The sequence below is a fragment of the Delftia sp. genome, assembly GCF_059499305.1.
Genome location: NZ_JCABYI010000024.1, coordinates 236,580 through 319,681, shown reverse-complemented (window position 1 = coordinate 319,681; position 83,102 = coordinate 236,580). Strand labels below are relative to the sequence as shown.

81 protein-coding genes and 2 tRNA genes (1 of these 83 only partly in view) are annotated in these 83,102 nt (G+C 65.5%); 52 read left to right on the top strand and 31 right to left on the bottom strand.

Translation table 11 applies throughout. The annotated features are described in order from the left end of the window. From AC5I49_RS15725 to AC5I49_RS15715, 3 genes are all read right to left on the bottom strand, one after another. A partial coding sequence (locus AC5I49_RS15725; RefSeq protein ID WP_495789592.1) for a thiolase family protein occupies positions 1–212 on the bottom strand: 212 nt, incomplete at its 3' end. A gap of 71 nt (positions 213–283) precedes the next feature. Continuing rightward, complete coding sequence (locus AC5I49_RS15720) at positions 284–943, bottom strand: 3-oxoacid CoA-transferase subunit B (RefSeq protein WP_026062883.1); 660 nt, start codon at positions 941–943, stop codon at positions 284–286. Positions 944–969: 26 nt separating this feature from the next. Continuing rightward, entirely contained in the window at positions 970–1,671 is a 702-nt protein-coding gene (locus AC5I49_RS15715) for a 3-oxoacid CoA-transferase subunit A (protein WP_012207359.1), read from the bottom strand. 86 nt (positions 1,672–1,757) lie between these two features. Between AC5I49_RS15715 and AC5I49_RS15710 the strand changes: the two genes are divergently transcribed. From AC5I49_RS15710 to AC5I49_RS15695, 4 genes are all read left to right on the top strand, one after another. Further along, the gene (locus tag AC5I49_RS15710) at positions 1,758–2,597 is read left to right on the top strand and encodes an IclR family transcriptional regulator domain-containing protein (protein WP_338499780.1); all 840 of its coding nucleotides are present in this window, start codon (positions 1,758–1,760) and stop codon (positions 2,595–2,597) included. Positions 2,598–2,687: 90 nt separating this feature from the next. Beyond that, entirely contained in the window at positions 2,688–3,398 is a 711-nt protein-coding gene (locus tag AC5I49_RS15705; protein ID WP_017407350.1) for a transposase, read from the top strand. A 188-nt stretch (positions 3,399–3,586) separates the two neighbouring features. Continuing rightward, entirely contained in the window at positions 3,587–8,317 is a 4,731-nt protein-coding gene (locus tag AC5I49_RS15700) for a glutamate synthase-related protein (protein WP_016445556.1), read from the top strand. Between the two features lie 69 nt (positions 8,318–8,386). Continuing rightward, positions 8,387–9,862: a glutamate synthase subunit beta gene (locus AC5I49_RS15695; protein ID WP_016445557.1), complete on the top strand. Its 1,476-nt coding sequence runs from the start codon at positions 8,387–8,389 to the stop codon at positions 9,860–9,862. Between the two features lie 210 nt (positions 9,863–10,072). Here the strand turns inward: AC5I49_RS15695 and tatC are convergent, their stop codons facing one another. From tatC to galE, 10 genes are all read right to left on the bottom strand, one after another. Continuing rightward, complete coding sequence (tatC, locus tag AC5I49_RS15690; protein WP_495789591.1) at positions 10,073–10,897, bottom strand: twin-arginine translocase subunit TatC; 825 nt, start codon at positions 10,895–10,897, stop codon at positions 10,073–10,075. Positions 10,898–11,047: 150 nt separating this feature from the next. Next, positions 11,048–11,545: a Sec-independent protein translocase protein TatB gene (gene tatB, locus AC5I49_RS15685; protein WP_012207353.1), complete on the bottom strand. Its 498-nt coding sequence runs from the start codon at positions 11,543–11,545 to the stop codon at positions 11,048–11,050. Between the two features lie 21 nt (positions 11,546–11,566). After that, positions 11,567–11,806: a Sec-independent protein translocase subunit TatA gene (gene tatA, locus AC5I49_RS15680; RefSeq protein ID WP_016445560.1), complete on the bottom strand. Its 240-nt coding sequence runs from the start codon at positions 11,804–11,806 to the stop codon at positions 11,567–11,569. 155 nt (positions 11,807–11,961) lie between these two features. Next, a complete protein-coding gene (locus AC5I49_RS15675; protein WP_016445561.1) occupies positions 11,962–12,324 on the bottom strand; it encodes a histidine triad nucleotide-binding protein in 363 nt (120 codons plus the stop codon). A 42-nt stretch (positions 12,325–12,366) separates the two neighbouring features. Beyond that, positions 12,367–13,398, bottom strand: coding sequence for a patatin-like phospholipase family protein (locus tag AC5I49_RS15670; protein WP_016445562.1), 1,032 nt, complete (start codon positions 13,396–13,398; stop codon positions 12,367–12,369). Between the two features lie 19 nt (positions 13,399–13,417). Then, positions 13,418–13,810: a DUF4870 family protein gene (locus AC5I49_RS15665; protein ID WP_013800783.1), complete on the bottom strand. Its 393-nt coding sequence runs from the start codon at positions 13,808–13,810 to the stop codon at positions 13,418–13,420. After that, a complete protein-coding gene (locus tag AC5I49_RS15660; protein WP_016445563.1) occupies positions 13,807–14,220 on the bottom strand; it encodes a phosphoribosyl-ATP diphosphatase in 414 nt (137 codons plus the stop codon). The genes AC5I49_RS15665 and AC5I49_RS15660 overlap by 4 nt, the downstream gene beginning before the upstream one ends. Beyond that, positions 14,217–14,615, bottom strand: a complete 399-nt coding sequence (gene hisI, locus AC5I49_RS15655) for a phosphoribosyl-AMP cyclohydrolase (protein ID WP_174538852.1) — start codon at positions 14,613–14,615, stop codon at positions 14,217–14,219. The genes AC5I49_RS15660 and hisI overlap by 4 nt, the downstream gene beginning before the upstream one ends. Positions 14,616–14,858: 243 nt before the next feature. Further along, positions 14,859–15,659, bottom strand: a complete 801-nt coding sequence (gene hisF / locus AC5I49_RS15650; RefSeq protein WP_013800786.1) for an imidazole glycerol phosphate synthase subunit HisF — start codon at positions 15,657–15,659, stop codon at positions 14,859–14,861. A gap of 76 nt (positions 15,660–15,735) precedes the next feature. Continuing rightward, positions 15,736–16,746, bottom strand: coding sequence for a UDP-glucose 4-epimerase GalE (galE, locus tag AC5I49_RS15645; RefSeq protein ID WP_209799721.1), 1,011 nt, complete (start codon positions 16,744–16,746; stop codon positions 15,736–15,738). Positions 16,747–16,980: 234 nt separating this feature from the next. Between galE and AC5I49_RS15640 the strand changes: the two genes are divergently transcribed. The 28 genes from AC5I49_RS15640 (at position 16,981) to hisA (ending at position 45,954) form a co-directional block, all read left to right on the top strand. Beyond that, entirely contained in the window at positions 16,981–19,800 is a 2,820-nt protein-coding gene (locus AC5I49_RS15640; protein WP_495789590.1) for a bifunctional glycoside hydrolase/polysaccharide deacetylase family protein, read from the top strand. Next, positions 19,766–23,614 (top strand): tetratricopeptide repeat protein, encoded by a 3,849-nt coding sequence (locus tag AC5I49_RS15635; RefSeq protein WP_495789589.1) that lies wholly within the window; start codon positions 19,766–19,768, stop codon positions 23,612–23,614. The genes AC5I49_RS15640 and AC5I49_RS15635 overlap by 35 nt, the downstream gene beginning before the upstream one ends. A gap of 25 nt (positions 23,615–23,639) precedes the next feature. Next, positions 23,640–24,191 (top strand): hypothetical protein, encoded by a 552-nt coding sequence (locus AC5I49_RS15630; protein ID WP_016445568.1) that lies wholly within the window; start codon positions 23,640–23,642, stop codon positions 24,189–24,191. A gap of 22 nt (positions 24,192–24,213) precedes the next feature. Next, positions 24,214–25,593: a PelD GGDEF domain-containing protein gene (locus AC5I49_RS15625; protein WP_495789588.1), complete on the top strand. Its 1,380-nt coding sequence runs from the start codon at positions 24,214–24,216 to the stop codon at positions 25,591–25,593. Beyond that, positions 25,586–26,608: a hypothetical protein gene (locus AC5I49_RS15620; protein WP_016445570.1), complete on the top strand. Its 1,023-nt coding sequence runs from the start codon at positions 25,586–25,588 to the stop codon at positions 26,606–26,608. Before AC5I49_RS15625 ends, AC5I49_RS15620 begins: the two co-directional genes overlap by 8 nt. Next, entirely contained in the window at positions 26,605–28,161 is a 1,557-nt protein-coding gene (gene pelF / locus AC5I49_RS15615) for a GT4 family glycosyltransferase PelF (RefSeq protein ID WP_034364780.1), read from the top strand. Before AC5I49_RS15620 ends, pelF begins: the two co-directional genes overlap by 4 nt. Next, entirely contained in the window at positions 28,161–29,534 is a 1,374-nt protein-coding gene (gene pelG, locus AC5I49_RS15610) for an exopolysaccharide Pel transporter PelG (protein WP_016445572.1), read from the top strand. Before pelF ends, pelG begins: the two co-directional genes overlap by 1 nt. A 208-nt stretch (positions 29,535–29,742) precedes the next feature. Continuing rightward, positions 29,743–30,549: an amino acid ABC transporter substrate-binding protein gene (locus tag AC5I49_RS15605; protein ID WP_016445573.1), complete on the top strand. Its 807-nt coding sequence runs from the start codon at positions 29,743–29,745 to the stop codon at positions 30,547–30,549. A 131-nt stretch (positions 30,550–30,680) separates the two neighbouring features. Next, positions 30,681–31,334, top strand: coding sequence for an amino acid ABC transporter permease (locus AC5I49_RS15600; protein ID WP_012207336.1), 654 nt, complete (start codon positions 30,681–30,683; stop codon positions 31,332–31,334). Then, the gene (locus tag AC5I49_RS15595) at positions 31,315–32,103 is read left to right on the top strand and encodes an amino acid ABC transporter ATP-binding protein (RefSeq protein WP_275405950.1); all 789 of its coding nucleotides are present in this window, start codon (positions 31,315–31,317) and stop codon (positions 32,101–32,103) included. Before AC5I49_RS15600 ends, AC5I49_RS15595 begins: the two co-directional genes overlap by 20 nt. Positions 32,104–32,321: 218 nt before the next feature. Continuing rightward, positions 32,322–33,161: an ABC transporter ATP-binding protein gene (locus AC5I49_RS15590; RefSeq protein WP_016445575.1), complete on the top strand. Its 840-nt coding sequence runs from the start codon at positions 32,322–32,324 to the stop codon at positions 33,159–33,161. Further along, the gene (gene mlaE, locus AC5I49_RS15585; protein WP_016445576.1) at positions 33,158–33,940 is read left to right on the top strand and encodes a lipid asymmetry maintenance ABC transporter permease subunit MlaE; all 783 of its coding nucleotides are present in this window, start codon (positions 33,158–33,160) and stop codon (positions 33,938–33,940) included. The genes AC5I49_RS15590 and mlaE overlap by 4 nt, the downstream gene beginning before the upstream one ends. Before the next feature lie 43 nt (positions 33,941–33,983). Beyond that, positions 33,984–34,469 (top strand): outer membrane lipid asymmetry maintenance protein MlaD, encoded by a 486-nt coding sequence (gene mlaD / locus AC5I49_RS15580; RefSeq protein ID WP_016445577.1) that lies wholly within the window; start codon positions 33,984–33,986, stop codon positions 34,467–34,469. Next, positions 34,466–35,266 carry an MlaA family lipoprotein gene (locus AC5I49_RS15575; RefSeq protein WP_034364771.1) on the top strand — a complete coding sequence of 267 codons (801 nt, stop codon included), beginning with the start codon at positions 34,466–34,468 and terminating at the stop codon, positions 35,264–35,266. The genes mlaD and AC5I49_RS15575 overlap by 4 nt, the downstream gene beginning before the upstream one ends. 115 nt (positions 35,267–35,381) lie before the next feature. Then, complete coding sequence (locus tag AC5I49_RS15570) at positions 35,382–36,023, top strand: MlaC/ttg2D family ABC transporter substrate-binding protein (RefSeq protein ID WP_016445579.1); 642 nt, start codon at positions 35,382–35,384, stop codon at positions 36,021–36,023. Next, a complete protein-coding gene (locus AC5I49_RS15565; protein ID WP_488175206.1) occupies positions 36,020–36,331 on the top strand; it encodes an STAS domain-containing protein in 312 nt (103 codons plus the stop codon). Before AC5I49_RS15570 ends, AC5I49_RS15565 begins: the two co-directional genes overlap by 4 nt. Before the next feature lie 73 nt (positions 36,332–36,404). Beyond that, positions 36,405–37,334 carry an ABC transporter ATP-binding protein gene (locus AC5I49_RS15560; RefSeq protein ID WP_017405469.1) on the top strand — a complete coding sequence of 310 codons (930 nt, stop codon included), beginning with the start codon at positions 36,405–36,407 and terminating at the stop codon, positions 37,332–37,334. Beyond that, positions 37,331–38,086 carry an ABC transporter permease gene (locus tag AC5I49_RS15555; protein ID WP_016445581.1) on the top strand — a complete coding sequence of 252 codons (756 nt, stop codon included), beginning with the start codon at positions 37,331–37,333 and terminating at the stop codon, positions 38,084–38,086. The genes AC5I49_RS15560 and AC5I49_RS15555 overlap by 4 nt, the downstream gene beginning before the upstream one ends. Positions 38,087–38,212: 126 nt before the next feature. After that, on the top strand, positions 38,213–38,461 hold the full coding sequence (locus AC5I49_RS15550) for a BolA family protein (protein ID WP_012207326.1): 249 nt from the start codon (positions 38,213–38,215) through the stop codon (positions 38,459–38,461). A gap of 104 nt (positions 38,462–38,565) precedes the next feature. After that, complete coding sequence (murA, locus tag AC5I49_RS15545; RefSeq protein ID WP_016445582.1) at positions 38,566–39,834, top strand: UDP-N-acetylglucosamine 1-carboxyvinyltransferase; 1,269 nt, start codon at positions 38,566–38,568, stop codon at positions 39,832–39,834. Continuing rightward, positions 39,831–40,475 carry an ATP phosphoribosyltransferase gene (gene hisG / locus AC5I49_RS15540; protein WP_312840275.1) on the top strand — a complete coding sequence of 215 codons (645 nt, stop codon included), beginning with the start codon at positions 39,831–39,833 and terminating at the stop codon, positions 40,473–40,475. Before murA ends, hisG begins: the two co-directional genes overlap by 4 nt. A gap of 13 nt (positions 40,476–40,488) precedes the next feature. Further along, positions 40,489–41,805 carry a histidinol dehydrogenase gene (hisD, locus tag AC5I49_RS15535; protein ID WP_034364866.1) on the top strand — a complete coding sequence of 439 codons (1,317 nt, stop codon included), beginning with the start codon at positions 40,489–40,491 and terminating at the stop codon, positions 41,803–41,805. Between the two features lie 77 nt (positions 41,806–41,882). Continuing rightward, entirely contained in the window at positions 41,883–42,188 is a 306-nt protein-coding gene (locus tag AC5I49_RS15530; RefSeq protein WP_174538854.1) for a hypothetical protein, read from the top strand. Next, on the top strand, positions 42,185–42,622 hold the full coding sequence (locus AC5I49_RS15525) for a PIN domain-containing protein (protein WP_016445586.1): 438 nt from the start codon (positions 42,185–42,187) through the stop codon (positions 42,620–42,622). Before AC5I49_RS15530 ends, AC5I49_RS15525 begins: the two co-directional genes overlap by 4 nt. A 53-nt stretch (positions 42,623–42,675) precedes the next feature. Continuing rightward, on the top strand, positions 42,676–43,800 hold the full coding sequence (hisC, locus tag AC5I49_RS15520) for a histidinol-phosphate transaminase (RefSeq protein WP_017405474.1): 1,125 nt from the start codon (positions 42,676–42,678) through the stop codon (positions 43,798–43,800). Continuing rightward, on the top strand, positions 43,797–44,402 hold the full coding sequence (gene hisB / locus AC5I49_RS15515) for an imidazoleglycerol-phosphate dehydratase HisB (protein ID WP_034364767.1): 606 nt from the start codon (positions 43,797–43,799) through the stop codon (positions 44,400–44,402). The genes hisC and hisB overlap by 4 nt, the downstream gene beginning before the upstream one ends. Positions 44,403–44,483: 81 nt before the next feature. Further along, on the top strand, positions 44,484–45,152 hold the full coding sequence (gene hisH, locus AC5I49_RS15510) for an imidazole glycerol phosphate synthase subunit HisH (RefSeq protein ID WP_017405475.1): 669 nt from the start codon (positions 44,484–44,486) through the stop codon (positions 45,150–45,152). Between the two features lie 61 nt (positions 45,153–45,213). Continuing rightward, entirely contained in the window at positions 45,214–45,954 is a 741-nt protein-coding gene (hisA, locus tag AC5I49_RS15505; protein ID WP_016445590.1) for a 1-(5-phosphoribosyl)-5-[(5-phosphoribosylamino)methylideneamino]imidazole-4-carboxamide isomerase, read from the top strand. A gap of 85 nt (positions 45,955–46,039) precedes the next feature. On the opposite strand, the gene AC5I49_RS15500 is transcribed toward hisA, so the two are convergent. Then, positions 46,040–47,224 carry a spherulation-specific family 4 protein gene (locus tag AC5I49_RS15500; protein ID WP_043790009.1) on the bottom strand — a complete coding sequence of 395 codons (1,185 nt, stop codon included), beginning with the start codon at positions 47,222–47,224 and terminating at the stop codon, positions 46,040–46,042. An 85-nt stretch (positions 47,225–47,309) separates the two neighbouring features. Between AC5I49_RS15500 and AC5I49_RS15495 the strand changes: the two genes are divergently transcribed. Continuing rightward, positions 47,310–48,212 (top strand): D-hexose-6-phosphate mutarotase, encoded by a 903-nt coding sequence (locus AC5I49_RS15495; protein ID WP_312840277.1) that lies wholly within the window; start codon positions 47,310–47,312, stop codon positions 48,210–48,212. 70 nt (positions 48,213–48,282) lie between these two features. On the opposite strand, the gene AC5I49_RS15490 is transcribed toward AC5I49_RS15495, so the two are convergent. Further along, positions 48,283–49,434: a S1C family serine protease gene (locus tag AC5I49_RS15490; protein ID WP_016445593.1), complete on the bottom strand. Its 1,152-nt coding sequence runs from the start codon at positions 49,432–49,434 to the stop codon at positions 48,283–48,285. Positions 49,435–49,733: 299 nt separating this feature from the next. Here AC5I49_RS15490 and AC5I49_RS15485 point away from each other — a divergent pair, with 299 nt between their 5' ends. The 3 genes from AC5I49_RS15485 to pdxA all read left to right on the top strand — a co-directional run bounded on the left by AC5I49_RS15485 (position 49,734) and on the right by pdxA (position 53,047). Next, positions 49,734–51,059, top strand: coding sequence for an MFS transporter (locus AC5I49_RS15485; protein WP_043789739.1), 1,326 nt, complete (start codon positions 49,734–49,736; stop codon positions 51,057–51,059). Between the two features lie 74 nt (positions 51,060–51,133). Then, complete coding sequence (locus AC5I49_RS15480; protein WP_392443420.1) at positions 51,134–51,895, top strand: Nif3-like dinuclear metal center hexameric protein; 762 nt, start codon at positions 51,134–51,136, stop codon at positions 51,893–51,895. A gap of 90 nt (positions 51,896–51,985) precedes the next feature. After that, positions 51,986–53,047 (top strand): 4-hydroxythreonine-4-phosphate dehydrogenase PdxA, encoded by a 1,062-nt coding sequence (gene pdxA / locus AC5I49_RS15475; RefSeq protein ID WP_310041578.1) that lies wholly within the window; start codon positions 51,986–51,988, stop codon positions 53,045–53,047. A gap of 92 nt (positions 53,048–53,139) precedes the next feature. Here the strand turns inward: pdxA and mscL are convergent, their stop codons facing one another. Then, positions 53,140–53,568 carry a large conductance mechanosensitive channel protein MscL gene (gene mscL / locus AC5I49_RS15470; protein WP_012207302.1) on the bottom strand — a complete coding sequence of 143 codons (429 nt, stop codon included), beginning with the start codon at positions 53,566–53,568 and terminating at the stop codon, positions 53,140–53,142. Positions 53,569–53,717: 149 nt separating this feature from the next. Between mscL and petA the strand changes: the two genes are divergently transcribed. The 6 genes from petA (at position 53,718) to AC5I49_RS15440 (ending at position 58,049) form a co-directional block, all read left to right on the top strand. After that, complete coding sequence (gene petA, locus AC5I49_RS15465) at positions 53,718–54,314, top strand: ubiquinol-cytochrome c reductase iron-sulfur subunit (protein WP_016445597.1); 597 nt, start codon at positions 53,718–53,720, stop codon at positions 54,312–54,314. Between the two features lie 14 nt (positions 54,315–54,328). Beyond that, positions 54,329–55,744 (top strand): cytochrome b, encoded by a 1,416-nt coding sequence (locus AC5I49_RS15460; protein ID WP_016451018.1) that lies wholly within the window; start codon positions 54,329–54,331, stop codon positions 55,742–55,744. A gap of 17 nt (positions 55,745–55,761) precedes the next feature. Further along, on the top strand, positions 55,762–56,517 hold the full coding sequence (locus AC5I49_RS15455; protein ID WP_016445599.1) for a cytochrome c1: 756 nt from the start codon (positions 55,762–55,764) through the stop codon (positions 56,515–56,517). Between the two features lie 104 nt (positions 56,518–56,621). After that, the gene (locus AC5I49_RS15450; RefSeq protein WP_012207298.1) at positions 56,622–57,233 is read left to right on the top strand and encodes a glutathione S-transferase N-terminal domain-containing protein; all 612 of its coding nucleotides are present in this window, start codon (positions 56,622–56,624) and stop codon (positions 57,231–57,233) included. Positions 57,234–57,343: 110 nt separating this feature from the next. After that, positions 57,344–57,874, top strand: a complete 531-nt coding sequence (locus tag AC5I49_RS15445; RefSeq protein WP_016445600.1) for a ClpXP protease specificity-enhancing factor — start codon at positions 57,344–57,346, stop codon at positions 57,872–57,874. 99 nt (positions 57,875–57,973) lie between these two features. Next, positions 57,974–58,049 (top strand) — tRNA-Thr (locus AC5I49_RS15440). A 69-nt stretch (positions 58,050–58,118) separates the two neighbouring features. Here the strand turns inward: AC5I49_RS15440 and AC5I49_RS15435 are convergent. After that, positions 58,119–58,424 (bottom strand): hypothetical protein, encoded by a 306-nt coding sequence (locus AC5I49_RS15435; protein WP_016445601.1) that lies wholly within the window; start codon positions 58,422–58,424, stop codon positions 58,119–58,121. A gap of 310 nt (positions 58,425–58,734) precedes the next feature. On the opposite strand from AC5I49_RS15435, the gene secA reads away from it, so the two are divergent. From secA to mutT, 4 genes are all read left to right on the top strand, one after another. Then, a complete protein-coding gene (gene secA, locus AC5I49_RS15430; protein WP_154833618.1) occupies positions 58,735–61,482 on the top strand; it encodes a preprotein translocase subunit SecA in 2,748 nt (915 codons plus the stop codon). Positions 61,483–61,632: 150 nt separating this feature from the next. Further along, positions 61,633–62,865 carry a bifunctional glutamate N-acetyltransferase/amino-acid acetyltransferase ArgJ gene (gene argJ / locus AC5I49_RS15425; protein ID WP_495789587.1) on the top strand — a complete coding sequence of 411 codons (1,233 nt, stop codon included), beginning with the start codon at positions 61,633–61,635 and terminating at the stop codon, positions 62,863–62,865. 165 nt (positions 62,866–63,030) lie between these two features. Then, complete coding sequence (locus tag AC5I49_RS15420; RefSeq protein WP_016445604.1) at positions 63,031–63,987, top strand: ATP-binding protein; 957 nt, start codon at positions 63,031–63,033, stop codon at positions 63,985–63,987. A gap of 50 nt (positions 63,988–64,037) precedes the next feature. Continuing rightward, entirely contained in the window at positions 64,038–64,544 is a 507-nt protein-coding gene (mutT, locus tag AC5I49_RS15415; RefSeq protein ID WP_043789746.1) for an 8-oxo-dGTP diphosphatase MutT, read from the top strand. A 10-nt stretch (positions 64,545–64,554) separates the two neighbouring features. Here mutT and AC5I49_RS15410 read toward each other — a convergent pair whose 3' ends face one another. The 8 genes from AC5I49_RS15410 to AC5I49_RS15375 form a co-directional block, all read right to left on the bottom strand. After that, complete coding sequence (locus tag AC5I49_RS15410) at positions 64,555–64,809, bottom strand: DNA gyrase inhibitor YacG (RefSeq protein ID WP_016451023.1); 255 nt, start codon at positions 64,807–64,809, stop codon at positions 64,555–64,557. Further along, positions 64,809–65,564, bottom strand: coding sequence for a cell division protein ZapD (gene zapD / locus AC5I49_RS15405; RefSeq protein ID WP_016445607.1), 756 nt, complete (start codon positions 65,562–65,564; stop codon positions 64,809–64,811). Before zapD ends, AC5I49_RS15410 begins: the two co-directional genes overlap by 1 nt. 89 nt (positions 65,565–65,653) lie before the next feature. After that, positions 65,654–66,292, bottom strand: coding sequence for a dephospho-CoA kinase (coaE, locus tag AC5I49_RS15400; RefSeq protein ID WP_016445608.1), 639 nt, complete (start codon positions 66,290–66,292; stop codon positions 65,654–65,656). Positions 66,293–66,306: 14 nt separating this feature from the next. Next, positions 66,307–67,200 (bottom strand): prepilin peptidase, encoded by an 894-nt coding sequence (locus AC5I49_RS15395; RefSeq protein WP_016445609.1) that lies wholly within the window; start codon positions 67,198–67,200, stop codon positions 66,307–66,309. Continuing rightward, positions 67,200–68,417, bottom strand: a complete 1,218-nt coding sequence (locus AC5I49_RS15390) for a type II secretion system F family protein (RefSeq protein ID WP_017405526.1) — start codon at positions 68,415–68,417, stop codon at positions 67,200–67,202. Before AC5I49_RS15390 ends, AC5I49_RS15395 begins: the two co-directional genes overlap by 1 nt. A gap of 38 nt (positions 68,418–68,455) precedes the next feature. Further along, positions 68,456–70,198, bottom strand: coding sequence for a type IV-A pilus assembly ATPase PilB (gene pilB, locus AC5I49_RS15385; RefSeq protein ID WP_034364744.1), 1,743 nt, complete (start codon positions 70,196–70,198; stop codon positions 68,456–68,458). 128 nt (positions 70,199–70,326) lie between these two features. Further along, positions 70,327–70,403, bottom strand: a tRNA-Pro gene (locus AC5I49_RS15380). Positions 70,404–70,434: 31 nt separating this feature from the next. After that, positions 70,435–71,364, bottom strand: coding sequence for a polyprenyl synthetase family protein (locus AC5I49_RS15375; protein ID WP_034364039.1), 930 nt, complete (start codon positions 71,362–71,364; stop codon positions 70,435–70,437). Between the two features lie 230 nt (positions 71,365–71,594). Here AC5I49_RS15375 and rplU point away from each other — a divergent pair, with 230 nt between their 5' ends. From rplU to proB, 4 genes are all read left to right on the top strand, one after another. After that, positions 71,595–71,906, top strand: a complete 312-nt coding sequence (rplU, locus tag AC5I49_RS15370; protein ID WP_012207284.1) for a 50S ribosomal protein L21 — start codon at positions 71,595–71,597, stop codon at positions 71,904–71,906. A gap of 15 nt (positions 71,907–71,921) precedes the next feature. Then, a complete protein-coding gene (gene rpmA / locus AC5I49_RS15365; RefSeq protein WP_012207283.1) occupies positions 71,922–72,179 on the top strand; it encodes a 50S ribosomal protein L27 in 258 nt (85 codons plus the stop codon). Between the two features lie 149 nt (positions 72,180–72,328). Beyond that, positions 72,329–73,444 (top strand): Obg family GTPase CgtA, encoded by a 1,116-nt coding sequence (gene cgtA, locus AC5I49_RS15360; RefSeq protein WP_016451026.1) that lies wholly within the window; start codon positions 72,329–72,331, stop codon positions 73,442–73,444. Positions 73,445–73,527: 83 nt separating this feature from the next. After that, positions 73,528–74,676 carry a glutamate 5-kinase gene (proB, locus tag AC5I49_RS15355; protein ID WP_016445651.1) on the top strand — a complete coding sequence of 383 codons (1,149 nt, stop codon included), beginning with the start codon at positions 73,528–73,530 and terminating at the stop codon, positions 74,674–74,676. A gap of 71 nt (positions 74,677–74,747) precedes the next feature. Here the strand turns inward: proB and AC5I49_RS15350 are convergent, their stop codons facing one another. Further along, the gene (locus AC5I49_RS15350) at positions 74,748–75,434 is read right to left on the bottom strand and encodes an RNA pyrophosphohydrolase (protein ID WP_016445652.1); all 687 of its coding nucleotides are present in this window, start codon (positions 75,432–75,434) and stop codon (positions 74,748–74,750) included. Positions 75,435–75,527: 93 nt separating this feature from the next. On the opposite strand from AC5I49_RS15350, the gene AC5I49_RS15345 reads away from it, so the two are divergent. After that, positions 75,528–77,273: a proline--tRNA ligase gene (locus AC5I49_RS15345; protein ID WP_495789586.1), complete on the top strand. Its 1,746-nt coding sequence runs from the start codon at positions 75,528–75,530 to the stop codon at positions 77,271–77,273. Next, the gene (locus AC5I49_RS15340) at positions 77,270–77,923 is read left to right on the top strand and encodes a lytic transglycosylase domain-containing protein (protein WP_016445654.1); all 654 of its coding nucleotides are present in this window, start codon (positions 77,270–77,272) and stop codon (positions 77,921–77,923) included. The genes AC5I49_RS15345 and AC5I49_RS15340 overlap by 4 nt, the downstream gene beginning before the upstream one ends. A 52-nt stretch (positions 77,924–77,975) precedes the next feature. On the opposite strand, the gene paeA is transcribed toward AC5I49_RS15340, so the two are convergent. From paeA to hemA, 5 genes are all read right to left on the bottom strand, one after another. Then, positions 77,976–79,349 (bottom strand): polyamine export protein PaeA, encoded by a 1,374-nt coding sequence (paeA, locus tag AC5I49_RS15335; protein ID WP_016445655.1) that lies wholly within the window; start codon positions 79,347–79,349, stop codon positions 77,976–77,978. Between the two features lie 213 nt (positions 79,350–79,562). Continuing rightward, positions 79,563–79,886: a Grx4 family monothiol glutaredoxin gene (gene grxD / locus AC5I49_RS15330; protein WP_012207276.1), complete on the bottom strand. Its 324-nt coding sequence runs from the start codon at positions 79,884–79,886 to the stop codon at positions 79,563–79,565. A gap of 116 nt (positions 79,887–80,002) precedes the next feature. After that, positions 80,003–80,860 (bottom strand): peptide chain release factor N(5)-glutamine methyltransferase, encoded by an 858-nt coding sequence (gene prmC, locus AC5I49_RS15325; protein ID WP_016445656.1) that lies wholly within the window; start codon positions 80,858–80,860, stop codon positions 80,003–80,005. A gap of 10 nt (positions 80,861–80,870) precedes the next feature. Further along, the gene (gene prfA / locus AC5I49_RS15320; RefSeq protein ID WP_016445657.1) at positions 80,871–81,953 is read right to left on the bottom strand and encodes a peptide chain release factor 1; all 1,083 of its coding nucleotides are present in this window, start codon (positions 81,951–81,953) and stop codon (positions 80,871–80,873) included. 125 nt (positions 81,954–82,078) lie between these two features. Continuing rightward, on the bottom strand, positions 82,079–83,102 hold the 3' portion of the coding sequence (gene hemA, locus AC5I49_RS15315) for a glutamyl-tRNA reductase (RefSeq protein WP_017405531.1). It continues 302 nt past the right edge of the window; 1,024 of the gene's 1,326 nt are visible here — the last part of the coding sequence; the start codon falls outside the window, past its right edge; it ends in the stop codon at positions 82,079–82,081.

The window sequence follows — 83,102 nt, the reverse complement described above, 5'->3', positions numbered from 1 at the left end:
GCCACGTTGCGGTTGTCTTCGCCGGCCTGGTTGGCGCAGCCGTAGAGCACGTCGGCCACGGCCGTCCAGTCCACGCCGGGGTTGCGCTCCATCAGCGCCTTGATCGGCACGGCGCCGAGGTCATCGGCACGCACCGGGGACAGGGCGCCGCCGTAGCGGCCGAAGGGGGTGCGGATGGCGTCGCAGATGAAGGCCTGGTTGGACTGGCTCATGGTGTCTCCTGGGAAAAGAATGAAGAGGTGCCGGGGTGCGCCGCAGCGCACCCACTGGGGGAGCGGAGGGATCAGGCCGTGGCCGTCGCGTCCTTGATGGGCAGGCCCACGATGGACTGCAGCTCGGCGTGCGAGAGGCCGGGCACGGTGTCGATCAGGCGCAGGCCCTCGGGCGTGCATTCCAGCGTGCACAGGTCGGTGTAGATGCGCTTGACGCAGGACAGGCCCGTGAGCGGATAGCTGCAGGCCTCGACGACCTTGCATTCGCCGGTCTTGGTCAGCAGGTCCATCATCACCCAGGTCTGGCGTGCACCCACGGCCAGGTCCATGGCGCCGCCCACGGCGGGAATGGCACCGGCCTCGCCCGTGCTCCAGTTGGCCAGGTCGCCCGTGGCCGAGACCTGGAAGGCACCCAGCACGCAGATGTCCAGGTGGCCGCCGCGCATCATGGCGAAGCTGTCGGCATGGTGGAAGTAGCAGCCGCCCGGCAGCAGGGTGACGGGCTGCTTGCCGGCATTGGTCAGGTCATAGTCCTCCTGGCCTTCGGCGGGCGCCGGGCCCATGCCCAGGATGCCGTTCTCGCTTTGCAGGATGACCTCGCGGCCGGCCGGGATGTGGTTGGCCACCTGGGTGGGCATGCCGATGCCCAGGTTGACGTAGGCGCCGTCGAAGATGTCTTCGGCCACGCGCCGGGCCAGCTCTTGCTTGCTGCGTTTCTGGTAGCTGCTCATGCTCTTGCTTTCGGCGGTTGGGGCGCTCATGCGGTTTTCTTGAAACCGCCGGCCTGGGTGGCCACGCGGTCGATCTTCACGATCTGGCTCACGTAGATGCCGGGCGTGACCACGGCCTCGGGGTCCAGCGCGCCCAGCTCCACGATCTCGTGCACGGTGGCGATCGTGTGCTTGGCCGCCGTGGCCATCACGGGCCCGAAGTTGCGGGCCGACATGCGGTAGGTGAGGTTGCCCCAGCGGTCGCCCTTCTCGGCCTTGACCAGTGCCACGTCGCCGTGGATGGGATGCTCCAGCACATAGTGCTTGCCGTTGATCTCGCGCGTTTCCTTGCCGTTGGCCAGCTCCGTGCCATAGGCCGTGGGACAGAAGAAGCCGCCGATGCCGGCGCCGGCGGCGCGCAGGCGCTCGGCCAGGTTGCCCTGGGGCACGAGTTCCAGCTCGATCTTGCCGCTGCGGTACAGGTCGTCGAACACCCAGCTGTCCACCTGGCGGGGGAAGCTGCAGATGATCTTGCGCACCTGGCCGCTCTTGAGCAGCGCGGCCAGGCCCTGGTCGCCGTTGCCCGCGTTGTTGTTGACCACGGTCAGCTCGCGTGCGCCCTGGGCGATCAGGCCGTCGATGAGTTCGGTGGGATTGCCCGAGGTGCCGAAGCCCCCGATCAGCACGGTGGAGCCGTCCTGGACGCCCGACAACGCCTCGGCGATGGTGTCGGTGATTTTGTTGATCACTTGCTTGTCTCCGGTATGCAGGCCGCTGGCGCTGCACTAAAATGTTCGTATGTAGAACAAAAGTTCGCAGAAAGAATTATAGAGCCATGGAAAAAAATGCCGCTTCCGTAATTTCCACAGGTGGGGCAGAAGAAGAGGGCGGCACGCCGCGCCCCGGCGACAGCTATGTGCAGTCCTTTGCGCGCGGCCTGGGCGTGATCCGCTCGTTCAGCGCCGAGGCGCCTGCGCAGACGCTCAGCGAGGTGGCGGCGCGCACGGGGCTCACGCGCGCCGGGGCCCGGCGCATCCTGCTGACGCTGCAGACGCTGGGCTATGTGAAGAGCGACGGCAAGCTGTTCCAGCTCACGCCGCGCATCATGGAACTGGGCTTTGCCTACCTCAGTTCCACCCCGGTCTGGAACCTGGCCGAGCCCGTGATGGAGAACCTGGTCGACGAGGTCAAGGAGTCCTGCTCGGCTGCCGTGCTCGATGGGGGCGACATCGTCTATGTGCTGCGCGTGCACACCCACAAGATCATGAGCACCAACCTCAGCGTGGGCTCGCGCCTGCCGGCCTGCTGGACCTCGATGGGGCGCGTGCTGCTGGCCGGCGAGAGCGATGAATCCCTGCAGGCCCTGCTGGATGCGCGCGAGCGCCGCCAGTTCACGGCGCTGACCGAGCAGGACGACGAGCGCCTGCGCCAGCGCATTCTGGAGGTGCGCGCCCAGGGCTGGGCCCTGGTGGACCAGGAATTGGCCGAAGGCCTGATCTCCATCGCGGCGCCCGTGAAGAACGCGGCAGGGCGCACCGTGGCCGCGCTCAACATCAGCGGCCAGGCCAACCGCAACAGCGCCGAGATGATGCGCGTGCAACTGCTGCCCCGGCTGCTGGCTGCCACGCAGCTGGTGAGCCAGCTGCTGAGGGCCTCGTCGCGTCTTTCCCTGTAAAACGGAGTGTGGCGCAGTGCGGCAGAGCGGGGCGGGGCGCTCCATAATTGCCGCTCCACGCCCTGCACCCGCTTGCCTGCACCCAGCACCATGGCCCGCCTGCCCAGACTCACCATTGCGGATCTGCCGCACCACATCATCCAGCTCGGCAACAACGGCGCGGACATTTTCATCGATGCCCAGGATCGGGAGACCATGCTGGAGCTGCTGCGCGAGATGGCGCGCAGCTGCGAGCTGGCCGTGCATGCCTACGTGCTCCTGCCCAGCCAGTTCCACCTGCTGGCCACGCCGCGCACCGACGATGGCCTGCCCAGGTTCATGCAGGCCGTGGGCCGGCGCTATGTGCGCTACTTCAACGACCGCCACGGCCGCAGCGGCACGCTGTGGGAGGGCCGCTATCGCGGCACGGTCCTGCAGCCCAGCTGGCTGCTGCCCACCATGGTCTTCATGGACGACAGCCCCGTGCGCGCCGGCCTGGTCCAGCGGCCGGCCGACTGGCCCTGGTCCAGCTACGCGCACAACGCCGGCCTGCGCAGCGACGCGCTGATCCAGCCGCATGCCGTGTTCTGGGAGCTGGGCAACACCCCGTTTGCGCGCGACGCGGCGTATGTGTCGGCCGTGGAAGAGGGCGTCAGCAGCGATGACGGCGAACGCATCAGCCAGTCGGCGCTGCGGGGCTGGGCGCTGGGCGATGAGCAATTCATTGCCGATTTACAACAGCGCACCGAGCGCCGCGTGACCCGCCAGCGCGCCGGCCGTCCGCCAGGACGGACCAATGAGCGCACCACAACAGTGCGTTAGTACCCACTGATGGCCTGCAAGTGCTTGATTCCTCATCGCAGGCCTCTGTGAAATAAATGTGTCCCTCATTAATTTCCGATTTTTTTGTTCTGGAATTAATTGGGATCTGACCCTTATATAAATTTATTGCATGAGGTGATGCCTTGCCTTAATCTTGCGTTCCCTGCGAAAAATTTGAGGATTCCGCCATGACGACGGCTGCCGAGATCAAGCATCTCCAAGACCACGGTCTGTACTCCAAGAGCAACGAGCACGACGCCTGCGGCCTCGGCTTTGTTGCGCATATCAAGGGCGTCAAGCGCCATGACATCGTCACCGGCGCGCTCAAGATCCTCGAAAACATCGACCATCGCGGTGCCGTGGGTGCCGACAAGCTCATGGGCGACGGCGCGGGCATTTTGATCCAGATTCCCGACCAGCTCTACCGCGAAGAGATGGCAAAGCAGGGCGTGGCCCTGCCGCCCGCGGGCGAGTACGGCGTGGGCATGATCTTCCTGCCCAAGGAACACGCCTCGCGCCTGGCCTGCGAGCAGGAGATGGAACGCGCCATCAAGGCCGAAGGCCAGGTCCTGCTGGGCTGGCGCGATGTGCCCGTGAACCGCGACATGCCCATGTCGCCCACGGTCCAGGAAAAGGAGCCCATCCTGCGCCAGGTCTTCATCGGCCGCGGCGCCGACGTGATCGTGCAGGACGCGCTCGAGCGCAAGCTGTACGTGATCCGCAAGACGGCCAGCGCCGCCATCCAGAACCTCAAGCTCAAGCACAGCAAGGAATACTACGTTCCCAGCATGAGCAGCCGCACCGTGGTCTACAAGGGCCTGCTGCTGGCCGACCAGGTGGGCGTGTACTACAACGACCTGTCCGACGAGCGCTGCGTCTCGGCCATCGGCCTGGTGCACCAGCGCTTTTCGACCAACACCTTCCCCGAGTGGCCGCTGGCCCACCCCTACCGCTACGTGGCCCACAACGGTGAAATCAACACCGTGCGCGGCAACTACAACTGGATGCTGGCGCGCGAGGGCGTGATGGCCTCGCCCGTCCTGGCCGAGGACCTCAAGAAGCTCTATCCCATCAGCTTCGCCGGCCAGTCCGACACGGCAACGTTCGACAACTGCCTGGAACTGCTGACCATGGCCGGCTACCCCATCAGCCAGGCCGTGATGATGATGATTCCCGAGCCCTGGGAACAGCACGAGTCCATGGACGAGCGCCGCCGCGCCTTCTATGAATACCACGCCGCCATGATGGAGCCCTGGGACGGCCCGGCCTCCATCGTGTTCACCGACGGCCGCCAGATCGGCGCCACGCTGGACCGCAACGGCCTGCGCCCCTCGCGCTACGTGATCACCGATGACGACCTGGTCATCCTGGCGTCCGAAGCCGGCGTGCTGCCCGTGCCCGACAGCGCCATCGTGCGCAAGTGGCGCCTGCAGCCCGGCAAGATGCTGCTGATCGACCTGGAGCAGGGCCGCCTGATCGAGGACGACGAGCTCAAGGCCAACATCGTCAACACCAAGCCCTACAAGCAGTGGATCGAGAACCTGCGCATCAAGCTGGGCAGCGTGGGCGGTGACACCCATGCCGGCCCCGAGGCCGCCAGCCTGCCGCTGCTCGAGCGCCAGCAGGCCTTCGGCTTCACGCAGGAAGACATCAAGTTCCTGCTGGCCCCCATGGCCAAGAACGGCGAGGAAGGCATCGGCTCCATGGGCAACGACAGCCCGCTGGCCGTGCTGTCGGACAAGAACAAGCCGCTGTACAACTACTTCCGCCAGATGTTCGCGCAGGTGACCAACCCGCCGATCGACCCCATCCGCGAAGCCATCGTGATGTCGCTGGTGTCCTTCATCGGACCCAAGCCCAACCTGCTGGACATCAACCAGGTCAACCCGCCCATGCGCCTGGAAGTGCACCAGCCCGTGCTGGACTTCGCCGACATGGCCAAGCTGCGCGACATCGAACGCCACACGCAGGGCAAGTTCAAGAGCGCAACGATTGACATCACCTACCCGCTGTCCTGGGGCAAGCAGGGCGTGGAAGCCAAGCTGGCATCGCTGTGCGCGCAGGCCGTGGACGCCATCAAGGGCGGCGCCAACATCCTGATCATCAGCGACCGCCATGTGAGCGCCACCCAGGTGGCCATCCCCGCGCTGCTGGCGCTGTCGGCCATCCACCAGCACCTGGTGCGCGAGGGCCTGCGCACCACGGCCGGCCTGGTCGTGGAGACGGGCACGGCGCGCGAAGTGCACCACTTCGCCGTGCTGGCAGGCTACGGCGCCGAGGCCGTGCACCCCTACCTGGCCATGGAAACCCTGGCCGACATGCACAAGGAGCTGGGCGGCGACCTGTCGGCCGACAAGGCCATCTACAACTACGTCAAGGCCATCGGCAAGGGCCTGTCCAAGATCATGTCCAAGATGGGCGTGTCCACCTACATGTCCTATTGCGGCGCCCAACTGTTCGAGGTGATCGGCCTGAACAGCGACACCGTGGACAAGTACTTCACCGGCACGGCCAGCCGCGTCGAGGGCATCGGCGTCTTCGAGATCGCCGAGGAAACCATCCGCAACCACCGCGCGGCCTTCGGTGACGATCCCGTGCTGGAGACCATGCTGGACGCCGGTGGCGAATACGCCTGGCGCGCCCGTGGCGAAGAGCACATGTGGTCGCCCGACGCCATCGCCAAGCTGCAGCATTCCACGCGCTCCAACAACTGGAGCACGTACAAGGAATACGCCCAGCTGATCAACGACCAGAGCAAGCGCCACATGACGCTGCGCGGCCTGTTCGAGTTCAAGTTCGACCCGGCCAAGGCCATCCCGCTGGACCAGGTCGAGTCGGCCAAGGAGATCGTCAAGCGCTTTGCCACGGGCGCCATGTCGCTGGGCTCCATCAGCACCGAGGCCCATGCCACGCTGGCAGTGGCCATGAACCGCATCGGCGGCAAGAGCAACACCGGCGAAGGCGGGGAAGATCCCCAGCGCTACCGCAACGAGCTCAAGGGCATCCCGATCAGGAAGGGCGAGACCCTGGGCTCCATCATCGGCGCCGACAAGGTCGAGGCCGACATCGAGCTGCAGGACGGCGACTCGCTGCGCTCCAGGATCAAGCAGGTGGCATCGGGCCGCTTCGGCGTCACGGCCGAGTACCTGTCGTCCTCGGACCAGGTGCAGATCAAGATGGCCCAGGGCGCCAAGCCCGGCGAGGGCGGCCAGCTGCCCGGCGGCAAGGTGTCCGACTACATCGGCAAGCTGCGCCACTCCGTGCCCGGCGTCGGTCTGATCTCGCCCCCGCCCCACCACGACATCTACTCCATCGAGGATCTGGCCCAGCTGATCCACGACCTGAAGAACGTGGCGCCGCACGCCGACATCTCGGTCAAGCTCGTGTCCGAAGTGGGCGTGGGCACCATCGCGGCCGGCGTGGCCAAGTGCAAGAGCGACCACGTGGTCATCGCAGGCCATGACGGCGGCACGGGCGCATCGCCCTGGTCTTCCATCAAGCATGCGGGCTCGCCCTGGGAAATCGGCCTGGCCGAGACCCAGCAGACCCTGGTGCTCAACCGCCTGCGCGGCCGCATCCGCGTGCAGGCCGACGGCCAGATGAAGACCGGCCGCGACGTCGTCATCGGCGCGCTGCTGGGTGCCGACGAGTTCGGCTTCGCCACGGCGCCCCTGGTCGTCGAGGGCTGCATCATGATGCGCAAGTGCCACCTGAACACCTGCCCCGTGGGCGTGGCCACGCAGGACCCGGTGCTGCGCGCCAAGTTCTCGGGCAAGCCCGAGCATGTGGTGAACTACTTCTTCTTCATCGCCGAGGAAGTGCGCCAGATCATGGCCCAGCTCGGCGTGGCGAAGTTCGACGACCTGATCGGCCGCTCCGACCTGCTGGACACCCGCAAGGGCCTGCAGCACTGGAAGGCCCAGGGCCTGGACTTCTCGCGCCTGTTCGCCCAGCCCGAAGTGCCCGCAGACGTGGCGCGCTTCCATGTCGAAAAGCAGGACCACCTGCTGGACAAGGCGCTGGACGTGAAGCTCATCGAGCGCTGCAAGCCCGCCATCGAGAACGGCGAGCGTGTGCGCATCATGGAAGTGGCGCGCAACGTCAACCGCTCCGTGGGCGCCATGCTCTCCGGTGCCGTGACGCGCGTGCATCCCGAAGGACTGCCCGATGACACCATCCGCATCCACTTCGAGGGAACCGGCGGCCAGTCCTTCGGCGCCTTCCTGTGCAACGGCATCACGCTGAACCTGCGCGGCGACGCCAACGACTACACGGGCAAGGGCCTGTCCGGCGGCCGCGTGGTGGTGCACGCCAGCCATGAGTTCCGTGGCGATACCACCAGCAACACCATCGTGGGCAACACCGTGATGTTCGGCGCCACCAGCGGCGAGGCCTTCTTCGGCGGCGTGGCCGGCGAGCGTTTCGCGGTCCGCCTGTCTGGCGCCACCGCCGTGGTCGAAGGCGTGGGCGACCACGGCTGCGAATACATGACCGGCGGCACCGTGGTGGTGCTGGGCAAGACCGGCCGCAACTTCGCCGCCGGCATGAGCGGCGGCGTGGCCTATGTCTACGACGAGGATGGCCGCTTCGCCGAGCGCTGCAACAAGGCGTCCGTCTCGCTGGACCAGGTGTTGCCCCACGACGAGCACTTGGCCCAGGTCTCGCCCGCCGTCTGGCACCGCCGCGAAACCGACGAGCGCCAGCTGCGCGCGCTGATCGAGGCGCACAGCCGCTGGACCGGCTCCAAGCGCGCCCGCGACCTGCTGGACAACTGGGCGGCGGCCCGCTCCAAGTTCGTCAAGGTCTTCCCCAGCGAGTACAAGCGTGCCCTGTCCGAGATGTACGAGCGCCAGGTGATGGAAGAGCCCGCCACGCCCGAGGTCGAGGAACACGCCAAGGAAGCCGTGGCCGCCAAATAACAAGGAAGCGAAGGATGCGGGCAGCAGCCCGCATCCATCCCTGCACCCCACACATCAGGACAACGAATCATGGGAAAGACCACCGGCTTCATGGAATATGAGCGCCTCGAGGAGGGCTATGCGCCCGTCGCCGAGCGCGTGAAGCACTACAAGGAATTCGTCATCGGCCTCGATGACAGCCAGGCCAAGATCCAGGGCGCGCGCTGCATGGACTGCGGCACGCCGTTCTGCAACAACGGCTGCCCGGTCAACAACATCATTCCGGACTTCAACGACCTGGTCTTCCACGGCGGCTGGAAGAGCGCCAGCGCCGTGCTGCACAGCACCAACAACTTCCCCGAGTTCACGGGCCGCATCTGCCCCGCCCCCTGCGAGGCCGCCTGCACCCTGAACATCAACGACGACGCCGTGGGCATCAAGTCCATCGAGCACGCCATCATCGACCGTGCCTGGGCCGAAGGCTGGGTCAAGCCGCTGCCCAGCAGCCGCAAGACCGGCAAGAAGGTCGCCGTGGTCGGCGCCGGCCCTGCAGGCCTGGCGGCCTCGCAGCAGCTGGCCCGCGCCGGCCACGATGTGACGCTGTTCGAGAAGAACGACCGCGTGGGCGGCCTGCTGCGCTACGGCATTCCCGACTTCAAGATGGAGAAGTCGCACATCGACCGCCGCGTCGAGCAGCTCGTGGCCGAAGGCGTCAAGATCCGTACCGGCGTGCTGGTGGCGGGCAAGGACGGCCTGGGCGAAGACTCCAAGGTCACCAACTGGGCCAAGGAAACCGTCAGCCCCGAGCAGCTCATGGCCGAGTTCGACGCCGTGCTGCTGACCGGCGGTGCCGAGCAGTCGCGCGACCTGCCCGTGCCCGGCCGCGAACTCAAGGGCATCCATTTCGCCATGGAGTTCCTGCCGCAGCAAAACAAGGTCAACGCCGGCGACAAGCTCAAGGGCCAGCTGCGGGCCGATGGCAAGCATGTCATCGTCATCGGCGGCGGCGACACCGGCTCCGACTGCGTGGGCACCAGCAACCGCCATGGCGCCGTCAGCGTGACCCAGTTCGAGCTGATGCCCATGCCGCCCGAGCAGGAGAACAAGCCCCTGGTCTGGCCCTACTGGCCGATCAAGCTGCGCACCAGCTCCAGCCACGAGGAAGGCTGCGAGCGCGAGTTCGCCATCGCCACCAAGGAGTTCATCGGCGAGAAGGGCCAGGTCACGGCCGTCAAGACCGTGCGCATCGAAATGAAGGATGGCAAGATGGTCGAGGTGCCCGGCAGCGAGCAGGTGCTCAAGGCCGACCTGGTGCTGCTGGCCATGGGCTTCGTCAGCCCCGTGCAGGCCGTGCTCGATGCCTTTGGCGTGGACAAGGACGCACGCGGCAACGCCAAGGCCACCACCGACTTCACGGGCGGCTACGCCACCAGCGTGCCCAAGCTCTTCGCCGCCGGCGATGTGCGCCGCGGCCAGTCCCTGGTGGTCTGGGCCATCCGCGAAGGCCGCCAGGCCGCTCGCTCCATTGACGAGTTCCTCATGGGCACGTCCGACCTGCCTCGGTGAGATGCCAACCCCGGAAGGGGCTTGGCCATAGACAAAGAAAAAGCCCTTGGTGATGAACCAAGGGCTTTTTATTACAAATTCCTCGTGTTTCAGCGTAGGCCCTTGAAACTGGCGCGCCCTAAAGCGAGGGACACCGAGGAAGGGCCTGGGCCGGCCGCGCCGCCCCGCACCGAGGGTGTCGTCCCCCTCTGGGGGAAGGCGCGAAGCGACTCAGGGGGAGGGTTTATCCTCTGCGGGCTTGTCCACTGCGGTGCCGGGTTCGGCTTCTTCTTCCGGCGCGTTGGAGACGCGGCTGAACCAGCCGGCACCCAGGATGCCGATCTCGTAAAGAATGCACATGGGCACGGCCAGGGCCAGTTGGGAGATCACGTCGGGCGGCGTGACCACGGCGGCGATGATGAAGGCCACCACGATGAAATAACCGCGGAAGGACTTGAGCTTGGCGATGTCCACCAGGCCGAAGCGCACCAGCAACATGACCACGATGGGCACCTGGAAGGCCAGGCCAAAGGCCAGGTACAGCGACAGGATGGCCTCCACATACGATGCAATGTCCGGCGTGGCCGCCACGCTGTCCGGGGTGAAGCCCTGGATGAAGGCGAACATCTTGTCGAGCACGAAGAACTGCACGAAGGCGATGCCGATATAGGCCAGCAGGCTGCCGAAGATGATCAGCGGCAGCGCAAAGCGCTTTTCATGGCTGTACAGGCCGGGCGCCACGAAGGCCCACATCTGGTACATGATCCAGGGCAGCACGGCCAAGATGCCCACCATCATCAGTACCTTGAGCGGCACGAAGAAGGGGGTGAACACGCCGACTGCGATGAGCTTGGCATCGGGCGGCATGTGGGCCTTGATCGGGTGGGCGATGAAGTCGATCAGCCCGTTGGGGCCGGGCCATACGGCCAGCACGGCGATCGCCAGACCGATGCCGTAGATGCAGTAGAGCAGGCGGTCGCGCAGCTCCATCAGGTGCTGGACGAAAGGCTGCTCGGTGCCTGCCAGCTCGTCGTCTTTAGGTGGAATGTCGGACATGGTGCGAAACCGCGGCGGGCCGCAAGGGCGTCCACGGACCTGGTATGAAAAGCAGAAAGCCCGACGGATCGGGCAGGGTGGGGCGATGGCGGGTGCCCGGGTGGCAGAGGCTGGGCCGGTTGCCTCGTGGCCCGCTGCGCGCCAGCATCTTCAGCGGGACTTCTGGGGACGAAAGCGCGCCACGCGCGCCGCGCCCGACTGCGCCTTGGTGCGCACGCCGGCCCGGGCCTTGTACCACTGGGGCACGGCAGCACGCTTGAGGCGCCAGTTCTTGCCCGGGTGGCGGTAGGCCGGCGCCACGGCGCTGTACGTATCGCTGTCGGAGCCGTAGGAAGAGGAGTCGTACGAGGAAGACGTGCCGTTGAGCGATGCCGTGGACTCGTTCCAGTCCTTCTCGAAATTGGCGGCCGAAGTGTGGATGGACTGCTCGACGTCACGCGCCGCGCCTTCCACCGTGTCCTTCATCTTGCGCAACTCGTCGAGTTCCATCGAACGGTTGACCTCGGCCTTCACATCGGAGACGTAGCGCTGGGCCTTGCCCAGCAGGGTACCGACGGTGCGCGCCACGCGCGGCAGCTTCTCGGGGCCGATGACCACGAGAGCCACGGCGCCGATCAGCGCCATCTTGGACAGACCGATATCAAACATGGAGGCTTGGCGTGCGGAGCATCAGCTCTTTTGCTTGGCTTCGACGTCGATGGTGGCCTTGTCGGTGGCTGTCTGGCCTGCAACCTGGCCAGGGGCAGCTGCGGGGGTGTCGGTGGAGGTCGAGCCGTCCTTCACACCGTCCTTGAAGCCCTTGACTGCACCGCCAAGGTCGGAACCGATGTTCTTCAGCTTCTTGGTTCCGAACACCAGAACCACGATGGCCAGGACGATCAGCCAATGCCAGATGGAAAACGAGCCCATGAGAATCTCTCCTAAGAATTGCAGATCATTTTAGACGCCGGGCCATGGCGGCAGTTCGCAAGGCCCCACAAAAGCCGTTCGGCCGGCGCATGTACGCAGAAGTTGCAAGCAAGAGGCGGGCCATCTTGCGCGCAAGCCTGCGTCCAGCAAAGGCTTCAGCCCTTCAGCCAGGGGCGGGGGCCGCCCATGACATGGATGTGCAGGTGGTGGACTTCCTGTCCGCCCTCGGTGCCCGTGTTGACCACCAGACGGAAACCGCCGTCGGGATACGGATTGCAGCCTTGCTCGGCGGCCAGGCGGGGCGCCAGCACCATCATGCGGCCCAGCAGCGCAGCGTCGTCGGCCTGGACCTGGGCCATGGAGGGGATGTGCTTCTTGGGCACCATCAGAAAGTGAATGGGCGCGCCGGGATGGATGTCGTGGAAGGCGAAGACTTCATCGTCTTCATAGACCTTGCGGGAAGGGATCTCGCCTTTGATGATGCGGCAAAACAGGCAGTTCGGGTCGTGGTCGTGCATGGCGCTACGGGAGTCCTGGGAAGCTGGCGGTGGATCGAAAAATCAGGGTGAATTGTCGTTGATGTGCAGTGTCTGGCGCACGCCGATGTCGCTGCGGTGCTGCTGGAGCCAGTGCTGCCCCTGCTCGCGCCCCAGCTCGAACAGCTCGCGCACGAAACGCATGTCGGAGCGCGTCTTGGTCGAGGCGCCGTAGCCCTTGAGTACCGCCCCGCCGTCCACGCGGTGCAGCAGCACCTTTTTGTAGCGTGCCGGGTCCAGCTTGCCCTGCTCCAGCAGGCGCTTGACGAACTCGATGGCGCGCAGCTCGGACAGCAGGCCGGCGTTGAAGGTGACCTCGTTCATGCGGTCCATGATGTCGGCCGCCGTGTTGGGCAGGTCGGTGTGCTCGATGGGATTGATCTGCACCAGCAGGATGTCGCTGGACGCCGTGCCGTAGATCAGGGGATACAGGGCGGGATTGCCCGAGAAACCGCCGTCCCAGTAAGGCTCGCCATCGATTTCCACGGCCTTGAACAGCTGGGGCAGGCAGGCCGAGGCCATGACCGCGTCGGCACTGAGCCTTCTGCCCGAGAAGATGCTTCCCCGGCCCGTGCGCACATTGGTGGCGCAGACAAAGACCTTGGGCACCACGCCCTCCACGGGCGGACGCGTCAGCGCCTCGAAATCCACGACCCGTTCGAGCAGCTTGCGCAGCGGGTTGATGTCCAGCGGGTTGGTCTGGTAGGGCGAGAAGAACTGGTTGAGCACGCCCATGAAGGGGCTGCCCGGCAATGGCGCGCCCCACATCAGGCTGCCCATGGTGCCCACGCCTTCCCACAGTTCGGTCAGCGAGGCGCGGGCCAATTGGGCGCCCAGCGCCTGGGCGGCCACAGGATCGCTTTCCTGGCGCGCGGCCTGGGCAAAGCCCTGTGCCAGGGCCACGGCATTCATGGCGCCGGCGCTGGTGCCGCTGATGCCGTCGAAGACAAGGCTGCCGTCTTCCAGCAGTGCGTCCAGCACGCCCCAGGTCAGGGCGCCGTGCGAGCCCCCGCCCTGCAGGGCGAGGTTGATCTTGCAGGTCGGGGTGGAGGACATGGCGGGCGGGCCGGCGGCTTCAGCGGTCCACGGCCTGGTTGCGGTTCATGGCGACCATGCCGCGCACGATGCGGTACAGGAACCAGATGGAGATCACCGTCCAGGCGATCCAGCCGGGCACGAAGAACAGCAGCCACAGCGGTGCCGTGACCAGGTACAGGATGCCGGCCCAGATCACGCTGCGGATGCGCCACGAGAAATGGTTGGCCATCCAGCTGCCTTCGGCGTCGCCGCGCTTGACCAGGTCGATGATCAGGGCGATCACCAGCAGCGCGATGCTGGGCTGGGCGCCGGGCACGACGGCGGCCACGGCCACCACCAGGTGCAGCAGGTAGCTGACCCAGCCCCAGGCCTTGAGGCCTTCGATGCGGGACTGGTCCAGGGCACGGACTTCGATGTAATCGTCATTCATGGCAGCGGTCCTTTCTCGTTCACATCACGTTCCTGGGCCTTGCGCAGCGCCTTTTCCTCGATGCCGCTGGTGCCTTCGCGGCGCTCCAGCTCGGCGACGACCTGGGCGGGCGTCAGGCCATAGTGGGCCAGGGCGATCATGCTATGGAACCACAGATCGGCCACTTCGTAGAGGATTTTGCCGGCGTCCCCGCCATGGTCTGCGTCCTTGGCGGCCATGACGACTTCGGTGGCCTCTTCGCCGATCTTCTTCAAAAAGGCATCCGGGCCCTTGTGCAGCAGGCGGGCGACGTAGCTTTTGTCGGGGTCGCCGCCGTTGGCGGGCTTGCGGCTTTCGATGACGGCGGCCAGGCGCGCCAGGGCGTCCTGCGAGGAAGTGCTTGCGGTGTCGTTCATGTTCGTGGAATTCATTTGTAGATCGATTCGGGGTCTTTCAAGACCGGATCGACGGCCTGCCACTGGCCATCGCGCAGCACGCTGTAGAAGCAGCTGTGGCGCCCCGTGTGGCAGGCAATGCCGGGCTCGTGGCCGGTCTGGGTGATCTTGAGCAGGACCACGTCGTTGTCGCAGTCGATGCGCACCTCGTGCACGGTCTGCACGTGGCCCGATTCCTCGCCCTTGAACCACAGCTTGTTGCGCGAGCGGCTGAAATAGACGGCGCGGCCCAGCTCGGCCGTCTTGGCCAGGGCCTCGCGGTTCATCCAGGCGAACATCAGCACGTCGCCCGTGTCCTTTTCCTGCGCGATCACGGGCACCAGGCCCTGCGCATCCCATTTGACTTGATCTAGCCAGTTCATTGCCTGCATTGTGAATATCCTGGGTTGGAATCCCTGTGACAGCATTGTCAGGAATTGCCTGGATTGAAAATACACCCCCTGAGTCGCTTCGCGCCTTCCCCCTCTCTCGCTGCGCGGGAGGGAGACGACAGCCTTGCTGCGGGGCGGCCCTTGCTCGCTGTCCCTGGTCCCTTGGGCCGCGCCGGTTTCATGGGTGTGGGCGGCGCGAACGCCATGGAAAACTGAAATGAAGGAGTCCGCCGACGCGCCGTATCAGAGGCGCACGGGCACGCCGCGCTCGGCCATGCGCTGCTTGGCCTGGCCCACGGTGAATTCGCCATAGTGGAAGATGCTGGCGGCCAGCACGGCGTCGGCGCCGCCCAGGGTCACGCCATCGGCCAGGTCGTCCAGCGAGCCCACGCCGCCGGAGGCGATCACGGGCACGGGCACGGCGTCGCTGACGGCGCGCGTGAGCTTCAGGTCGAACCCGGACTTGGTGCCGTCGCGGTCCATGCTGGTCAGCAGGATCTCGCCCGCGCCGCGGCGCGCCATTTCTGCGGCCCACTGCACGGCGTCCAGGCCGGTGTTCTTGCGTCCGCCGTGGCTGTAGACATCCCAGCCGGGGCCGGCGGCGCGGCCGTCGGCGCCGATGCGCTGCTCGTCTTCGGCGGTGCGGCGCTTGGCGTCGATGGCCACGACGATGCACTGCGCGCCGTACTTGTCGGAGGCGGCATTGATCACATCGGGATTGGCGATGGCGGCCGAGTTGAAGCTGGTCTTGTCGGCGCCCGCGTTGAGCAGGCGGCGCACGTCCTCGACGGTGCGCACGCCACCGCCCACGGTCAGCGGAATGAAGACCTGGCTGGCCACCGATTCGATGATGGGCAGGATCAGGTCTCGGCCATCGCTGGTGGCCGTGATGTCCAGGAAGGTCAGCTCGTCCGCGCCCTGGGCGTTGTAGCGCGCGGCGATCTCCACTGGGTCGCCCGCATCGCGCAGCTCCACGAAGTTCACGCCTTTGACGACGCGCCCTCCCGTGACGTCAAGACAGGGGATGATGCGTTTGGCAAGCATGGGCAGACTCGTGGCTAGGGCGTGAAACAAGGGCGAAAAGATACCACGCCCTCGGCGCCCGCAGGCGCTGCGGGGTTCAGCGCTTGAGACCTGCGGCCTGGCTTTGCCAGCGCCATGCGTCCTCGCACATGCGGTCCAGGTCCAGCATGGCCTTCCAGCCCAGCAGGCGCTCGGCCTCGGCGGGGTCGGCCCAGCACTGGGCCACGTCGCCGGGGCGGCGCGCCACGATCTGGTAGGGCACGGGGCGGCCGCTGGCGCGCTCGAAGGCCTTGACCATCTCCAGCACCGAGACCGGGCGCCCCGTGCCCAGGTTCACGGTCAGCAGGCCCTGCTGCTCGCGCAGATAGCGCAGCGCCGCCAGGTGGCCGCGCGCCAGGTCGGTGACGTGGATGTAGTCACGCACGCCTGTGCCGTCCGGCGTGGCGTAGTCATCCCCATAGACACTGAGCTGCTGGCGCTGGCCGATGGCGACCTGCGACACATAGGGCATGAGGTTGTTGGGGATGTCGCGCGGGTCCTCGCCGATCAGGCCGCTTTCATGGGCGCCCACGGGATTGAAGTAGCGCAGCCGTGCCAGGCGCCACTGGCCGGGCTCGGCGCGGTCCAGGTCGGCCAGCATTTCCTCGATCCACAGCTTGCTGCGGCCGTAGGGGTTGGTGGCAGACAGCGGGAAATCCTCGCGGATCGGCAGGCTGGCCGGGTCGCCGTAGACCGTGGCCGAGGAGGAGAACACCAGGCTGTGCACGCCCGCCGCCTGCATGGCCTGCAGCAGGGCGACCGTGCCGCCCACGTTGTGTTCGTAGTAGCGCAGTGGCTGGGCCACGGATTCGCCCACGGCCTTGAGTGCGGCGAAGTGGATCACCTCGCGGATGGAGTGCTCGGCAAACAGCCGGTCCAGCGCGGCGCGGTCGCGCACATCGCCTTCCACGCACAGCGGGCGCCGGCCCGTGATGCGTTCCATGCGGTCGAGCACGTCGGCGCTGCTGTTGCTGAAGTTGTCGTAGATCAGGTAGGACTCGCCTGCGGCGGCCAGCTCCACGCAGGTGTGGGAGCCGATGAAGCCGGCGCCGCCTGTGACCAGGATCATGAATACCTCTCATTGGTGATTTTTTGGCGTGCCTAGTATCGCAATAACCCAGCTTCTCCCCGGGTTCAAGTGGGCTGAGCACAAAAGTAGGGAGAAAACACATTTGTAGACAAACAACGTTATGCTCGGCCCGCTTTTCGTCGGATTGACGATAGCTTTCATCAAATTGTTAAGAAATTTGATGCATAAAAACTATGAATTGATGGGGCATCACCACGCCCTGAGGAGAAGGCCATGAACGGTTTCCTGCGAAGCTGCCTGGTCTGCTGGGGGTTGCTGTGCGGCTGGGTGGTGCAGGCTGCCGAACCCGCGGTGGCTGTCTATTACGGGAACAAGGCATCGCTCAGTGAATTGAGCCTCTACGACATTGCCGTCGTGGAGCCGGGCCATGGCTATGACCCGGTCCGGTTTCGCAAGCAGGCCCCGGGCAGCGAGCTGTATGCCTACGCTTCCGTGGCCGAGGTGCTGCCCGAGCGCGCCTACTTCGGCAAGATTCCCGAGGCCTGGAAGATGGCGCGCAACGGCGCCTGGCAGTCCATCGTCCTGGACCAGACACCCGCGCAGTGGCCCGCCTTCTTTGCCGACGAGGTGATCGCGCCGCTGTGGAAGCAGGGCTTTCGCGGCTTCTTCCTGGACACGCTGGACTCCTACCGCCTGGCCACGAATTTCGACGAAAAGGCCCAGCAGGACGGCCTGGTGCGCGTCATCGAGACGCTGCACCAGCGCTATCCCGGCATCCGCCTGATCCTGAACCGGGGCTTCGAGATCGTGCCGCGCGTGAGGGACAAGGTACAGATGGTGGCGGCCGAGTCGCTGTTGCGGGGCTGGGATGCCAGCCTCAAGCGCTATGTGAACGTGCCCGAGAAAGACCGCGAATGGCTGCTGCAGCAACTGCAGACCATCCGCGAGCGCGACCGCCTGCCGGTGCTGTCCATCGACTACGTGGCCCCGCATGACCGCGACGCCACGCGTGAGACCGCCCACCGCATTGCGCAGCTGGGCATCATCCCCTGGGTTTCCGATGCCGGGCTGCAGACCCTGGGCATAGGCCAGGTGGAGGCGGTGGCGCGCAGGGTGTTGATTCTCTACAACGGTGCCGACTATCCGTCCATCAACGGCGCATCGGCGCACCGCTTCCTGGAAATGCCCCTGAACTACATGGGCTACGTCGCCGACTACGCCGATGTGCGCGAGCCCCTGCCCGAAGGCGTGTCGCGCGACCGCTATGCCGGCGTGGTGAGCTGGTTCGGCGGCGCGGTGCCCGAGATGCGGGCCAAAAGCGTGCGGCAGTGGCTGGCCAACCAGGTGCAGCAGGGCATGCCGCTGCTGGTGCTCAATACGCTGGGCCTGTCCCAGGACCGCACCATGTCGGCCGCCCTGGGCACGCGCAGCACGGAAGCGGCACCCGTGTTCCCGCTGCGGCGCGCCGAAAAGGCGCCGGTCATGGGTTTCGAGATACAGCCGGCCGAGCCAGCGCACGATTACGAAGGCTGGGAGTTCACGCCGCAGATGGCCAGGGGCAGCCGCGAGTTGCTGTCCTTCGACGACAAGCGGGGGCGCCGCTTCGTGTCGGCCGCCATCACGCCCTGGGGCGGCTTTGCACTCATGCCCTATGTGGTGGTGGGCATGCCGGGCACCGACCAGTCGCGCTGGGTGATCGACCCCTTCGCGCTGTTGCGCGAGGCGCTGCGCCTGCAGGACTTTCCGGTGCCCGACGTCACCACCGAGAACGGCCGCCGCCTGCTGCTGGCCCATGTGGACGGGGACGGCTTTCCTTCCAAGGCCGAGCTGCCGGGCACGCCCTTCGCGGGCGAGGTGCTGCGCCGCGAGATCCTGGAGCGCTACAGGATTCCGCACACCATCTCGGTCATCGAGGCCGAAGTCTCGCCGCAGGGCCTGTATCCGCAGTGGGCCGACCAGCTGGAGGGCATTGCCAAGCGCATCTTCGCCATGCCCCATGTCGAGATCGCCAGCCATTCCTATTCCCATCCCTTCTTCTGGGAGCCCGGGGCAGCGCCCGACGGGGATGACAGCAAGGAGGTGAACCTCAACCTCCACATCCCCGGCTACCAGATGGACATGAACCGGGAGATCAATGGCTCGGTCGACTACATCCGCAAGCGCCTGGCGCCGCCCGGCAAGCCGGTGGACGTGTTCCTGTGGACCGGCAACACGGCGCCCAGCGCCGAGGCCCTGGCCATCTCCGACGCGGCGGGACTGCTCAACATGAATGGCGGCGACACGGCCATCACGCGCAGCAATCCCTCGCTGACGGAGGTGCGCAGCTGGGGCCTGCGCAAGGGCGGCCATCTGCAGATCTATGCGCCCGTCACCAACGAGAACATCTACACCAACCTCTGGCACGGGCCGTTCTACGGCTTCGAGCGCGTCATCGAAACCTTCGAGATGACCGACGCGCCCCGGCGCATGAAGGCCGTGGACATCTACTACCACTCCTACTCCGCCAGCAAGCAGGCCAGCATCAAGGCCCTGCACAAGGTCTACCAGTGGGCGCTGGCGCAGCGGCTGAACCCGGTCTACAGCTCCGAGTACATCCGCAAGGTGCAGGATTTCTACGAATTCGCCATCGGCCGCGACGCGCAGGGCTGGCGCCTGCGGGGCCCGGGCCAGTTGCGCACGCTGCGCATGCCGCCCGGCATGGCCCTGCCGTCCATGGCTGCCAGCCGCGGCATCGCCGGCTATGCCAAGGGCACGGACGGCAACTACCTTCACCTGGCCGGCGGCGCCGGATACCTGGTGCAGCAGGATGCCGCAGGCGCGGCCGCCTCCGCGGCGCGTCCCTATCTGGTGGATGCCAATGCCCGGCTCACGCAATGGCTGCCCCAGGCCGATGGCGGCGTGCGCTTGACCCTGCAGGGCCATGTGCCGCTGGAGCTGCGCATGCACCTGCCGTCCGGCTGTGCGCTGAGTTCCCTGAACGCCGCCAATCCCCTCATTGCCGTGGCGGGTGCCGATACGGGCAGCTCCAACCTCCGTTCCTTCAGAAGTACCCATCACAGTGTTGAACTCCAAGCGCAATGCCGGGGGCTCTGAGCGCCCCGTCACGGTTCCCTTCTGGCTGATCGTGCTGCTGGCGGTACTGATCGGTGGCGCCCTGTGGATGCTGTTTCCCAAGCAGGATCTGGAGCGCCGGCTCTCCGTCACCGGAGATGATTCCGAGCTGTCCTACAACTACCTGAGCAACCTGCTCAAGAGCGACCCGGGCAATGAAAACCTGCGCGCCCTGCTCAAGGCCAAGGAGGAGCGCCTGAAAGCCATCAAGCTGGCGCGTGAAGAGGCAGCCAAGCAGGCGCTGCCCAGCGCCGCCGTCCAGGCCTGGGAGCGCTGGCAGGCCGCCTACCAGAACTATCTGGAGGCGCAAAAGCAGGACCATCGCGCCGGAGGGCAGGCCGATGCCCTGGCGCTCCAGGTGATGCAGGCGCTCAAGGAGGTCCCGCTGGCGGGTCTGACCCAGGAGCAGGCGCTGTACCTGGCCTCTTCGGCGCTGGTACTCAAGGACGCACCGCTGGCCCTGGGCATCTACGACGACGTGGCAGAGCGCCAGGCCGATCCCGCGCGCAAGGCGCAGGTCTATGAGTCCGCTGCGCGGCAGGCGCTGGGCATGTCGCTGTACGAGGAATCGGCGCGGCTGCTGCGCCAGGCCAGCGCCACGACCGAGGACGTCCCGCAGTCGCGCGCCTATCTCTGGCAGGCCCTGCAGGTGCTGCAGTCCGGCAACCGTGCCAGCGAAGCGCTGGCGCTGGCGCGCCAGCAGGAAGAACTGTTGGGCAGCGACCCGGAAACGCTGCGAAGGCTCATCGGCCTGGCGCGTGCGGCCGGCAACCGGGCCGAGGCCGAGCGCTATGCCAAGCGGCTGCTGCAGCTGTCCCTGCTGCAGCAATGGCAGGTGCAGGTGGCAGGCGCTTCGGGAGCAGGCCCGGCCGTAGCGTCCGCAGTGGCCGACGACGGCGCCTGGGCACTGCAGCCCGTGGCCTGGACCGCCCCGGGCTGGCGCATGCTGCGCACGGCCGACCCCGCACGCAAGCCGCCGCCGGGCCTGCCCTTTGACGACAAGACCTACCAGCTGGGCTACGAGGTGTTCCTCGAGAACCGCAATCTGGAGGACGCCTGGCGCGTGGCCACGGCCGCGGTGCGCCAGGCGCCGCAGGACATGGCCTGGCGCGAGCGCCTGGCCCAGGTGTCCGAATGGATGGGGCAGCAGCAGCAGGCTCTGGACAACTGGCTGGTCATTGCGCAGAACACGGGCCGTGAAGATGCCTGGAAGACGGTGATGCGCCTGGCGCCGGGCCTGTTCGACGACCGCGCCCTGATTGCCGGCCTGCGCCACCAGTTGAGCCGCCGTCCCCAGGATGCCGCGCTGCTGCAGGCGCTGGTCCAGGCCTATGAGCGCCAGGCCGAGCCGGGCGCGGCCATCGACTATCTGCAAAAGCACGGCAGCACGCCGCAGTCGCAGATTCTGCTGGCCCAGCTGGCCGAGCGCGCAGGCCGTTCGCCGCTGGCGCTGCAGGCATGGAAGCGCGTGCTCAGCGATCCCGAGCAGCGCACGCCGGCCCATGTCATGCCCGCCGCCGTGCTCGCGCTGCTGCAGGGCGAGCCGGCGCTGGGCCTGCGCTGGCTGGAAGACGCACAGACGCGCGTTCCGGCCGGCATGCAGGACGAAGGCGAGTACTGGCGCCTGCTGGGCGACCTGGCCCAGGACCAGCGCCAGGAGGCGCTGACGCTCAAGGCCTACCGCCGCCTGCTGCAGACGCCGCACGCCGGCATCAGCGACTACGACGAAGTGATCCGCCTGCTGCAGCGCACCGACCGGCGCGAGGCGGCCCAGATGTCCCTGCATGCCTGGGAGCAGTTCCAGGACGTGCGCCATCTGACACAGGCCTTCTACCTGCTGGAGGACCAGGAGGACTGGACGCAGATCGGCCGCCAGGTCGAGCGCATCATGGCCGACCCGGCCTTGCTCAAGCGCCTGATGGGCCAGCCCACCTTTTTCCAGATCCTGGGCGCCTACTACCAGCGCACTGCGCAGCCGAAAAAGGCCATGGAAGCCTTCGAGAAGGGCCTGGCGCTGGACCCCGGCTCCACGCCGCTGCGCCAGGGCCTGATGTGGCTGCTGATCGACACGCAGAACGCGGCGGCCCTCAAGCTGCTGCTGGCGGCGGCCGAGCCCGTGTGGGCACGTGATGCCGACATGCACGGCGCCCTGGCGGCGGCCTACATGACGCTGTCGCGCCCGGCCGTTGCGCTGGAGCGGTATCTGAAGCCGCACCGCACGGAGCATGCCGACGACTTCCTGTGGATGATGCAGTACGCGGATGCGCTGGAGCAGAACCAGCAGGCGGACCAGGCCTGGAACCTGAGGCAGCAGCTGTGGCAGCGCGAGAAGGCGCGCACGCGTGCGCAGCAGGGCCCTTCGGCCGATGCGGCCCGCCGCTGGCTGACCGCCGAGGGCCTGGACGAGGTCCAGCGCCAGGCACGCAGCCGGCTCATGCTCTTTCATACCCAGGGAGATGCCGAATTCGCCCTGATGCGCGAGCTGCTGCGCATGGACCTGGAAGGCGGGCGCCGCGAGCATTCCGCCGCTGCGGCCGAGCTGGCCATCGCCTGGCTGCAGGAGCGCGGCGAATACCAGGCCGAGCGCGGCTACCTTTGGCAGCAGTACGCGCGCAGCCGCAGCAAGAGTGCCAGCGCACCGCTGTGGGCCGAGATCACGGTGGCCCTGGCGGAAAAGGATGTGGCCCAGGCCGGGCAACTGCTGCAGCGCCATGACGAGGCACTGCCGCGCTACGACCGCATCAACGCGGCGGCCATGGTGGGCGATGTGCGGCTGGCGCAGACCGCGGGCTTCGAGAGCATGGCCTACCAGCCCGACGACGATCCCCTGCACCTGGGGCTGACTGAGCAGTTGCTGGCCTTCAGCGACTACGGCGGCCTGCAGTTGCGCAATCGCCGCATGGACGCCATCGACGAGCAGGTCTCGCGGCTGCGCTGGCATGTGGGTCTCAACCCCCGCTGGGCGCTGGACCTGGATGCCGAGGACGTGCGCCGCACGGTCAGCAAAAGCACCCTGGTGCGCGGACCCTCCCAGGAGCGGGGCATCGGCCTGCGCCTGACGCGCAAGACGCAGTCGGCCTCCAGCGAGTTCATGCTGGGCCGGCGCGAAAGCCTGGAGAGCTACACGCCGATGCAGTTCACGCAGACCTACAACGTGGACAGCCGCTGGAGCCTGCAGGCATCGCTGGGCCGACATCTGGCCACGCAGGAAACGCTGGCCATGCGCATGGGCGGCATGAAGGACCGCGTGTCGCTGGGCAGCAGCTACCAGCTCTCGCGCCTGGACCAGATCACGCTGGAGCTGGCATCGGAGCGCTACCGCGTGCAAAGCGGCGCCCGCGTGGGCTCCGGCAACCATGCGATGCTGCAATACCTGCACACCTATCGCAGCGAGGCACCCACCCTGCAGTTCGGCGCCTTCACCTCCTGGCACCGCTACAGCCGCACCGACCCGGCGCTGCTGCAGGGCAGGGATGCGGCCATCCTGGGCTACCTGCCTGCGTTCAACGATCCCACCATCGACTATCTGTTGCCGCGCAGCTTCCGCTTCTCGGGCCTGCAGATGATGTTCAACACGGGCTACGAGCAGCAATACACGCGCGCGCTGCGGCCCTATGCCAGCCTGGCCCTGACGCACCACAGCATCAACGGCGCGGGCTACGAGCTGGGCATGGGCCTGGCCACCAGCCTGTTCGGCGCGGACCACCTCGCGCTGGGCCTGAACCTGTCCAAGTCGGGCATCAACACCGTGGGCAATACCCGCGAGCTGTTGCTCACCTACCGCCTCCACTACTGATCCGAAGACTTCAAGGAGCCTTTCCATGACACACCGCACTTCTTTTGCCTCCCGCCTTCGCGTGCTCACGGGTATGGCCCTTGTCGGCCTGCTGTCTGCCTGCTCGACCATCGACCGGGGCACGGCGCCCGCTCTGGAGACGAACGCCAGCTGGGCCGTGCTGCCCTTCGAGAACCACACCGAGACACCCATGGCCGGCAACCGCGCCGCCGCCATCGCCACGGCGCTGATCAATGCGCGCGGCGTGGGCCAGGTCAAGCGCTACACGGGCGATGCGCTGCAGGAGACGCTGTTCGACGGCCGCGACGCCAAGCGCCGCGAGGACGCCCTGGCCTGGGCGCGCGGCGAAGGCGTGCGCTATGCGCTGACGGGCGCGGTGGACGAATGGCGCTACAAGGTCGGAGTGGATGGCGAACCGGCCGTGGGCGTGACGCTGGAGATCGTGGATGTGGGCACCGGCGCCACCGTGTGGAGCGGCGCGGGCGCGCAAAGCGGCTGGAGCCGCGAGGCCCTGGCCGCCGTGGGCCAGAAGCTGATCCGCAATCTGCTGGGCACGGGCCTGGCCAACGCCCGATAAGCGCATCGAGGAACGATTTTCCATGCCAGACCAAGCCACCACGCCCAAGGCGGCACCGCATCCCGATGCACCGCGCCGAGCCGGCATTGCCGCGGAATTCAGGGGTTCGCCCCTGGGCCTGCTTGTGCAGACAAGCGCCAAGCCCTGGGTGGTGGTGGGAGAGACGCTGCTTTTGCCGTTGCTGGCCCTGTTGGTCGGCATGTGGGCCAACCCCGCCAACCCCCTGTGGGTGGAGGCGGAGTTTCCCTGGGCCTGGCTGGCGCCCGTGGTCGTGGCGCTGCGCTACGGGCCCGTTGCCGGCCTGTCGGCGTCCGGTGTGCTGCTGCTGGCATGGCTGGGCGTCAACCAGCGGGATCTGTCGCTGTTTCCCGAACAGTATTTCCTGGGCGGCCTGATCCTGGTCATGGTCGTTGGCGAGATCTCCAGCCTGTGGCGCGCGCGCATACGCCGTGCGCGCACGGCGCAGAACTACATGGACCAGCGCACCGAGCAGCTGATCCGCCAGCATTACCTGCTGCGCCTGTCGCATGACCGCCTCGAGCAGGAGCTCATAGGCCGTCCCGTGTCCATGCGCGACGCCATCAACGTGCTCAGCGGCCTCAGCGGCGCCGAGGGCGATGCGCAAAGCCTGCTCAACCTGCTGGCGCGCTTCAGCCAGATCAGCGTGGCCAGCCTGGTGCCCGTGCGCAACGATGTGCTGGACCCCACGCCCATTGCCCAGCTGGGCGGCGAGCGGCCCATCCATGTCCATGACCCGCTGGTGCGCCAGGCGCTGGACAGCCATGTGCTGTGCCATATCTCGCAAAGCATGGCGGAGGGCCAGCAGACGCAGTACATCGTCGTGGCGCCCATGCTGGACCTGGAAGGCGAGATCTACGGCCTGCTGCTGGTCGAGGAAATGCCTTTCTTCGCACTGCAGGAAGAAGCGCTGCAGACCATCAACCTGCTGCTGGGCTACTACACCGACAGCGTGGCCGCCAACAGCCTGGCCGCACCGCTGCTGCAGGCCTATCCCGACTGCCCGCCGCACTTCGCCTTCGAGGTGCAGCGCATGGAGCATGTGAACCGCAGCGCGCGCCTGAGCAGCGTGGTGGTGGCGCTGGAGCTGTCGCCATCGGCCGTCCAGGCGCAGATGGCCCAGCAGATCATGCGGCTGGAGCGCATGCTGGACCGCTCCTGGCTGCAGGAGCGCGATGGCCGGCAGCTGCTGGCCATCTTCATGCCGCTGGGCACCAACGCCACGGCCGAGGGCTACCTGAACCGCATCGAGGCCTGGCTGGCCCAGCGCGGCGTGGCCTCGCTGGCCGATGCGGGCATCTTCCCGCGCACCATCTTGCTGGACCGCTGCTCGGCCATCAGCGTGCTGGAGCGGCTGCACCAGATGGGGCAGGGCCATGCTTAACCTCAAGCTGGCCCTGGGCGCGCTGGCCGCGGAAATCGCCTCCTGGAGCAGCCTGTGGCTGCTGCGCAGCCAGTCGGATGCCGCCCTGCTGGGCTATCTCATGGCCCATGGATTGGCCAGTGGCCTGCTGGCGCTGTGCCTGGCGCCGTTCCTGGCCACCTCGGCCAGGTCGGTGCGCCAGCGCCTGGCCCTGGTGGCGCTGATGGGGCTGTTTGCCTATGCCGTGCCGGTGGCCGGCATCCTGGGCGCCGTCGTGGCCACCATTGCGCTGCACACGCAGCGCGGTCCGCGCGGTGGCCAGCGCTTTCCGGTGATGCCCCTGCCCGATTTCGACCCGCACCAGCAGTCCGGCACCAGCCGCCGCCAGGCGGGCCTGCAGTCCTTCCTGGCCAATCCCAATGTGCCCGTCGCCTCGCGCATGCGGGCCATGGTGGCGCTGGGCAGCGTGCCGGGGCGCATTGCCTCGCCCATGCTGCGCACGGCGCTGGGCGATTCCAGCGAGGACCTGCGCCTGCTGGCCTACAGCATGCTGGACGCCAAGGAGCGCGAGATCAGCAAGACCATCCACCAGGAGCTTCAGCTGTTCGAGCATGCCCGCCAGTCCGAGGGCGATGCGCCCTGCGGGCCGCGCGGACTGCAGGCGGCTCGGGCGCTCACCGACCTGTATGCGGAGCTGGTCTACCAGGGCGTGGCGCAGGGCGATGTGCGTGACCACGCCATCCAGCAATCCCTGCACTACTGCGACCTGGTGCTGGCCCAGCGGCCCGACAACGCGCTGCTGCTGTTGCGCCGTGGCCGGCTGTTGCATCTGCAGGGCAGGCAGGTGGAGTCGCTGGCCTGCTACGAGCGCTCGCTGGCGCTGGGCATGGAGCCCGCGCGCGTCGTGCCCTACCAGGCCGAGCTGCTGTTCGAGCGGCGCGAGTTCGCCAAGGCGCAGGCGCTGATGCGATCGCTGGACATCGAGCATGCCCTGCCGCGCCTGAAGCCCAGCATCCGCTACTGGAGTGCCTCATGAGCCGTGCGAGCCAGTTCCCCACGGCTGCCAGTGCGGACATCGCGCTGCTGCTGGAGGGCACGTTTCCCTATGTCAGCGGCGGCGTGTCCAGCTGGGTCAACCAGATCCTGCAGGCCTATCCCGAGCACCGCTTCGCCATCGTCTTCCTGGGAAGCCGGCGCGAGGACTATGGCGATTTCCGCTACGCGCTGCCGCCTAACGTGGTGCACTTCGAGCAGCATTTCCTCTTTGACGCCCTGCACTCCAACATCCAGCCCGCGCCCTCGCGCGGCCATCCCGAAGCCCTGGCCAAGGCCCGGGAGTTCCTGCAAGCGCTGGAGGCACATGACGGCAGTGCCGAAAGCCGGGCCAAGGTGCTGGCGGCCATGCGCTCGATTGCGCTGGAACTGCAGCCCGGCGGCAGCCTGCCGCTGGAGGATTTCCTGCACAGTGAATTCGCCTGGGACCTGATCCGCGACAGCTACCGGCGCCACTGCACCGATCCATCGTTCGTGGACTTCTTCTGGACCGTGCGCATCATGCTGCAGCCGCTGTGGCTGATGGCGCGCATCGCCCACGGGCTGATCCCGGTGCGCGTGCTGCATACGGTCTCCACGGGCTATGCGGGGTTTCTGGGGGGGCTGCTGCACCATTCGCGCGGCCTGCCGCTGGTGCTGTCCGAGCATGGCATCTACACCAAGGAGCGGCAGATCGACCTGCTGCAGAGCACCTGGATCCGCGACAACCGCAACATCTTCCAGCGCGACCCCATGGAGGTGTCGTTCTTCCGGCAGATGTGGATACGGTTTTTCGACTGGATGGGGCGCTTTTGCTATGGCGCGGCCGACCCCATCATTGCGCTGTACGAGAACAACCGCCTGCGCCAGGTGGCCGATGGCGCGGCGGCAGAGCGCACGGTCAGCATTCCCAACGGCATCCGCATAGAGCGCTTTGCGCCGCTGCGCACCCAGCGGCCGGCCGAGACGCCGCCCGTGCTGTGCCTGATCGGCCGCGTGGTGCCCATCAAGGACATCAAGACCTTCATCCGCGCCATGCGCCGCGTGGTCAACCGGATGCCCCAGGCCCAGGCCTGGGTGGCCGGCCCCACGGCCGAAGACCCGGCCTATGCCGATGAATGCCAGAACCTCGTGGACAGCCTGGGCCTGCAGGCCAACGTCCGCTTTCTGGGCATGCAGAAGGTGGAGGAGTTGCTGCCCAAGGTGGGCGTGGTCGTGCTGTCGTCCATCAGCGAGGCGCTGCCCCTGGTGATTCTCGAAGCACAGGCCGCCGGCGTGCCCGTGGTCAGCACCGACGTGGGCTCGTGCCGCCAGCTCATCGACGGGCTGGGGCCCGAGGACCAGGCCCTGGGCTCGTGCGGGCGCGTGGTCGGCATTGCCAACCCCGAGGCACTGGCCGATGCCTGCCTGGAGCTGCTGGCATCGCCCGGGCAATGGCAGGCCGCCAGCGCGGCCGGGATTGCGCGCGTGGAGCGCTACTACTCCGACCGGCTGCTGTTCGAGCGCTACAGGCAGGTCTATGACAGGGCGCTGCAACAGTCCGAGGAAAAACACTGATGGCCGGCATTGGATTCGAACTGCGCCACCTGCTGCGCAAGAACACGCTGACCAGCGTGCTCCAGGCCTACGCCTATGCAGGCGTCATCGGCTCGGGGCCGTGGGTGTTCTCCATCATCGGCATCCTGCTGGTGGGGGTGTTCAGCGTCAGCGTAGTGGCGCCGCCGCTGCTGGTCACGCAGTTCCAGACCTCGGTCACCTACCTGGTGGCCAGCAGCCTGATCCTGACCGGGGCGGCGCAGCTGGCATTCACGCGCTTTGTCTCGGACCAGCTGTTCCTCAAGAAGGACGAGAGCATCCTGCCCAACCTGCATGGCCTGCTGCTGGTCGTGGTGGCCACGGCCAGCGCGCTGGGCACGCTGGCGCTGTTCGTGGTGCTGCCGGGCCAGGGCCTGCTGTACCGCGTGCTGATGCTGGCGGGCTTCACGCTGATGTGCGTGGTCTGGGTCATGACCGTGCTGCTGTCGGGCCTCAAGCACTACCGGGCCATTGCCGGGCTGTTCGGCGCCACCTACCTGCTCATCGTGCTGCTGGCGCTGCCGCTGCGGTACTGGGGGCTGGAAGGGCTGCTGGCCAGCTTCGTGATCGGCCACGTGCTGCTGCTGGCCGGCATGTGGCTGATCGTGCTGCGCAGCTTTCCGCTGCAAAAGCGCTGGATCGCCTTCGACTTCACGCAGCGCTCGCTGATCTTTCCGGCGCTGATCGCCATCGGCGTGCTCTACAACCTGGGCATCTGGATCGACAAGTTCATGTTCTGGTACTACCCGCCGACCTCGCAGCAGATCATCGGCGGGCTCAGGGCCTCGCTGATCTACGACCTGCCGGTGTTCCTGTCCTACCTGTCCATCATCCCGGGCATGGCGGTCTTTCTGGTGCGCATCGAGACCGACTTCGTCGAGTACTACGACAAGTTCTTCGATGCAGTGCGCGGCGGCGGATCGCTCGAGTACATCGAGTCCATGCGCAACGAAATGGTCTACGCCATCCAGGCGGGCCTGGGCGAGATCGCCAAGGTGCAGACGCTGGCCGTCCTCGTCACCCTGGTGGCCGGACCGGCCATCCTGCAGTTGCTGGGCATCTCCCAGCTGTACCTGCCGCTGCTGCATGTGCAGGTGGTCGGCGCCGGGCTGCAGGTGGGCGTGATGGCCGTGCTCAACGTGTTCTTCTATCTGGACGAGCGGCGCATCGTCTTCATGCTGTGCCTGCTGCTGGTGGTGCTGAACATCGCCTTCACGGGCATTTCGCTGGCGCTGGGCGCCGCGTTCTATGGCTATGGCTTTTGCCTGGCCATGCTGGTGACGCTGTGCGTGGGCCTGTTCATGCTCTCGCGCGAACTCAACCGGCTCGAGTACAAGACCTTCATGCTGCAGTGACCGGCAGGCATCTCTCGCCCTTTGCCGATTTGCACGGTCTTGATCCAGCGTGTTGGCGGGGGGCGCCGGTCTGCGCGACAATACGGGATTCGGCGCCGGCACCCAACCGAGACAAAGGTTCCGCCAAGGAACCATTCATTACAACGATTGCGCACCTTGCGTGCAGCGGCCGCCGCCTTTCGCTTTTTCCACTCCAAAGCTTTAAGCCATGAAAAAACGCACCCTCTTGGCCATGGTGGCCCTGTCTGCACTGCTGGCAGCCTGCGGCAAGAACGAGTCCGCATCGACCGCCGCCGCGCCGGTTGCCGCCCCCGTGCCGGCAGCCATGACCAAGTTGGTGATCGGCCTGGACGACAACTTCCCGCCCATGGGCTTTCGTGACGACAAGAACGAGATCGTCGGCTTCGACATCGACATGGCGCGCGAAGCCGCCAAGCGCATGAACGTGGAGGTGGACTTCAAGCCCATCGACTGGAGCGCCAAGGAGGCCGAGCTGGTCGGCAAGCGCGTCGACGCGCTGTGGAACGGCCTGACCATCACCGAAGAGCGCAAGAAGAACATCGCCTTCACCGCGCCCTACATGGAGAACCACCAGATCATCATCGTGCGCGCCGACTCCGACATCAAGGACAAGGCCGGCCTGGCCGGCAAGGTCGTGGGTGCGCAGGATGGCAGCTCGGCCGTGGACGCCATCAAGAAGGACGCCGCCGTGGCCGCCAGCTTCAAGGACCTGAAGACCTTCGGCGACAACATCACCGCGCTGATGGACCTGTCGGCCGGCCGCCTGGACGCCGTCGTGGTCGACGAGGTCGTGGGGCGCTTCCACGTGGCCAAGAAGGCTGGCGAGTACCTGGTGCTCGAGGACAACTTCGGCACCGAGGACTACGGCGTGGGCCTGCGCAAGGAGGACACCGAAGTTCTGGGCAAGCTCGAAGCCGCGCTGGCCGAGATGAAGAAGGACGGCAAGGCCGCCGAAATCGCCTCCAAGTGGTTCGGCAAGGACATCATCAAGTAAATCCGGCACACCATGCGACCGGCAAGGCCAGCCTGGCATTGCCGGTCTTTTGCGTTCTGGGACGCACGCGCCCGTGGCTGCCCGGATCCTGCCGATGCCGGCGGGGCCGCGCACCGCACTGAGGCCATTCGATGGAATATGTAATCTCGCTCATGGGGCCGCTGTCCGCCGGCGCCCTGGTCACCCTCAAGCTCTTCGTCATCACCCTGGCGCTGTCCATTCCCCTGGGACTGTCGCTGGCGCTGATGCGCATCTCCCGCTTTCCCGCCCTGAGCCGGCTGGTCGGCGGCTACATCTGGCTGATGCGCGGCACGCCGCTGATGCTGCAGATGCTGTTCATCTACTTCGCGCTGCCCTTCGTGCCCGTGATCGGCGTGCGCCTGCCCGATTTCCCGGCCGCCGTCGTCGCCTTCGCGCTGAACTACGCCGCCTACTTCGCCGAAATCTTCCGCGCGGGCATCCAGTCCGTGGACCGCGGCCAGTACGAGGGCGCCAAGGTGCTGGGCATGAGCTACGGCCAGACCATGCGCCGCATCATCCTGCCGCAGATGTGGGCGCGCATCATCCCGCCTGTGAGCAACGAGACCATCACCCTGGTCAAGGACACCTCGCTGATCTACGTGCTGGCCCTGAACGATCTGCTGCGCGCGGCGCGCGGCATCGTGCAGCGCGATTTCACCATCACGCCCTTCGTGGTGGCCGCAGGCTTCTATCTGGTCATGACTCTCGTGTTGACCTGGATCTTCCAATACCTAGAAAAACGCCATGCCAAATACGACGCGTGATAACGCGCCCGAGACCATGATCTCGGCGCAGAACATCTGCAAGGGCTTTGGCGGCGTGCCGGTGCTGCGCGGCGTTTCGCTGGAGCTGGCGCGTGGCGAGGTGGTGGCCATCATCGGTCCCTCGGGATCGGGCAAGAGCACCTTTTTGCGCTGCCTCAACCACCTGGAAACCATTGACAGCGGCCGTGTCGCCGTTGAAGGCGAAGTGCTGGTGGACAGCGGCGCGGACGGCCGTGCCCACTACGTGCCCGAGGCGCAGATCCGCCAGATCGGCCGCAAGATGGGCATGGTGTTCCAGTCCTTCAACCTGTTCCCGCACCTCACGGTGCTGGAGAACGTCATCGAGGCGCCCATCATCGTCAAGGGCCTCAGGCGCGAGCAGATCGTGCCCAAGGCCGAGGCGCTGCTGCACAAGGTGGGCCTGCTGGAAAAGCGCGATGCCTATCCCAACCGTCTGTCGGGCGGGCAAAAGCAGCGCGTGGCCATTGCCCGGGCCCTGGCCATGGAGCCCGACATCCTGCTGTTCGACGAGCCCACCTCCGCGCTGGACCCCGAGCTGACCGGCGAGGTGCTGCGCACCATGCGCGAGCTGGCGCAGGAGCACATGACCATGCTGGTCGTGACCCACGAGATGGGCTTTGCCCGTGAAGTGGCCAATCGCGTGATCTTCATGGACAAGGGGGAGATCGTCGAGCAAGGCCCTGCGGAAGCATTCTTTGCGGCGCCGCAGCACACGCGGACCCAGGCATTCCTGCAGAACATGTTGTAAAAAAACATCTGTCCAGTCCGGATTTTCCCCAGGTCCAGAGAGCGTGCAACGCTTGTGTAGCAAGCAAAGCATGCTCTTTTTTTTATGGCGGTTTCTGCCATGACTTTTTGAGAAACATACACGGATGTATGTTTATCTCGGGCGGTGGTGAGCAAGCAGCGGCACCTGTCTGCACAATAGCGGGCTTGCCTGCGAACATTTATCGACCGCACCACAGCATGATCCCAACCGCCTCTTTCGTGGAGTTGCGCAACGTCACCTTCGGCTATGGCGAGCGTGTGATCCTGCGCGACCTGTCGCTGCAGGTGCCGCGCGGCAAAGTCACGGCCCTGATGGGCGCATCGGGCGGGGGCAAGACCACCGTGCTGCGCCTGATCGGCGGCCAGCAGCATGCCCAGCAGGGGCAGGTGCTGTTCGATGGCAAGGACGTCACCACCATGGACGCCGCGGGCCTGTACGCTGCGCGCCGGCGCATGGGCATGCTGTTCCAGTTCGGCGCCCTGTTCACCGACATGAGCGTGTTCGACAACGTGGCCTTCCCGCTGCGCGAGCACACCGACCTTCCCGACGAACTGGTGCGCGACATCGTGCTCATGAAGCTGCATGCCGTGGGTCTGCGCGGTGCGCGCGACCTCATGCCCAGCGAGATATCGGGCGGCATGGCCCGCCGCGTGGCGCTGGCGCGGGCCATTGCACTGGACCCCGAACTGGTCATGTACGACGAGCCCTTCGCCGGGCTGGATCCCATTTCCCTGGGCACCGCTGCCCAACTGATCCGAGAACTCAACGACGCCATGGGCCTGACCTCCATCCTGGTGTCCCATGACGTGGAGGAAACCTTCCATGTGGCCGACCATGTGGTCATCCTGGGCAACGGCGGTGTCGCCGCCCAGGGCTCGCCCGAGGAAGTCAAGGCCAATCCCGATCCGCTGGTGCAGCAGTTCATCCACGCACGCGCCACCGGCCCCGTACCCTTCCATTACCCCGGCGTGAGTGCCGAAGAGGATTTCGGCACGCCTGAAAGCCCGGTCAAGGCCAACGGCCGGAGGCGCGCATGAACCGGCTGCATCCCGCTCGCATCGGTGCGGCAGTGCGCCACCAATTGACCCAGCTGGGCATGGGCACCCGCCTGTTCGGCCGCCTGCTCGCGCTGATGGGGCCGGCGCTGGGCAGGCCGCGGCTGATTGGCGACCAGATCCATTTCCTGGGCAACTATTCGCTGGCCATCATCGGCGTGTCCGGCCTGTTCGTCGGTTTCGTGCTGGGCCTGCAGGGCTACTACACCCTGCAGCGCTACGGCTCGGCCGAGGCGCTGGGCCTGCTGGTGGCGCTGTCCCTGGTGCGCGAGCTCGGCCCCGTCGTCACGGCGCTGCTGTTTGCCGGCCGTGCCGGCACGGCGCTGACGGCCGAGATCGGCCTCATGAAGGCCGGCGAGCAGTTGTCGGCCATGGAAATGATGGCCGTGGACCCCGTGCGCCGCATCCTGGCGCCGCGCTTCGTGGCCGGCCTGATCGCCATGCCGCTGCTGGCCGCTGTCTTCAGCGCCGTCGGCGTGATCGGCGGCTGGCTGGTGGGCGTGGTCATGATCGGCGTCGATGGCGGTGCCTTCTGGGGCCAGATGCAAAACGGCGTGGACTGGTGGTATGACCTGGGCAACGGCGTTCTCAAGAGCCTGGTGTTCGGCGTGGCGGTGACCTTCATCGCGCTGCTGCAGGGCTATGCAGCCAAGCCCACGCCCGAAGGCGTGTCCCGCGCGACCACGCGCACGGTGGTGATGGCCTCGCTGGCCGTGCTGGGGCTGGACTTCCTGCTCACGGCCACGATGTTCAGTCTTTGACCCGGCACCGAAGCCACCCCCGCAAAACAAGGAAAAACAAACCATGCAGCAATCCAAGAGTGATGTCTGGGTCGGACTGTTCGTGCTGATCGGCGCTGCGGCGCTGGTGTTCCTGGCGCTGCAGTCGGCCAACCTGCTGAGCCTGAGCTTCCAGAAAACCTACACGCTGACCGCGCGCTTCGACAACATCGGCGGACTCAAGCCCAAGGCGGCCGTGCGCAGCGCGGGCGTCGTCGTGGGCCGCGTGGAATCCATCACCTTCGACGATCAGGTCTTTCAGGCCAGCGTGACCATGGCCATGGAAAACCGCTACGCGTTTCCCAAGGACAGTTCCCTGAAGATCCTGACCAGCGGCCTGCTCGGCGACCAGTACATCGGCATCGAAGCCGGCGCAGATGACCACAACCTCAAGGATGGCGACCGCGTCGTCGCAACCCAGTCGGCCGTTGTGCTGGAAAATCTGATCGGACAGTTCCTCTACGGCAAGGCCGAGCAGGGTGGCAGCTCCGGTGCAGGAGGCAAAGAATGACAACCAACCATGAACAGGCGACCGCGGGTCGCCCTGCAGTCCAGGCAGCATCCTGGCAGCGCGCAGCCATGCTGGGCACATTGGCCGCCGCTTCGCTGCTCGCCGGCTGCGCCACCGCGCCGGGCGAGGCCCGCAATCCCCAGGACCCGTTCGAGCCGTTCAACCGCAGCGTCTACTCGTTCAACGACGGCCTGGACCGTGCCGTCCTGAAGCCGGTGGCCACGGCCTACCGCGACGTCACTCCGCGTCTGGCCCGCGATGGCGTGAGCAATTTCTTCTCCAACCTCAGCGATGTCTGGTCCTTCGTGAACAACGCGCTGCAGGGCCAGGCCGAAGGCGCCTACAACTCCGTCGTGCGGTTCTCGGTGAATACGGTCTTCGGCCTGGGCGGCTTGCTCGACATCGCCAGCGAGGCCGGCATCGAGCGCCAAAAGCAGGACTTCGGCCAGACCCTGGGTCGCTGGGGCGTGCCCACCGGGCCGTACCTGGTGCTGCCGCTGCTGGGCCCGTCCACGGTGCGTGACACTGCGGCTCTTCCGGTGGATGCCTGGGGCAACCCCATGTCGGCGATTAACGACATCCCGGTTCGCAACAGCCTGTATGTGCTGCGACTGGTGGATACACGTGCCCGCCTGCTCAATGCCTCCGACACGCTGGACTCCGTCGCGCTCGACCGCTACAGCCTGACGCGCGATGTCTACCTGAACCTGCGGCGTGGCAAGTCGGGTGATGACGGTCGCATCGAGGATTACGACGACGATGCCGGCAAGCTGCCGCCCGAAGACGGCGCGAAGTAAGCAGTTCGTAACATCCCGAGATGAAAAACGGCCGCTGCCTGACATGGCGCGGCCGGAAAAATGTGCAATATCAACCCGGTCCGGGGCATGAGGCCCTGCTGGGAAAGGAAGAGTGATGATCAATCGACGTGCCTGGAGCGCTGCCGCTGCAGCCATGCTGGCCATGGGAACCCTTGGCGCGGCACTGCCGGCCCGCGCAGCCGGCGAGACCCCCGATGCGCTGATCAAGCGTGTCTCCACCGACGTGCTGGAAACCATCAAGAAGGACCCCTCGCTGCGCGAGGGCGATGTCTCCAAGGTCAATGCGCTGGTCAATGACAAGGTCATGCCGTATGTGAATTTCCGCCGCATGACCTCCGCCTCGGTGGGGCCGGCCTGGCGCCAGGCCACGCCTGCGCAGCGCGAGAAGCTGGAGACCGAGTTCAAGGCCCTGCTGATCCGCACCTATTCGGGCGCGCTGACGCAGGTCAGCAACCAGACCATCAACGTCAAGCCCCTGCGCGCGGCAGCCGGCGACACCGATGTGCTGGTGCGCACCGAAGTGCTGGGCCGCGGCGAGCCCGTGCAGCTGGACTACCGGCTCGAGAAGTCCGGCGACGGCTGGAAGATCTACAACCTGAACGTGCTGGGCGTGTGGCTGGTGGAAACCTACCGCAACCAGTTCAGCCAGGAAATCAATGCCCGCGGCATCGACGGCCTGATCGAGACCCTGGCCACGCGCAGCAAGATGCCGGCCACGCCGCCCTCCAAGGGCTGACAGCCGCGGACGCACGCGCCATGCTGCAGCTCCCCCGTGAACTGACCTACCGCCAGGCGCGCAGCTGTCTCGTGCAGCTGCGGCCCCAGGTGCAGGCCTTCGATGGCGCCCAGGTGCGTGTCGATGCCAGCGGTGTCGAGGTCTTCGACTCGTCCGCACTGGCCGTGCTGCTGGCCTGCCGCCGCACCGCGAAGGCGGCAGACAAGCAATTGGTGGTCGTGGGCCTGCCGCAGGGCCTGCAGTCCATGGCAGCGCTGTATGGCGTCGACGGGCTGCTGGCCGACACGGCCGCATCCTCCCCCTCCTGAGCCGGCGCAGCGCGCCGCTGCAAAGAGCCCTGCAAGGCAGGTTTGGCTGCAAGGGCCTAGAATCGCGCCTCGCATGTCTGCCGTCTCATTCCAATCCATCTCCAAGACCTACCAGACCCCCAAGGGGGCCTTCCAGGCGCTCAACCACGTGAGTCTGGACATCGAGGAGGGCGAGTTCTTCGGCCTGCTCGGTCCCAATGGCGCTGGCAAGACCACGATGATCAGCATCCTGGCCGGCCTGTCGCGCGCCACCAGCGGCCGCGTGCTGGTCCAGGGCAGCGACGTGCATGCCGACTACTCGGCTGCCCGGCGCAAGCTGGGCATCGTGCCGCAGGAGCTGGTCTTCGATCCCTTCTTCAATGTGCGCGAGGCGCTGCGCTTTCAGTCCGGCTATTTCGGCGTCAAGAACAATGACGACTGGATCGACGAGCTGCTGCACAGCCTGGGACTGACCGACAAGGCCAACTCCAACATGCGCCAGCTGTCCGGCGGCATGAAGCGCCGCGTGCTGGTGGCCCAGGCGCTGGTGCACAAGCCGCCCATCATCGTGCTCGACGAGCCCACGGCCGGCGTGGACGTGGAGCTGCGCCAGACGCTGTGGCACTTCATCGCACGCCTGAACCGCGAAGGCCATACCGTGCTGCTCACCACCCACTACCTGGAAGAGGCCGAGGCGCTGTGCAGCCGCGTGGCCATGCTCAAGCAGGGCAACATCGTCAAGCTCTCGACCATGTCGGATCTGCTCAAGTCCGCCTCCTCCAACGTGCTGCAGTTCAAGACCGATACCGCGTTGCCGCCGGCCCTGGCCGCACGGGCGCGGGTGACCGGCCGCATCGTGCAGATACCCGCCAACGACGCCAGCGATGTGGAGCGCCTGCTCGCCGCGCTGCGCGAGGGCTCCGTCGTGCCCGAGGACGTGGAAATCCGCCGCGCCGATCTGGAGGACGTCTTCATCCATGTGATGAATGAGCAGGGACAGACTTCGCAGGGAGCTTCGGCATGAACGGCTGGCAGACTCTGCTCAAGAAGGAAGTGCTGCGCTTTTGGAAGGTCAGCTTCCAGACCGTGGCCGCACCCGTGCTCACGGCCGTGCTCTATCTGCTGATCTTCGGCCATGTGCTCGAAGGCCGGGTGCTGGTGTATGACCGCATCAGCTACACGGCCTTCCTGATCCCTGGCCTGGTGATGATGAGCGTGCTGCAGAACGCCTTCGCCAACAGCTCCTCCAGCCTGGTGCAGAGCAAGATCATGGGCTCCATGGTCTTCGTGCTGCTCACGCCACTGTCGCACTGGGCCTGGTTCGGGGCCTATGTGGGAGCGTCGGTGCTGCGCGGGCTGCTGGTGGGCGCGGGCGTGTTCGTCGTCACGCTGTACTTCGCCATTCCCGAATTCACGGCACCGCTGTGGATTCTGGTCTTCGGCCTGCTGGGCGCGGCGCTGCTGGGCACGCTGGGTGTGATCGCCGGCCTGTGGGCCGACAAGTTCGACCAGATGGCGGCCTTTCAGAACTTCCTGATCATGCCCATGACGTTCCTGTCGGGCGTGTTCTATTCGATCCAGTCCCTGCCGCCTTTTTGGCAAAAAGTCAGCCATCTGAACCCGTTCTTCTACATGATCGACGGTTTCCGCTACGGCTTCTTCGGCCAGAGCGACGTATCGCCCTGGGTCAGCCTGGCCATCGTCGGCTCTGCCTGGCTGGCGGTGAGTGCCCTGGCCGTGCATCTGCTGCGCATCGGCTACAAGATCCGCGGCTGAGGTTTTTCCTCAGGCTGCGGCGGGCGCTGTGCCGGCATTTTCGAACCCACTCATGAACAGGCGGCCGGCGCCCGGCGCCGCCGCCAACCAAGGCCATGCCGCGATGCATGGCAGGAAAGCTTCCCCATGACTGCAGACCAACTCAAGGAACTGATCGCCACCGGCCTGCCTTGCGAACACATTGCGCTGGAAGGCGACGGACGGCACTGGTTTGCCACCATCGTCTCGGCCCAATTCGAGGGCCAGCGCCTGCTGCAGCGCCAGCGCCTGGTCTACGCCACGCTGGGCCAGCGCATGCATACCGACGAGGTCCATGCGCTGTCCATGAAGACCTACACGCCCGCCGAGTGGGCTGCCCAGGCCGGCCAGGCCTGAGCGCACAGCCCGGTCACGACGCCTCAGACTTTCTGCCGCAACTGGTCGATACGGCCCGTGCGGCATCTCCTTTTTCCCGATTTCCAGATTCAAGTCTGTCAGCCATGGACAAACTCCTGATTCGCGGTGGCCGAGCGCTGCATGGCGAGGTGACGGTCTCCGGCGCCAAGAATGCCGCCCTGCCCGAGCTGTGCGCCGCGCTGCTGTCGTCCGAGCCCGTCACCCTGCGCAATGTGCCGCGCCTGCAGGACGTGGCCACCATGCTCAAGCTCATCCGCAACATGGGTGTCGGCGCCGAGCACGATGACAGCGGCACCGTGCGCATCCACGCCGGCTCGCTGTCCAACCCCGAGGCACCCTACGAACTGGTCAAGACCATGCGCGCCTCGGTCCTGGCCCTGGGCCCGCTGCTGGCCCGATTCGGCCAGGCCCGCGTGTCGCTGCCCGGCGGCTGCGCCATCGGCTCGCGCCCCGTGGACCAGCACATCAAGGGCCTGCAGGCCATGGGTGCCGAGATCGTTGTCGAGAACGGCTACATGCACGCGTGCCTGCCCGGGCATCTCAAGCGCCTGCAGGGCGCCCGCATCACCACCGACATGGTGACGGTCACGGGCACCGAGAACTTCCTGATGGCCGCCGTGCTGGCCGAAGGCGAGACGGTGCTGGAAAACGCCGCCATGGAGCCCGAGATCGGCGACCTGGCCGAAATGCTCATCAAGATGGGCGCAAGGATCGAAGGGCACGGCACCAGCCGCATCGTCATCCAGGGCGTGGAGCGGCTGAGCGGCTGCGAGCACCAGGTGGTGGCCGACCGCATCGAGGCCGGCACCTTCTTGTGCGCCGTGGCGGCCACGGGCGGCGAGGCGCTGCTGCGCAATGGCCGTGCCGACCACCTGGGCGCGGTCATCGACAAGCTCAAGGACGCTGGGGCCGAAGTGTCCGCCGAGGAGGGCGGCATCCGCGTGCGCGCTGCCGGCAAGCTCAAGGCCCAGAGTTTCCGCACCACCGAGTACCCGGGCTTTCCCACCGACATGCAGGCGCAGTTCATGGCGCTGAACCTGGTGGCCGAAGGCTGCAGCATGGTCACCGAGACCATCTTCGAGAACCGCTTCATGCACGTCGACGAGATGCTGCGCCTGGGCGCGCAGATCACCACCGACGGACGCGTGGCCACCATCACCGGCAGCCAGTCGCTGTCGGGCGCGGCCGTCATGGCCACCGACCTGCGCGCTTCGGCCAGCCTGGTCATCGCCGGCCTCGTGGCCAAGGGCGAGACCCTGGTCGATCGCATCTATCATCTGGACCGCGGCTACGATCGCATGGAAGACAAGCTGCGCGGCCTGGGTGCCGACATCGAAAGAGTTTCCCAATGACCATCACGATTGCCCTGTCCAAGGGCCGCATCTACGACGAAACCGTGCCGCTGCTGGCCGCTGCCGGCATCTCGGTCACCGAAGACATTGAAAAGTCGCGCAAGCTGATCTTCGAGACCAACCAGAGCCACGTGCGCGTGGTGCTGGTGCGCGCCTCCGACGTGCCGGTCTACGTGCAGTACGGCGGCGCCGACCTCGGCGTGGCCGGCCTGGACTCGCTGATCGAGCATGGTGGCCAGGGCCTGTACCAGCCCCTGGACCTGAAGATCGCGCGCTGCCGCGTCAGCGTCGCCGTGCGCAACGGCTTCGACTACGCGCTGGCCGTCAAGCAGGGCGCCCGTCTGCGCATCGCCACCAAGTATCCCGAGATCGCGCGCAACTTCTTCGCCACCAAGGGCGTGCACGTGGACATGGTCAAGCTCTACGGCTCCATGGAACTGGCCCCGCTGACCGGCATGGCCGACGCCATCGTCGACTTGGTGTCCACCGGCAACACGCTCAGGGCCAATGACCTGGTCGAGGTCGAGCCCATCATGGAGATCAGCTCGCGCCTGGTGGTCAACCAGGCCTCGCTCAAGCTCAAGCAGGCCCCTCTGCGCAAGATCATCGATGCCTTCGCATCGGCCATTCCCCAAGACTGAAGCCCTCTGCACCATGGAATACCAAGCCGCTCCCGCCCGCCTGTCCACGCTTGACGCCAACTTCGAACACGATTTTGCGCAGCGCCTGCATTGGTCGGCGGACACGGACGCGGCCATCGAGCAGCGCGTGGCCGACATCCTGGCCGATGTGCAAAAGCGTGGCGATGCGGCCGTGCTGGAGTACACGGCGCGCTTCGATGGATTGCAGGTGGACGGCATGGCAGCGCTGGAGCTGACGCAGGCCGAGCTCAAGGCCGCCTTCGACAGCCTGGGCGACGAGCAGCGCGATGCGCTGACGGCCGCCGCCCAGCGCGTGCGCACCTACCACGAGGCACAAAAGCGCGCCAGCGGCGAGAGCTGGAGCTACCGTGACGCCGATGGCACCCTGCTGGGCCAGAAGGTCACGCCGCTGGACCGCGTGGGCATCTATGTGCCCGGCGGCAAGGCGGCCTATCCGTCCAGCGTGCTGATGAATGCCATTCCCGCCCACGTGGCTGGCGTGCAGGAAATCATCATGGTCGTGCCCACGCCACGCGGCGAGAAGAATGCCCTGGTGCTGGCCGCCGCCTATGTGGCTGGCGTCACGCGCGGCTTCACCATCGGCGGTGCCCAGGCCGTGGCGGCCCTGGCCTACGGCACGGCCACCATCCCGAAGGTGGACAAGATCACCGGCCCCGGCAATGCCTATGTGGCCAGCGCCAAGAAGCGGGTGTTCGGCACCGTGGGCATCGACATGATTGCCGGCCCCAGTGAAATCCTGGTGCTGGCCGACGGCAGCACGCCGCCCGACTGGGTGGCCATGGACCTGTTCAGCCAGGCAGAGCATGACGAGCTGGCGCAAAGCATCCTGCTGTGCCCCGATGCCGACTACATCGCCGCCGTCCAGCGCGAGATCGACCGCCTGCTGCCCGAGATGCCGCGGCGCGCCATCATCGCCAAGAGCCTGAGCGACCGGGGTGCCCTCATCCTCACGCGCGACATGCAGGAGGCCTGCGCCATCAGCAACCGCATCGCGCCCGAGCACCTGGAAGTCTCCAGCAACGATCCCCACCAGTGGGAGCCGCTGCTGCGCCATGCAGGCGCCATCTTCCTGGGGGCCTACACCAGCGAAAGCCTGGGCGACTACTGCGCCGGCCCCAACCACGTGCTGCCCACCAGCGGCACGGCGCGCTTTTCCTCGCCGCTGGGGGTCTATGACTTCCAGAAGCGATCCAGCCTCATCGAGGTCAGCGAGCAGGGCGCCCAGACCCTGGGCCGCATCGCCTCGGTGCTGGCGCATGGCGAAGGCCTGCAAGGCCATGCGCGTGCGGCCGAAATGCGCCTGAAGTAGACACTCGCTTCCTGCTGGATGAAGGCGCCGTCACCGAAAGGGGCGGCGCTTTTTGCTGCCTGAGCGCTAGAGCAAGTATGTCAAGAATCGACACGAAATCAGTGGAGCACGAATTTCGTGTAGACTTGCACCCTGTGAAGAACCTCACCATCACCGTCGAAGACAGCGTGCTCGAATGGGCCCGCATCGAGGCCGCGCGCCGCGGTACCAGCGTCTCGCGCATGGTGGGCGACTTCATGGCCGAGATGCAGCGCCGCGAGGACGCCTACGAGCGCGCCTACCTGGCCTGGCGCACCGACGAGCGCGGCTGGGACGGCGGCCAGCCGTCATCCACGCAGCCCGCCCAGCGCAGTGCCGCGCTGCGCCGCGAGGGCCAGGCATGAACACCGTCTTCGTCGATACCTCCGTGCTGGTCGCTGCCGAAGACACGGGGCAGGGCGCCTTGCATGCCGCCGTGCTGCAGTGGCTGGACCTGCTGTGGCGCACGCGCAGCGGGCGCACCGGCAGTCAGTCGCTGTGCGAGTTCTATGAACAGGTCACCACGGCCGCCCAGCCTTTGCCGCAGGGCGATGCGCGCGCCGCCATCCGCCGCTACCAGACCTGGACGCCCTGGAAGACCGATGCCGCCACGCTGGAGACCGCCTGGGCCGTGCAATCGCGCCACCAGCTGGCCTTTGGCGACTGCCTGGCCGTGGCCTGCGCCCAGCACAGCGGCTGCGAGCAGATGCTGACCCTGCACCTGCCGCACGGCGCCCAGTTTGGCGGCGTCGCCATGGTGCACCCGCTGCACCAGGCGCCGCCGCAGCAGCAGGCCTGAGCGGCTTCGCTGATAGATTTCTTCCCCCACTGACTCGTGAAAGTGTGCATGCCATGACAGCTTCCATTCCGCAGGTTCAGGCCCTGGCCCTGGAGCGCATCCGCGCCGATGTCCGCTCCATGCATGCCTACCATGTGCAGCCCTCGCAAGGCCTGCTCAAGATGGACACGATGGAGAACCCCTTCCGACTGCCACCCGAGCTGCAGGCCGCGCTGGGCGAGCGCCTGGGCCGGCTGGAGATCAACCGCTACCCTGGCGAGCGCCAGGAAGTGCTTAAGGACATGCTGGCCCGCTACGCGCAGGCGCCGGCCGGCAGCGCCGTACTGCTGGGCAATGGCTCGGACGAGATCATCACGCTGCTGGCCCTGGCCTGTGCCCAGCCCCACGCCGAGGGCCGCGCCACCATGCTGGCGCCCATGCCGGGCTTCGTCATGTATCCCATGAGCGCCAGGCTGCAGGGCCTGGACTTTGTGGGGGTCGACCTGACGGCCGACTTCGAGCTGGACGTGCCCGCCATGCGCGCCGCCATTGCCGAGCACCGCCCCGCCATCACCTATATCGCCTATCCCAACAATCCCACGGCCACGCTCTGGGCCGAGGCCGATGTGCAGGCCGTGATCGACGCGGTCGGCGCCATCGGCGGCCTGGTCGTCATGGACGAGGCCTACCAGCCCTTCGCCCGCCGCAGCTGGGCAGAGAACATGCGCGCCGACCCGGCCCGCAACGCCCATGTGCTGCTGATGCGCACGCTCAGCAAGTTCGGCCTGGCCGGTGCGCGCCTGGGCTACCTGATCGGCCCGGCCGCCATCGTCGGCGAGATCGACAAGGTGCGCCCGCCCTACAACATCAGCGTGCTCAACTGCGAGACGGCCATCTTCGCGCTGGAGCACGAGGCGCTGTATGCGCAGCAGGCCGTGGCCATCCGCGCCGAGCGCCAGCCGCTGATCGACGCGCTGACCGCGCTGCCGGGTGTGGAAAAGATCTGGCCATCCGAGGCCAACATGGTCTTGCTGCGCGTGCGCGATGCCGCGCGTGCCCAGGCCGAGATGAAGGCCCGGGGCGTGCTGGTGAAGAACGTCAGTGCCATGCACCCGCTGCTGGCCAATTGCCTGCGCCTGACCGTGGGCACCCACGAAGAAAACGCCCAGATGCTGGCGGCCCTGAAGGAATCCCTATGAGCAATGCAGTCCCCGCACGCGCCGCCGAAGTGCAGCGCAACACCGCCGAGACCCGGATCAAGGTCGCCATCAACCTGGACGGCACGGGCAAGGCCAGCCTGCACTCGGGCATCGGCTTTCTGGATCACATGCTCGACCAGATCGCGCGCCACGGCCTGATCGACCTGGACATCGAGTGCGAGGGCGACCTGCACATCGACGGCCACCACACGGTGGAGGACATCGGCATCACCCTGGGCCAGGCCTTCGCCAAGGCCGTGGGCGACAAGAAGGGCATCCGCCGCTACGGCCACGCCTATGTGCCGCTGGACGAGGCCCTGAGCCGCGTGGTCATCGATTTCTCGGGCCGTCCCGGGCTGCACATGGACGTGAAATTCACGGCCGGCAGCATCGGCCAGCTCGACACCCAGCTGGTCTACGAATTCTTCCAGGGCTTCGTCAACCATGCGGGCGTGACCCTGCACATCGACAACCTCAAGGGCTTCAATGCCCACCACCAGTGCGAGACCATCTTCAAGGCCTTCGCACGCGCCCTGCGCTTTGCGCTGGAGCATGACGAGCGCATGGCCGGCGTCATCCCCTCGACCAAGGGCGCTCTGTAAAGAGAAGCGATTGGCATCGGCCAGAACTTGATCTGACCGGGCAATCCCGCCGAAAATCCGACAGAACACGCGCCACACGCTATGAGTTTGACTGACAACACCGTCGCCGTCGTCGATTACGGCATGGGCAATCTGCGCTCGGTTTCACAGGCCGTGCGCACGGCCGCCGCCGATTCCGGCTGGCAGGTCGTTGTGACCTCCGATCCCGAGGTGGTCCTGGCCGCCGACCGCGTCGTGCTGCCGGGCCAGGGCGCCATGCCCGACTGCATGCGCGAGCTGCGCGAATCCGGCCTGCAGGAAGCCGTGCTGCATGCCGCTGCCAACAAGCCCCTGTTCGGCGTCTGCGTGGGCATGCAGATGCTGCTGGACCACAGCGACGAAGGTGACGTGCCCGGCCTGGGCCTCATCCCCGGCAACGTGCGCAAGTTCGATCTGGCGGGCCGCACCCAGGCCGATGGCAGCCGCTTCAAGGTTCCGCAGATGGGCTGGAACCGCGTGCACCAGACGCACAACGCCGGCCATGCCCACCCGCTGTGGCGTGGAATTCCCGAAGACAGCTTCTACTACTTCGTGCACAGTTTCTATGCCGTGGTGCAGCAGCCGCAGCATTGCGCTGCGCAGGCCGACTACGGCGGGCGCTTTGCCTGCGCCATCGCGCGCGATAATATTTTCGCCACGCAGTTTCACCCCGAAAAAAGCGCTGACCAGGGCCTGGCCCTGTTCCGCAACTTTCTGGGCTGGAAGCCCTGAATCCCCTTTTCTTCCCCGCACCGGCCGCTGAATCCCAGGCCTTCATTGCTCGCAAACCATCATGCTGCTCATTCCTGCCATCGACCTCAAGGACGGCCACTGCGTACGCCTCATCCAGGGTGATATGGACCAGTCGACCACGTTCGGCGAAGACCCGGCCATCATCGCCCGCCGCTGGCTCGACGCCGGCGCGCGCCGCCTGCACCTGGTGGACCTCAATGGCGCGTTTGCGGGCCAGCCCAAGAACCTTGCGGCCATCAAGGCCATCCTCAAAGAGGTGGACGGCCGGATTCCGGTGCAGCTCGGCGGAGGCATCCGTGACCTGGACACCATCGAGAAATACATAGATGCCGGCATCAGCTACGTGATCATCGGCACCGCTGCCGTGAAGAACCCTGGCTTTCTGCAGGACGCCTGCAGCGCCTTCGGCGGCCATGTGATCGTCGGGCTCGACGCCAAGGACGGCAAGGTCGCCATCGACGGCTGGAGCAAGCTCACGGGCCAGGACGTGCATTCGGTGGCCAAGCGCTTCGAGGACTGGGGTGTGGAGTCCATCATCTACACCGACATCGGCCGCGACGGCATGCTCACGGGCATCAACATCGATGCCACCGTCAATCTTGCCCAATCGCTGAAGATCCCCGTCATCGCCTCGGGCGGCCTGGCGGGCATGGCCGACATCGAGGCGCTGTGCAAGGTCGAGGACGAAGGCATCGAGGGCGTGATCTGCGGTCGCGCCATCTACTCGGGCGATCTCGACTTCGCCGCAGCGCAGGCTCGCGCCGACGAACTCACGGCCTGAGCGGCCTGCGCCTTCTCGATATTCGCGGGCGCCTGTCCCTGACAGGCGCCCGCGCTGCATTCAGCGCCGGGGTTTCAAGCGGCCTCTACGAGCAGGCGGGAAGGGCCTGCCCGGCATTCGTGGCACGCACGGTCTGCACAAAGGCATCCCAGTAATTCGGCAACCCGGCCCAGGGGTTGCCCACGCCGGTGCTGGGCTCGAACTCCAGCTGGGTCACATAGATCCATCCCGCCTGGTAGCGTGCCGAGGCGGCCGACTGCACGGCCGTCTGCATGGCCGCGCAGCCCGACACGTTGTGCACCAGCGAGGCCTGGTGGCTATTGGCCAGCCCGTACAGCCAATCGAAACTGGTCGTGCGCGGATCGTAGGTGGCGTACGTGGAGCCCTTGCCCTCGAACGTGGTCAGCACATCGGCCACATCGGCATAACCGGCCACGGGCACGAGGCCTGGGTTGCCGATCACGATCAGGTCGGGATTCTTGGCCTTGATGTACTGGTAGATGCTGCGGTAGAAGTCCAGCCGGTTGGCGGTGGCCGCCATCTCGTCAATGAAGAAGCCCTTGACCAGGCCTGCGCCGTAGTGCGTGAAATAGTTGTCGATATTGGCCTGGATGCTGGCCAGCGATCGCGTGCCCGTGCCATAGCTGGAGCTCACATAGCCCACCAACTGCCCGCCCGCGTTGGCAAAAGCGGTTGCGGCGCGCGTGATGTTCGCATCCGGGCCACTGAAAATGCCGTTGGCCGGGTTCAGGATGGCCGTCATCTGCACGGTCGGATTTGCCTGGGCGCTGGCTGCCAGCGCATTCCAGGCCGTGGCCCCCGCGCCCGTGGGATAGAAATACGCAGGCACCAGCACCCGCAGCGGCGCAGGAGCCGGGCGCAGATAGAAGGTCTGCGAAGCGCTGCCCGTGCGGCTTCCCACGGTGGCGCTGGCCTGCACCTGCTGGCGGCCCGGCGTGGCGCCGGTCAGGGAGGCAGTTGCCACGCCGGAGCTGGTCAGCGCCGAGGTGCTGACGCCTGTGGCTGCGCTGAAGCTCACCACGGTTCCATCGGCGGCATTCACGCCATCTGCGAGAACACCTGCGCGCAGGGTCAGTGCCGAGCCTGCAGTCACCACATCCCTGGCGGCAGGGGCCGTCCATTGCACGGTGACCGAGGTCACTCCGGGCTGGCCGGTGCCGCCGCCATCGCCCCCGGTGCCGCCGCCAGCGCTGCTGTCACCACCACCGCCTCCGCCGCAGGAAGCCAAGGAGGCGGCCAGGGCGAGCATGCCGAGTCGCAGGACAAGAGGAGAGGGAGCGTGGGAGCGTTGCATGACAGAGGAAGGCTGGGCGGGGGAAAGGCTATATTCAAGCATGAAAGTTACATCTTCCTTTCCCGCAGTAACAGCTTTACCTGCGGCCGCGCAAGCTCCCGGCGCCTGCGCTGATGCATGGCAGGGCCTGCCCGCCATCCGCCTGCGCCTGGCCTGCGGCGATGCTGCCCTGGTGGCCTTGCAAGGGGCGCAACTGCTTTCCTGGCAGGCAGGTGGCGAGGAGCAACTGTTCCTGAGTCCCCTGGCGGCCCATGACGGCCACACACCCATACGCGGCGGTATTCCGGTCTGCTTTCCCCAATTCAACCAACGCGGCCCGCTGGTCAAGCACGGCTTTGCGCGCACCCTGCCGTGGCAGGCTGATGCAGCACAGGCCGAGGTTCTTGCCGGCGATGGCTTGTTCCTGCGGCTCAGGCTCGCCGACACGCCGCAGACGCGCGCCGTCTGGCCGCCTTCCTTCGAGACCTGGCTGGAGGTCACGCTGTTGCCCGGCCGGCTTGACGTGGAGCTGGTAGTGCACAACCGGGGCGACACGCCTTTGGCTTTCACTGCCGCCTTGCACAGCTACCTGCGCGTGGCGGACGTGGAGCAATGCCGGCTGCAAGGCCTTGACGGCCTGCCTTACTGGGATGCCGTGGCCGACACCCATCCCACGCAGCACGGTGACGTGCGCTTTGGCGAAGAGCTCGATCGCGTCTACCCCCGGCCCGGGAACGCCATGGAGCTGGCCGCACCTGGCGGCGGCTTGCGGATCTCGCAGGATGCCGCCTGGAGCGAGACCGTGGTCTGGAACCCCGGCCCCGCGCTGTGTGAACGTCTGCCCGACATGCCGCCGCAGGGGTGGCGGCAGATGCTGTGCGTGGAGGCCGCCGCCATCGATGCGCCCGTGCATGTGGCGCCCGGCGCGCAATGGCGCGCGGCCCAGCGCCTGCACAAGCTGTAGCTCAGCACCGGCCCTGCAACGAAAAAAGCGCCTGTTCACAGGCGCTTTTTTCGTTGGGGCGGGGGGCGGGTCAGCGGCGCTGCATGCGCTGTGCCGACTGCGCAGGGCGCAGGCCCGGGGTGATCTGCAGCTCCACGGGGCCTTCGCCCCGGCGCACATCGAATTTCGCGGCCTCGCCGGGCTTGAGCGCGGCCACGGCGGTCAGCAGCTCGGACACATTGCGGATGGGCTTGTCGCCCACCTGCACGATCACATCGCCCGGGCGCATGCCGGCCTGGGCAGCGGGGCCTGCCTGCAGCACGCCGGTGATGATCACGCCGGAGTCGGCCTTCACGCCAAAGGTCTCTGCCAGCTCCGGCGACAGCTCATTGGGCTCCACGCCGATCCAGCCGCGCACCACGCGGCCGTCCTTGACGATGCCGTCCAGCACCAGCTTGGCCGTGGACACGGGAATCGCAAAGCCGATGCCCATGCTGCCGCCCGAGCGCGAATAGATGGCGGTATTGATGCCCAGCAGATTGCCGCTGGCATCCACCAGCGCGCCGCCCGAATTGCCGGGGTTGATGGCGGCGTCGGTCTGGATGAAGTTCTCGAAGGTATTGATGCCCAGCTGGCTGCGGCCCAGGGCGCTGACGATGCCGCTGGTCACCGTCTGGCCCACGCCGAAGGGGTTGCCGATGGCCAGCACGCGGTCGCCCACGTCGATCTGGTCGGAATTGCCCAGAACGATGACGGGCAGCTTGTCCAGGGCGATCTTGAGCACGGCCAGGTCGGTCTCGGGATCGGTACCGATCACCTGGGCCTTGGCCTGGCGGCTGTCGGTCAGCGTGACCTCGATGTCATCGGCGCCCTCGACCACGTGGTTGTTGGTCAGGATGTAGCCGTCCGGGCTGATGATCACGCCGCTGCCCAGGCCTGCCTGCTCCTGCGTGCCCTGGTCGCCGAAGAAGAACTGGAACCACGGATCGTTGCTGCGCGGATGCCGTACCGCCTTGCTGGTGTTGATGCTCACCACGGCCGGCGCTGCCTTCTTGGCCGCAGGTGCAAAGCTGCCCGGGCTGACTTCTCCGACGGGCGTGGCCGGCGCCTCCAGCAACGCAATGCCGGCATTGCTGCGCACAGCGCCGCGGCGCAGCCAGTCCGGCTGCAGGGTGGCAACGACGAAGTAGGCAGCCACCAGGATGGTGACCGCCTGCGAAAACAGCAGCCAGGTGCGTTTCATGAAGTGTGGTGTTCTGTGCGGGAGTACAAGGCCCCATTGTGAGGCATGTCGTGAGCGGGGCGGTGGGCCGGCGGGCGAGCACCAAAGCCGCGCTCCCCACACAGCTACAGTACAAACCCTAGAATCCCCCGACGACTGCGCCACGCCGCGTTCGCTGTTGCGCCGGCCCACAAGCCGGCCCCAAGAGAGAGCCAAGTCCTCCGATCCCGAAGTCTTGCAGAACGATCTGCCGCCGCACGCCCATCCGTTGCCGTGGCATCCACCGCGCCGTCCTGCTGTTCGATCCCTGGAAAAAAACCATGACTACGCTTGACCAAGCGCAGCCGGGCATGGCCCCTGCTGTTGCGACCGCACGTCCTCTCAACCGACAGGACTACAAGACCCTGGGCCTGTCGGCCCTAGGTGGCACCCTGGAGTTCTACGACTTCGTCGTTTTCGTTTTCTTCGCCAATGTCATCGGCAAGCTGTTCTTCCCGGCCGAGATGCCGGACTGGCTGCGCCAGCTGCAGACGCTGGGCATTTTTGCGGCGGGCTACCTGGCCCGGCCCATCGGCGGCATTCTGATTGCGCACTTTGGCGACATCCTGGGCCGCAAGAAGATGTTCACGCTGTCCATCTTCCTGATGGCCGTGCCCACGCTGGTGATCGGCCTGCTGCCCACCTATGCCTCCATCGGCATTGCCGCGCCGATTTTGCTGCTGGCCATGCGCGTGCTGCAGGGCGCGGCCATTGGTGGCGAGATGCCGGGCGCCTGGGTCTTCGTGGCCGAGCATGCGCCGGCGCGCCACTATGGCTTTGCCATCGGCTCGCTGACTTCGGGCATCACGGGCGGCATTTTCCTGGGCTCCATCATCGGTGTCTGGCTCAACAGCACCTACAGCGCCGAGGAGATCCACGACTGGGCCTGGCGCATGCCCTTCATCCTGGGCGGCGTGTTCGGCCTGGTGTCGGTCTATCTGCGCAAGTTCCTGCATGAGACCCCCATCTTCCAGGAGCTGATGGCTCGCAAGCAGGCCGACCGCGAACTACCGCTCAAGACCATCGTGCGCGACCACCGCCAGGCCTGCGTGCTGGTGGCGCTGATGACCTGGGTGCTGTCCACGGCCATTGTGGTGGTGGTGCTGTTCACACCGGCCTATCTGCAGAAGGTCTTCCACATCGACGCGGCCCTGGCCATGAAGGCCAATGCCGTGGCCACGGTGACGCTGACGCTGGGCTGCGTGTTCTGGGGCTGGCTGTCCGACAAGATGGGCACGCGTGTGGCCATGGTCACGGGCTGGCTGGGCATGACGGTGACGGCCTATGCGTTCTATCTGAACCTGCCGGGCACGGCGTCCTCGCTGGTGTGGAGCTACGCGCTGGTGGGCTTTTTCGTGGGCAGCATTGCGCTGCTGCCGGTGGTGGGCGTGCGCGCTTTCCCGGCCGAGGTGCGTTTCACGGGCCTGTCCTTTGCCTACAACATGGCCTATGCGGTGTTCGGCGGCATGACGCCCATGCTGGTGTCCGTGTGGCAACAGGTGGATGTGATGGCGCCGGCCCACTATGTGGCGGCCATGGGCATCCTGGGCGCGGCCATCGGCTTCTGGCCCCTTGCCTGCCGTGGTTGGCAACCCAGGCGCGGCTGAGCTTGGCAGTGGAATGAAGGGCAGCATGGCTGCCCTTTTTCCTGGGTGCTGCATGGATCGCTGACAATCCTTTCATGAGCACCACGCGACAAGAACTCCTGGCCCACTTCGACGGTTTGCTGCAGCCCGAGCGCTTCAAAGACTATGGTCCCAACGGCCTGCAGGTGGAGGGGCGCGGCGAGATCCGCCGCATCGTCAGCGGGGTGACGGCCAGCCGCGCGCTGATCGAGGCGGCCATCGAGGCGCAGGCCGATGCCATCTTCGTGCACCACGGCCTTTTCTGGCGCGGCATGGATGGCCGCATCACGGGCTGGCTCAAGGAGCGCATCCGCCTGCTGCTGGCCCACGACATCAATCTCTTTGCCTACCATCTGCCGCTGGATGCCCATCCGCAGTGGGGCAACAACGCGCAGCTGGGCCTGCAACTGGGGCTTGAGGGCCAGGCAACGTTTGGCGAGCAGAACCTGGGCTGGATGGCGGCAGCGGATTTTGCCGATGCGGCTGCGTTGGGCAGGCATGTGGAGCAGGCGCTGGGGCGCACGCCTGTCTGCGTGGGGGGAGAGCGCCTGCGCCCCAATCACCCCATTCGCCGCATTGCCTGGTGCACGGGCGGCGCGCAAGGTTTCTTTGAGGCCGCGATTGCCGCTGGGGCCGATGCCTTCATCACGGGCGAGATTTCCGAGCCGCAGGCGCATCTGGCGCGCGAGACGGGCGTGGCCTTCCTGGCGGCAGGCCACCATGCCACGGAGCGCTACGGCGCGCCGGCCCTGGCGGGTCAGGTGGCATTGGAGCTGGGGCTGGAGCACCGTTTCATCGAGATCGACAATCCGGCCTGATGCAGTTCCATCCTTGGCGCATCCCTTTGGCGGAGCCTTTTGCCGCAAGCGTGGTGCGAATGACCGGCTTGCCTGATCCGGATACTGAAAATGCCTGATTCCACACAGTCCACGGCCTTGATGGCCATCACCCAGGGCGACTCTGCCGGGGTGGGGCCCGAGACCATTGCCAAGGCGTTCATGGACGCGCCCGAGCAGATGCGCGGCTGCTTCGTTGTCGGCGAGTTGCAGACGCTGCGCCGGGCAGCCGCCGTGGCGGCGCGTGCGCGCGATGGCGACAACGCCATTCCCATGCCCGTGGCCGTCATCGAGTCGGCCGAGCAACTGTGGCAGGTGCCGCCCCATTGCGTCCCTTTGCTGGAGCTGCCCGGGCTGCCCGGTCCTGCGCCCTGGGGGCAGGTGAGCGCCAGCGCCGGTGACGCGGCCGCGCGCTGCGTGGTCTGGGCTGCGCGGGCTGCCTTGCGCGGCGAGATCGCGGCTCTGGTGACGGCGCCGCTGCACAAGGAGGCGCTGCATGCCGCAGGCGTGGACTTCCCCGGCCACACGGAATTGCTGCAATTCGAGGCGGCCCGGCACGCGGGCGTGGAGCTGTCGCACATGCCGGTGCGCATGATGCTGGCCAACGATGAGCTGCGCACGGTGCTGGTCAGCATCCATACCTCGCTGCGCAAGGCGATCGATGCGGTAACGAAGGACAACCTGCTGCAGACCTTGCGCATCACGCATGAGGCCCTGTCTCGCAGCCTGGGCCGCCCGCCGCGGATCGGTGTGGCAGGGCTGAACCCGCATGCGGGCGAGGGCGGCCTGTTTGGCAGCGAGGAGGTGGAGATCATTGCCCCGGCCATCGCCCAGGCGCGCGCCGAGGGCCTGGACGCCCACGGACCTTTTGCGCCCGATACGGTGTTCATGCGCGCCCGCAATGCTCCCGGCCATCCCGGCGAGTTCGACGCGGTGCTGGCCATGTACCACGACCAGGGACTGATTCCCGTGAAGTACCTGGGCGTGGAAAAAGGCGTGAATGTCACATTGGGGCTGCCGCTGGTACGCACCAGTCCGGACCACGGCACGGCTTTCGATATTGCGGGGCAGGGTGTTGCAGAGGCCGGAAGCCTGATTGAGGCCGTGCGAATGGCGCGCAAATTGGCGGCTTGAATGGCTAGCCCAAGCATCGGGAATTCGCAGTAATGGAAAACGCCCGTGGCAACCATGCCACGGGCGTTTTGATTTGCGTCAAAACACGGATTTCAGCGCTTGAGGCTGTCGCGAATCTCGCGCAGCAGCACGATGTCTTCGGGGGTGACGGGCGCGGGAGCGGGGGCTGCCGGTGCCTCGCGGCGCAGGCGGTTGATCTGCTTGACCATCATGAAAATGATGAAGGCCAGGATGATGAAGTTCACTGCCACCGTGATGAAGTTTCCATAGGCAAATACGGGGACGCCGGCCTTCTTGAGCGCATCGAGCGTCATCGCCGTTCCGGGGGGTACGCTGCCCAGCACGACGAACAGATTGGAGAAGTCCAGCTTGCCGAAAACCAGGCCCACGACCGGCATGATCAGGTCGTTTACCACGGAATCGACGATTTTGCCAAACGCTCCACCAATGATGACGCCAACGGCGAGATCTACCACGTTTCCCTTAACTGCGAACTCACGAAATTCCTGCATCATGCCCATGGCTGGCTCCATCTGGAAAGAGTTTGAGATAGCGCAGTATTGCGCGGCTTTGGAGCCTGTCAACGGCACAAGCAGCATGGAATAACCATACTCGCCCCGCTACAATTTATTGTTGACCCCAACTCAAGCGACGTAGTTCGAGGAACCCCATGAGTGACACTCCAATCGACTCCAGCAAGCGGACGTGGATCATCACGTCGGCGTGCGCTGGTGCGGTGGGCGGCGTGGCGACAGCCGTCCCGTTCGTGAGCACCTTCCAGCCATCCGAGAAGGCCAAAGCCGCCGGGGCTGCAGTGGAGGTCGATATCTCCGCCCTCAAGGACGGCGAGAAGCTCACGGTCGAGTGGCGCGGCAAGCCCGTCTGGATCATCAAGCGCACGCCTGACCAGATCAAGGAGCTGCCCGAACTGGACAGCCAGTTGGCCGATCCCCAATCCAAGCGCCACCCTGAAGAGTTCACGCCGCCCTATGCGATGAACGAGGCCCGCTCGATCAAGCCCGAAGTGCTGGTCGTCGTCGGCATCTGCACGCATCTGGGCTGCTCGCCTTCCGACAAGTTCCAGCCGGGCGCCCAGCCCTCGCTGCCCAGCGACTGGAAGGGCGGCTTCCTGTGCCCCTGCCATGGCTCGACCTTCGACATGGCTGGCCGTGTCTTCAAGAACAAGCCGGCTCCCGACAACCTGCAGGTGCCGCCGCACATGTACCTGTCGGAGACCAAGCTCCTCATTGGTGAAGACAAGGCTTGAGGGAGACAAGAACAATGGCCCACGAATTCAAGGACATCGATCCGAACGCGCCTGCGGGCGCCAAGCTCACGAACTGGTTCGAGAACCGTTTTCCCACGGCTTTCGACGCCTATCGCGTGCACATGTCGGAGTACTACGCTCCGAAGAACTTCAACTTCTGGTACATCTTCGGCTCGCTGGCGCTGCTGGTGCTGGTGATCCAGATCGTCACCGGCATCTTCCTGGTAATGCACTACAAGCCGGACGCCGAGAAGGCGTTCGCCTCGGTGGAGTACATCATGCGCGATGTGCCCTGGGGCTGGCTGATCCGCTACATGCACTCCACGGGCGCGTCGGCCTTCTTCGTCGTCGTCTATCTGCACATGTTCCGCGGTCTTCTGTACGGTTCGTACCGCAAGCCGCGCGAACTGGTCTGGATCTTCGGCTGCGCCATCTTCCTGGTGCTGATGGCCGAGGCCTTCATGGGCTACCTGCTGCCCTGGGGCCAGATGTCGTACTGGGGCGCCCAGGTGATCGTGAACCTGTTCTCGGCGATTCCCTTCATCGGCCCTGACCTGGCGCTGCTGATCCGTGGCGACTACGTGGTGGGCGATGCCACGCTCAACCGCTTCTTCAGCTTCCACGTGATCGCCGTGCCCCTGGTGCTGCTGGGCCTGGTCGTGGCCCACTTGCTGGCGCTGCACGATGTGGGCTCCAACAACCCGGATGGCATCGAGATCAAGGGCCCCAACGCGCCCAAGGACGCCAAGGGCCATCCGCTGGACGGCATTCCCTTCCATCCCTACTACACGGTGCACGACATCTTCGGCGTGACGGTGTTCCTGTTCCTGTTCTCGGCCGTGGTGTTCTTCGCGCCCGAGTTCGGCGGCTACTTCCTGGAGTACAACAACTTCATCCCGGCCGATCCGCTGAAGACGCCTTCGCACATTGCGCCGGTCTGGTACTTCACGCCGTTCTACTCGATGCTGCGTGCCATCACCAGCGAGATGATGTACGTGCTCATCGCCTGCGTGGTGCTGGGTGCGGGCTTTGGCGTGCTCAAGTCGCGCCTGCCGGCCGCCGTCAAGGGTGTGGTCGCCATCGTGGCCCTGGGCGTCATCGCCATGATGCTGTCCATCGATGCCAAGTTCTGGGGTGTGGTGGTGATGGGCGGTGCCGTGATCATCCTGTTCGCGCTGCCCTGGCTCGATTGCAGCCCGGTCAAGTCCATCCGCTACCGCCCGAGCTGGCACAAGTATCTCTACGGCATCTTCGTGATCAACTTCGTGATCCTGGCCTATCTCGGCGTGCAGCCGCCTTCGCCCATCGGCGAGCGCGTGTCCCAGGTCGGAACGCTGTTCTACTTCGGCTTCTTCCTGCTGATGCCCTGGTGGAGCCGTCTGGGCAAGACAAAACCCGTTCCCGATCGTGTGACGTTCAAGCCGCACTGAAGCTGGAGAGAACAACAATGAAGAAACTGATTCTCACGTTGATCGCGGCCCTGGGCATCGTGACCGGTGCACAGGCTGCCGAAGGCGGCATCGCCTGGGACAAGGCCCCGGGCAAGACGAATGACACGGCATCGCTGCAAAACGGCGCCAAGCTGTTCGTCAACTACTGCCTGAGCTGCCACTCGGCCGCATTCATGCGCTTCAACCGGCTGCAGGACATCGGGCTGACCGAGCAGGAAATCAAGGACAACCTGCTTTTCACCACCGATAAGGTCGGCGAGACCATGAAGGCGGCCATCAACCCCAAGGAAGCCAAGGAGTGGTTCGGCGCCAATCCTCCGGACCTGACGGTGATCGCACGTTCGCGTGCCGGCCACAACGGCACGGGCGCCGACTACCTCTACACCTTCCTGCGCACCTTCTACCGCGACGACACCAAGGCCACGGGCTGGAACAATCTGGCCTTCCCCAGCGTGGGCATGCCCCATGCGCTGTGGCAACTGCAGGGCGAGCGCCGCGCTATCTTCGAAGAAGCCGAGGAGCACGGTGTGAAGACCCAGGTTTTCAAGGGGTGGGAGCAGGTCTCTCCTGGCAGCATGAGCGCAGTGCAGTACGATCAGGCAGTTGGCGATCTGGTGAACTACCTGCAATGGATGGGTGAGCCGGCACAGAACAGCCGCACCCGCATTGGCGTGGGTGTGCTGCTTTTCCTGGCGGTCTTCATCTTCATCGCATGGCGCCTCAACGCCGCGTTCTGGAAAGACGTCAAATAAAACCGTGACTGCAGAAGGCCGTGCAAGCAATTGCTGCGGCTGAACTGTGTGCAGAGTGGGCGCCGCGAGCGACCCACTCTTTTTGATTTTTAGGAGCCTCCACCATGATGGTGCTTTATTCGGGAACGACCTGCCCCTTTTCACACCGTTGCCGCTTCGTCCTGTTCGAAAAAGGCATGGACTTCGAGATCCGCGATGTGGACCTGTTCAGCAAGCCTGAAGACATCAGCGTGATGAATCCGTACGGCCAGGTGCCCATCCTGGTCGAGCGCGACCTGATCCTGTACGAATCGAACATCATCAACGAGTACATCGACGAGCGCTTCCCGCATCCCCAGCTGATGCCCGGCGACCCGGTGGACCGCGCCCGCGTGCGCCTGTTTCTGCTGAATTTCGAAAAGGAACTGTTCGTCCACGTGAGCACGCTCGAGGAGCGCAACGTCAAGGGCAACGAAAAGGCCATCGAGAAGGCCCGCGCCCACATCCGCGACCGCCTGACGCAGCTGGCTCCCGTGTTCCTCAAGAACAAGTACATGCTGGGCGAGAACTTCTCCATGCTGGACGTGGCCATCGCCCCGCTGCTGTGGCGCCTGGACTACTACGGCATCGAGGTGTCCAAGAACGCCGCCCCGCTGCTCAAGTACGCCGAGCGCATCTTCTCGCGCCCTGCCTACATCGAAGCGCTGACGCCTTCCGAGAAGGTGATGCGCAAGTAATTCGCATCGGTTGACGACTGATTGCGCGGGCAGGGAAGGCGGTCAACCGGTCGCCATCCTGCCCGTTTTCGTGTTCCGACCACTCAGACCACTCATTTCCTGGGATCGTCATGACTGCCCCCGAAGCAACTTCCACCCGCCCCTACCTGATCCGGGCACTGTACGAGTGGTGCACCGACAACGGCTTCACGCCCCACATCGCCGTGCGTGTGGACCGCAATGTGCAGGTGCCGCGCGAGTTCGTGCGCGACGGCGAGATCGTGCTCAACGTCAGCTACGACGCCACCAGCGGCCTGCAGATGGGCAATGACTTCATCAGCTTCACGGCCCGCTTTGGCGGCAAGCCCCGCGAAATCATGGTGCCCGTGGAGCAGGTGATGGCCATCTACGCACGCGAGACCGGGCAAGGCATGGCTTTCCCGGCGCCGGAGCCCGAGGCCGAAGCCGACAACGATGTTTCGCCCGGGCAGGAGTCCGATGAGCCTGTGCCACAGGACGCCGCCGCTGAGGTGCCGGCCGAGCCTGCATCCGACGAGCGCGTGGTGCAGCTGGTGAGCATCCACAGCGAAGGTGATGACGAAGAGCCCCCGCGCACGCCGCCGCCTTCGGGCACGCGGCCTTCGCTGAAGCTGGTCAAGTAGGTTTTTCGCATCGGCGCGCATGCCGTTGCTCCCGCAAGCGTGCTTGGCCCCATCGGGAAAGTCCGAAGCAGCATTTTTCTGCGCTAGAATGCGTGCTTCGCCGGTTTAGCTCAGTTGGTAGAGCACCCGCCTTGTAAGCGGTAGGTCGTCAGTTCGAATCCGACAACCGGCACCAGAAGGTCTCCTCAGGAGGCCTTTTTTCATTTCCGTGCCCCGATTCCGGCAGCCGCTCTTCAGTGGCCGGTCAGGCCTGGACCTTGAGGCGGATCTCGGCCACATCCCAGCCCTTGGTGCGCAAGTGGGCGGCCATGGCCGGCAGCAGCTGGCGTATCTTGGCCGCTGCCGCGTTGTTGCGCACCAGCAGGCACCAGGTGCTGCCCTCGATGGGGCCTGCCTGCAGGCTGTCGCGCAGCAGCGGTGGCACCAGGGGCAGGATGGCCGTCAGGCGATTGCTGGAGTCGCGTGTGAGCTGGGCGAGCCGGGCCAGTGTCGGCGAGTTCTCGACAGCGTGCAGGGCGGTGACGGCGTGATTGCGGCGTGTGAAGGTCATGGGCTTGAAGGCTGGTCAGGCAGCGTAGGCATGCGCCAGCCGGGACCCTCGTTATAGCAGCATCTGCAGGGCGGCGCGGGTCCGGGAATTCGGGTTCAGGGCTCTGCGGCCGCATGCGTCGGCCTGCCTGGAAGAGGGTTGGACAGAGACAGTTAGAATCAATTGTTCGGTTCTCGCTTCAGCCCGGCCGCATGTGTTCTCCAGCAGGGTACTTGCAGGCAGGTGGAGCGGCCCCATCTGAAATCCAACAATCTAGGGATTCCAGGCACACCGCAGTCCGCTTCAGCGGGTGGCGGTGTGTCTTTTTCGCATGGCCACCAACTTCCTCACCAAACTATTCGGCAGCCGAAACGATCGGCTTCTCAAGCAATACCGCAAGACGGTCGTTCGCATCAATGCGATGGAGCCCGACTACGAGAAGCTCAGCGACGAGGATCTGCGCGCAAAGACGCAGGAATTCAAGGAGCGTGTGGCCAAGGGAGAGTCGCTGGACGACCTGCTGCCCGAAGCCTTCGCCGTGGTGCGCGAAGGGTCCAAGCGTGTCATGAAGATGCGCCACTTCGACGTCCAGTTGCTGGGCGGCATGGCACTGCACTACGGCAAGATCGCGGAAATGCGCACCGGCGAAGGCAAGACGCTGACCGCCACGCTGCCGGTCTACCTGAACGCACTGTCGGGCAATGGCGTTCACGTGGTGACGGTGAACGACTATCTGGCCAACCGCGATGCCACCTGGATGGCCAAGCTGTACAACTTCCTCGGCCTGTCGGTGGGCATCAACCTGCCCAACATGCCGCGCGAGGAAAAGCAGGCCGCCTACAACAGCGACATCACCTACGGCACAAACAACGAATACGGCTTCGACTACCTGCGCGACAACATGGTCTACGAGTCGGGCGACCGCGTTCAGCGCGTGCTCAACTACGCCATCGTCGACGAGGTGGACTCCATCCTGATCGATGAGGCCCGCACGCCGCTGATCATCAGCGGTCAGGCCGAGGACCACACGGCCATGTACGTGGCCATGAACAAGATCGTGCCCAACCTGGTGCGCCAGGAAGGCGAGGCTGATCCCCGCACGGGCGAAGGCGTGACCAAGCCCGGCGACTTCACGGTGGACGAAAAGAGCCACCAGGTATTCCTGACCGACCAGGGCTACGAAGCCGCCGAGCGCCTGCTGGGCCATGCCGGCATGATTGCCGAGGGCGCCTCGCTCTACGACCCGGCCAACATTACCCTGGTCCACCATCTGTATGCGGCGCTGCGCGCCAACAACCTCTACCACCGTGACCAGCACTACGTGGTGCAGAACGGCGAGATCGTCATCGTCGACGAGTTCACGGGCCGCCTGATGGCGGGCCGGCGCTGGAGCGATGGCCTGCACCAGGCTGTCGAGGCCAAGGAAGGCGTGACCATCCAGGCCGAGAACCAGACCATGGCCTCGATCACCTTCCAGAACTACTTCCGTCTCTACGGCAAGCTGGCAGGCATGACGGGTACGGCCGATACCGAAGCCTACGAATTCCAGGAAATCTACGGCCTCGAAACCGTGGTGATTCCGCCCAACCGTCCCAGCAAGCGCGACGACCAGCTCGACCGCGTCTACAAGACCACGCGCGAGAAGTACGAGGCGGCGATCCGCGACATCCGCGAATGCCATGAGCGCGGCCAGCCCGTGCTGGTGGGTACGACCTCGATCGAGAACTCGGAAATCATCGACGAGCTGCTCAACAAGGAAAACCTGCCCCACCAGGTGCTCAACGCCAAGCAGCACGAGCGCGAGGCCGACATCGTGGCCCAGGCCGGCCGTCCCGGCATGATCACCATCGCCACCAACATGGCTGGTCGTGGTACCGACATCGTGCTGGGCGGCAACATCGAAAAGCAGGTTGCGGCTGTCGAGGCCGATGAATCCCTGTCCGAAGCCGAACGCCAGCAGCGCATCGAACAGATGCGCGCTGACTGGAAGATCGAGCACGACAAGGTCTCGGCCCTGGGTGGCCTGCGCATCATCGCCACGGAGCGCCACGAATCTCGCCGTATCGACAACCAGCTGCGTGGCCGTTCGGGCCGCCAGGGCGACCCCGGCTCCTCGCGCTTTTACCTGAGCCTGGACGATGCGCTGATGCGCATCTTCGCGGGCGACCGTGTGCGCGCCATCATGGACCGCCTGAAGATGCCCGATGGCGAAGCCATCGAAGCCGGCATCGTGACCCGCTCCATCGAAGGCGCTCAGCGCAAGGTCGAGGCCCGCAACTTCGACATCCGCAAGCAGCTGCTCGAATACGACGACGTGTCCAACGACCAGCGCAAGGTGATCTACCAGCAGCGCAACGAGATCCTCGATGCCTCGGACCTGCACGAGATGATCACGGTGATGCGCGATGACGTGGTGTCTGACCTGGTGCGCCAGTACGTGCCCGCCGAGTCCATGGAAGAGCAATGGGATCTGGCCGGCCTGGAAAAGGCGCTGGAAAGCGAATGGCGCATCCAGCTGCCGCTGCAATCGCAAGTGCAGTCCGCGCATGCCATCACCGACGAGGAGATCCTCGAGAAGGTGCTGCAGGCTGCCCGTGAAGTGTTCGAGGCCAAGGTTGAGCTGATCGGACGCGAGAACTTCACTCAATTCCAGCGCGCCGTGCTGCTGCAAAGCTTTGATACCAACTGGCGTGACCACCTGTCCGCGCTGGACTATCTGCGCCAGGGCATCCACCTGCGTGGCTATGCCCAGAAGCAGCCCAAGCAGGAATACAAGCGCGAGGCTTTCGAGCTGTTCCGCCAGCTCATCGACCAGGTCAAGACCGAAGTCACGCGCGTGCTGATGACCGTGCAGGTGCAGTCGCGCGAACAGGTGGAGCAGGCCACCGAGGCCATGGAGCAGCGCAGCGCCCACAGCCTGGAGCACATGACCTATGGCGCTCCCTCGGATGGCGACATCGGTGGCTCCCTCGAAGACGAGCCGCTGGAGTTGCCCGAAGGCGCTCGCGTGGGCCGCAATGATCCCTGCCCCTGCGGCAGCGGCAAGAAGTACAAGCAGTGCCACGGCAAGCTGTCGTGATGCGGCCGGCGTCGTAAGACGCCGCAAGACACGGAAAACGGCACGGATGCACTCCGTGCCGTTTTCTTTTTTAAGGTCGATGAAATACGTGCCGCCCCGGTTTGTTCCGATAATGGAGCGCGTTTTTCTTTCACTGTAGGAAGCCCCTCAATGCCTGTGAATCTCTCCGCTCCCGTGCACGCCGACCTGTTGGCGATCAACGGCGTTCGCATCGGCGTCACCGAAGCCGGTGTGCGCAAGGCCAACCGCAAGGACCTGTCCGTGTTCCTGCTCGACGAGGGCGCTTCGGTGGCGGGTGTGTTCACGCAGAACCGTTTCTGCGCAGCGCCCGTGCAGGTCAGCCGCGAGCACTTGGCCCAGACGTCCGGCGCCATCCGTGCCATGGTCATCAACACAGGCAATGCCAATGCCGGCACCGGCGCTGACGGACTGGCGCGCGCGCGCCGCACCTGTGCGGATCTGGCTGCGCTGCTGCAGCTCAAGCCCGAGCAGATCCTGCCGTTCTCCACTGGCGTGATCATGGAAGAGCTGCCCGTGGATCGCATCGCCGCCGGCCTGCCAGCTGCCATCGCAGCAGCCAAGGCCGACAACTGGGGCACGGCCGCCGAAGGCATCATGACCACCGACACCCTGCCCAAGGCCTTCAGCCGCGCCGTGGACATTGGCGGCAAGCGTGTGAGCATCACCGGCATCAGCAAGGGTGCAGGCATGATTCGCCCCAACATGGCGACCATGCTGGGCTTTCTGGCCACCGACGCCGCCATCGCACCCGAACTGCTGCACCCTCTGGTCAAGGAACTGGCCGACGGATCTTTCAACCGCGTGACCATCGACGGCGACACGTCGACCAACGACTCCTTCGTGCTGGTCGCCACGCACAAGGCCGGCAATGCGCAGATCACTTCGCTGACCAGCGCCGAAGGCCAGACCCTGAAGGCTGCATTGCTGGATGTGTCGCGCCTGCTGGCCCAGGCCATCGTGCGCGATGGCGAAGGTGCCACCAAGTTCATCACCGTCAAGGTGGAGGGCGGCAAGACCGAGGCCGAGTGCCGCCTCGTGGCCTACTCCATCGCGCATTCACCCCTGGTCAAGACGGCGTTCTTTGCCAGCGATCCGAACCTGGGCCGCATCCTTGCGGCGGTGGGCTATGCTAGCATCGACGATCTGGACCAGACCAAGATCGACCTGTACCTGAACGATGTGCATGTCGCAGTCAATGGCGGCCGCAACCCTGCCTATCAGGAGGAAGACGGCCAGCGCGTGATGAAGCAGCAGGAGATCATCGTGCGCGTGCTACTGGGCCGAGGGCAGGCCGAGCAGACCGTGTGGACCTGCGATCTGAGCCACGACTACGTGAGCATCAACGCCGACTACCGCTCCTGACTCTCCACCCACCGTGCCGCCGGCAGCCGCAGGCCTTGTGCCTGGCTGCTGCCAGCTTTCAATGGCGGCCGGCGCGCAAAAGCTCTGGCGTTGGCATGAGATCCATCTCGATTCCCGGGCATATCCAGCGTCGGTGGCCGTGAGATCCGTATTCGAGAGACATCCATGACATTGCCCACAGAAGCCGTCGCCGCCCCCTTGCTGCAACTCGTGCAGCGCGCCGAGCAACTGATGCAGCGCATCGAGGCCATCCTGCCCCAGCCGCTGCAATCCCCCGCCGACTGGAGTGCCTCCATCGCCTGGCGCTATCGCAAGCGCGCCAACGGCTGCGGTTTGCTGGAGCCCGTGCGCCATGTCGGCGCCATGCAGCTGTCCGACCTGCAGAACATCGATGTGCAAAAGGACAAGATCGCGCGCAACACCGAGCAGTTCGTGACCGGCCGCACGGCCAACAACGTGCTGCTCACCGGCGCGCGCGGCACGGGAAAATCCTCGCTGATCCGTGCCTGCCTGCATGCCTTTGCGTCGCAGGGCTTGCGCCTGATCGAGGTGGACAAGGCCGATCTGACCGACCTGCCCGACATCGTCGATGTGGTGGCCGGCCGGCCCGAGAAGTTCATCATCTATTGCGACGATCTGAGCTTTGAGGAAGGCGAGCCTGGCTACAAGGCCATGAAGTCCATTCTGGATGGATCGGTCAGCGCCGCCAGCCCGAACGTGCTGGTCTATGCGACCAGCAATCGCCGCCATCTGCTGCCGGAGTACCAGTCCGAGAATCTGACCTACCAGCGCGGCGAGGATGGGGAGCTGCATCCCGGAGAGGTGATCGAGGAAAAAATCTCGCTGTCCGAGCGTTTCGGCCTGTGGGTGAGCTTCTACCCGTTCAGCCAGGATGAGTACCTGCGCGTGGTGGCACAGTGGCTGGAGGCCCTGGGCCTGGACCAGGCCACGATCGAGGCGGCACGCCCGGAGGCCCTGGTCTGGGCGCTGGAGCGCGGTTCACGCAGCGGTCGCGTGGCCCACCAGTTTGCGCGCGACTATGCGGGCCGTGCCGAGCGCCCGAACCAGCGCCAGACCGGCATCGCCGATGTCCAGGGGTTGGCTGAAGAGGCTGAGCTCTGAGCACCTGCTGCCTGGCCCTGGGCTGGGCAGACTTTTTTGCGAAAGATCAAGTGACTGAAAAAGAAATCTCCCCCAAGGCCCGCGCTGAGGCGGCCGAGTCGCAGGCGCCAGTGCGGCGCAAGCACACCGAAGTCGCCGTTGGCGTGCTGCTTCGCGAGTCCGATGGCGCGTTGCTGATCACCAGCCGTCCGCCGGGCAAGCCGTATGCAGGCTACTGGGAGTTTCCGGGCGGCAAGATCGAAGCCGGCGAGACCGTGGAGCAGGCCTTGCGCCGTGAGCTGCAAGAGGAGCTGGGCGTAGAGATCGCAGCCGCTGAAGCCTGGAAGGTGACCGAGCATGACTATCCACATGCCCTGGTGCGCCTGCACTGGTGCAAGGTCACGCGCTGGAGCGGGGAGTTCGAGATGCGTGAAGGCCAGCAGATGGCCTGGCAGCAACTTCCGCTGCAGGTGCATCCGGTGCTGCCAGGTGCCTATCCGGTGCTGCAGTGGCTGAGCGAGGAACGCGGGCTGCCTTTCGATGCCGGGTTCTACGAGGCAGGCCAGCCGAAAGCCTGATCGGGCCTGATCAAGGCTCGGTGCGAGGATCGCCGAAGGGCGCATCCTCGGGCGGCATCGGTGCAGGCACGCGGAATTCCTCATTGGCCCATGCGCCCAGGTCGATCTGGCGGCAGCGTTCGCTGCAGAAGGGGCGGAAACGGTTGGCTGGTGCGAACAGGCTGGGGCCTGCACAGGTCGGGCAGCGCACCGTGGGGCCGGCAGAAGAGAGGCTGGCGGGCTGGGGGGCGGGGGCGCTCGAGGGCATGTCGGCCGTCTTGTCCATCAGCTGCAAAGCGTGACCTCGAACGAGGCATCTTCGCTGCAGGGTTGAGGCTTGGCGCCGTTCTCGGGGCGGAGCAGGCGCACCGAAACCAGCAGGCGGTTGCCGCTGATCTCCGGAACCAGATTCAACGACGGGTCTATGCGCAGGCGCAGCAGCTGAAAGCTGCGGCCGGGCGGCATGGCCTGCTGGAACACGCCTTTTTCGGCAGCCACCCATTGCGGCACGCCGGTTTCGCGCAGCAGCTTGAGCAGCAATTGCAGAGACTGACCCAGCGGGGTCAGGGTGCTGGCCCAGTCCTCCAGATCGCGCAGGCGTATCTGGGGATCATGGAACTGCCAGGCGTGATAGGCAGGAAGGTCGAAGCCGCAGGTGCCGCCGGGGATGCCGATGCGGCTGCGCACGGCCATCAGCCACTCGTTTTCAGTCAGGGTCTGGCCGGCCTTGCCGTTCTGGGCATTGAGCTGGGCAAAGCACTGCTCCACATGGCGTGAGACCTGGTCAAGCATGTGCTCGGCAATGTCGGGATTGCCGCGCAGGCTGTCGAGCAGGCTTTTGTGGCGCTCAAGGTCCTTGAGCACGTCCGTCTTCAGGTCGGTACGTGCCGCCACGTCCATGATCTCGAAGATGGTGACCAGCGCAAAATGGTGATCGATGGAATGAGCGCGCGACAGCAACTCGCTCAGGCGGCGATATAGCTGTTCCAACCGGAGGTAGGTCCTCAGGCGCTCATTGAAAGGATATTCGTACAGGATCACGCTTGCTGGGCTCCTCGGGGTGCACAGGAATCAGCTGTCTACGTCGTGCACATGCTGAATTACACGCACAGGCCAAGCCATGGCGTGCATCATAGCCCGAACCATGCAGAGATTCGATCGGTGCATGCGCGCAAAGCCTCTATCGTCATGGCCTCGTCGTTGTAGAGCACCCAGTCGGCGGCTGCCAGCCGTGCCGCACGTGTGGCCTGGGCCGAGATGATGGCCTGCACCGCCTCGCGTGGCAATCCGTTGCGCGCGATCACGCGAGCGATCTGCGTTTCGGTGCGGCAGTCAACGACCAGCACCGCATCAAGCATGGCAGGCCAGCGGCCGGACTCCACGAGCAAGGGAATGTCATGCACGATGAGTCGGCACCCAGCCACTGTGGCCTGTTCCACTTGCCGGGACGTCTGCTGCGCCACGAGGGGATGGACGATGGCCTCCAGCTGCTGTCGTGCCGAGGGCTGCTGAAAGACCAGTTCGCGCATGCGCGTGCGGTCCAGGGCGCCGCTGGCGTCAATCAGTTCGGGCCCGAAGACGCGCGCTATCTCGGGCAGAGCAGCACCTTCGGGGGCGGTGAGGCTGCGAGAGATCTGGTCGGCATCGATCACGGCCGCTCCGCGCAAGCCCAGTTGCGCTGCGACGGTGCTCTTGCCGCTGCCAATGCCGCCCGTCAGGCCCAGCCGAAACGGACGTGCAAGCAAGGGCGGGGCGATGCTGGGGGCCATGCCGCAGTGTTGAATCAAAGGCCCAAGGCCGCCAATAGGGATTGCAGCATCTGCTGCGGTCCGAACACCATGGCTGCAAAGCCGGCGCCCGCCAGAAAGGGGCCGAAGGGAACATAGCCGCCCTCACGCAGGCGGCTGTTGATCTTCAACGCGATGCCCACGATGGCGCCAATCACCGACGAGATCAGGATGATGGGCACGAGTGCCTGCCAGCCGAACCAGGCGCCCAGCGCGGCAAACAGCTTGAAGTCGCCGTAGCCCATGCCTTCCTTGCCGGTGGCCAGCTTGAAGGCCCAGTAAACCAGCCACAGCGAGAGATAGCCCGCTGCAGCGCCCCATACCGCGTCGGCCAGAGGCACGGCGGTCCAGTGCAGCGCCGACGACAGCAGTCCGGCCCACAGCAAGGGCAGGGTGATGTCGTCGGGAAGCAGTGTGGTGTCCCAGTCGATCAATGCCAGGCTCAGCAAGGCCGCACTGAAAAGGCACCAGGCAGCGCCTGTGGGCGTGATGCCCCATTGCGCCGCACAGTAGGCAAACAGCGCGGCGCAGGCCAATTCCACCAGCGGATAGCGGATGCTGATCGACGCCTTGCATTCGGAGCACCGGCCTCGCAGCGCCAGATAACTGAGCACGGGAATATTCTCGTACCAGTGGATGGCATGGCCGCAATGCGGGCAGCGCGAGCGGGGGCGGCTCAGGCTCAGGGGCGCCTCGGCAGGCGGCGGCGCTGTGGCGGGCGATGGCGTGGCGGATGATGATGATTGCTCTTGCGCCCATTGGGCGCATTCCGCGTTCCATTGCTGCTCCATCATGCGGGGCAGCCTATGCACCACCACGTTGAGAAAGCTGCCAACCAACAGGCCCAGCAGGCCGCCCAATGCAGCCTGCATCCAGAGTTCCAAAACCATCAGACCACCTGGCCCAGCTTGAAGATGGGCAGATACATCGAAACCACGATGCCGCCGATGAGGGTGCCCAGGAAAACAATGATGATGGGCTCCATCAGGCTGGACAGGCCAGCCACCATGTCATCGACCTCTTCCTCATAGAAATCGGCCGCCTTGCCCAGCATATGGTCGATGGAGCCGGATTCCTCGCCGATGGCGCACATCTGCAGCACCATGGAGGGAAAGACATTGGCATTGGTCATAGCCACGGTGAGACTGGTGCCGGTGGAGACTTCCTGCTGGATCTTTTCCGTGGCATTGGCGTACACGGCATTGCCGGATGCGCCGCCGACAGAATCCAGTGCCTCGACCAATGGGACACCCGCGGCAAACATGGTCGATAGCGTGCGCGTCCAGCGTGCGACGCAGGATTTCTCGATCAGCACGCCAAAGACCGGCACCTTCAGCAGCGTACGGTCCATGAATTGCTGCATGCGCTCGTTGCGCTTCCAGGCCTGCATGAAGAAGTAGAGACCGCCGCCAATCACGCCGAAGATCAACCACCACCATTGGACAAAGACATCGCTGATGCCCATCACGAACAGCGTCGGCGCCGGCAGGTCAGCGCCGAACGAACTGAACACTTCCTTGAAGGCCGGGATCACGAAGATCATGATGATGGTCACGACGATGAAGGCCACGACGATGACCGAGATCGGGTACATCAGCGCCGATTTGATCTTGGACTTGATGGCCTCGGTCTTCTCCATGTACGTGGCCAGGCGGTCCAGCAGGGCTTCCAGGATACCGGCCGCTTCGCCCGCTTCCACCAGATTGCAGTAGAGGCTATCGAAGTACATGGGGTGCTTGCGATAGGCCGCGTTCAGCGAGGTGCCGGTCTCCACGTCGGCGCGAATATCGGCCAGAAGGCGCGTCACGCTGGGGTTGGTGTTGCCCCGTCCGACAATGTCGAAGGCCTGAAGCAGCGGGACGCCCGCCTTCATCATCGTTGCCATCTGGCGGGTGAACAGCGCAATGTCCTTGGGCTTGATCCTCTTGCCCCCGCGTGTGCGGCGCTTCTTGATCTTGCTGGGCAGCACGCCCTGGCGGCGCAGCATGGCCTGGACCTGGTTGATGCCCCCGGCCCGGGTCTCGCCTCGGATGATCTTGCCGTTGCGATCCTTGCCTTCCCATTCGAAGACAAATTCCTTGATTCCCTTGGACGCGGCTGTGGCCATCGTGCTCCCTCGTTTGTTGTCTGCGCTGTCCGCGCTATTTACTCATTGGTGACTGCCAGCACTTCTTCGAGCGAGGTCAGTCCCTGTCTGGCCTTGTGCAAACCCGAGCCACGCAGCGACCGCACGCCTTCGCGCTTGGCCTGTGCGGCGATCTCCAGCGCACTGCCGTCCTGCAGGATGATGCGCTGGATTTCCTCGCTGATAGGCATCACCTGATAGATGCCTACGCGGCCCTTGTAGCCGTTGTTGCATGCCGGACAGCCGACGGGCCTGTAGGTGACCCAGCTGCCGTCAATGTCCGCATCGTCGTAGCCTGCATCGATCAGGGCCTCCCGCGGAATGTCAGCCGGCTCCTTGCATTGAGGGCACAGGCGCCTGGCCAGGCGCTGGGCGGTGATCAGGATCACGCTCGATGCGATGTTGAAGGGCGCAATGCCCATGTTGCGCATGCGCGTCAACGTGGTCGGTGCGTCATTGGTGTGCAGGGTGGACAGCACCAAGTGGCCGGTTTGCGCTGCCTTGATCGAGATGTCGGCCGTTTCCAGATCGCGGATTTCACCGACCATGATGATGTCGGGATCCTGGCGCAGAAAAGCCTTGAGCGCAGTGGCAAAGGTGAGGCCGGCCTTTTCGTTCACATTGACCTGGTTGACGCCGGGCAGGTTGATTTCCGAAGGATCTTCCGCCGTGGCGATGTTCACGCCGGCCTTGTTCAGCAGGTTCAGGCAGGTGTACAGCGACACTGTCTTGCCAGAGCCGGTGGGGCCTGTGACCAGAATCATTCCGTAGGGGCGGCTGATGGCTTCAAGCAGGCGTGCCTTCTCCTCGGGTTCATAGCCCAGGGCGTCGATGCCCATCCTGGCCGAGCTCGGGTCCAGGATACGGATCACGATCTTCTCGCCGAAAAGCGTGGGCAGCGTGCTGACGCGAAAGTCGATGACGCGGTCCGGGCCGACCTTGAGCTTCATGCGCCCGTCCTGCGGGACACGCTTTTCCGAGATGTCCATGCGCGAGATCACCTTGATGCGCGAGGCCAGCTTCTCCTTGATGGCAATGGGCGGCGATGCAATTTCACGCAGCTCGCCGTCAATGCGAAAGCGCACGCGGTACTGGTGCTCGTAGGGTTCGAAATGCAAGTCCGACGCGCGCATGTTGAAGGCGTCGAGCAGCATTTTGTGCAGGAACTTGACAATGGGCGCATCTTCGACGTCTGCTGCGGCCGAGTTGTCCTTTTCCTCTGCCACCTCATCAGGCTTGAGGTCGCCGAACTCGAAGTCGCCGCTGCCGCCATAGCTGTCCATGGCCTCGCTGGCGCTTTTGTTCTGCTGCGCGATCAGTCGCTCCAGCTTGTCGGCCTCGACGATGATCCAGTCCACGCCCAACTGGGTGGTGAACTTGATCTGCTCGGCGGCTTCCTGCTGCGTCGGGTCGGCGGTGGCCACCGTGAGGCGGTTGCCGCGCTTGCTCAGAGGCAGGACGCGATAGGTGCTGATGATCTTGGCGTCCAGCAGATCCTGCGGCAGGCGCATGGCGTCGACCGCATCAAGATCGAGCAGCGGCGCGCTGAACATGGTGGAAACCGTCTCCGCCACTTCCAGGGCAGAGAGGGTGCCGGCGACGCTCAGTTCTGCAATGAACGAGGTGCGATTGGTGGCGGCCTTGCCGGCAGCCGCTTCCGCTGCCTGTTGCGATACCTTGCCTGCTGAAATCAGAGCCCGCCCGATGCCGGGAAGCGATGCGACAGCGGATGCATTCTTGAGCGAGGAGTCAGCAACAGCCATGTAGCAAGACGTGTGAGAGGAAAGGACATTTATCCTATCATCACTGAGCACTTGGAATGCCAGACACACTGTTACACGCCTGGGTCTTGAACTTGGCGCAAGGGTGTGATGGAGATGGAATGACCAGATGGTCGGGGTGAGAGGATTCGAACCTCCGGCCTCTACGTCCCGAACGTAGCGCTCTACCAGGCTAAGCTACACCCCGTTGCTTTTGTAGAAAAAGCAAGCAGCCTGAATCAGGTGCGTCGCTCCAAAAGCTGAGACGCCAATTGTAGCAAACTTGTCGTATGCAAATTGCTTGGGAGCACATTTATTGCGTCGATGGCGCGGCGTGCCTCGGCATGTGCGGCCTCGCGTGCCACGTCCAGCGCACCTGTGCTGCGCACGATATCCACTACGGCGGTCAGTTGCTCGGTGGAGCCCTGTTCGATGGCGGCGCGCACGATGGCGGCCTGCTCAGGTGTGCCGCGTTGCATGGCGGCAATCAGGGGGAGGGTGCATTTGCCTTCGCGCAGGTCATCGCCCAGGTTCTTGCCCATTTCCTGGGCATCGCCTGCGTAGTCGAGTACGTCGTCAATGATCTGGAAGGCCGTGCCCAGCGCCTGGCCATAGCTGGCGCAGGCCTGCTCGATTTCGCGGGGCGCGTCGGCCAGCACGGCGCCCAGCTGGGCGCTGGCCTCGAAGAGCTGGGCGGTCTTGGAGCGGATGACGTGCAGGTAGCCGGCTTCGTCCAGCGAGGCATCGTGCGTGTTGATCAGCTGCTGGACCTCGCCCTCGGCGATCACGTTGGTGGCATCCGAGAGGATCTTGAGCACGCGCATGCTGCCGACTTCCACCATCATCTGGAAGGAGCGCGAGTGCAGGAAGTCGCCGACCAGCACGCTGGCCGGATTGCCGAAGGTCTCGTTGGCCGTCGGGCGGCCGCGACGCAGCGTGGATTCATCCACGACGTCGTCGTGCAGCAGGGTGGCTGTATGAATCAGTTCGACCACGGCAGCCAGGACATGCCTGTCCTTGCCTTCGTATCCCAATGCATTGCAGACCATGAGCAGCAGGGCGGGCCGCAGGCGCTTGCCGCCTGCAGCGATGATGTACTGGGAGATCTGGGCAATCAGCGGGACGGTGGTCGTCAGGCGCTGGGCAATCACATGATCCACCTCGCGCATGTCGTCAGTGATCAGGGCAAGCGGATTGGGGGTGGAGAGAGCTGTGGTCAAGGTACTGCGGGCGCCAAGTGGATCGTCAATTATAGGAAGAGCGACCCTGCCTGCGACCCGCTCTGGCGGTTGTTTGGGCGAAGGAGGGGAGCGCTTCATGCAAGGAATGTGAGTGCGTGCTAGAATCTCCGGCTTCCGTGGAAATTCGTTCGCGGAACTCTCAAATTCAAGAGGTTTAAATGTACGCAGTCATAAAAACCGGCGGCAAGCAGTATCGCGTTGCAGCTGGCGAAAAGATCAAGGTAGAACAGATTGCTGCGGACGTAGGCCAAGAAGTTGTGATCGATCAGGTTCTGGCAGTCGGCAACGGCGCTGAAATCAAGGTCGGCACACCTCTGGTGTCCGGTGCGTCTGTCAAGGCAACCGTGGTTGCTCACGGCAAGCACGACAAAGTGCACATCTTCAAGATGCGCCGTCGTAAGCATTATCAGAAGCGCCAAGGCCATCGCCAGCAGTTCACCGAGCTGCAGATCGTGGCGATCGCTGCTTAATCCAGGAGCTGAGTCATGGCACAGAAAAAAGGCGGCGGCTCTACGCGAAACGGGCGCGATTCCAAGCCCAAAATGCTCGGCGTGAAGGCTTTTGGTGGTGAGTTGATCACCGCCGGCTCGATCATCGTGCGCCAACGTGGCACCAAGTTCCACCCCGGCGACAACGTCGGCGTGGGCAAGGACCACACCCTGTACGCTCTGGTGGACGGCCACGTGTCGTTTGCTGTCAAGGGTGCACTGTCCAAGCACACGGTCAACGTGACGGCTGCCTAAGCTCTGTCACTTCGACGCTCGAAGCCCCGACCTGTCGGGGCTTTGTCGTTTCAGGAGGGCGGTGCATCGTGCGCTCGTCCCCTTTTCCGTCTCTGAGGTGTGGCCTGGGGCTGTCTGGTGCACACTGCTTTTTGTAAACTGGATGCCTCATGAAGTTCGTCGACGAAGCTTATATCGACATTGCTGCCGGTGATGGCGGCAATGGCTGCGTGTCATTCCGGCACGAAAAATACAAGGAATTCGGTGGTCCCGATGGAGGAGATGGCGGCCGTGGAGGCCATGTCTACGCGGTGGCCGACGTCAATCTCAACACCCTGGTGGACTACCGCTTCTCGCGTCGCCACGATGCCACGCGCGGCGAGCACGGCAAGGGCTCGGACATGTTCGGTGCCGCAGGCAACGACATCACGCTGCGCATGCCGGTTGGCACCATCATCAGCGATGCCGAAACCGGGGAGGTGCTCTACGAACTGTTGACGCCCGGCGAGGTGGTGACCATTGCCAAGGGCGGCGATGGCGGCTACGGCAACCTGCGCTTCAAGAGCGCCATCAACCGCGCGCCACGGCAAAAGACGCCTGGCTGGCCCGGTGAGCGCAAGAACCTCAAGCTGGAGCTCAAGGTTCTGGCCGACGTGGGTCTGCTGGGCATGCCCAATGCGGGCAAATCCACCTTCATCGCCGCAGTCTCCAATGCGCGTCCCAAGATTGCCGACTATCCGTTCACCACGCTGCATCCCAATCTGGGCGTGGTTCGTGTTGCCGCCGAGCAAAGCTTTGTGGTGGCCGATATCCCCGGGCTGATCGAAGGCGCGTCGGAAGGTGCCGGCCTGGGCCACCAGTTCCTGCGTCACCTGCAGCGCACCCGATTGCTGCTGCATGTGGTGGACCTGGCGCCGTTCGATGACAGCGTGGATCCCGTGGCCCAGGCCAAGGCCATCGTGGGCGAGTTGCAGAAGTACGATGCCGAGCTGTACAACAAGCCGCGCTGGCTGGTGCTCAACAAGCTGGACATGGTGCCGGCCGAGGAGCGCGCCGCACGCGTCAAGGACTTCGTCAAGCGCTTCAAGTGGAAGGGTCCGGTGTTCGAGATTTCCGCCCTGACGCGCGAAGGCTGCGAAGTGCTGATTCGCACCATCTACAAGCATGTGCATGAACAGCAGCAGATCGAGGCCGGTCCCAAGGAAATCGATCCACGCTTCGTCGAAGTCGAGGGTGATGGCGTGGATCTCACCGACCCGCGTTTTGCTCCCCGCGATTCCGAGTAAGAGCGGCCTGTCCCACCCATTGCCTTGATCACAACAGCGGCGGGGTCTGCCTCGACCTGCGCTGCAAGAATCACTATCCATCCATGTCTTCCAACTTGTTGCGTGATGCCCATCGCATCGTGGTCAAGGTCGGCTCCAGCCTGGTGACCAATGAAGGTCGCGGTCTTGATGAGGCCGCGATCCAGGAATGGAGCCGCCAGCTGGCGGCCCTGGTGCGCGGGGATGAAAGCCATGGAGGCCGGCGGCGCGAGGTAATCATGGTCTCCAGCGGCGCGGTGGCCGAAGGCATGAAGCGTCTGGGCTGGATTGCACGGCCCAAGGAGATTCATGAACTGCAGGCCGCTGCGGCCGTGGGGCAGATGGGCCTGATACAGATGTACGAGTCCAAGTTGCGCGAACAGGGCATGGGCAGTGCGCAGGTGCTGCTCACGCATGCCGACCTCGCGGACCGCGAGCGCTATCTCAACGCGCGCAACACCTTGCTGACGCTGCTGGAGCTGGGCATCGTGCCGGTGATCAACGAGAACGACACCGTGGTCAACGACGAGATCAAGTTCGGTGACAACGATACCTTGGGCGCTTTGGTTGCCAATCTGATCGAGGCCGATGCCCTGGTCATCCTGACCGATCAGCGAGGCCTTTACAGCGCCGACCCGCGCAGCAATCCCGATGCGCGTTTCATCGATGTGGCCAATGCCGGCGACCCGGCGCTGGAGGAGATGGCCGGAGGCGCGGGCTCGTCCATTGGCAAGGGCGGGATGATCACCAAGATCCTCGCGGCCAAGCGCGCGGCGGGCTCGGGTGCTTCAACCGTCATCGCCTGGGGGCGTGAGCAGGACGTGCTGGTGCGTCTGGCGGCAGGCGAGTCCATCGGCACGCTGCTCCTGGCGCAGACGCACAAGAACCAGGCGCGCAAACAGTGGATTGCAGACCATCTGCAACTGCGCGGCTCCGTGTCCGTGGATGCCGGCGCCGTGGCCAAGCTGCGCGACGAAGGCAAGAGCCTGCTGCCCATCGGCATGGTGAATGTGGATGGCGAGTTCGCCCGTGGCGATGTGATCGCGGTGCGCGATGCCCTGGGTATCGAGGTGGCGCGTGGGCTGGCCAACTATGCAAGTGCCGAGGCGCGGCTGCTGTGTCGCAAAAGCTCGGTGGAGATCGAGCGCCTGCTGGGCTATTCCGCAGGCCCGGAGATGGTGCACCGCGACAACATGGTGATTGCGGGGCACTGAGGCGCCAGACCCTCAAGGCCAAGAAAAAGCGCACCCTCGGGTGCGCTTTTGCGTATGGCTCTGGCCCGGTTTCAGGCCTTGCCTGGATCGGGTTGCAGGGCTTGCTGCCCCGACTGTGGATCAGGATCGAAACAGGCGCCAGGCGGCAACTCCATGCCGGGATTGACGCGAAAGCTGCCTGAGCGTGCTGGATGCAAACCCGGCGCAGTGTATGTCTCAGGACCCTGTTCATGGGCTTCCCTGGGGCGCATGCCGCTGCGCAGATAACGGTTGCGTTGCTGTTCGCCGCGCGGCAGGAACCGGGCCAGCTCGGTCAGGGCCATCTCATAGACGCCGCGCTTGAACTCCACCACCACGTCCAATGGCACCCAGTAGTCATTCCAGCGCCAGGCGTCGAATTCGGGGTGGTCGGTGGCACGCAGGTTCAAATCCCAGTCGTGACCCATGAGCTGCAGCAAATACCAGATCTGCTTCTGGCCTTTGTAGTGTCCGCGCGCATCGCGGCGGATGTACCGGTCTGGCACCTCGTAGCGCAACCAGTCCCGGGTGCGGGCGACCACGCGAACGTGGTTGGGCATCAACCCCACTTCCTCATGCAGTTCCCGGAACATGGCCTGTTCGGGTGTCTCCCCCCGGTCAATGCCGCCCTGTGGAAACTGCCAGCTGTGGGTGCGGATGCGTTTGCCCCAGAACACCTGGTTCTTTTGGTTGAGCAGGATGATGCCGACGTTCGGGCGAAATCCGTCCCGGTCAAGCATAATCGAACCCCAATTTTCTGAATTGTGTCCATTATGCACGGTGCCTTGCCAGCGGCAAGCACGCTGCCCCGATTCCCGCGAAGCCCCTGATCCATGAAAGCCTCCCAATTTTTCATCTCCACCCTCAAGGAAGCTCCGGCCGACGCCGAAGTGGTCAGCCACAAGCTCATGACGCGGGCCGGCCTGATCAAGAAGCTGGGTGCAGGCATCTACAACTACATGCCCATGGGGCTGCGCGTGATCCGCAAGGTCGAGGCCATCGTGCGCGAGGAAATGAACCGTGCCGGTGCCGTGGAGGTGACCATGCCCGTGGTCCAGCCTGCAGAGATGTGGGAGGAGACCGGCCGCTTCGAGAAGATGGGCCCCGAGCTGCTGCGCATCAAGGACCGCCATGGCCGCGACTTCGTGATCCAGCCCACCAGCGAAGAGGTGGTGACGGACATCGCGCGCCAGGAGCTCAAGAGCTACAAGCAGCTGCCCAAGAATTTCTACCAGATCCAGACCAAGTTCCGCGATGAGCGCCGCCCGCGCTTTGGCCTGATGCGTGGCCGCGAGTTCATCATGAAGGACGCCTATTCCTTCGACAAGGACCGTGATGCGGCCCAGGTCAGCTACCAGACCATGCGCGCGGCCTACAAGCGCATCTTCGACCGCTTCGGCCTGCAGTACCGTGCCGTGCGTGCAGACAGCGGTGCCATCGGCGGCGATCTGAGCGAGGAATTCCAGGTCATCGCTTCCACGGGCGAGGACGCCATCGTCTACTGCCCGAGCAGCGACTATGCCGCCAATATCGAAAAGGCCGAGGCCCTGGCGCCTGCGGGTCCCCGTCCCGCTGCGTCCCAGGCGATGACCAAGGTGGCGACGCCCGGCAACAGCACCTGCGAATCTGTCGCATCCCAGCTGGGCCTGCCGCTGTCGCAGACGGTGAAGTCCCTGGTGCTGGCCACCGACAAGCTCGACGACAAGGGCGAGGTGGCAGGCAGCCAGATCTGGCTGCTGCTGCTGCGCGGTGATCATGAAATGAACGAGATCAAGGTGGCCAAGGTGCCGGGCCTGGACGTGGGCTTCCGCTTTGCCACTGTGGCCGAGATCGAGGAGCACTTCGGTTGCCAGCCCGGCTACCTGGGCCCGATCGGCCTAAAGCAGCCCGTGAAGCTGGTCGTGGACCGCGAGGTCGCCGTGATGGCCGACTGGGTCTGCGGCGCGAACGAGGCCGACTTCCACATCACCGGCGTGAACTTCGGCCGCGACCTGCCCGAGCCTGATGTGGTGGCCGACCTGCGCAACGTGGTGGCTGGCGACAAGTCTCCTGATGGTGCGGGCGAGCTGGCCATCGAGCGTGGCATCGAAGTGGGCCATGTGTTCTACCTGGGTACCAAGTACTCCCAGGCCATGAACGCCACCTTCCTGGCCGAGAATGGCAAGCCCTCGCTGTTTGAAATGGGCTGCTACGGCATTGGCGTGACGCGCCTGCCCGCTGCAGCCATCGAGCAGAACCATGACGAGCGCGGCATCATCTGGCCCGACGCGATTGCGCCCTTCACCGTGGTGGTCTGCCCCATCGGCATGGACCGCAGCGAACCCGTGAAGGAAGCTGCCGAGAAGCTGCATGCCGAGCTGCTGGCACTGGGTGTGGACGTGATCCTGGACGATCGTGGCGAACGTCCGGGCGCCATGTTTGCCGACTGGGAGCTGATTGGCGTGCCGCACCGCGTGGTGCTGTCCGACCGGGGTCTCAAGGAAGGACAGCTCGAGTACCAGCATCGCCGCGACACGGAAGCGACCAAGCTGGCCGCCGCCGATGTGCTGGGCCATCTCAAGCAAAGGCTGGGCCTGTGAGCCAGGCGCCCGTGGTGACGCGACGCGATTGCCTGCGCCTGGCGGCTTCGCTGGGCTCGGCACCGCTGCTCGGCGGGCTGGCCGCGCCCGCCTGGGCCGGTGGCCAGCTGGAGGAGCCGCTGGCCGATTCGGTGCGCACTGCGCTGAGTTCCGCCGTCACGGGATCGGCGCCGCCCGAGCTGCGCTTTGCCTCCACCGAGGCCCGGCTGGACTACCTGCGCTGGCTCACGGCCAGCAGCGAGCGCCTGCGTTCGCGCAAGCCGGAGCTGGCGACGCGGCTGGAGTTCCTGCAAACCGTCTGGTACGAGTCCAAGCGTGCCGGCCTGGAAGTCTCTCTGGTGATGGGGCTGGTGCAGGTGGAGAGCGCGTTCCGCAAGTTCGCCATCTCCAGCGTGGGTGCACGCGGCTACATGCAGATCATGCCGTTCTGGATGCGGCTGATCGGCGATGGAGACATCGGCAAGCTGTTTCACATGCAGACCAATCTGCGCTTTGGCTGCGTGATCCTGCGCCACTATCTGGACCGCGAAAAAGGCGATGCCTACATGGCGCTGGGCCGCTACAACGGCAGCCGGGGACAGCCCCAGTACCCGAATGCGGTGTTCGCTGCGCAGCGGCGCTGGGAGATAGAGCCCTCGCGCTCGGCTTGAGGGCCGCGCAGCGCCGCCGAGCGGCTTCGCGGCTGCTGTTCTGCGTTGTCCGTCAGGACGACGTCTCCGACGACATGCTGGACACCTTGGCCACGGCCGCTGCCGTGTCGCCGGCGTTGGGCGGCGCGGCCGGGCTGCTGGCGGACATGCGCGTGACCAGCACCTGGTCGATGCGGTAGCTGTCCACGTCCATGACCTCGAAACGGTAGCCGCCCCATTGCACGGTGTCTGTGCGCCTGGGAATGCGGCGCAGCATCACCATGAGGAAGCCGCCCAGGGTCTCGTAGTCCTCGGCGTGGGGCAGCTCGTCGAGTTCCAGGGCCTGCATCACATCCTCGACCGGCGTGACGCCGTCGATCAGCCAAGAGTTCTCGTCGCGGCGCAGGATCTGCTCCTCGTCGCCCGGGCTGACCAGGCCGCCCATCACCGTGCTCATCACGTCATTGAGCGTGACCACGCCGACCACCAGGCTGTATTCGTTGACGATGACGGCAAAGTCCTCATGCACCTGGCGAAACTGCTCCAGCACCTCGGCCAGCGTCAGGCGGTCCGGCACGACCAGCACCTTGTGCACCAGGGAGTCGTCCATGAGCGACAGGGGCTGGTTGTTCAGCGCGCGCTGGAACAGGTCCTTGGCATCGACATAGCCGACGATGTGGTCGATGTCGCCATCGCAGACGGGGTAGGTGGAAAAAGGTTCTTCGGCAATGCGGACCCGGATCAGTTCGTCGGGGTCGTCACGGTGGAAGTAGGCGATGCGGTCGCGCTGCGTCATGGCCGAGCCGATGGTGCGCGAGTCCAGCTCGAACAGGTTGGCGATCACCTGCTGCTCCTTCGCGGCCAGCACGCCGGCGCGCGCGCCAGCTTCGGTCATGGCCAGGATGTCTTCGTGCGTGATGCGGTCGTCGCGCACCGTGGGCAGGCCTAAGAGCTTGGCAACGGCGTCCGCCAGGTGGTTGAAGCACCAGACCAGGGGCTTGAGCACGGCCATGCACCAGAGCATGGGGCGCAGCACGCGGATGGCCAGGGCTTCGGGCTCGGCCATGCTCAGGCGCTTGGGCAGCAGGTCGGCAAAGAGGATGAACAGCGAGGTGACGGTGGCGAACGAGAGCAGAAAGCCCACGGTCTGTGCCCGGCTCTCGGGCAGCCAGAGCATGAGCAATTCGGCCAGATAGGGCGTCAATGCCCCTTCGCCCACCACGCCGCCCAGGATGGCGACGGCATTCAGCCCAATCTGCGTGACCGTGAAGTACTCGCCCGGCTGGGCCTGCATCTTCATGACCTGTTCGGCGCGTGGCTCCCCGTCCTCCGCCATCTGCCGAAGCCGCAGGCGCCGCGAGGCGGCCAGCGAGATCTCGGCCACGGAGAAGAAGGCACTGGTCAGTATCAGTGCGACGATCAACAGCAGACTTTGGGACAGACTCATAGGCAAGGCGGAGAAGCGGGCGCAGGCGCGGTTTTCCGGATGTGAAAGATGTGTCCATTCGACCACACATCACATGCCCCTGGCCTTGTGGCAAGCCCGGGCAGGGTGCTGGCAGTCCGCCACGGGCGAAAAAAAGCCACCCAAAGGTGGCTTGATTTTGCGCAGCAGCGGGCGCAGGCGGGTGCTGCGCGCGAGTCGCAAGCCTGCGAACTCTCAGGCCTTGGGTGCCAGCAGCTGCTGCAACTCGCCGGATTCGTACATCTCCATCATGATGTCCGAGCCGCCGATGAACTCGCCCTGCACGTAGAGCTGGGGGATCGTGGGCCAGTTGCTGTAGTCCTTGATGCCCTGGCGGATTTCCTGGTCCTCCAGCACGTTGACGGTGGAGATGTCCTTGGTCTCCACGCCGCAGGCCTTGAGAATCTGGATGGCGCGGCCCGAGAAACCGCACATGGGAAAGCTGGCGCTGCCCTTCATGAACAGCAGGATGTTGTTGCTTTTGACCAGTTGGTCGATGCGTTGCTGGGTGTCGCTCATCTGTGTGGTGCTCCGGGGTCGTGGTGGGCGCCGCAGGCGCGGCGGCATGGATGGGATTATTTCACTCTCGGCGCGGACTTTGAAAGCATGCGGGAATGCTGCGCCCGGACCCGAGCTCAGGCTTGCGCTGTCCATTGCCCGCCCGTGCAGCGGGCGATGCCGCCCAGGTCGTGGCGATGCTGCACGCTCTCAAAGCCGGCGCTGCGCAGCAGGGTGGCCACGGCATCGGCCTGGTCCCAGCCATGCTCGAGCAGCAGCCAGCCGCCGCTGGCCAGCAGCGCAGGCGCCTGCGCGACGATGGCGCGGATGTCGGACAGGCCATCGGCGCCGCTGGCCAGAGCCGACAGCGGCTCATGCTCCAACGCCAGCAAGTGCGGATCGTCGTCGCGGATATAGGGCGGATTGCTGACGATGAGGTTGAACGGCGCCTGGCCTGCCAGCGGCTCCAGCCAGCTGCCATGCGCAAACCGCACGCCCAGCTGCAGGCGCGTGGCATTGGCGCTGGCCACGGCCAGCGCGTCGGCACTGGCATCCACGGCCCACACGGTGGCGCCGGGGCGCTGGCTCTGCAGGGCCAGGGCAATCGCTCCGCTGCCGGTGCCCAGATCCGCCACACGGCATGCGGGGCCGCTCGGGGCCTGGGCGGGTATCAGCTCCAGCGCCCAGTCCACCAGGGTTTCGGTATCGGGGCGAGGGTCGAGCACGCGTGCGTCCACGGCCAGATCCAGCCCGTAGAACTCCTTGTGGCCCACCAGGTAGGCGACGGGCTCCCCGCTCAGTCGGCGTGTGCACAGCGCGGCATAGACGCCGGCCTGGGGCGCGGTCAGCGCGTCCCCGTCGTGGGTGAGCAGCCAGGCGCGGCCGCCGGCCTGGCGTCCGAGCACATGCAGCAGCAGCATTTGCGCGTCGATGCGCGCAAGCCCCTGGGCCTGGGAGTGCTGCAGAGCCTCTTTGATGGTGGGTAGGTTGGCCATGGCCCGCGCCTCAGCTGTTGACCTGCAGCTCGGCCAGCAGTTCGGCCTCGCGTGCGGCCTGCAGCGCGTCGAGCACGTCGCCCAGGTCGCCTTCCATCACGGCCAGCAGCTTGTAGATGGTGAGGTTGATGCGGTGGTCGGTGAGCCGGCCCTGGGGGAAGTTGTAGGTGCGGATGCGGTCGCTGCGGTCGCCGCTGCCGATCAGGCCCTTGCGCAGCGCGGCCTCCTTGGCCTCGCGCTCGCTGCGCTCCTTTTCCTGCAGGCGCGCCTGCAGCACCTGCAGGGCCTTGGCCTTGTTGCTGTGCTGGCTGCGGCCGTCCTGGCACTCGGCGACGATGCCCGTGGGCAGGTGGACCACGCGCACGGCCGAGTCGGTCTTGTTGATGTGCTGGCCTCCGGCGCCGCTGGCGCGGAAGGTGTCGATGCGCAGGTCGGCCGGGTTGAGCGTGATGGCCTGGGTTTCGTCGGGCTCGGGCATGACGGCCACGGTGCAGGCACTGGTGTGGATGCGGCCCTGGGTCTCGGTGGCAGGCACGCGCTGCACGCGGTGGCCACCGGATTCGAAGCGCAGGCGGCCATAGACGTCGGTGCCTTCCACGCGCAGCACCACTTCCTTGTAGCCGCCCAGCTCGCTTTCGTTGGCGCTCATGATCTCGACCTTCCAGCCCACGGCGTCGCAGTGGCGCGTGTACATGCGTGCCAGATCGCCTGCGAACAGGGCAGATTCATCGCCACCCGTGCCCGCGCGGATTTCCAGGTAGGCGTTGCGCGCGTCATCGGGGTCCTTGGGCAGGAGCAGGCGCTGCAGTTCATCTTCCAGCTGCACCAGCTCGATCTCTGCGCCGGAGATTTCCTCGCGCGCCATTTCCTCCATGTCGGGATCGTCCAGCATGTCCCTGGCAGAGGCCAGATCGGCCTCGCGCTGGCGGTAGCGTGCATAGCGGCCGGCAATGGCCGTCACATCGGCATGCTCGCGCGAGATGGCACGGTACTGCTTCATGTCGCCCATGATGTCTTCGCGCGAGAGCAGGAAGTCGAGTTCTTCAAGGCGCTGGGCGTAGCGCTCCAGTTGTTGGCGCAGAAAGTCTTGCATGGTGTGAGGCGATGGTGCGAAGGGCTGCGCGGGGCAGCGCTGCGGCGGGGGAACGAGGTGGCCGGAAGTGGGCCGAGGCGCCAGAGACCCGCGGGCGCGCGGCTCTCTGAAGGGGGCGAGCGCCGCTAGAGCGCCTTGTCGGGAGTCGTGCCGCGCGGACCGCCTGGCGCGGAGCGCAGGAACAGGCGCGAGACCGTGTCCATGGTCTGGGTGCGCTGGTCGGCGTCACCCTTGTGCAGCTCGGCCAGGGTGCCGTGCAGCATTTTCTGCGTGAGGCCGCGCGACAGGGCCTCCAGCACGGTGTCTATGTCCTCGCCCTTGGCTAGCAGCTTCTTGGCCCGTGCAATCTCCAGCGCACGCCATTCGTCGGTCTGGGTGTTGAGCTGGCGGATCAGCGGCACCACACCGGCCTGCGGGCGGCGCTGGTCCAGCCAGTGCATGAAGCTTTGCACGCCGTGGTCGATGATGACTTCTGCCTGCTCGACCGCTGCCTGGCGCTGGGCCTGGCCCGTGCGCACCACGGTGGCCAGATCGTCCACGGTGTAGAGGTAGACGTCGCGCAGGTCCTTGACCTCGGATTCGATATCGCGCGGCACGGCCAGATCGACCATGAACATGGGGCGGTGCTTGCGCTTCTTGAGCGCGCTTTCCACGGCGCCCAGGCCGATGATGGGCAGGCTGGAGGCCGTGCAACTGATCACGGCATCGTATTCATGCAGATGCTCGGGCAAGTCGGCCAGCCGCATGGTGCCGGCGCCGAACTGGGCGGCCAGCTTTTCGCCGCGCTCCAGCGTGCGGTTGGCGATCATGATCTGCTTGGGGTGGCGGGCCGCGAAATGGGTGGAGACCAGCTCGATCATCTCGCCCGCGCCCACGAACAGCACGCGGATCTGGGAGAGGTCTTCGAACAGCTGGCCGGCCAGCCGCACGGCGGCAGCGGCCATGCTGATGCTGTGGGCACCGATTTCGGTGGAGCTGCGCACTTCCTTGGCCACCGCGAAGCTGCGCTGGAACAGCTGGTTCAGCGTGCTGCCCAGGGCGCCTGCGTTCTCTGCGGCGCGCACGGCATTCTTCATCTGGCCCAGGATCTGGGCCTCGCCCAGCACCATGGAATCGAGCCCGCTGGCCACGCGGAAGGCATGGCGCGCC

What these genes read in the sequence shown, in the direction of transcription:
- pdxA (WP_310041578.1), top strand. Translation starts at nt 51,986, where the DNA reads ATGCCTGATTCCACACAGTCCACGGCCTTGATGGCCATCACCCAGGGC.
- AC5I49_RS15480 (WP_392443420.1), top strand. Translation starts at nt 51,134, where the DNA reads ATGAGCACCACGCGACAAGAACTCCTGGCCCACTTCGACGGTTTGCTG.
- hisD (WP_034364866.1), top strand. Translation starts at nt 40,489, where the DNA reads ATGGAATACCAAGCCGCTCCCGCCCGCCTGTCCACGCTTGACGCCAAC.
- AC5I49_RS15720 (WP_026062883.1), bottom strand. Translation starts at nt 943, where the DNA reads ATGAGCAGCTACCAGAAACGCAGCAAGCAAGAGCTGGCCCGGCGCGTG.
- AC5I49_RS15700 (WP_016445556.1), top strand. Translation starts at nt 3,587, where the DNA reads ATGACGACGGCTGCCGAGATCAAGCATCTCCAAGACCACGGTCTGTAC.
- AC5I49_RS15375 (WP_034364039.1), bottom strand. Translation starts at nt 71,364, where the DNA reads ATGCGCGAGGTGGATCATGTGATTGCCCAGCGCCTGACGACCACCGTC.
- paeA (WP_016445655.1), bottom strand. Translation starts at nt 79,349, where the DNA reads ATGAGTCTGTCCCAAAGTCTGCTGTTGATCGTCGCACTGATACTGACC.
- AC5I49_RS15625 (WP_495789588.1), top strand. Translation starts at nt 24,214, where the DNA reads ATGCCAGACCAAGCCACCACGCCCAAGGCGGCACCGCATCCCGATGCA.
- AC5I49_RS15570 (WP_016445579.1), top strand. Translation starts at nt 35,382, where the DNA reads ATGATCAATCGACGTGCCTGGAGCGCTGCCGCTGCAGCCATGCTGGCC.
- AC5I49_RS15595 (WP_275405950.1), top strand. Translation starts at nt 31,315, where the DNA reads ATGCCAAATACGACGCGTGATAACGCGCCCGAGACCATGATCTCGGCG.
- tatA (WP_016445560.1), bottom strand. Translation starts at nt 11,806, where the DNA reads ATGGGCTCGTTTTCCATCTGGCATTGGCTGATCGTCCTGGCCATCGTG.
- AC5I49_RS15395 (WP_016445609.1), bottom strand. Translation starts at nt 67,200, where the DNA reads ATGGTTTTGGAACTCTGGATGCAGGCTGCATTGGGCGGCCTGCTGGGC.
- AC5I49_RS15575 (WP_034364771.1), top strand. Translation starts at nt 34,466, where the DNA reads ATGACAACCAACCATGAACAGGCGACCGCGGGTCGCCCTGCAGTCCAG.
- pelF (WP_034364780.1), top strand. Translation starts at nt 26,605, where the DNA reads ATGAGCCGTGCGAGCCAGTTCCCCACGGCTGCCAGTGCGGACATCGCG.
- AC5I49_RS15450 (WP_012207298.1), top strand. Translation starts at nt 56,622, where the DNA reads ATGATGGTGCTTTATTCGGGAACGACCTGCCCCTTTTCACACCGTTGC.
- rplU (WP_012207284.1), top strand. Translation starts at nt 71,595, where the DNA reads ATGTACGCAGTCATAAAAACCGGCGGCAAGCAGTATCGCGTTGCAGCT.
- hisA (WP_016445590.1), top strand. Translation starts at nt 45,214, where the DNA reads ATGCTGCTCATTCCTGCCATCGACCTCAAGGACGGCCACTGCGTACGC.
- argJ (WP_495789587.1), top strand. Translation starts at nt 61,633, where the DNA reads ATGCCTGTGAATCTCTCCGCTCCCGTGCACGCCGACCTGTTGGCGATC.
- pilB (WP_034364744.1), bottom strand. Translation starts at nt 70,198, where the DNA reads ATGGCTGTTGCTGACTCCTCGCTCAAGAATGCATCCGCTGTCGCATCG.
- AC5I49_RS15525 (WP_016445586.1), top strand. Translation starts at nt 42,185, where the DNA reads ATGAACACCGTCTTCGTCGATACCTCCGTGCTGGTCGCTGCCGAAGAC.
- rpmA (WP_012207283.1), top strand. Translation starts at nt 71,922, where the DNA reads ATGGCACAGAAAAAAGGCGGCGGCTCTACGCGAAACGGGCGCGATTCC.
- AC5I49_RS15490 (WP_016445593.1), bottom strand. Translation starts at nt 49,434, where the DNA reads ATGAAACGCACCTGGCTGCTGTTTTCGCAGGCGGTCACCATCCTGGTG.
- AC5I49_RS15675 (WP_016445561.1), bottom strand. Translation starts at nt 12,324, where the DNA reads ATGCACGACCACGACCCGAACTGCCTGTTTTGCCGCATCATCAAAGGC.
- AC5I49_RS15660 (WP_016445563.1), bottom strand. Translation starts at nt 14,220, where the DNA reads ATGAATTCCACGAACATGAACGACACCGCAAGCACTTCCTCGCAGGAC.
- AC5I49_RS15705 (WP_017407350.1), top strand. Translation starts at nt 2,688, where the DNA reads ATGGCCCGCCTGCCCAGACTCACCATTGCGGATCTGCCGCACCACATC.
- AC5I49_RS15640 (WP_495789590.1), top strand. Translation starts at nt 16,981, where the DNA reads ATGAACGGTTTCCTGCGAAGCTGCCTGGTCTGCTGGGGGTTGCTGTGC.
- mlaD (WP_016445577.1), top strand. Translation starts at nt 33,984, where the DNA reads ATGCAGCAATCCAAGAGTGATGTCTGGGTCGGACTGTTCGTGCTGATC.
- AC5I49_RS15495 (WP_312840277.1), top strand. Translation starts at nt 47,310, where the DNA reads ATGAAAGTTACATCTTCCTTTCCCGCAGTAACAGCTTTACCTGCGGCC.
- murA (WP_016445582.1), top strand. Translation starts at nt 38,566, where the DNA reads ATGGACAAACTCCTGATTCGCGGTGGCCGAGCGCTGCATGGCGAGGTG.
- secA (WP_154833618.1), top strand. Translation starts at nt 58,735, where the DNA reads ATGGCCACCAACTTCCTCACCAAACTATTCGGCAGCCGAAACGATCGG.
- AC5I49_RS15485 (WP_043789739.1), top strand. Translation starts at nt 49,734, where the DNA reads ATGACTACGCTTGACCAAGCGCAGCCGGGCATGGCCCCTGCTGTTGCG.
- hisI (WP_174538852.1), bottom strand. Translation starts at nt 14,615, where the DNA reads ATGCAGGCAATGAACTGGCTAGATCAAGTCAAATGGGATGCGCAGGGC.
- pelG (WP_016445572.1), top strand. Translation starts at nt 28,161, where the DNA reads ATGGCCGGCATTGGATTCGAACTGCGCCACCTGCTGCGCAAGAACACG.
- AC5I49_RS15605 (WP_016445573.1), top strand. Translation starts at nt 29,743, where the DNA reads ATGAAAAAACGCACCCTCTTGGCCATGGTGGCCCTGTCTGCACTGCTG.
- AC5I49_RS15695 (WP_016445557.1), top strand. Translation starts at nt 8,387, where the DNA reads ATGGGAAAGACCACCGGCTTCATGGAATATGAGCGCCTCGAGGAGGGC.
- AC5I49_RS15420 (WP_016445604.1), top strand. Translation starts at nt 63,031, where the DNA reads ATGACATTGCCCACAGAAGCCGTCGCCGCCCCCTTGCTGCAACTCGTG.
- AC5I49_RS15555 (WP_016445581.1), top strand. Translation starts at nt 37,331, where the DNA reads ATGAACGGCTGGCAGACTCTGCTCAAGAAGGAAGTGCTGCGCTTTTGG.
- prfA (WP_016445657.1), bottom strand. Translation starts at nt 81,953, where the DNA reads ATGCAAGACTTTCTGCGCCAACAACTGGAGCGCTACGCCCAGCGCCTT.
- petA (WP_016445597.1), top strand. Translation starts at nt 53,718, where the DNA reads ATGAGTGACACTCCAATCGACTCCAGCAAGCGGACGTGGATCATCACG.
- AC5I49_RS15665 (WP_013800783.1), bottom strand. Translation starts at nt 13,810, where the DNA reads ATGAATGACGATTACATCGAAGTCCGTGCCCTGGACCAGTCCCGCATC.
- prmC (WP_016445656.1), bottom strand. Translation starts at nt 80,860, where the DNA reads ATGGCCAACCTACCCACCATCAAAGAGGCTCTGCAGCACTCCCAGGCC.
- tatC (WP_495789591.1), bottom strand. Translation starts at nt 10,897, where the DNA reads ATGTCCGACATTCCACCTAAAGACGACGAGCTGGCAGGCACCGAGCAG.
- AC5I49_RS15350 (WP_016445652.1), bottom strand. Translation starts at nt 75,434, where the DNA reads ATGCTTGACCGGGACGGATTTCGCCCGAACGTCGGCATCATCCTGCTC.
- mscL (WP_012207302.1), bottom strand. Translation starts at nt 53,568, where the DNA reads ATGGGCATGATGCAGGAATTTCGTGAGTTCGCAGTTAAGGGAAACGTG.
- AC5I49_RS15530 (WP_174538854.1), top strand. Translation starts at nt 41,883, where the DNA reads ATGTCAAGAATCGACACGAAATCAGTGGAGCACGAATTTCGTGTAGAC.
- AC5I49_RS15500 (WP_043790009.1), bottom strand. Translation starts at nt 47,224, where the DNA reads ATGCTCGCCCTGGCCGCCTCCTTGGCTTCCTGCGGCGGAGGCGGTGGT.
- AC5I49_RS15410 (WP_016451023.1), bottom strand. Translation starts at nt 64,809, where the DNA reads ATGGACAAGACGGCCGACATGCCCTCGAGCGCCCCCGCCCCCCAGCCC.
- AC5I49_RS15460 (WP_016451018.1), top strand. Translation starts at nt 54,329, where the DNA reads ATGGCCCACGAATTCAAGGACATCGATCCGAACGCGCCTGCGGGCGCC.
- hisC (WP_017405474.1), top strand. Translation starts at nt 42,676, where the DNA reads ATGACAGCTTCCATTCCGCAGGTTCAGGCCCTGGCCCTGGAGCGCATC.
- AC5I49_RS15710 (WP_338499780.1), top strand. Translation starts at nt 1,758, where the DNA reads ATGGAAAAAAATGCCGCTTCCGTAATTTCCACAGGTGGGGCAGAAGAA.
- AC5I49_RS15445 (WP_016445600.1), top strand. Translation starts at nt 57,344, where the DNA reads ATGACTGCCCCCGAAGCAACTTCCACCCGCCCCTACCTGATCCGGGCA.
- tatB (WP_012207353.1), bottom strand. Translation starts at nt 11,545, where the DNA reads ATGTTTGATATCGGTCTGTCCAAGATGGCGCTGATCGGCGCCGTGGCT.
- AC5I49_RS15590 (WP_016445575.1), top strand. Translation starts at nt 32,322, where the DNA reads ATGATCCCAACCGCCTCTTTCGTGGAGTTGCGCAACGTCACCTTCGGC.
- AC5I49_RS15670 (WP_016445562.1), bottom strand. Translation starts at nt 13,398, where the DNA reads ATGTCCTCCACCCCGACCTGCAAGATCAACCTCGCCCTGCAGGGCGGG.
- hisG (WP_312840275.1), top strand. Translation starts at nt 39,831, where the DNA reads ATGACCATCACGATTGCCCTGTCCAAGGGCCGCATCTACGACGAAACC.
- galE (WP_209799721.1), bottom strand. Translation starts at nt 16,746, where the DNA reads ATGATCCTGGTCACAGGCGGCGCCGGCTTCATCGGCTCCCACACCTGC.
- AC5I49_RS15600 (WP_012207336.1), top strand. Translation starts at nt 30,681, where the DNA reads ATGGAATATGTAATCTCGCTCATGGGGCCGCTGTCCGCCGGCGCCCTG.
- hisF (WP_013800786.1), bottom strand. Translation starts at nt 15,659, where the DNA reads ATGCTTGCCAAACGCATCATCCCCTGTCTTGACGTCACGGGAGGGCGC.
- AC5I49_RS15390 (WP_017405526.1), bottom strand. Translation starts at nt 68,417, where the DNA reads ATGGCCACAGCCGCGTCCAAGGGAATCAAGGAATTTGTCTTCGAATGG.
- hisH (WP_017405475.1), top strand. Translation starts at nt 44,484, where the DNA reads ATGAGTTTGACTGACAACACCGTCGCCGTCGTCGATTACGGCATGGGC.
- cgtA (WP_016451026.1), top strand. Translation starts at nt 72,329, where the DNA reads ATGAAGTTCGTCGACGAAGCTTATATCGACATTGCTGCCGGTGATGGC.
- AC5I49_RS15620 (WP_016445570.1), top strand. Translation starts at nt 25,586, where the DNA reads ATGCTTAACCTCAAGCTGGCCCTGGGCGCGCTGGCCGCGGAAATCGCC.
- AC5I49_RS15435 (WP_016445601.1), bottom strand. Translation starts at nt 58,424, where the DNA reads ATGACCTTCACACGCCGCAATCACGCCGTCACCGCCCTGCACGCTGTC.
- AC5I49_RS15455 (WP_016445599.1), top strand. Translation starts at nt 55,762, where the DNA reads ATGAAGAAACTGATTCTCACGTTGATCGCGGCCCTGGGCATCGTGACC.
- hisB (WP_034364767.1), top strand. Translation starts at nt 43,797, where the DNA reads ATGAGCAATGCAGTCCCCGCACGCGCCGCCGAAGTGCAGCGCAACACC.
- mlaE (WP_016445576.1), top strand. Translation starts at nt 33,158, where the DNA reads ATGAACCGGCTGCATCCCGCTCGCATCGGTGCGGCAGTGCGCCACCAA.
- proB (WP_016445651.1), top strand. Translation starts at nt 73,528, where the DNA reads ATGTCTTCCAACTTGTTGCGTGATGCCCATCGCATCGTGGTCAAGGTC.
- AC5I49_RS15550 (WP_012207326.1), top strand. Translation starts at nt 38,213, where the DNA reads ATGACTGCAGACCAACTCAAGGAACTGATCGCCACCGGCCTGCCTTGC.
- coaE (WP_016445608.1), bottom strand. Translation starts at nt 66,292, where the DNA reads ATGGCCCCCAGCATCGCCCCGCCCTTGCTTGCACGTCCGTTTCGGCTG.
- AC5I49_RS15560 (WP_017405469.1), top strand. Translation starts at nt 36,405, where the DNA reads ATGTCTGCCGTCTCATTCCAATCCATCTCCAAGACCTACCAGACCCCC.
- AC5I49_RS15630 (WP_016445568.1), top strand. Translation starts at nt 23,640, where the DNA reads ATGACACACCGCACTTCTTTTGCCTCCCGCCTTCGCGTGCTCACGGGT.
- AC5I49_RS15345 (WP_495789586.1), top strand. Translation starts at nt 75,528, where the DNA reads ATGAAAGCCTCCCAATTTTTCATCTCCACCCTCAAGGAAGCTCCGGCC.
- grxD (WP_012207276.1), bottom strand. Translation starts at nt 79,886, where the DNA reads ATGAGCGACACCCAGCAACGCATCGACCAACTGGTCAAAAGCAACAAC.